This is a genomic window from Massilia eburnea, from assembly GCF_050709955.1.
Lineage (GTDB): Bacteria > Pseudomonadota > Gammaproteobacteria > Burkholderiales > Burkholderiaceae_D > Rugamonas > Rugamonas eburnea_A.
Genome location: NZ_JBNZFX010000005.1, coordinates 1 through 115343 on the forward strand (window position 1 = coordinate 1; position 115343 = coordinate 115343).

The 115343-nt window shown below is 57.6% G+C and carries 89 protein-coding genes, 4 tRNA genes, 7 rRNA genes, 4 pseudogenes and 1 riboswitch (1 of these 105 running past the window's edge); of the genes and pseudogenes, 53 read left to right on the forward strand and 51 right to left on the reverse strand.

The genetic code is table 11. The features are described from left to right. Window positions 1-152 precede the first annotated feature (152 nt). The 6 genes from ACQ4MM_RS04865 to ACQ4MM_RS04890 form a co-directional block, all read right to left on the reverse strand. Window positions 153-1736 (reverse strand): DUF2138 family protein, encoded by a 1584-nt coding sequence (locus ACQ4MM_RS04865; RefSeq protein ID WP_431476332.1) that lies wholly within the window; start codon window positions 1734-1736, stop codon window positions 153-155. 77 nt (window positions 1737-1813) lie between these two features. Continuing rightward, entirely contained in the window at window positions 1814-1966 is a 153-nt protein-coding gene (locus ACQ4MM_RS04870) for a hypothetical protein (RefSeq protein ID WP_431476333.1), read from the reverse strand. Further along, window positions 1959-2381: a zinc-ribbon domain containing protein gene (locus tag ACQ4MM_RS04875; RefSeq protein ID WP_431476334.1), complete on the reverse strand. Its 423-nt coding sequence runs from the start codon at window positions 2379-2381 to the stop codon at window positions 1959-1961. The genes ACQ4MM_RS04870 and ACQ4MM_RS04875 overlap by 8 nt, the downstream gene beginning before the upstream one ends. Further along, window positions 2374-3393 carry an RNA 3'-terminal phosphate cyclase gene (rtcA, locus tag ACQ4MM_RS04880; RefSeq protein WP_431476335.1) on the reverse strand — a complete coding sequence of 340 codons (1020 nt, stop codon included), beginning with the start codon at window positions 3391-3393 and terminating at the stop codon, window positions 2374-2376. The genes ACQ4MM_RS04875 and rtcA (ACQ4MM_RS04880) overlap by 8 nt, the downstream gene beginning before the upstream one ends. Before the next feature lie 8 nt (window positions 3394-3401). Beyond that, a complete protein-coding gene (locus tag ACQ4MM_RS04885; RefSeq protein ID WP_431476443.1) occupies window positions 3402-4628 on the reverse strand; it encodes an RtcB family protein in 1227 nt (408 codons plus the stop codon). A gap of 22 nt (window positions 4629-4650) precedes the next feature. Continuing rightward, the gene (locus tag ACQ4MM_RS04890; protein WP_431476336.1) at window positions 4651-4860 is read right to left on the reverse strand and encodes a hypothetical protein; all 210 of its coding nucleotides are present in this window, start codon (window positions 4858-4860) and stop codon (window positions 4651-4653) included. Window positions 4861-4994: 134 nt separating this feature from the next. Here ACQ4MM_RS04890 and rtcR point away from each other — a divergent pair, with 134 nt between their 5' ends. Further along, window positions 4995-6593 carry an RNA repair transcriptional activator RtcR gene (gene rtcR / locus ACQ4MM_RS04895; RefSeq protein ID WP_431476337.1) on the forward strand — a complete coding sequence of 533 codons (1599 nt, stop codon included), beginning with the start codon at window positions 4995-4997 and terminating at the stop codon, window positions 6591-6593. Here rtcR and rtcA (ACQ4MM_RS04900) read toward each other — a convergent pair. From rtcA (ACQ4MM_RS04900) to ACQ4MM_RS04960, 13 genes are all read right to left on the reverse strand, one after another. Further along, window positions 6590-7612 carry an RNA 3'-terminal phosphate cyclase gene (gene rtcA / locus ACQ4MM_RS04900; RefSeq protein WP_431476338.1) on the reverse strand — a complete coding sequence of 341 codons (1023 nt, stop codon included), beginning with the start codon at window positions 7610-7612 and terminating at the stop codon, window positions 6590-6592. The genes rtcR and rtcA (ACQ4MM_RS04900) overlap by 4 nt on opposite strands. A 56-nt stretch (window positions 7613-7668) precedes the next feature. Then, window positions 7669-9675 (reverse strand): esterase-like activity of phytase family protein, encoded by a 2007-nt coding sequence (locus ACQ4MM_RS04905; RefSeq protein WP_431476339.1) that lies wholly within the window; start codon window positions 9673-9675, stop codon window positions 7669-7671. 98 nt (window positions 9676-9773) lie between these two features. Next, complete coding sequence (locus ACQ4MM_RS04910; RefSeq protein ID WP_431476340.1) at window positions 9774-10475, reverse strand: 4'-phosphopantetheinyl transferase family protein; 702 nt, start codon at window positions 10473-10475, stop codon at window positions 9774-9776. A gap of 68 nt (window positions 10476-10543) precedes the next feature. Further along, window positions 10544-10656, reverse strand: a 5S ribosomal RNA gene (gene rrf / locus ACQ4MM_RS04915). Between the two features lie 46 nt (window positions 10657-10702). Next, window positions 10703-10815 (reverse strand): 5S ribosomal RNA (gene rrf / locus ACQ4MM_RS04920). Between the two features lie 100 nt (window positions 10816-10915). Beyond that, window positions 10916-13787: ribosomal RNA gene (locus ACQ4MM_RS04925) — 23S ribosomal RNA — on the reverse strand. 176 nt (window positions 13788-13963) lie between these two features. Further along, window positions 13964-14039: transfer RNA gene (locus ACQ4MM_RS04930), tRNA-Ala, on the reverse strand. A gap of 19 nt (window positions 14040-14058) precedes the next feature. Further along, window positions 14059-14135, reverse strand: a tRNA-Ile gene (locus tag ACQ4MM_RS04935). Between the two features lie 65 nt (window positions 14136-14200). Continuing rightward, window positions 14201-15732: ribosomal RNA gene (locus ACQ4MM_RS04940) — 16S ribosomal RNA — on the reverse strand. The 16S, 23S and 5S rRNA genes sit together here with 2 tRNA genes alongside, the layout of an rRNA operon. Before the next feature lie 289 nt (window positions 15733-16021). Then, entirely contained in the window at window positions 16022-16747 is a 726-nt protein-coding gene (locus ACQ4MM_RS04945) for a phosphatase PAP2 family protein (RefSeq protein ID WP_431476341.1), read from the reverse strand. Beyond that, window positions 16737-18362: a phosphoethanolamine transferase gene (locus ACQ4MM_RS04950; protein WP_431476342.1), complete on the reverse strand. Its 1626-nt coding sequence runs from the start codon at window positions 18360-18362 to the stop codon at window positions 16737-16739. The genes ACQ4MM_RS04945 and ACQ4MM_RS04950 overlap by 11 nt, the downstream gene beginning before the upstream one ends. Before the next feature lie 57 nt (window positions 18363-18419). Beyond that, entirely contained in the window at window positions 18420-19652 is a 1233-nt protein-coding gene (locus ACQ4MM_RS04955; RefSeq protein ID WP_431476343.1) for a sensor histidine kinase, read from the reverse strand. Continuing rightward, window positions 19639-20328 carry a response regulator transcription factor gene (locus tag ACQ4MM_RS04960; RefSeq protein WP_431476344.1) on the reverse strand — a complete coding sequence of 230 codons (690 nt, stop codon included), beginning with the start codon at window positions 20326-20328 and terminating at the stop codon, window positions 19639-19641. Before ACQ4MM_RS04960 ends, ACQ4MM_RS04955 begins: the two co-directional genes overlap by 14 nt. Window positions 20329-20348: 20 nt before the next feature. Between ACQ4MM_RS04960 and cobT the strand changes: the two genes are divergently transcribed. The 16 genes and pseudogenes from cobT to ACQ4MM_RS05040 all read left to right on the forward strand — a co-directional run bounded on the left by cobT (window position 20349) and on the right by ACQ4MM_RS05040 (window position 40373). Next, on the forward strand, window positions 20349-21383 hold the full coding sequence (cobT, locus tag ACQ4MM_RS04965) for a nicotinate-nucleotide--dimethylbenzimidazole phosphoribosyltransferase (RefSeq protein ID WP_431476345.1): 1035 nt from the start codon (window positions 20349-20351) through the stop codon (window positions 21381-21383). Between the two features lie 6 nt (window positions 21384-21389). Further along, window positions 21390-22157, forward strand: coding sequence for an adenosylcobinamide-GDP ribazoletransferase (locus ACQ4MM_RS04970; RefSeq protein WP_431476346.1), 768 nt, complete (start codon window positions 21390-21392; stop codon window positions 22155-22157). Then, window positions 22148-22687: a histidine phosphatase family protein gene (locus ACQ4MM_RS04975; RefSeq protein ID WP_431476347.1), complete on the forward strand. Its 540-nt coding sequence runs from the start codon at window positions 22148-22150 to the stop codon at window positions 22685-22687. Before ACQ4MM_RS04970 ends, ACQ4MM_RS04975 begins: the two co-directional genes overlap by 10 nt. Continuing rightward, a riboswitch (cobalamin riboswitch) is annotated at window positions 22682-22902 on the forward strand. It overlaps the preceding gene by 6 nt. A gap of 69 nt (window positions 22903-22971) precedes the next feature. Next, entirely contained in the window at window positions 22972-24825 is a 1854-nt protein-coding gene (locus ACQ4MM_RS04980; RefSeq protein WP_431476348.1) for a TonB-dependent receptor domain-containing protein, read from the forward strand. Window positions 24826-24844: 19 nt separating this feature from the next. Continuing rightward, window positions 24845-25867 (forward strand): FecCD family ABC transporter permease, encoded by a 1023-nt coding sequence (locus ACQ4MM_RS04985; RefSeq protein ID WP_431476349.1) that lies wholly within the window; start codon window positions 24845-24847, stop codon window positions 25865-25867. Window position 25868: 1 nt separating this feature from the next. Next, a complete protein-coding gene (locus tag ACQ4MM_RS04990; RefSeq protein WP_431476350.1) occupies window positions 25869-26639 on the forward strand; it encodes an ABC transporter ATP-binding protein in 771 nt (256 codons plus the stop codon). Continuing rightward, window positions 26636-27239: pseudogene (gene cobO / locus ACQ4MM_RS04995) on the forward strand (cob(I)yrinic acid a,c-diamide adenosyltransferase). The gene ACQ4MM_RS04990 and the pseudogene cobO overlap by 4 nt, the downstream one beginning before the upstream one ends. After that, window positions 27233-28537 carry a cobyrinate a,c-diamide synthase gene (locus tag ACQ4MM_RS05000; RefSeq protein WP_431476351.1) on the forward strand — a complete coding sequence of 435 codons (1305 nt, stop codon included), beginning with the start codon at window positions 27233-27235 and terminating at the stop codon, window positions 28535-28537. Before cobO ends, ACQ4MM_RS05000 begins: the two are co-directional and overlap by 7 nt. Further along, window positions 28534-29085 carry a bifunctional adenosylcobinamide kinase/adenosylcobinamide-phosphate guanylyltransferase gene (gene cobU, locus ACQ4MM_RS05005; RefSeq protein ID WP_431476352.1) on the forward strand — a complete coding sequence of 184 codons (552 nt, stop codon included), beginning with the start codon at window positions 28534-28536 and terminating at the stop codon, window positions 29083-29085. Before ACQ4MM_RS05000 ends, cobU begins: the two co-directional genes overlap by 4 nt. Continuing rightward, window positions 29085-30062 (forward strand): adenosylcobinamide-phosphate synthase CbiB, encoded by a 978-nt coding sequence (gene cbiB, locus ACQ4MM_RS05010; protein WP_431476353.1) that lies wholly within the window; start codon window positions 29085-29087, stop codon window positions 30060-30062. The genes cobU and cbiB overlap by 1 nt, the downstream gene beginning before the upstream one ends. Beyond that, window positions 30055-31035, forward strand: a complete 981-nt coding sequence (gene cobD, locus ACQ4MM_RS05015) for a threonine-phosphate decarboxylase CobD (protein ID WP_431476354.1) — start codon at window positions 30055-30057, stop codon at window positions 31033-31035. Before cbiB ends, cobD begins: the two co-directional genes overlap by 8 nt. Then, a complete protein-coding gene (locus ACQ4MM_RS05020; RefSeq protein ID WP_431476355.1) occupies window positions 31032-31910 on the forward strand; it encodes a cobalamin-binding protein in 879 nt (292 codons plus the stop codon). The genes cobD and ACQ4MM_RS05020 overlap by 4 nt, the downstream gene beginning before the upstream one ends. Further along, window positions 31907-33349 (forward strand): cobyric acid synthase, encoded by a 1443-nt coding sequence (locus ACQ4MM_RS05025; protein ID WP_431476356.1) that lies wholly within the window; start codon window positions 31907-31909, stop codon window positions 33347-33349. Before ACQ4MM_RS05020 ends, ACQ4MM_RS05025 begins: the two co-directional genes overlap by 4 nt. A gap of 85 nt (window positions 33350-33434) precedes the next feature. Then, window positions 33435-36551, forward strand: a complete 3117-nt coding sequence (locus tag ACQ4MM_RS05030; RefSeq protein WP_431476357.1) for a hypothetical protein — start codon at window positions 33435-33437, stop codon at window positions 36549-36551. After that, complete coding sequence (locus ACQ4MM_RS05035; protein ID WP_431476358.1) at window positions 36548-38188, forward strand: SWIM zinc finger family protein; 1641 nt, start codon at window positions 36548-36550, stop codon at window positions 38186-38188. The genes ACQ4MM_RS05030 and ACQ4MM_RS05035 overlap by 4 nt, the downstream gene beginning before the upstream one ends. Window positions 38189-38495: 307 nt before the next feature. After that, window positions 38496-40373: a reverse transcriptase domain-containing protein gene (locus ACQ4MM_RS05040; protein ID WP_431476359.1), complete on the forward strand. Its 1878-nt coding sequence runs from the start codon at window positions 38496-38498 to the stop codon at window positions 40371-40373. 22 nt (window positions 40374-40395) lie between these two features. On the opposite strand, the gene ACQ4MM_RS05045 is transcribed toward ACQ4MM_RS05040, so the two are convergent. The 6 genes from ACQ4MM_RS05045 to ACQ4MM_RS05070 all read right to left on the reverse strand — a co-directional run bounded on the left by ACQ4MM_RS05045 (window position 40396) and on the right by ACQ4MM_RS05070 (window position 46815). Next, entirely contained in the window at window positions 40396-41700 is a 1305-nt protein-coding gene (locus ACQ4MM_RS05045) for a metallophosphoesterase (RefSeq protein WP_431476360.1), read from the reverse strand. A gap of 82 nt (window positions 41701-41782) precedes the next feature. After that, window positions 41783-41895, reverse strand: a 5S ribosomal RNA gene (gene rrf / locus ACQ4MM_RS05050). Between the two features lie 104 nt (window positions 41896-41999). Continuing rightward, window positions 42000-44871 (reverse strand): 23S ribosomal RNA (locus ACQ4MM_RS05055). A gap of 176 nt (window positions 44872-45047) precedes the next feature. Next, window positions 45048-45123 (reverse strand) — tRNA-Ala (locus ACQ4MM_RS05060). 19 nt (window positions 45124-45142) lie between these two features. Next, window positions 45143-45219: transfer RNA gene (locus ACQ4MM_RS05065), tRNA-Ile, on the reverse strand. 65 nt (window positions 45220-45284) lie between these two features. Next, a 16S ribosomal RNA gene (locus ACQ4MM_RS05070) occupies window positions 45285-46815 on the reverse strand. A 394-nt stretch (window positions 46816-47209) separates the two neighbouring features. On the opposite strand from ACQ4MM_RS05070, the gene ACQ4MM_RS05075 reads away from it, so the two are divergent. The 11 genes and pseudogenes from ACQ4MM_RS05075 (at window position 47210) to ACQ4MM_RS05125 (ending at window position 56478) form a co-directional block, all read left to right on the forward strand. After that, window positions 47210-48688: a DUF4080 domain-containing protein gene (locus ACQ4MM_RS05075; RefSeq protein ID WP_431476361.1), complete on the forward strand. Its 1479-nt coding sequence runs from the start codon at window positions 47210-47212 to the stop codon at window positions 48686-48688. Between the two features lie 46 nt (window positions 48689-48734). Continuing rightward, the gene (locus ACQ4MM_RS05080) at window positions 48735-49856 is read left to right on the forward strand and encodes an MlaE family ABC transporter permease (RefSeq protein ID WP_431476362.1); all 1122 of its coding nucleotides are present in this window, start codon (window positions 48735-48737) and stop codon (window positions 49854-49856) included. Continuing rightward, window positions 49856-50692: an ABC transporter ATP-binding protein gene (locus ACQ4MM_RS05085; RefSeq protein ID WP_431476363.1), complete on the forward strand. Its 837-nt coding sequence runs from the start codon at window positions 49856-49858 to the stop codon at window positions 50690-50692. Before ACQ4MM_RS05080 ends, ACQ4MM_RS05085 begins: the two co-directional genes overlap by 1 nt. Before the next feature lie 10 nt (window positions 50693-50702). Continuing rightward, the gene (locus ACQ4MM_RS05090) at window positions 50703-51641 is read left to right on the forward strand and encodes an MlaD family protein (protein ID WP_431476364.1); all 939 of its coding nucleotides are present in this window, start codon (window positions 50703-50705) and stop codon (window positions 51639-51641) included. 9 nt (window positions 51642-51650) lie between these two features. Continuing rightward, on the forward strand, window positions 51651-52244 hold the full coding sequence (locus tag ACQ4MM_RS05095) for an ABC-type transport auxiliary lipoprotein family protein (protein WP_431476365.1): 594 nt from the start codon (window positions 51651-51653) through the stop codon (window positions 52242-52244). Window positions 52245-52247: 3 nt separating this feature from the next. Then, complete coding sequence (locus ACQ4MM_RS05100) at window positions 52248-53438, forward strand: VanZ family protein (RefSeq protein ID WP_431476366.1); 1191 nt, start codon at window positions 52248-52250, stop codon at window positions 53436-53438. A gap of 27 nt (window positions 53439-53465) precedes the next feature. Continuing rightward, the gene (locus ACQ4MM_RS05105) at window positions 53466-53786 is read left to right on the forward strand and encodes a (2Fe-2S) ferredoxin domain-containing protein (RefSeq protein WP_431476367.1); all 321 of its coding nucleotides are present in this window, start codon (window positions 53466-53468) and stop codon (window positions 53784-53786) included. After that, window positions 53786-54418 (forward strand): alpha/beta hydrolase, encoded by a 633-nt coding sequence (locus ACQ4MM_RS05110; RefSeq protein ID WP_431476444.1) that lies wholly within the window; start codon window positions 53786-53788, stop codon window positions 54416-54418. The genes ACQ4MM_RS05105 and ACQ4MM_RS05110 overlap by 1 nt, the downstream gene beginning before the upstream one ends. A gap of 37 nt (window positions 54419-54455) precedes the next feature. Continuing rightward, window positions 54456-55602 (forward strand): annotated as a pseudogene (locus ACQ4MM_RS05115) (D-alanyl-D-alanine carboxypeptidase family protein). Further along, the gene (locus ACQ4MM_RS05120) at window positions 55602-56288 is read left to right on the forward strand and encodes an aldo/keto reductase (RefSeq protein ID WP_431476368.1); all 687 of its coding nucleotides are present in this window, start codon (window positions 55602-55604) and stop codon (window positions 56286-56288) included. The pseudogene ACQ4MM_RS05115 and the gene ACQ4MM_RS05120 overlap by 1 nt, the downstream one beginning before the upstream one ends. Further along, window positions 56266-56478, forward strand: coding sequence for a hypothetical protein (locus tag ACQ4MM_RS05125; RefSeq protein WP_431476369.1), 213 nt, complete (start codon window positions 56266-56268; stop codon window positions 56476-56478). Before ACQ4MM_RS05120 ends, ACQ4MM_RS05125 begins: the two co-directional genes overlap by 23 nt. Before the next feature lie 86 nt (window positions 56479-56564). Here the strand turns inward: ACQ4MM_RS05125 and pssA are convergent, their stop codons facing one another. Then, a complete protein-coding gene (gene pssA, locus ACQ4MM_RS05130) occupies window positions 56565-57347 on the reverse strand; it encodes a CDP-diacylglycerol--serine O-phosphatidyltransferase (RefSeq protein WP_431476370.1) in 783 nt (260 codons plus the stop codon). Window positions 57348-57461: 114 nt separating this feature from the next. Here pssA and ACQ4MM_RS05135 point away from each other — a divergent pair, with 114 nt between their 5' ends. Together ACQ4MM_RS05135 and ACQ4MM_RS05140 are read left to right on the forward strand one after the other, a co-directional pair. Beyond that, a complete protein-coding gene (locus ACQ4MM_RS05135; RefSeq protein WP_431476371.1) occupies window positions 57462-58454 on the forward strand; it encodes a CAP domain-containing protein in 993 nt (330 codons plus the stop codon). A gap of 34 nt (window positions 58455-58488) precedes the next feature. Next, the gene (locus ACQ4MM_RS05140) at window positions 58489-59088 is read left to right on the forward strand and encodes an Hpt domain-containing protein (RefSeq protein ID WP_431476372.1); all 600 of its coding nucleotides are present in this window, start codon (window positions 58489-58491) and stop codon (window positions 59086-59088) included. 6 nt (window positions 59089-59094) lie between these two features. Here the strand turns inward: ACQ4MM_RS05140 and ACQ4MM_RS05145 are convergent, their stop codons facing one another. The 6 genes and pseudogenes from ACQ4MM_RS05145 to rpmH form a co-directional block, all read right to left on the reverse strand. Further along, window positions 59095-59283, reverse strand: a complete 189-nt coding sequence (locus ACQ4MM_RS05145) for a hypothetical protein (RefSeq protein ID WP_431476373.1) — start codon at window positions 59281-59283, stop codon at window positions 59095-59097. 268 nt (window positions 59284-59551) lie between these two features. Next, window positions 59552-60934: pseudogene (gene mnmE, locus ACQ4MM_RS05150) on the reverse strand (tRNA uridine-5-carboxymethylaminomethyl(34) synthesis GTPase MnmE). Between the two features lie 158 nt (window positions 60935-61092). Beyond that, window positions 61093-62830 (reverse strand): annotated as a pseudogene (yidC, locus tag ACQ4MM_RS05155) (membrane protein insertase YidC). Between the two features lie 8 nt (window positions 62831-62838). After that, window positions 62839-63072 carry a membrane protein insertion efficiency factor YidD gene (gene yidD, locus ACQ4MM_RS05160; RefSeq protein WP_057262297.1) on the reverse strand — a complete coding sequence of 78 codons (234 nt, stop codon included), beginning with the start codon at window positions 63070-63072 and terminating at the stop codon, window positions 62839-62841. Next, window positions 63069-63476 carry a ribonuclease P protein component gene (gene rnpA / locus ACQ4MM_RS05165; RefSeq protein WP_431476445.1) on the reverse strand — a complete coding sequence of 136 codons (408 nt, stop codon included), beginning with the start codon at window positions 63474-63476 and terminating at the stop codon, window positions 63069-63071. The genes yidD and rnpA overlap by 4 nt, the downstream gene beginning before the upstream one ends. A 21-nt stretch (window positions 63477-63497) precedes the next feature. Beyond that, the gene (gene rpmH, locus ACQ4MM_RS05170; RefSeq protein WP_078035393.1) at window positions 63498-63635 is read right to left on the reverse strand and encodes a 50S ribosomal protein L34; all 138 of its coding nucleotides are present in this window, start codon (window positions 63633-63635) and stop codon (window positions 63498-63500) included. A gap of 406 nt (window positions 63636-64041) precedes the next feature. On the opposite strand from rpmH, the gene dnaA reads away from it, so the two are divergent. The 3 genes from dnaA (at window position 64042) to gyrB (ending at window position 69364) form a co-directional block, all read left to right on the forward strand. After that, window positions 64042-65433 carry a chromosomal replication initiator protein DnaA gene (gene dnaA, locus ACQ4MM_RS05175; RefSeq protein ID WP_431476374.1) on the forward strand — a complete coding sequence of 464 codons (1392 nt, stop codon included), beginning with the start codon at window positions 64042-64044 and terminating at the stop codon, window positions 65431-65433. 174 nt (window positions 65434-65607) lie between these two features. After that, complete coding sequence (gene dnaN, locus ACQ4MM_RS05180) at window positions 65608-66714, forward strand: DNA polymerase III subunit beta (RefSeq protein WP_431476375.1); 1107 nt, start codon at window positions 65608-65610, stop codon at window positions 66712-66714. A gap of 154 nt (window positions 66715-66868) precedes the next feature. Beyond that, window positions 66869-69364, forward strand: coding sequence for a DNA topoisomerase (ATP-hydrolyzing) subunit B (gene gyrB, locus ACQ4MM_RS05185; protein ID WP_431476376.1), 2496 nt, complete (start codon window positions 66869-66871; stop codon window positions 69362-69364). Window positions 69365-69587: 223 nt separating this feature from the next. Here the strand turns inward: gyrB and ACQ4MM_RS05190 are convergent, their stop codons facing one another. From ACQ4MM_RS05190 to ACQ4MM_RS05245, 12 genes are all read right to left on the reverse strand, one after another. After that, window positions 69588-70067 carry an ImmA/IrrE family metallo-endopeptidase gene (locus ACQ4MM_RS05190; RefSeq protein WP_431476377.1) on the reverse strand — a complete coding sequence of 160 codons (480 nt, stop codon included), beginning with the start codon at window positions 70065-70067 and terminating at the stop codon, window positions 69588-69590. Window positions 70068-70135: 68 nt separating this feature from the next. Beyond that, window positions 70136-71698: an IS66 family transposase gene (gene tnpC, locus ACQ4MM_RS05195; RefSeq protein WP_431475435.1), complete on the reverse strand. Its 1563-nt coding sequence runs from the start codon at window positions 71696-71698 to the stop codon at window positions 70136-70138. A 30-nt stretch (window positions 71699-71728) separates the two neighbouring features. Next, entirely contained in the window at window positions 71729-72076 is a 348-nt protein-coding gene (gene tnpB, locus ACQ4MM_RS05200) for an IS66 family insertion sequence element accessory protein TnpB (protein WP_055936366.1), read from the reverse strand. After that, entirely contained in the window at window positions 72073-72456 is a 384-nt protein-coding gene (tnpA, locus tag ACQ4MM_RS05205) for an IS66-like element accessory protein TnpA (RefSeq protein ID WP_431475436.1), read from the reverse strand. Before tnpA ends, tnpB begins: the two co-directional genes overlap by 4 nt. Further along, window positions 72428-72967, reverse strand: coding sequence for a hypothetical protein (locus tag ACQ4MM_RS05210; protein ID WP_431476378.1), 540 nt, complete (start codon window positions 72965-72967; stop codon window positions 72428-72430). The genes tnpA and ACQ4MM_RS05210 overlap by 29 nt, the downstream gene beginning before the upstream one ends. A 220-nt stretch (window positions 72968-73187) precedes the next feature. Continuing rightward, window positions 73188-76241: a DEAD/DEAH box helicase gene (locus ACQ4MM_RS05215; protein ID WP_431476379.1), complete on the reverse strand. Its 3054-nt coding sequence runs from the start codon at window positions 76239-76241 to the stop codon at window positions 73188-73190. 192 nt (window positions 76242-76433) lie between these two features. After that, the gene (locus tag ACQ4MM_RS05220; protein ID WP_431476380.1) at window positions 76434-77621 is read right to left on the reverse strand and encodes a DUF4236 domain-containing protein; all 1188 of its coding nucleotides are present in this window, start codon (window positions 77619-77621) and stop codon (window positions 76434-76436) included. Window positions 77622-77676: 55 nt separating this feature from the next. Then, complete coding sequence (locus ACQ4MM_RS05225; protein ID WP_431476381.1) at window positions 77677-79017, reverse strand: hypothetical protein; 1341 nt, start codon at window positions 79015-79017, stop codon at window positions 77677-77679. After that, window positions 79014-85313: an AAA domain-containing protein gene (locus tag ACQ4MM_RS05230; RefSeq protein WP_431476382.1), complete on the reverse strand. Its 6300-nt coding sequence runs from the start codon at window positions 85311-85313 to the stop codon at window positions 79014-79016. The genes ACQ4MM_RS05225 and ACQ4MM_RS05230 overlap by 4 nt, the downstream gene beginning before the upstream one ends. 27 nt (window positions 85314-85340) lie before the next feature. Next, complete coding sequence (locus ACQ4MM_RS05235) at window positions 85341-85985, reverse strand: 4Fe-4S single cluster domain-containing protein (protein ID WP_431476383.1); 645 nt, start codon at window positions 85983-85985, stop codon at window positions 85341-85343. 3 nt (window positions 85986-85988) lie between these two features. Further along, a complete protein-coding gene (locus ACQ4MM_RS05240) occupies window positions 85989-87830 on the reverse strand; it encodes an AAA family ATPase (RefSeq protein ID WP_431476384.1) in 1842 nt (613 codons plus the stop codon). A gap of 233 nt (window positions 87831-88063) precedes the next feature. Then, window positions 88064-88633 carry a hypothetical protein gene (locus ACQ4MM_RS05245; RefSeq protein WP_431476385.1) on the reverse strand — a complete coding sequence of 190 codons (570 nt, stop codon included), beginning with the start codon at window positions 88631-88633 and terminating at the stop codon, window positions 88064-88066. A 632-nt stretch (window positions 88634-89265) separates the two neighbouring features. Between ACQ4MM_RS05245 and ACQ4MM_RS05250 the strand changes: the two genes are divergently transcribed. From ACQ4MM_RS05250 to ACQ4MM_RS05335, 18 genes are all read left to right on the forward strand, one after another. Beyond that, a complete protein-coding gene (locus ACQ4MM_RS05250; RefSeq protein WP_431476386.1) occupies window positions 89266-89547 on the forward strand; it encodes a hypothetical protein in 282 nt (93 codons plus the stop codon). Window positions 89548-89623: 76 nt separating this feature from the next. After that, window positions 89624-90832 (forward strand): hypothetical protein, encoded by a 1209-nt coding sequence (locus tag ACQ4MM_RS05255; protein WP_431476387.1) that lies wholly within the window; start codon window positions 89624-89626, stop codon window positions 90830-90832. A 1013-nt stretch (window positions 90833-91845) separates the two neighbouring features. Beyond that, window positions 91846-92634: a hypothetical protein gene (locus ACQ4MM_RS05260; RefSeq protein ID WP_431476388.1), complete on the forward strand. Its 789-nt coding sequence runs from the start codon at window positions 91846-91848 to the stop codon at window positions 92632-92634. Window positions 92635-92842: 208 nt separating this feature from the next. Then, window positions 92843-95815, forward strand: coding sequence for a TniB family NTP-binding protein (locus ACQ4MM_RS05265; RefSeq protein WP_431476389.1), 2973 nt, complete (start codon window positions 92843-92845; stop codon window positions 95813-95815). Next, window positions 95812-97686: a TniQ family protein gene (locus ACQ4MM_RS05270; RefSeq protein ID WP_431476390.1), complete on the forward strand. Its 1875-nt coding sequence runs from the start codon at window positions 95812-95814 to the stop codon at window positions 97684-97686. Before ACQ4MM_RS05265 ends, ACQ4MM_RS05270 begins: the two co-directional genes overlap by 4 nt. Then, window positions 97676-98089 (forward strand): hypothetical protein, encoded by a 414-nt coding sequence (locus ACQ4MM_RS05275; protein WP_057262317.1) that lies wholly within the window; start codon window positions 97676-97678, stop codon window positions 98087-98089. Before ACQ4MM_RS05270 ends, ACQ4MM_RS05275 begins: the two co-directional genes overlap by 11 nt. A gap of 67 nt (window positions 98090-98156) precedes the next feature. Further along, window positions 98157-98546: a hypothetical protein gene (locus ACQ4MM_RS05280; RefSeq protein WP_057262318.1), complete on the forward strand. Its 390-nt coding sequence runs from the start codon at window positions 98157-98159 to the stop codon at window positions 98544-98546. A gap of 417 nt (window positions 98547-98963) precedes the next feature. Continuing rightward, window positions 98964-99422: a 3'-5' exoribonuclease gene (locus tag ACQ4MM_RS05285; protein WP_057262320.1), complete on the forward strand. Its 459-nt coding sequence runs from the start codon at window positions 98964-98966 to the stop codon at window positions 99420-99422. 43 nt (window positions 99423-99465) lie between these two features. Further along, window positions 99466-99840: a hypothetical protein gene (locus ACQ4MM_RS05290; RefSeq protein WP_431476391.1), complete on the forward strand. Its 375-nt coding sequence runs from the start codon at window positions 99466-99468 to the stop codon at window positions 99838-99840. A 15-nt stretch (window positions 99841-99855) separates the two neighbouring features. Further along, on the forward strand, window positions 99856-100224 hold the full coding sequence (locus tag ACQ4MM_RS05295; protein WP_431476392.1) for a hypothetical protein: 369 nt from the start codon (window positions 99856-99858) through the stop codon (window positions 100222-100224). After that, complete coding sequence (locus ACQ4MM_RS05300; RefSeq protein ID WP_431476393.1) at window positions 100221-100508, forward strand: hypothetical protein; 288 nt, start codon at window positions 100221-100223, stop codon at window positions 100506-100508. Before ACQ4MM_RS05295 ends, ACQ4MM_RS05300 begins: the two co-directional genes overlap by 4 nt. Window positions 100509-100511: 3 nt before the next feature. Continuing rightward, the gene (locus tag ACQ4MM_RS05305; RefSeq protein WP_431476394.1) at window positions 100512-100754 is read left to right on the forward strand and encodes a hypothetical protein; all 243 of its coding nucleotides are present in this window, start codon (window positions 100512-100514) and stop codon (window positions 100752-100754) included. After that, entirely contained in the window at window positions 100751-101278 is a 528-nt protein-coding gene (locus ACQ4MM_RS05310; RefSeq protein WP_431476395.1) for an NIF family HAD-type phosphatase, read from the forward strand. The genes ACQ4MM_RS05305 and ACQ4MM_RS05310 overlap by 4 nt, the downstream gene beginning before the upstream one ends. A 57-nt stretch (window positions 101279-101335) precedes the next feature. After that, window positions 101336-102130, forward strand: coding sequence for a DUF5984 family protein (locus ACQ4MM_RS05315; protein ID WP_431476396.1), 795 nt, complete (start codon window positions 101336-101338; stop codon window positions 102128-102130). An 8-nt stretch (window positions 102131-102138) separates the two neighbouring features. Then, window positions 102139-102657: a hypothetical protein gene (locus tag ACQ4MM_RS05320; protein WP_057262328.1), complete on the forward strand. Its 519-nt coding sequence runs from the start codon at window positions 102139-102141 to the stop codon at window positions 102655-102657. Window positions 102658-102695: 38 nt separating this feature from the next. Next, complete coding sequence (locus ACQ4MM_RS05325; RefSeq protein ID WP_431476397.1) at window positions 102696-103205, forward strand: hypothetical protein; 510 nt, start codon at window positions 102696-102698, stop codon at window positions 103203-103205. A gap of 47 nt (window positions 103206-103252) precedes the next feature. Beyond that, entirely contained in the window at window positions 103253-103681 is a 429-nt protein-coding gene (locus ACQ4MM_RS05330) for a hypothetical protein (protein WP_431476398.1), read from the forward strand. A gap of 507 nt (window positions 103682-104188) precedes the next feature. Continuing rightward, a complete protein-coding gene (locus tag ACQ4MM_RS05335) occupies window positions 104189-105433 on the forward strand; it encodes an IS256 family transposase (RefSeq protein WP_431476446.1) in 1245 nt (414 codons plus the stop codon). On the opposite strand, the gene ACQ4MM_RS05340 is transcribed toward ACQ4MM_RS05335, so the two are convergent. The 5 genes from ACQ4MM_RS05340 to ACQ4MM_RS05360 all read right to left on the reverse strand — a co-directional run bounded on the left by ACQ4MM_RS05340 (window position 105434) and on the right by ACQ4MM_RS05360 (window position 110132). Continuing rightward, complete coding sequence (locus tag ACQ4MM_RS05340; protein WP_431476399.1) at window positions 105434-106003, reverse strand: hypothetical protein; 570 nt, start codon at window positions 106001-106003, stop codon at window positions 105434-105436. It abuts the gene before it with no gap. A gap of 43 nt (window positions 106004-106046) precedes the next feature. Beyond that, window positions 106047-106901 carry a restriction endonuclease gene (locus ACQ4MM_RS05345; protein WP_431476400.1) on the reverse strand — a complete coding sequence of 285 codons (855 nt, stop codon included), beginning with the start codon at window positions 106899-106901 and terminating at the stop codon, window positions 106047-106049. A gap of 338 nt (window positions 106902-107239) precedes the next feature. Next, window positions 107240-108277: a 5-methylcytosine restriction system specificity protein McrC gene (locus tag ACQ4MM_RS05350; protein ID WP_431476401.1), complete on the reverse strand. Its 1038-nt coding sequence runs from the start codon at window positions 108275-108277 to the stop codon at window positions 107240-107242. Then, the gene (locus tag ACQ4MM_RS05355) at window positions 108268-108813 is read right to left on the reverse strand and encodes an AAA family ATPase (RefSeq protein WP_431476447.1); all 546 of its coding nucleotides are present in this window, start codon (window positions 108811-108813) and stop codon (window positions 108268-108270) included. Before ACQ4MM_RS05355 ends, ACQ4MM_RS05350 begins: the two co-directional genes overlap by 10 nt. Continuing rightward, window positions 108810-110132 (reverse strand): AAA family ATPase, encoded by a 1323-nt coding sequence (locus ACQ4MM_RS05360; RefSeq protein ID WP_431476402.1) that lies wholly within the window; start codon window positions 110130-110132, stop codon window positions 108810-108812. Before ACQ4MM_RS05360 ends, ACQ4MM_RS05355 begins: the two co-directional genes overlap by 4 nt. Before the next feature lie 154 nt (window positions 110133-110286). Here ACQ4MM_RS05360 and ACQ4MM_RS05365 point away from each other — a divergent pair, with 154 nt between their 5' ends. Next, complete coding sequence (locus ACQ4MM_RS05365) at window positions 110287-110949, forward strand: TetR/AcrR family transcriptional regulator (RefSeq protein ID WP_431476403.1); 663 nt, start codon at window positions 110287-110289, stop codon at window positions 110947-110949. Window positions 110950-111038: 89 nt separating this feature from the next. After that, window positions 111039-112712, forward strand: a complete 1674-nt coding sequence (locus ACQ4MM_RS05370; RefSeq protein WP_431476404.1) for a hypothetical protein — start codon at window positions 111039-111041, stop codon at window positions 112710-112712. A gap of 83 nt (window positions 112713-112795) precedes the next feature. Here the strand turns inward: ACQ4MM_RS05370 and ACQ4MM_RS05375 are convergent, their stop codons facing one another. Continuing rightward, window positions 112796-113884, reverse strand: a complete 1089-nt coding sequence (locus ACQ4MM_RS05375; protein ID WP_431476405.1) for a T6SS immunity protein Tli4 family protein — start codon at window positions 113882-113884, stop codon at window positions 112796-112798. 228 nt (window positions 113885-114112) lie between these two features. Next, window positions 114113-115343, reverse strand: the 3' portion of a protein-coding gene (locus tag ACQ4MM_RS05380) for an IS256 family transposase (protein WP_431476406.1). The gene runs 26 nt beyond the window's last position; 1231 of the gene's 1257 nt are visible here — the last part of the coding sequence; the start codon falls outside the window, past its right edge; it ends in the stop codon at window positions 114113-114115.

Sequence of the window (115343 nt, forward strand, 5' to 3'; positions counted from 1 at the left end):
GCTGATAATGCGCAGCATCCACGCCTGGAAGGCGCGCGACTGTGTCTGCGACAGGCGTACCTGCGCATCCTTGGCACTGGTCAGCGCCAGCACCTGCGGCGCCGCTATTGCGGCAGCGCACCCGGCCAGCAGGTGCAGCGTACTGCGGCGCTTCATTTTCCTGCTGCCTGCCATTCCAGTGGTTGCCAGGACACACCCTTGGCCGGTACGGACTTCAGCACCATGCGGTAAGGCGGGTATTTTTTCAGCGCCTGCAGACGCGGCACCAGGTGAACGTCGACCGCTCCGCGGAGCACCGGCTCGCGCTGGCTCGGCAAGGTGTTGAAGCTCTCTTGTTCGATCAGCTTGGCCAGCGACGCCGGCGCGATCAGGCCAACGGTGTGCTTGGCATCCGGCAGCAAATCCGAAGCGGCTGGCATTTCCTTGCGCTTCACGGCCAGCACCTGGTCGACCAGCTTGCCGTCCGCCGAGAACACCACGGTATTGCCGCTGATGGCCAGCGTCGGCGTGGTGTCTCCCTGCGCAGTGGAAACCGCACCGCTCCAGCGCAGTTCGCCCTTCTTGCCTTGTTTTTTCTGGACGCCCTTGCCATCGCGGATCGCGGCCTGGAACAGGCTTTCGAACAGCGCCTCATTGCCGCCGGCACGATTGGCGACAAACACCGGCGTGTGCAGGCGGGAGTTGCCGTACCAGCAGGCGGCCGCGGGACCACTCAATTCGGTCGCCAATGGCAGCACCGGCTGGCTGGTCTTGCCGCCTATGCTTTTCAGCACCGGCTGCAGGCTGGTCCAGTCGACTGGCAACGTGAAGCAGCTGCTTGGGTTGTAGGGCAGCGCGCTCCACAGCGCGCTGCTGTCATAGCCATCTTTCGGCAGTTTGGCCGCATCGAGCAGCACCTGCGAGCGCCAGGCGCCCTTGCTGAAATCGAAGCGCAGCGCTTCCAGGCCGCCGAAGAACGGCTGATAGCCGAAGGACAGGAAATCGGCCTTGATGGCGATACTGTGCCCGTCCTGCGCCGCTTTCTCGAAGTGGAACTGGTCGTGGAAGATTTTTTGCTGTGCAGTGTCTTTCGCCAGCAGCTTGCTGACCGTGGCTTGCGCCGTATCGTCGCTGTCCTTGCGATCGGCGCCATACAGCATGCCAGGGTGGGACAGGATCACCATGCGGTCGCCGTGTGCCGCGAACAGCAGGTTGCGCTGGTACGCGTAGTTCAATGCATACACCGGCACCTTGTCGCCATCGACGCGCAGTTCGCCCGCGATGGTGAGCTGCGTATCCTTCAGCGCCACTTTGCCCGCTTCTTCCAGCACGCGCGCCAGTTTTCCGCGCGAAACGGAGATCACGTAATGTTTGAGGGAGCCATCGGCATCGCGCCACATGGCGACTTCCGCCGGCTCGTCCAGCACCATGCGGATCAACTGGTCGCCCCAGCCCAGTTCATGTTCGTAGGCGATGCGGCGCAGGCTGCCCTTCAGCCCAAGGCGGTCTTCGGTCTGCTCGTAATAGAACAGGAAGTCCTCGCGCAGCACGTCGCGCGCCAACGGCACGGTCAGCAAATCACGCGGCAGGCTGGAAAGGCTTTTGGTGACGACCAGGGCGTCCGGTTTGGACAGGTCGATCTTCAGGCTATTGACGGGGCCATTCATGGCGCCCCAGCCAAAGGCCCGGTAGGCGAAAACGCCGCCGGCAACGACAACAACTGCCGCGGCGATTTTGGCCAGAGTCTTTTTGTTCATGGCGGGTCCAGCAAAGTTATATTAAATACAACGACGCCGAATTTTGCCACGGAGTAACCAAAAATGGCTAGCTAATTTCACCAATCGTGCGGGCGGATTGCAGTAATTGCTGGAGCGCCCTTGGTGCCAGCATATTCAGGAACCTGCTTCAGCGCAGCACTTACAACCTTTTCCAAGCGGTACAGCTTTTTCAGCTTCCCTTGCTGGAACATGAAAATGGTGTCATCCACCAAATGCATCATCTCCTTTGCGCGACAGCTTGCAGCGCGCCTGCAGCTCCTGATAGCGCACCATATGGTGCGCCATAAGGCGCTTCAAGCTACGCCGCTTGCGCTGGCACTCAACGCAACGCTTACAGTCGGCGTCGATGTAGAGGCCAAGCGTCTCGTACCAGTAGCGCTGCTCACGCGCATAGAAGATGAACGCACGGGAGCAATCGCGGCAGGTCTTCAGCATGTCCACGTCATATCCACGCGGATAAATTGTGTAGAACTGCGCGCTGACGTCGGCACGAATGGCAGTCTCAGGGAAAATATGCGCGCCACCGTAACGCCAGTACGATCCACGTACTTCCTGCTCCGTGAACTTGAGTTGCGGACGCGGCAGCTCACCGCGAAATCGCGGGTGCGGCACCAGCTTATCCACGTTTTACCTCGCAATAGCTGCACGCATCACGCTGCTCGAAAGTGATCGACACCGGCAGGAAGCGCGCGATGACTTCTGCGTTGGTGCGGGTATGCTGCGACAGCACGTCCATGGTGAAGCTGCCGCCGCCAGCCAGCGCCATCGGGACCAGCAACTGGTCGGCCAGATGTTCGCTGACCGCAGCACCCGATGCGATAAAGCGGCGGGCCTGCGCCACGGCATCGCGCGCCACTTCCTCTGCACGCCGCGCTTTTTCACCGAAAGCGACGAAGACTTCCGTCACATGTTCGTGATCCAGCGTGATCAGCAGCGCGTTGCCTGGGCCCCAGTTGTCCGGCAACGTCTTGAAACGCAGCTGGTCGCCGGACCAACCCATTGCGCTCGCTACACAATCCAGCTCGCGCTTCGCAACGCCTCCCGGCACGGCAGCGACCAGACTCTCTGCATACGCCTCGCGCCGTTCGCCGCGTGCTTCCAGCGTCAGCTGGCGCCATGCCGCCAACGGCTTCACGGTGGCCCGCACCGCACCGCCGCCCGCCGGATAAAATCCCGTGCGCTCCAGGACGAATTCAACTTGGGCACCCATGTCGGCCATGGCGCGGCCGTAGGCGCGCTGCAGGAATTCCGCCGGCGGCGCCTTGGAGTTATGGGTGCCGCCGCTGACGCGCACCACGGACTCGCCGGGGGCGTACAGCAGTGCCGGCACCACGGTCTGCAGCACCAGCGTCGAACTGCCGGCCGTACCGATCTGGAATTCATACACACCAGCCTTGATCGCACCCGGTACGAACGTCAGGCTGGTGGAGCCCAGCGCGTCACCTTCAACCTTCGCGCCGGAGATTTCCGCCGCCGCCTTGACCGAGGCAAGGTGCTGACGCATCAAGCCCGGCTTCGAGCGCTTGGCCCGGATATCCGAAATACGGAACGGCTGGCCAGTAATCATCGAGAGCGTCAGCGCCGTGCGCAGCACCTGGCCGCCGCCCTCCCCTTGGGATCCATCTATTTCAATCATTCTTTTTCTTATCCTTTAACGCATACCACCTGCTTCAGGGTATGCACAACTTCAACCAACTCTTCCTGCGCCTTCATGACAGCCTCGATGTCCTTGTAGGCCATCGGGATTTCGTCGATCACGCCTTCGTCCTTGCGGCACTCGACGCCTTCGGTTGCCTTCACCTGGTCTTCCAGAGAGAAGCGGCGCTTCGCCTCGTTACGGCTCATGGTACGGCCGGCACCGTGGCTGCAGCTGTTGAAGCTCTCCGGGTTGCCTTTACCGCGCACGATGAAGCTCTTCGCCCCCATCGACCCCGGAATGATCCCCAGCTCGCCTTCACGTGCCGACACCGCGCCTTTACGGGTCACCAGCACGTCCTTACCGAAGTGGCGCTCTTTCTGCACATAGTTGTGGTGGCAGTTCACTGCTTCCACGTGCGTCTGGAACGGCTTGGTGATGACGGTGCGCACGGAGGCGATCAGGTTTTGCATCATCACCTCACGGTTCATGCGGGCAAACTTCTGCGCCCAGCCCACCGCTTCCACGTAATCGTCATAGTGCTGGGTACCTTCTTCCAGGTAGGCCAGGTCCTTGTCCGGCAGGTTGGCGATATGGATCCGCATATCCTGCTGCGCCAGTTCGATGAAGTGGGAGCCGATTGCATTCCCCACGCCGCGCGAACCAGAGTGCAGCATGAACCACACCGAACCTTCTTCATCCAGGCACACTTCGACGAAGTGGTTACCGGAACCCAGGGTACCCAGGTGGCGATAGTTGTTGGTGTTCTTCAGCTTCGGCGTTTTCTGGCAGATCACGTCGAATTCGTCCTTCAACTGTCCCCATGCCACGTCCACGGCCGAAGGCGGGTTTTCCCACGACCCGCGGTCGCGGCCACGGAATTTCGGCGTCAAGCCGTGCGGGATCGCTTTTTCGATCGCGCTACGCAGTGGGCCCAGGTTATCCGGCAGGTCACGCGCATTCAGGGTGGTCTTGGCCGCCATCATCCCGCAGCCGATATCCACGCCGACTGCCGCCGGGATGATTGCACCCAGGGTCGGGATCACGCTACCGATAGTCGAACCTTTACCCAGGTGGACGTCCGGCATCACCGCAATATGCTTGTAAATGAAGGGCATCTTGGCGGTATTGGACAACTGCTGGCGCGCTTCCGATTCAACCGGCACACCCTTGGTCCACATCTTCACCGGGCTACCACCCGACACTTCCATTACTTCGAATTCTTTATCTTTCATCATAGTTCTCATCTTCTAACGATTAATCTGCGCCGACAAGGGTGGAGACCACGCCACTCCACACCGTGCGGCCTTTGCCGGGGAGCGACTCGGCATGCCAGCTGACGGTAGTGTGGCGGCGGCTGGTGGAAATACTCATCGCCGCGTTCACGCCGCCGTAGCTGCGTTTTACGGGTTTCCTGCCGACTGCGCCGGCGCTGATGGTCCAAGCCTTGATTTGTGGTTCCGCCATTTTGATCTCCTTTCGTCTGTACGTATCTCATCTATTGCAAGGGGCGTGCCAGCCTGCTAAGTCCTTGATAAATATAGATTCATGGAAATCAATGATTGTGGTAAATTATCTATAAAGATAAATATTTATCCAAAATGAAAAAGAAGATCGTCATCCTCGGATTCCTCGGCACGCAGCTGGACGGCGGGCCGCGTACCCCCGCGCGGTGGGAAAAATGGCGCCCCAGCATCTCCCTGCTGCAGCATGAAGACCTGGTCGTCGACCGTTTCGAGCTCTTGGCCAGCGCCCATCACGACAGCCTGGCACGGCAGGTTGCCGAAGATATGCACGCCATATCGCCGGAGACCGTCGTACAGCGCCACACGCTGCCGATCAGCGACTGGTGGGATTTCGAGGACGTCTACAGCCAGCTTTTCGATTTCGCGCGCAATTACCATTTCGATACCGAGAACGAGGAATACTGGATCCACATCACCACCGGCACCCACGTCGCGCAGATTTGCCTGTTCCTGATGACGGAAGCGCGCTATTTCCCCGGCCGCCTGCTGCAGACATCCCCGCCGCGCCGCGCGGCATCCGGTAAAACCGGCGATTACGTTTTGATCGACCTGGACCTGTCGCGCTACGACCAGATCGCGCAGCGCTTCTCCAATGCCCAACGCGAAGGTGTGGAATTCCTGAAGTCCGGCATCGCCACCCGCAACCTGCACTTCAACCTGCTGATCGACGAGATCGAACACGTGGCCGCGCGTTCGCGCGCCCCCATGCTGCTGATGGGACCTACCGGTGCGGGCAAGTCCTTCCTGGCGCGGCGCGTGTACGAATTGAAGAAGGCGCGCCACCTGGTCGACGGCGCTTTCGTTGAAATCAACTGCGCCACCCTGCATGGCGACGGTGCCGGCTCGACCCTGTTCGGCCACGTCAAAGGCGCCTTCACCGGCGCGGCATCGGACCGCCCCGGCTTGCTGCGTACCGCACACAAAGGCTTGCTGTTCCTCGACGAAATTGGCGAACTGGGACTGGACGAGCAAGCCATGCTGCTCAAGGCGGTCGAAGAGAAGCGTTTCCTGCCGATGGGCGGCGACCATGAGGTGCGCAGCGATTTCCAGCTGATCGCCGGCACCAACCGCGACCTGGCACGCGAAGTCGCGGCGGGCCGCTTCCGCGAAGACCTGTTCGCCCGGATCAACCTGTGGACTTATTCGCTGCCGGGCTTGGGCGACAGGCCGGAAGACATCGAGCCGAACCTGGACTACCTGCTGGCCCAGTTCGGCGCCGAAAACGGCGCCATGGTGCGTTTCAATTCCGAAGCACGCCAGCAGTACATGCGCTTTGCGGCGTCGCCCGACGCGCTATGGAACGGCAACTTCCGCGACCTGTCGGCTTCCGTCACCCGCATGGCAACCCTGGCCGATGCCGGTCGCATCACGGCGCCCATCGTCGCGGCGGAGGTAGGACGCCTGCAACGCCAATGGCGGCCGCTGGCGGAAGGCGTGAAGGCCACGGCGTCACTCGACGGATTGTTCGATGACGAAGCGCTCAAGCAGATCGACCTGTTCGACCGCATGCAACTGGAATCCGTGATCGCTATCTGCCGCCAGTCGAAAACCATGTCGGACGCCGGCCGCAAGCTGTTCGCTGCTTCGCGCCTTGGCAAGGCAAAGCCGAACGACGCCGACCGCCTGAAGAAATACCTGGCCCGCTTTGGCCTGGAGTGGGAGCAAATCAGCTAAATCTTGGCGCGCACGTGGCAGGTGTTGAAACGCTCGCCCTGCTCGAAACCGATTGTCACCGGCAGGAAATGGGTAATCACTTCCGCATTGGTGATCGCGTGTTGTGATACATGATCCAGCGTGTATGAGCCACCGCCTGCCAGCGCCATCGGCAGCATCAACTGGTCACCCAGGTACGCGCCCACCGCCGCGCCGGAAGACAGGTAGCGGCGCGCTTCCAATGCCGCCTCGCGCGCGACTGCCTCCGCGCGCACGCCACGGTCGCCGATGGCGGAGAATACCTCCGTCGCCCTTTCGCTTTCGACGGTCAACAAGATTGCGTTGCCCGGGCTGGCCGACGCCGGCGAGAGCACCTCGCGCAGTTGTTCGCCCTCCCATCCCAGCAAGTTCCGCACGGTCGCATACTGGCGCTGCGCCACCTGCGCCGGCAAGCGCGCCGCAATCGCTTGCGCGCTGGCCTGCTGTAAACCGCCCCGATCAAGCAAATCCAGGCGGCGCAGCTGTTTGCATGGCCACACATTGGCCGAGACGCTGCCGCCGCCGGCCGGGTAGAAGCCGTAACGTTCGATGTCAATCTCGATATTGGCCCCCATGGCCGCGAGCAGGCGGCAATAGGCCAGCTGCAAGAACTCTGCTGGAGGTGCCTTGGAATTATGTGTGCCGCCAGTCACCGTCACGACGGTGGGCTGCTCAGCAAACAGCAAGGCTGGGATAAGCGTTTGCAGTACCAGCGTGGTGCTGCCGGCAGTACCAATGTCGAAGTCGTACACGCCGCCGCTCACGCCGCCTGGAGCGAACTCCAACGAAGTCGAGCCGATTTCGGCGTGGGTGACGCTGGCGCTGCAGGCAATCGCCGCAGCGCGGACCGCCGACAGATGCTGGCGCCGCAAGCCGGGCGGCTGACGGTTGGCACGGATATTCCGGATACGGAAAGCCTGGCCGGTGATCATCGACAACGTCAGCGACGTGCGCAGGATCTGCCCGCCACCTTCGCCCGTCGAACCGTCCAGTTCAATCATCGCGCACCTCCCTGCCGGCATTATGCTGCCGGCATCGGGGAGGTGGCGCACGAACATCAGTAGGTGTTCAGTGCCTTCGAGAACTTGATCAGCCACAGGCGGCTTGGACGTTCGCGGTCGTCGCCACGCGCTACGCGGATGGTATTCGCCGCGTTGCAGCCGGCAGCGTTGCTGGTGATGATGGTGCCGCTTGCATCGACATTGCACTTGGTGACGTCGGCATCGGCCACCGCTTCACCGGAAGGTGTGAAGATCTTGGTCTTCAGGCCGAAGTCATTGTCATTGGCCAGTGCCAGCGTATTGCCGTCAACGATTGTCAGGCCTTCCGCTTTTTCTGCCAACCAGCCGATGGCGTTCAAATCCAGCAGCAGGGTTTTCTTCAGCGTCACCACCTTGGACCAGTCCGCGCCATTCACCAGTGCCGCACCCATCGAGCTCTTTTCCAGATCGGAGGTGGCCGGATTGAATGCGGTGGCATTGATGTCGGTCGCGCTGCCGATTTCCACCAGCATCAATTTGTTGAATACCTTGCCGCCTGGTGCTGCGCCTTGCTCGATCACGATGAACTTGCCGTTGCCCAGCGCGACCATGTCCCCCAGCTTGGCGTTGCCGGTGCGGCCGTCCGCGTAATCGGCGCCATTCAATGGGTAGGCGAACATGCGGCCAGTGGTACCGGTGACCGGATCAAACTCGATCCAGCGGGTGAAGCGAGCGAAGCGTTCCACCTGCTCGCTCTTGCCGGTCACCGAATACAGCGCACTGCCGTCGGTCAGCGGGCTTTGCAGGAAACCATGCAGTTTGTCGCTTGCGGTATCGAGTGCCATGCCTTCCATGCCGCGATTGGCGCGGCGCTTGGAGAAGATGGCGGGCAGGCCGCTGCCCGGCGCGTAGCGGGACTGGATCACACCGCTCGCGGCATCGATCTTCACGATGAAGGGACCGTATTCGTCGGACACCCACAAGGCATTGCGTTTCTTGTCGAATGCAATTGCTTCGGTATCCAGGCCATTCGCGCTGTATGCCGCCTTGCTCGCAACGTCGTATTTCATTGCGTCGAAGACCGGTACTTCGGCGGAATTGCCGAGCGAACCAGCGGGAATCGCCAGTCCGGAGCTGTTGGTGGACGTGGAAACCTTGATCGGCAACGTCGAGTTCAGCACAGCACCGGCCTTGCCGACCGTGATCACACCGATCGACGGCGTGAAGCTTGGCGAGGGGAAGATCTTGGCGCTCATGGTGCCGCTGCCGCCCGGATTCGGCACGTTGGGGCCATCGCCGTTCGGGCCGCGGTCAGTCAGGCCATAGAATTCCAGGTCGCCGCTGGCATTCGTTCCCTTGAATGCCAACGCCGAACCATAGGACGGCAGGAAGCCCAACGGGAAATCAGCCTTTACCTTGGCGTTGCCGCCTTCGTATGGAATATAGAAGCTGTTCGCAGCCTGCACCTGGTAGCGCGTCACAGTCACCGTGGCGGCAGCCTGGGTGAAGGTCTCCTGCAGCGGCGTGCCAACCTTGGAGGCCAGGGTATCTTCAAAGTGTTCGCGCACCAGTTGGCGGCGGTCGTCATCCACGCCACGGGCAGCATAGGCAGTGCCGGCGGCAACCAGGTTGGCAGCCATGGCCTTGTTGAAATCCGCAGCGGCGGCACCGAAATCGGCGGTCTTGCCCGCCAGCGCTGCCTTCACTTCGGCAGTGATCTTGATGCCGTTGGAAGGATCACTGTCTTCATCCAGCAGTTGCAGTGCCAGCAGGCGATTCACCACTTTGGCGTCCTTGACGTCGCTCACGCCAGCCAGTTGCAGCGGCGTGATGATCGATGCGCAAGCGGCGCTGCCCAAGGCAATGCCGCCCACGCTGAAGCTGACGTTGTCGCCTTCCTTGCAGGTGAACTCGCCCTTGGCGCCGGTAACTGCCTTGGCGGACGTGCCGGCCACATAATCCGCACCTTCCACCGCGCCGTCGACAAAGGTGCCGTTGACCGCCGGCTTGGCCGGTTCATTGCTGCCGCCACCGCCGCAAGCGGCAAGGGCAAGTGCGAGAGGAAGGAGCGACAGGGTTTTCATGTGGGCCTCAGGTGGCAAAAAAGGCCCAGCATAAACAGCCGAAGTGACAAGCTTATGACAAGCCGCCTACGCTTGCCTGACCAGTCCGGCCGGCGAACTCAACGCCAGCTGAACACGGTCAGCACATCGCCGTCAGGGAGCTGGCGATACGGCATCAGGCAATGCGCTCCGACGGGCAACGCCGGGCTGACCTGCTCCGTCACCGTCAGTCGCAAGAGCTGGCGTTCCAGGTCGATGCCACTGAACGCCAGCACATCGAAATCGAAAAAGCACCTTACTTCGTCGAACAGCGCCTTAAAGTAGCTTTCCTTGGCCGAGAATACCAGCGCGAGATAACTCTCCATTTTGATTTCGCCAGGCATCGATGCCAGCAGCTGGTATTCCTGTTCGGACACCGCTATCCCGACCACGTCGTTCCAGGCATTTGGTCCGATCGGACTTGCGATATCGATTCCCAGCCCACGGCATTGCGACGCCGGCACGGCCGCGGCAGCTGCCATGACGTCGCTATGCGAGATGCTGCCGCGGATGCCAGCCGGCCACAAAGGTTCGCGTGAGCCGCCGCTCAGCACCTGCACCCCGGAATGCCCAAGCGCGGCCAGCGCATGCTGTGCGCACAAACGGCCATGGAAATACTCCGCGCGCCGCTTTGCGACACTACGCTGGATGTTCTCTGGACAATGGATATCGTGGCGGTCGAAGCTCGCGTCATCAAACGATGCGCTGCTGAAATGCTGAAGGAAGATGCGGACTGGCGGTGCCGGATCAGGCGCGGCGGGGAGGTCGACGTCAATGAACATGCTGCCTTCCTACGACTAGACAAGCAAAAAAGCCCGACTGCAATTGCAGTCGGGCTTTCGAATTATTAGTCTGACGATGACCTACTTTCACACTGGTTGCAGCACTATCATCGGCGCACAGTCATTTCACGGTCCTGTTCGGGATGGGAAGGAGTGGGACTGACTTGCTATGGTCATCAGACTGACCGGTACTTGGTTCGCGCTGGGCGCGTCACCAGGAATATTTAGCTTGACGATAACCTACTTTCACACTGGTTGCAGCACTATCATCGGCGCAAAGTCGTTTCACGGTCCTGTTCGGGATGGGAAGGGGTGGTACCGACTTGCTATGGTCATCAAGCATGACTTGTGTGCAGCGCGCCTGGCGCGCTGCGCAATCTGGAAGAAGTAAAGTTGGGTATCTCAAACACAGGCAAGTGCTGTATAACCGGCAAGGTTATAGGGACAAGCCGTACGGGCAATTAGTATCAGTTAGCTTAATGCATTACTGCACTTCCACACCTGACCTATCAACGTCCTGGTCTCGAACGACCCTTCAAAGAGCTCAAGGCTCTGGGAAATCTCATCTTAAGGCAAGTTTCCCGCTTAGATGCTTTCAGCGGTTATCTCTTCCGAACTTAGCTACCCGGCAATGCCACTGGCGTGACAACCGGTACACCAGAGGTTCGTCCACTCCGGTCCTCTCGTACTAGGAGCAGCCCCCTTCAAATTTCCAACGCCCACGGCAGATAGGGACCAAACTGTCTCACGACGTTTTAAACCCAGCTCACGTACCACTTTAAATGGCGAACAGCCATACCCTTGGGACCGGCTACAGCCCCAGGATGTGATGAGCCGACATCGAGGTGCCAAACTCCCCCGTCGATATGAACTCTTGGGAGGAATCAGCCTGTTATCCCCAGAGTACCTTTTATCCGTTGAGCGATGGCCCTTCCATACAGAACCACCGGATCACTATGTCCTACTTTCGTACCTGCTCGACTTGTCGGTCTCGCAGTTAAGCACGCTTATGCCATTGCACTATTAGCACGATGTCCGACCGTACCTAGCGTACCTTCGAACTCCTCCGTTACACTTTGGGAGGAGACCGCCCCAGTCAAACTGCCTACCATGCACTGTCCCCGATCCGGATTACGGACCAAGGTTAGAACCTCAAACAAACCAGGGTGGTATTTCAAGGTTGGCTCCATAGGAACTGGCGTCCCTACTTCAAAGCCTCCCACCTATCCTACACAGATTGGTTCAAAGTCCAATGCAAAGCTACAGTAAAGGTTCATGGGGTCTTTCCGTCTAGCCGCGGGTAGATTGCATCATCACAAACACTTCAACTTCGCTGAGTCTCGGGAGGAGACAGTGTGGCCATCGTTACGCCATTCGTGCAGGTCGGAACTTACCCGACAAGGAATTTCGCTACCTTAGGACCGTTATAGTTACGGCCGCCGTTTACTGGGACTTCAATCAAGAGCTTGCACCCCATCATTTAATCTTCCAGCACCGGGCAGGCGTCACACCCTATACGTCCACTTTCGTGTTTGCAGAGTGCTGTGTTTTTATTAAACAGTCGCAGCCACCAGTTTATTGCAACCTTTTCGTCCTTCCACAGTAAAGTGGTCAAACTACCGAGGCGTACCTTATCCCGAAGTTACGGTACCAATTTGCCGAGTTCCTTCTCCCGAGTTCTCTCAAGCGCCTTAGAATACTCATCTCGCCCACCTGTGTCGGTTTGCGGTACGGTCTCGTATGACTGAAGCTTAGAGGCTTTTCTTGGAACCACTTCCGATTGCTTCGTGCACTAGTGCACTCGTCCCAGTCCCTTGAATTACGTGCCCGGATTTGCCTAAGCACCTTCTATGAACCAGAAACTGACTATTCCAACAGTCAGACAACCTTCCGCGATCCGTCCCCCCATCGCATCATACGACGGTGCAGGAATATTAACCTGCTTCCCATCAGCTACGCATCTCTGCCTCGCCTTAGGGGCCGACTCACCCTGCTCCGATGAACGTTGAACAGGAAACCTTGGGCTTACGGCGTGCGGGCTTTTCACCCGCATTATCGCTACTCATGTCAGCATTCGCACTTCTGATACCTCCAGCATCCTTCACAAGACACCTTCGCAGGCTTACAGAACGCTCTCCTACCATATCCTTGCGGATATCCGCAGCTTCGGTGACTGGCTTAGCCCCGTTACATCTTCCGCGCAGGACGACTCGATCAGTGAGCTATTACGCTTTCTTTAAATGATGGCTGCTTCTAAGCCAACATCCTGACTGTTTTAGCCTTCCCACTTCGTTTTCCACTTAGCCAATCTTTGGGACCTTAGCTGGCGGTCTGGGTTGTTTCCCTCTTGACACCGGACGTTAGCACCCGATGTCTGTCTCCCAAGCTCGCACTCAACGGTATTCGGAGTTTGCAATGGTTTGGTAAGTCGCGATGACCCCCTAGCCATAACAGTGCTCTACCCCCGTCGGTGATACTTGAGGCACTACCTAAATAGTTTTCGGAGAGAACCAGCTATTTCCAAGTTTGTTTAGCCTTTCACCCCTATCCACAGCTCATCCCCTAATTTTTCAACATTAGTGGGTTCGGTCCTCCAGTGCGTGTTACCGCACCTTCAACCTGGCCATGGATAGATCACTTGGTTTCGGGTCTACACCCAGCGACTAGCGCCCTATTCGGACTCGATTTCTCTACGGCTCCCCTAATTGGTTAACCTCGCCACTGAATGTAAGTCGCTGACCCATTATACAAAAGGTACGCAGTCACCCCTTGCGAGGCTCCTACTGTTTGTATGCACACGGTTTCAGGATCTATTTCACTCCCCTCCCGGGGTTCTTTTCGCCTTTCCCTCACGGTACTGGTTCACTATCGGTCGATTACGAGTATTTAGCCTTGGAGGATGGTCCCCCCATGTTCAGACAGGATTTCTCGTGTCCCGCCCTACTTGTCGTATGCTTAGTACCACCGCTCTGATTTCGCGTACGGGGCTATCACCCGCTATGGCGCCTATTTCCAGAGGCTTCCACTATCAGAACGACTATCACATACAGGCTCTTCCCATTTCGCTCGCCACTACTTTGGGAATCTCGGTTGATTTCTTTTCCTGCAGCTACTTAGATGTTTCAGTTCGCCGCGTTCGCTTTGCATACCTATGTATTCAGTATGCAATGACCTAAAAGGCCGGGTTTCCCCATTCGGAAATCTTCGGATCAATGCTTGTTTGTCAGCTCCCCGAAGCTTATCGCAGACTACTACGTCCTTCATCGCCTGTAATCGCCAAGGCATCCACCATGTGCACTTATTCACTTGTCCCTATAACCTTGACGGCTATAAGTTCAAGCACTTACTACTGTGTTTGATGAGTTTTACTACTACCCTAAGTGATATCTTTCGATATCGCTTAATAAAACTTTTACTTCTTCCAGATTGTTAAAGAACGATGAACATAAGAGTTCAAACCTAAGCGTCTGCGCTTACATTTGAAATCTTGGTGGAGGATGACGGGATCGAACCGACGACCCCCTGCTTGCAAAGCAGGTGCTCTCCCAGCTGAGCTAATCCCCCATATGTACTGCCAAGGGACTGGTAGGGCTGGTTGGGCTCGAACCAACGACCCCCGCGTTATCAACACGGTGCTCTAACCAGCTGAGCTACAGCCCCATTTGCTGTTCTTCGTATTACAACAGTCGATAAGTGTGAACGTTTGAGTCTGATGCCGACTCTAGAAAGGAGGTGATCCAGCCGCACCTTCCGATACGGCTACCTTGTTACGACTTCACCCCAGTCACGAATCCTACCGTGGTAAGCGCCCTCCCTTGCGGTTAAGCTACCTACTTCTGGTAAAACCCGCTCCCATGGTGTGACGGGCGGTGTGTACAAGACCCGGGAACGTATTCACCGCGACATGCTGATCCGCGATTACTAGCGATTCCAACTTCATGTAGTCGAGTTGCAGACTACAATCCGGACTACGATACACTTTCTGGGATTAGCTCCCCCTCGCGGGTTGGCGGCCCTCTGTATGTACCATTGTATGACGTGTGAAGCCCTACCCATAAGGGCCATGAGGACTTGACGTCATCCCCACCTTCCTCCGGTTTGTCACCGGCAGTCTCATTAGAGTGCTCTTGCGTAGCAACTAATGACAAGGGTTGCGCTCGTTGCGGGACTTAACCCAACATCTCACGACACGAGCTGACGACAGCCATGCAGCACCTGTGTGATGGTTCTCTTTCGAGCACTCCCAAATCTCTCCGGGATTCCATCCATGTCAAGGGTAGGTAAGGTTTTTCGCGTTGCATCGAATTAATCCACATCATCCACCGCTTGTGCGGGTCCCCGTCAATTCCTTTGAGTTTTAATCTTGCGACCGTACTCCCCAGGCGGTCTACTTCACGCGTTAGCTGCGTTACTAAGTCAATTAAGACCCAACAACTAGTAGACATCGTTTAGGGCGTGGACTACCAGGGTATCTAATCCTGTTTGCTCCCCACGCTTTCGTGCATGAGCGTCAGTTTTGACCCAGGGGGCTGCCTTCGCCATCGGTGTTCCTCCACATCTCTACGCATTTCACTGCTACACGTGGAATTCTACCCCCCTCTGCCAAACTCTAGCCTCGCAGTCTCCATCGCCATTCCCAGGTTAAGCCCGGGGATTTCACGACAGACTTACGAAACCGCCTGCGCACGCTTTACGCCCAGTAATTCCGATTAACGCTTGCACCCTACGTATTACCGCGGCTGCTGGCACGTAGTTAGCCGGTGCTTATTCTTCAGGTACCGTCAGCAGCTGTGGATATTAGCCACAGCCTTTTCTTCCCTGACAAAAGAGCTTTACAACCCGAAGGCCTTCTTCACTCACGCGGCATTGCTGGATCAGGGTTGCCCCCATTGTCCAAAATTCCCCACTGCTGCCTCCCGTAGGAGTCTGGACCGTGTCTCAGTTCCAGTGTGGCTGGTCGTCCTCTCAGACCAGCTACTGATCGTTGCCTTGGTGGGCCTTTACCCCACCAACTAGCTAATCAGATATCGGCCGCTCCAGGAGCACAAGGTCTTGCGATCCCCTGCTTTCATCCTTAGATCGTATGCGGTATTAGCGTAACTTTCGCTACGTTATCCCCCACTCTTGGGTACGTTCCGATATATTACTCACCCGTTCGCCACTCGCCGCCAGGCCGAAGCCCGCGCTGCCGTTCGACTTGCATGTGTAAAGCATGCCGCCAGCGTTCAATCTGAGCCAGGATCAAACTCTTCAGTTTAATCTCTGTTTTTCCGATACTGCTATCGGAGGTCACTCACTCAAAATACTGACGAATCTCTCTCGAGATTACGTTTAATATATTTTGTGCGAGCGTTACAACTAATATTTTGAGCATCGAGCCATAAAGGCTCGGGCATATTCGTCAAACGCCCACACTTATCGACTGTTGATTTTTAAAGATCGCTGCCTTGTTTGTTCGACGAAGCGTTGTGTTCGTCAGCAGCAGAGAAGCGAGATTATGCGGTACAGCGTGCAACTCGTCAACCCCTTCTTTTTCTCGTTTCGCTCTACTGATTTATCAGTGCTGCGTTGCGAGGGACAGAACTATAACCAAACGTCTGGCGTTTTGCAAGCGAATAGTTCGCCATCACGACTACGCAAGCGATCCAGGCCGACCACAATGTGTGCGTGAGGAAGTGTGCGCCGCGCAGTTGCTGTATGAATCCGACGCCCAGTGCGAATGCCATCATCAATGCCCCGACTCCCAGCGCCTTGCGCGGTTGCTCCGGCCACCAGAAGGCCGACAGCGCGATCAACCATAGCGCGCTGGAAGCATGTCCGCCAGGCAGGCAGTGGCCAGGGTCGACTCCGGCCGGCATCAATTCCAGCAAGCGTATATATGGGGCGTGACCGCCGTAGCGTTCCAGGTCCCACGGGCAGTGCGAGGTACTGGCCCGCTTCAGCAGGCTAACTACCACCGGCACACTGATAGCCGACATGCCTAGTACGCGCATGCCCAGCCGCCGCGCAGGCGTCCAATGCGTGCGCGGCCGCCAGGTATCCCACAAGGCCATTACTACAGCGGCACCCGCCAGGCATGACAGCAGGGCTTTGAGAATCACATGATTGAATTGTTCGGCAAACCAGGCATGCTGCCAAGGGAATACGCCACGTGCATGGTCGTACACCATGTCGGCCAGGCGCACATCAACATCAGTACACTGGCCAAGCCACAGGATCAGGGCGGCCGACGCTGACAGCGCCAGCACGCCCCGGGAATTCTTAAGCATCATCAATACACGCATGGAACATATCTAACTTGGGGTTGTAAACCGCAGTACTCACATTCAGCATGCCTAGCGTGGAATGGAATACGTTATCGTGCGAGAACGGCTGGCTGCTGCGTGCAGCGAGACAGTTCCGGTCGACATGGAAGCGCTGGCTGAAGCTGTCCGACATCCACAGCATCATCGGCACCTTGCGCTGCTCTTCCGGCGAGAAGATATATGGGGCGCCGTGCAGGTACATATTCTTCTCGCCCAGCGATTCGCCATGGTCGGAGAAATACAGCATCGAGGCCGGCACCCCGGCCTCTTTCAGCGCCTTGATCGTCTTATCAAGGAAATAGTCGGTGTACAGGATGGTGTTGTCGTAGGCCGCAGTGATTTGTGCGCGCGAGCACTGCTCCAGTTCATTCGTCTGGCATACGGGGCCGAACTTCTTGAATTCATCCGGATAGCGCTTCCAGTAAGCCGGACCATGGCTGCCTTTCTGGTGCAGCACGATCACCAGGTCCTTCTTGGCATTGCGGATCAGGTCCGGCAAGCCTTCGAGCAGGTGCTCATCGAAGCATTCTTCGGAATTGCAAAGCGAATTTCCGACGACAGGCTTGGACATGTCTTCGTAACGCACGCGGGCGCACACGCCCTTGCATCCGGAATTGTTATCGCGCCAGATAACTTCCAGCCCGGCGTGCTGCAGCACATCCAGCAAACCCTCCTTGCTGCTCGCCTTATCTTCCGAATACCCTTCACGCGTAAGATCGGAGAACACGCAGGGGACCGAAATTGCGGTGGCCGTGCCGCAAGAGCTCACATTATTGAAGTTGACCAGCGACTGCACCTGCGCCAGCCGCGGGTTGGTTTCGCGCTCATAGCCGTTCAGCGAGAAGTTCATGGCACGCGCAGTTTCGCCAACCACGATGACGGTCACCGAACGCTGGCTGTTGCCGGCTGCCGCCCACAGGCTGCCCCGGGCGGCATCCGTGCCGAGAGGCGCGATCACCAACGCAGTCGCCCATTTTCGTTTGAGGTAGCCGTTCGTGGCCTGGAACACATTGGTCGGCGTCAGCATGAAGCGCAATTCACGATGCTCACGAATGGCCGGTGCCAGGGTTTTGAACAACACGAACAACAAGCCGATGGCAAGCAGCAGCGAGGCGGCAACCAGGCCGGAATTGACCAGCACTTCGCGGCGCAGGGAGCCATAGCGCACCGGCAAACGCCAGACCAGCCAGGACGGGACCACCCCTAGCAGCAACACCGATTGCACCAGCTTCCAGCTAAACAGCTCGCCCGCCTCGCGCACATCGGTTTCCACCACGTTCTGCACCATGGAAGCATCTACCACGATGCCGTACTGGGACATGAAATAGGCCGTCAACGAAGACAACAGCAGCAGCGCTATCACAACGGGCTTGAACAGGCGGCGGAAGTTCACCAGCGCCAGCACCCCACTGAAAATCAGGACCAGCAGCAAGGCGGAGCCAAGATAGAGCAGCAGGTTGGAGACCTGGAAGCCGCCGGTAGCCGATACAAAGCTCTTCCAGAAGCTGATGTTATATATCAGGACCAGGAAGGAGGCAGTGGCAAGCGGAAGGTAGGCAGAGTGAATGCGCGGAAATTTCATCCTCGCACGATAGCTTGCGGCCGGTAAAGGCCACGTAAAGGCGGCGTTAAGATTGCGTTAAATCGGCGGGAAGCTGATAGAGAAACGGGTGCCGCCGCCTTCGCGTTGCTGAACGTGCAACTCTGCGCCAAGATAGGTGCAGATGCGCTGTACCAACCCCAGGCCGAGGCCAGTACCCGATGAGGCACCATCGCCGTCCGGGGTGGATTCGCCGCGCAGGCGCGCCATTGCCGCCGCGGGCAAGCCTGGTCCGGTATCTTCCACAACGATCGAGCGCGACTCCAGGCGCAGCGCCACTTCGCCCTGCTCGGTGTAGGCGCAGGCGTTGCGCAGCAGGTTGCTGATCGCTGCCTGCAATAGTTCGCGCGAGCCATGAACAGTGAAGTCGGCGCCTTCCAGGTAGCGCAAGGTGACTGGCTTGCCGGCCACCAGCGGCTGACAGCGGGCCGCCTCGTATCTCGCCAGCTCGGCTACCGACTGCGGCGGCGCTTCCAGTCCTTGCGGCAAACGGGCCAGGCGAAGCAGCACACTGGCCACGTCGCTGGCCTCGCGCGCAGCGCGGTAAATGCGCTCGGCCGGCGCCTGCAGCGCGGGTTCGCCCTCGGTGTTCGCGATCAACACTTCCGCCGCACCGCTGATCACGGTCAAGGGCGTGCGCAGTTCATGGCTTACATCGCCGGTGAAGAAGCGTTCGCGGTCGAGGAATTGCTTGAGTTCTCCGGTGCGGCTGGCAAAGGCACGCGCCAGCATACCCAGTTCGTCGTCACGCTCAAGGCAAGGCAACTCGTCCTGGCGCTCCTCGACCGCCCGCGACAGCAACGTAATCGGCGTGACAATGCGGTTGGCAAGGAAGCGCGCCAGCATCAGGGAACAGGCAACGAAAGTCAGGAAACCTGCCGCGAACATGGAATACACGACGATCTCGATCTTTTCGTATTCGCTATTGTGGTCCACCACAACGAACTCGCCGTGCCCGTCATTCCCTGCCAGCACATGCAGGTCGGTTCCATCGACCGTGATTTCGCCGACTCCGTGCGGCAAGCCGCGCAGCGAACGGGGAATATCGGCGCCCTGGTGGAATGACAAGCCGGCCGGCATCTGCACCGGCATGCCGCCGATATGGCGCGGTGCAGCCCACAAGGCCACTTCTTCCAGGCGTTCGTCGACCAGTTTCTCCTCGATGCCTTCCACTGCCAGCGCAGCAATAATGGCAAACACTGCGGATACCGCAATCGCAAAGGTCATGTAGGCGCCGACGATGCGGCGGCGCAGGGAATCAGGTTTCTTCATCTGAGATCACCAGCTTGTAACCGATGCCCGGGATGGTGCGCAGCATGGCAAAAGGATAAGGCTTGTCCAAGGCCTGGCGCAGCGCATGAATGTGGGTGCGCAGGGCATCGCTGTCCGGACGGTCGTCGCCCCACACATCATGTTCCAGCGCATCGCGCGGGACGATGCGCGGCGCTTCCTTCATCAGGCTTTTGAGGATGGTGTAGCCGGTGCGGGTCAGAGCCAGGTGGCGGCCGGCACGGCGTACTTCGTAATTGACGGTGTCGAAAGTCAAGTCGCCGAACTGCAGCACCGGCGTTGCGGCCTGTGCACCGCGCGCGCGGCGCACCAGGGCGCGCAACCGGATTTCCAGCTCCACCAGGGAAAAAGGCTTGACCAGGTAGTCGTCGGCGCCGCTCTCGAAGCCGGCCACCTTGTCCTCCAGCGTGTCGCGTGCGGTCAGCATCAACACCGGAGTGGCCTTGCCCAGCTCACCGCGCAGCTTGCGGCACAATTCCATGCCATTCAGGCCTGGCAGCATCACGTCCAGTACCACGGCGTCGTACTCATGCTCGGTGGCCAGCGCCAGCCCACCGTAACCATTGGCGGCCGTATCCAGTACGTATCCTTTAGGCTCAAGGAAGCCGTACAGGTTGGCGACAATATCCTTATTGTCTTCAATGATAAGTATGCGCATACGGGCATTATAATTCCGCGATGACTATCCCACACATCACCCCACTTAAAGACGAAGCCCTCGCGGCCCAACTGGATCGCGCCATCAATAACAAGACCAAGCCGCTGGGCAGCCTGGGGGCGCTGGAGGGACTGGCACACCAGGTCGGCATGATCCAGCAGACCACCAGCCCTCAGCTGCGTGATCCGGCGATCCTGGTGTTCGCGGGCGACCACGGCGTGGTGGCGGAAGGCATCTCCGCCTTCCCGCAGGACGTGACCTGGCAGATGGTGGAGAATTTCCTGGCCGGCGGCGCCGCCATCAACGTCTTCGCGCGCCAGAATGGCTGTGCACTGCGAGTCGTGGATGCGGGCGTCAAGCATGACTTCGGGCCGCGTGAAGGCCTGGTCAACCGCAAGATCGCGCCGGGCACCGCCAATTTTGCGCAGCAGCCGGCCATGTCGGTGCAGCAGTGCATGGAAGCGATCGAATGCGGCATGGACCTGGTGGCTGAACTGCCGAGCAATGTGCTCGGATTCGGCGAAATGGGAATTGGTAATACCACGGCTGCGGCAGCCCTGATGCATCGCCTGACCGGCATTCCGGTGGCGGATTGCGTCGGCGCCGGCACCGGCCTGGCACCGGAAGGCATACTGCACAAGCAGCGTGTGATCGAAGCGGCCATGGCGCTGCACGCCGACGCCCAGGGCGGCCTGCAGGCATTGGCGACCTTCGGCGGACTGGAAATCGCCATGATGGCCGGCGCAATGCTGAAGGCAGCCGAACGCCGCATGGTCCTGCTGATCGACGGCTTTATCGTCACCAGCGCCCTGCTGGTAGCGTCCCGCATACAACCGGCGGTGCTGGATTACTGCGTGTTCTCGCACTGCTCGGACGAAAATGGCCACAAGCGCATGCTGGACTTCCTCGGCGGCCGCCCGCTGCTGAACCTGGGCCTGCGCCTGGGCGAGGGTACCGGTGCCGCGCTGGCCATGCCGCTGCTGCAAGCGGCCGTCAACTTCCTGAACCAGATGGCGACTTTCGAGTCGGCCCAGGTCAGCGAGAAGGCCGAGTAGGCGCCCATGCAGCAGTTGCGCCTCTTCTTCATCGCACTGCAATTCTTCACGCGATTGCCGATTCCCCGCTGGGTCGGTTTCGAGCCGGCTTGGCTGCACCATGCCTCGCGCTACTTCCCTGCGGTGGGACTGGTGGTGGCGGCAATTGCGGGCGGAGTGTACGCGGCGGCGGCACTGGTGCTGCCGCCGCCGGTGGCCGTCCTGCTCTCCACCGCGGCCGGCATTTATGCCACCGGCGCTTTCCACGAAGACGGGTTTGCCGATAGCTGCGACGGGCTGGGTGGCGGCCACACGCGTGAGCGCGTGCTGGAAATCATGAAGGATTCGCGCATCGGCGCCTATGGAGCCATCGGTATCGGCCTGATGCTGGCGACCAAGGTTGCGACCCTGGCCAGCATGCCGAAACTGGCGGTACTGGGCGCGCTGCTGGCTGCGCATCCCTTGTCGCGCCTCATGGCTTGCTCCCTGATCTGGCGCATGGAGTATGCCCGCGCCGAAGGCAAGGCCAAGCCGCTGGCGCAGGAAATGCGCAGCGGCGAATTCGCCATAGCGGCGCTGACAGCGGTCCTGTCCGCCGCGGGCTCCGTGGCCCTGGGCTGGCTGCCGCTTGCCGCACTGGGCGCCGGCCTGGCAGGCATGTTGCTGGCGACGTTTTGGCTGGCACGCAAGCTCCAGCAGCGCCTGGGGGGCTATACCGGCGACTGCCTCGGCGCCATCCAGCAATTGACCGAAGCCGTGTTCTACCTCGGCGCGCTGGCCTGCATGTGGAACTGATCCTCGTCCGCCACCCCCAGCCCGATGTCGGGCCCGGCGTGTGCTATGGCAGCAGCGATATCCCGGCTGCGGCGGACGCTCTCGCCGCCGGCCACGCCGCCTTGGCGCCGCAACTGGCCGGCGCCTTCGCGCGCGGCTACCGCCTGTATTCCAGCCCTCTGCGGCGCTGCACAGCCCTGGCCTCGCTGCTGGGCGCCTTCACGCCCGACGCGCGGCTGGTGGAAATGAACTTCGGCGACTGGGAGCTGCGCAGCTGGCACGACGTGGCATGCGCCGAGGTCGACGCCTGGGCCTCCGACCTGCTCGATTACCGCCCCGGCGGCGGCGAAACCGTGCGCGAAGTGGCCGGCCGCGTGCAATCCTTCCTCGACGACCTGCGCTCCGACGCCATCGTCGTCTGCCATGCCGGCACCATGCGCCTGATGGCTGCCATGGCCGCCGGCGAGCCCCTGCAACAGGCGGCCGCCAAGCCAAACCACATCAAGTATTGCGAGGTCCTTCGCTTGTCCTGGCCCGCCAAGTCCGTATAATGGCGGGGTTTTGGTGCCCGCAATCGAATTCTCGAATGCAGTTAAACGGGAAACACGGCGCTGTCCCTGACAGCCAACGTGTGCTGCCCCCGCAACGGTAAGCAAGTGCCGCCTTCAGTGTGCGGTAGCGACCTCCCGGCCACTGTGCGAAAGCATGGGAAGGCCAGGCCGCCAGACTTGCCAGCCCGGATACCGGCCAGACCAGGTGGGAACGCGCCCAACGCCCGTTCCTGTTCATGCCGGCTTACGGGGACGTGGGCCGGCGGCCCGTTACGAAAGTTGTCATGTCTTTTCCCGTCACCCGGCAAGCGGCCCTCGCGTCGCTGGCATTGGCCGTTGCCGCACCTGCCGTCCAGGCACAAACCCAGGCTCCCGTATTGAACGCTGTGCTGGTCACCGCCACCCGCACGCCCCAGGCCGCGCGCGACATCATCAGCGACACGCTGAGCATCGGCGCGGAAGAAATTGCGCGCAGCGGCGCCGGCTCCATCACCGAATTGCTGCAGCGCCAGCGCGGCATTGAGGTCTCCCGCAACGGCGGCCCGGGGGCCAACGCCAGCGTGTTCCTGCGTGGCTCCAACGGCAACCAGGTGATCGTACTGATCGATGGCGTGCGCATCGGTTCCGCCAGCAGCGGCGCCGCGGCATGGAATGCGATTCCGCTGGGCGCTGTGGACCATATCGAAGTGGTGTACGGCCCCCTGAGCACCCTGTACGGCGCTGACGCAATCGGCGGCGTGGTGCAGATCTTCACCCGGAAAGGCCAGGGCAGCCTGGCACTGGACGCCAATGTGATGGCAGGTACTTACGGCACGCGTTCCGGCACCGCCGGCATCTCCGGTAGCGCGGGCGCCTTCAACTATGCGCTCAGTGCAGGAAAGGAACGCTCCAGCGGTTTCTCCTCAACTCTGCCCGCCAGCACCAGCTACAACATGGACGACGACGGCTACGACCGCAAACACGCCAACGGCCAGCTGGCATGGCAGATTGCGCGCGGCCATGAGCTGGGCGTGCTGTTCCTGCATAGCGACCAGGAGGCCGATTTTGATAGCGGCACCAAGGCTCGCGCGTGGAGCACGCAGAAGCTGGACACCGCCGCGCTCTACTCACGCAATCGCCTGAGCGACGCCTGGCAGATGACGACGCAGATCGCGCAATCGCGCGACAAGTCCGGCAGCTTCACCGCAACCGCCACCACCACCGCCGCCAGCCAGATCAATACCAAGCAGTCCCAATATAGCTGGCAGAACGACATCGCGCTGGGCACGGACAGCCTGCAACTGCTGGCCGAACACCGCAAGGAAGAAGTCGAATCCAATACCGCAGCCCTGGTGCGCGAGCGCAGCACCACGTCCTGGGCCGCCAGCTACAACATGAAGCGCGGCGACCACCTGCTGGCCGCTGCCGCGCGCAATGACGACAGCTCGCAATATGGTTCGAAGAGCACCGGTTCGCTGGGCTACGGCTACCGCATCACACCGGGCCTGCGCGTCAACGCCAGCTATGGCACCAGCTTCCGCGCCCCAACCTTCAATGAGTTGTACTACCCCGGCTACGGCCTGCCGACCAATCGTCCGGAAGAAGGCCGCAACCGCGAAATCGGCATCCACTTCGAACAGGGCGCTACCACGCTGGGCGCCGTGGCTTACCGCAACAAGCTGACCGACCTGCTGGTGAATATCTCACCTTGCCCACGGCCCGGCTTCCGCAGCGGCTGCGCCTATAACGTCAACCAGGCTACGCTGGAGGGCATCTCGCTGTCGGCACGCCAGCAACTGGGCAACAGCTTCACGCTGTCCGCCAACGCCGACCTGCAAAACCCGCAAGACGACGGCAGCGGCAAGCAGCTGGTACGCCGCGCCAAGCGCCACGGCAATGTGGCGCTGGAATATACTGCGGGCAGCCTCACTACCGGCGCCGAATGGCAGGTGTCAGGCTACCGCTTCGACGATACGGCCAACCGCAACCGCCTGGGCGGCTACGGTTTGCTGAACCTGCACGCGGCCTGGGAGTTCGACCGTTCCTGGACTGCCACCCTGCGCTGGAACAACGTGACCGACAAACACTATGAACTGGCGCGCAATTACGCCACCGCCGGTTCCACCGTGTATGCCGGCCTGCGCTACAGCTACAAATAAATGAGATAAGCTGCCCGCTATGCATCCCTTTTCCGCCAACCTGCGCATGCGCGCAGCCACCGTCATCGTCCTGCTGGTGCTGTTATCGCTGGCCAGCCTGGTGGCTGCCGGCATGATCGGTTCAGTCAGCATCCCAATGGCCGACATGCCCGGTGCGCTGCGGGAATTCATCAGCGGGCAGCCAACCTCCCTGTCCGGCCACCTGCTTGGCTTGCGCGCCGAACGTGCGGCGACCGCTTTCGTCACCGGCGCTTCGCTGTCCCTGGCTGGCGTCATGATGCAGGCCCTGCTGCGCAATCCCCTGGCCGACCCCTATGTATTGGGCATTTCGTCCGGCGCATCGGTCGGTGCGCTGGCGGCATTGCTGTTCATGTGCGCTGCGTGGATAGTAGATGCCGCCTCCTTCGCCGGCGCCGTCGCGGTGTCGATGATGCTGTATTTCCTGGCGCGGCGCGACCTGCGCGGCGGCACCGCGGCGGAAGGCGGCACCGCGCTGCTGCTGTTGACAGGCGTGATCCTGTCTTCGGGCTGCATTGCCCTGGTTACCCTGATGCTGTCGATCGCACCCGAAAGCCGCCTGCGCACCATGGTGTTCTGGCTGATCGGCGACCTGTCCGGTTCCCCGATCCGCTGGCTGCCATGGATCGTACTGGCCGGCGGCATGGCATTCGCACTGCGCGCTGCGCGCTCGCTCAACGTGATGGCCTTGCATGCGGAAGCGGCTGCCACGCTTGGCATCCGCGTCAGCGCCCTGCGCAAGGGACTGTTCTTCTGTTCCGGCCTGCTGACCGCCAGCGCCGTAACCACGGCCGGCAGCATCGGCTTTGTCGGCCTGATCGTGCCGCACGCCTGCCGCTTCGCCTTCGGCCCCGACCACCGCTTGCTGGTGCCAAGCGCCACGCTGGTGGGCGGCGCCTACCTGGTGCTGGCCGATACCATGGCCCGCACCATCATCGCGCCGCAGCAATTGCCGGCGGGCGTGGTGACGGCGCTGGTTGGCACGCCCGTCTTCCTATACCAATTGCACCGCCTGAGGAAATAAGATGATCGGCACTCATCAACTGCACCTTGCCATGGGCAAGCGCACCCTGGTCGACCAATTGGACTGGCAGGTCGGCGATGGCGAATGCTGGAGCGTTATCGGCCGCAACGGCGCGGGCAAGAGCACGTTGCTGCGCACCCTGGCCGGCCTGCGCCAGCCGGAAGCCGGCCATGTCAGCATCGACCGCCGGGCACTGGGCGAATGGCCGCTGCAGGAACTGGCGCTCAAGCGCGCATTCCTGGCGCAGGCGCGCAGCGACGCCTTCTCTTATTCCGTGATCGAAACCGTGCTGTCGGCGCGCCATCCCTACCACGCCAACCAGTACTGGGAAAACAGCGATGACCACCATGCTGCGATTGCCGCATTGGGCGCCATGGAAGTCGATCACCTGGCGACGCGCGACGTACGCACGCTGTCCGGCGGCGAGCGCCAGCGTGTGGCAATCGCCGCCATGCTGGCACAGGATACGCCGCTGCTGTTGCTGGACGAACCTGCCAATGCGCTGGACCTGGCGCACCAGGTCAGCGTGATGTCGCTGCTGTCCAAGCTCTGCCGCGAGCAGCGCAAGACCGTGGTGATGGTCGGCCATGACCTGACCCTGGCGCATAGCGTGTCGTCGCACGCCCTGCTGCTGATGGGCGACGGACGCTGGCTGGCCGGGCCGGTCGAAGAGGTCATGCAGCCTGCGGTCCTGAGCGAATACCTCGACCACCCAATCGAAATTGTCCGCCACGGCGAACGCACCATCTTCATTCCCGGGAGTCCCCAATGAGCGACATCAACGACCGCCACCGCGACCGCATGGCGCGCAAGAAGGGCTATCATCGACGCCAAGATCGCGGCGGCGGACAAAAATATCGGCGTCCTGGTCGTCAACACCGGCAACGGCAAGGGCAAGAGCTCGAGCGGCTTCGGCATGGCGATGCGGGCCATGGGGCATGGCATGAAGGTCGGCGTGGTGCAGTTCATCAAAGGCGCCATGTCGACCGGCGAAGAGCAGTTCCTGCGCCGCTTCCCGGAAGAATGCAGCTTTCACGCCATGGGCGAGGGCTATACCTGGGAAACCCAGAACCGCGAGCGCGATATCGAGAAAGCGCAGCAGGCCTGGGAACAGGCGCGCGCTTTCCTGCGCGATCCGTCGTATGGCATGGTGGTGCTGGATGAACTGAATATCGCCCTGAAGTACCGCTACCTGGACGTGCACGACGTGATTGCCGACCTGCTGGACCGTCCTGACATGCAGCACGCCGTGGTTACCGGCCGCGCCGCTCCGCAGGAGTTGATCGACGTCGCGGATACCGTCACTGAAATGACCGTGGTCAAGCATGCCTTCAAGGCCGGCATCGCGGCGCAGCCGGGCACGGAATGGTAGCCCGCGCCGTCCTCATTGCGGCCGCCGCATCCGGCCAGGGCAAAACCACCGTCACCGCGGCACTGGCGCGCAAGCTGGTGCGCGCCGGGCGCCGCGTGCGGATCTTCAAATGCGGCCCGGATTTCATCGACCCGATGGTGCTGGCGCGCGCTTGCGGCTCGCCGGTCGAGTCGCTTGACCTGTGGATGGTCGGCGCTGAACGCTGCCGCGCCTTGCTGGCCGAGGCGGCATCCCAGGCAGATGCGATCCTGGTCGAAGGGGTGATGGGCCTTTATGACGGCACGCCTTCCGCTGCCGACCTGTCGCGCGAATTCGGCTTGCCCGTGCTGGCCGTGATCGATGCCGGTGCCATGGCACAGACGGCCGGTGCACTGGTGCACGGTTTGCGGGACTATGGACCGGTTGCCATGGCAGGCGTGGTGGCGAACCGCATTGCCAGTGCGGGCCATGCGGCGATGGTAGCGGCCTCGTTGCGCCACATCCCTTTGCTGGGGACCCTGCCCAAACAGGCGGCATCGCTGCCCGAGCGTCATCTGGGCCTTGTGCTGCCCGACGAAGTGGCGGGCATCGATGAATTGCTCGATACCCTGGCGGAGCAGTTGACGCTTGATCTCGCGGCGTGGGATGCCTTGCCTGCCGTGCACATCGCGGCCGGCAGCACCGACGGCGACGGCGATGCTGCGGCCGTGCGGCCGCTTGAAGGTACACGCATCGCCATCGCCCGCGATGCAGCATTCATGTTCCTCTACCCTGCCAACCTGGCCACGCTGAAAACGCTGGGCGCACAACTCGAGTATTTTTCCCCGCTGGCCGACGAACCGGTGCCGAGCGACGCCACCGCCATTTACCTGCCGGGCGGCTACCCTGAACTGCACGCAGCCGAACTCTCCGCTGGCCAACGCTGGCAAGCCTCGCTGCGCGCAGCCCACGCCGATGGCCTGCCCATCGTAGCGGAATGCGGCGGCATGATGGCGCTCACCGAATCGCTGCAGGATAAGCAAGGCAAGGACTGGCCGATGGCCGGCCTGTTGCCTGGCAGAGTCGCCATGCAGGCCCGTCTTGCCGGCCTTGGCGCACAGGCGATGCCGACGGCGCATGGGGCGCTGCGCGGCCATACCTTCCACTATTCACGCCTGGAGACCAGCGTGCCGGCCGAAGCGACGACGCAAAAGCACCCAAGCGGCGCCGCAGGCGAAGCCGTCTACCGATTAGGGTCGCTGCAAGCTTCCTACTTCCACGGCTACTTCCCCTCCAACCCCGCCGCAGTGGCGGCCATGTTTTCGCGGAGCGCAGCATGACCCGCACCCTGGTTTTTGGCGGCGCGCGCTCCGGCAAAAGTGCCTATGCCGAGCGGCTTGCCGTAGCTTCGGGCAAAGAGGTGGTCTATTTCGCCACCGCTGCCGCGGGCGACGCGGAAATGACGGCCCGCATCGCCCAGCACCGCGCGCAGCGCCCGCAGCACTGGCGCACCATCGAGGAACCGCTAGCGCTTGCCGCTGCCCTGGCTGAATGGCGGGCACCGCAACGCCTGGTGCTGGTCGATTGCCTGACACTCTGGCTGTCCAACCTGATGTTCAGCGAGGGCACGCAATACCCGGATATCGGCATGATCGAGCTGCCGTCCCGCTTCCACGAACAACGCGCGGCCTTGCTGGACGAACTGGCAGTCGACCGCGGCGACCTGGTGCTGGTATCGAATGAAGTCGGCATGGGCATTGTGCCCTGGGGAGCGGTCACGCGCAGCTATGCCGATGAAGCCGGCCGCCTGAACCAGTCGGTTGCGGCAGTATGCGACCGGGTTGCCTTTATCGCGGCAGGCTTGCCGCTGATGTTGAAGGGCACCTGATGCTATTGGCAGGCCTGGACTGGTCCATATTCGCAGCCGCCCTGCTGGCCGGGGTGCTGCTCGACGCCATCCTGGGTGAAGTGTCGCGCTTCCACCCGCTGGTCGGCTTTGGCCGCCTGGCCGGCGCCATCGAGAAGCGCCTGAACCGCCCTGCCGCCGAGCTGCCCGCGCCCTTCGCCCGCTTCGCTCACGGTGCGCTGGCCTGGGCAATCGCCGTGCTGCCTCTCACCATGCTGGCCGCCTGGACCTGCGCCCAGCCGCTGCCGCCCGCAGCACAAGCGGCCTTGCAAGCAATCCTCCTCTACTTCTGCCTCGGCCTGCGCAGCCTGCGCGACCACATGCTCCCCATCTGGCGCGCGCTGCAGGCGAGCGACCTGGCAGGCGCCCGCACCCTGACCGCCCGCATCGTCAGCCGCGACACCGGGCATGCCACCGAATCCGACCTCGCCAAGGCAGCCACCGAATCAATGCTGGAAAACGGCAACGACGCCGTCTTTGGCACGCTGTTCTGGTTCGCCATCGTCGGCGGCCCCGGCGCCCTGATGTTCCGCCTCGCGAATACGCTGGACGCCATGTGGGGCTACCGCACCGAGCGCTTCAACCTGTTCGGCCGAAGTGCCGCCCGCATCGACGACGCCCTCAACTACCTGCCGGCGCGCCTGACCGCATTCAGCTACGCCCTCCTGGCGCCCGGCGCAGGAAGCACGCGCCGCGCACTGGCCTGCTGGCGCAGGCAGGCCCCCGCATGGAGCAGCCCCAACGCCGGCCCGGTGATGTCCGCTGGCGCCGGTGCGCTCGGCCTGCAACTGGGCGGCGCCGCCAGCTACGGCGGCGAAATCGAGCAACGCCCGCCGCTTGGGCAGGGCAACCAGGCATCGGCCGCCGACATTCCGCGCGCCTGGCACCTGGTGCGCAACACAACCGGGCTGTGGATGGTCATCCTGCTGGCCATCGCCTATGGAGCACATCATGCTTGAACACGGCGGCAAGCTGCGCGAGGCGGCGCAACGCTATGGCCGCAACGACTGGCTCGACTTGTCGACCGGACTGAATCCCAACGGCTATCCAGCGCCAGCTTTGGCCATCGATGCCTGGCACCGCCTGCCCGAACATGACCCGGCCCTGCTGGACGCCGCGCAGCGCTACTACGGTGCGCCGCGCATGCTGGCAGTGGCAGGCACGCAGGCAGCGATCCAGGCGCTGCCCCGCCTGCGTCCACCGTCGCGCGTGGTCGTCGCCAGCCCAAGCTATGCCGAACACCTGCACCACTGGTCGCAACATGGACACTGCACCAGCGCAGTTCCCTACAGCGAACTTGACGCGGCCGCGGCCAGCGCCGACGTGCTGGTGGTCTGCAACCCGAACAATCCCACCGGCGCCCGCGTGCCCCGTGCGGCACTGCTCCAGTGGGCCGAGGCGCTGGCTGCACGCGGCGGCTGGCTGGTAGTCGATGAAGCCTTCGCCGACACGGACGGTCACCACAGCATCGCCGACGCCGCACAGGCGCCCGGCCTGGTCGTGTTACGCTCCGTCGGCAAATTCTTCGGCCTGGCCGGCCTGCGCCTCGGCTTCGTCGCCGCACACGAAGATATCCTCGCGCCGCTGGCCGACACGCTCGGCCCCTGGGCTGTCAGCGGGCCGGCGCAACAAGTCGCACGCGCCGCACTGGAAGACCGCGCGTGGCAGCGTGCCACGCAGGAAGGACTGCGCGCGGCCGGCAACCGGCTGCGCGACCTGCTGGCCGGCCACGGCATCGCCAGCAATGGCACGGCTTTGTTCCAATGGTGGCCGGAGCCGCGCGCCGAAGAATTTCACGACCACATGGCACGCCGTGGCATCTGGGTGCGCCTGTTCCGTGAGGCCGCCCGCGGCATCCGCCTCGGCCTGCCGCCCGACGAAGCAGGCTGGAAACGCCTCCAACAGGCATTGAACGAATGGACCGAACGATGAAAAGATACCTGCTGATTCCCGCCCTGTGCGTGGCCCAACTTCAAGCGCACGCCGCCATCACCGTCAATGACGACGACGGCAAGCCGGTCACCCTGCAAAAGCCGGCGCAACGTGTGGTTGCATTGGCACCGCACGTCACCGAACTGTTGTTCGCGGCCGGCGGCGCCGAAAAAATCGTGGGCGCGGTCAGCTACAGCGACTACCCGGAAGCCGCCAAGCAGGTTCCCCGCGTCGGCGACAACCGTCAGGTAGACTTGGAGCGCCTGCTGGCAATGAAGCCGGACCTGCTGGTGGTCTGGCGCCACGGCACTTCGGAACGCCAGATCGACCAGCTGCGCCAACTCGGCATCCCTATTTTCCACAGCGAGCCGAAAAAGCTGGACCAGATCGCCGATAACCTGGAAAAGATGGGCAAGCTGCTCGGCACCGAGCCGGCCGCCAACGCCGCCGCCAAGGAACTGCGCCAGAAGCTGGCGGCCCTGCGCGCACAATATGCCGCGCGCCCGCCAGTGCGCGTGTTCTACCAGGTGTGGGACAAGCCCCTGTATACCCTGAACGGTGAACACATCGTCAGCGACGCGCTGAAAGTATGTGCTGGCCAGAATATCTTCGCCGATCAGAAAGTGACGGCGCCGGTAGTCAGCGTGGAAGCCGTGCTGGAAGCCGATCCCGAAGCAGTCTTCGCCACGGCGGAAAAAGACTACGGCGGCGTCAGCCTGTGGCGCCCTTACAAGACATTCAAGGCGACCAAACAGGACAACCTGTTCACGATCGACGGCAACCTGCTCAATCGCGCCGGCCCGCGCATGATCGCCGGCACCGCCGTCCTGTGCGAAAAGCTGGAAGAAGCCCGCAAGCACCGCCCGGCAAAATGAGCTTCCCTTACCGCACCCTGATGGTCCAGGGCACCACGTCCGACGCCGGCAAGAGCACGATTGTCGCGGCCCTGTGCCGCCTGCTCAAGCAGCGCGGCGCGCGCGTTGCGCCCTTCAAGCCGCAGAACATGGCGCTCAATAGCGCCGTCACCATCGACGGCGGCGAAATCGGACGCGCCCAGGCGCTGCAGGCAATTGCCGCCGGCATCCCGTCGCATACCGACATGAACCCCGTGCTGCTCAAGCCAAGCAGTGACATCGGTGCCCAGGTCATCATCCACGGCAAGGTACGCGGCGACATGAATGCGCGCGACTACCACCAGTACAAGACCATTGCCATGGCGGCCGTGCTGGAATCCCACCAACGGCTGCTGGCGCAATACGAAACGGTGGTGGTGGAAGGCGCCGGCAGCCCGGCGGAAATCAACCTGCGCGACCGCGACATTGCCAACATGGGCTTTGCGGAAGCAGTCGACTGCCCCGTCATCCTCTGCGCCGACATCGACCGCGGCGGCGTGTTCGCCCACATCGTCGGCACCCTGTCCTGCCTGTCCGAGAGCGAACGCAATCGCATTATCGGCTTCGTCATCAACCGCTTCCGCGGCGACATCAAGCTGCTTGAACCCGGCCTGGAATGGCTGGAACAGCAGACCGGCAAACCGGTACTGGCGGTGCTACCCTACCTGCATGGCCTCTACCTCGACGCCGAAGACGCAGTGCAGGCGGTGCAGGCCGAGCGCGGCGCTTTCCGCGTGGTGGTGCCAAGCCTGCCGCGCATGAGCAACCATACCGACTTCGATGCGCTGCGCGCCCATCCCGGCGTCGACCTGCGCTTTGTCCGCAAAGGCGAAGCGATTCCGCCTGCGGACCTGATCATTCTCCCCGGCAGCAAGAATACGCGTGACGACCTGGCCGCGCTGAAAGAAGGCGGCTGGCCGCAGGCGATCACACGCCACCTGCGCTACGGCGGCAAGGTGATCGGCATTTGCGGCGGCTTCCAGATGCTGGGCACACTGGTGGACGATCCGCACGCCGTCGAAGGCCGGGCCGGCAGCGAGGCAGGGCTTGGCCTGCTGGATTTGCAAACGGAGCTCACGCGCGACAAACGCCTGGCCCAAGTCACCGGCCATTGCGCCTTCGACGATGCACCGGTCAGCGGCTACGAAATCCACATGGGCGTGTCGCACGGCTCCGCCCTGGCGCAACCGGCTTTCTTCATCGACGGCAGGCCGGAAGGCGCCATCTCCGCCGACGCCCAGGTGCTCGGCAGCTACCTGCATGGCCTGTTCGACCATCCGCAAGCCGGCCGCGCCCTGCTGCATTGGGCCGGGCTGGCGACGCAGCACACCGTCGATACCAACGCCTTGCGCGAAGCTAGCCTTGATCGGCTGGCCGCAGCCTGCGAACCGCTGATGGAAGCCCTGCTCAAACCGAGGTAGGAATTGCTTTATTTGCAAACACTTTCAGGATTGGCTACCATCATCCTGTTGAGTAACCGCATTTCAAGTCAAGGCCCGCACAACAGTGAAGCTGATTCGGAAAAGCAGCCTGGTTCGCAGGCAAAAAGACGCCACCATCCATTGCGAGATTGAGCTATGCGAGGTGGCTGGCGCAGTGGCCGACGCGCTGGAAAAACCCGCGGCCCGCTACCTGGTCAACCTGCGCCAGGGCCGCACCGGCGAAGAATGGCGCGAGAGCACGCGCACACCGCAGCCGGTTGACTGGCAAGCCGCGGAAACCCTGTTCGAATTGGCGCTGGTCGAACGCGCCGCGCAAGGTTTCAGCGACCCGGCATCGGCCCCGGAGCCGGCCACGCCGCAAGGCGCGGCCCTCACTCCAGCCCCTGCGCAGGCCGCACTCGATCCTGCCGCCGTCACGTTGCTGCAGCAACTGCAGGCCGGTAATTGGAAAAATCTGGACCAGCACCATCGAAACCGCGTCATCTGGCGCATCGGCGAGCGCCGCCTGCGCGGCGCCGTTCCCACCATGGTCGACCTGATCGCGCGCGGCGATGCCATGCAGGATTACTGCCTGGCCTGGGCCATCGGCCGCTGCGGCGATGCCGGTGCATCCATCGCCATGCAGGAGCTGCACGCACGCGGCCGCACGGACGCCGTGCGCCGCATCGCCCTGCAAGCCTGGCTGATGCTGGCCGACAGCGTCGCCCTCCAGGCGCATGGGGCCCGCCTGCTGGCCGATTGGCCGGCCATGCTGCGCACCGCCTGGGACCAGCAGGACGAAGAAAAGCTGCTGTCGATCGCTGCCGGTGACGACGAATGGCAAGGCTTGTCGAAATCGGACTGGCTGGAGCAGTTGCACCAGGTAGCCCTCAGCCAGCCGATGGCGCGCCGCGTCCTGCGCAGCCACCTGAAGCGGATGCGCCTGCGCGCAGGGACTTTCCGCGCCGTGCGCCACATTTACAAAGCGGCCGAAATGGCCGGCGATGCCGAGCTGTTTGGCCTGCTCCAGCAGCGCTTCGACACCGACACCCATACCAGCAGCAGCCAGTGGGTTTATGTGCGCCGCGCCTACACCAAGTATGCCGAGGAAGCTTCGCGCCCCGACAGCAAGGTCGCTTACGGCCTGCGCACGCGCGACTACCTGCGCCGGCGCGGCTGGCGTACCCTGCGCCGCCTTGCGCAGGACCGCGATCCGGCCTACGTCCAGATGGCTCTCGGCGTGCTGGCCGCGATGGATGACAGCGACGCCGGCCAGCCGAACGCACGCGGCGGCCGTTTCTACGACAGCTACAGCCACTGGATGGTGTTCAATCGCGTGCTGCGCGCACGCGGGCATTGGTTAAGCAACCGCCACGGCACGAGCTGGTACCAGCGGCAACCGATCCAGCCCGACGAAAGGCGTCAGGAAGCCTTCCCCGAACTGTGGGATGCCCAGCCAGGGGCCTTGCTCGCGCTGATGCAGCAAAGCCGCTGCGCCGGCGTGCACGAATTCGCGGCGCGCGCGCTGGCTGATAACCAGGCTTTCTGCGCCGCACTGGAACCGGACGTGATTCGCGAGCTGCTGCGCAGCCACTACCTGCCGACGGCACGTTTTGCCTTCCAGGTGGCGCGCCGGCGCTTCGAACCGGGTATTCCACCGACCGAATGGCTGCTCTTGCTAATCCAATGCACACTTCCAGAAGCCACCCAGTATGCGCTGGACTGCATCGTGCGCGACCCGTTGAGCTACGCGGCCGACCCGCTGCTGGTCGCCACCATCGCCTGTGCCCCGCTGGAAGCGATACGGCGCCAGGGTCGCCTGCTGTGCCAGGTCGCCGCCACCTTGCCCGACCAGGCGCCGGCCATTGTCATGCAGCTGCTCGACTGGCTGGACAACTGCGCCGACATAGACGATGCGCGCAATACCGTGCGGCCGATCGGCGCCGACCTGCACTGGCTGATCGAAAATCCACTGCGCGATGCCGCCGCCGGCGCGCCGTACGAACGCCTGTTGCGACTGCTTGGGCATCCGCTGGCTGCCGTACGCCTGCTGGCCTGCCAGTGGCTGATGTTGCATCGGGCGCCGACCGGCATGCTGCCTGGTTCCAAGCTGGCCGTGCTGCTGAAAGATGAAGACGCCGAGGTGCGCGGCGCTGCGGTGCGCCTGTTCGGCATGCTCCCGGACCAGGTACTGGCCGCGCAATCGGACTTGATCATCGCCTTCGCCACCAGCGCGGAAGCGAGCACAAGGCGCGGCGTCGATCCTGTCATCCAACGCCTGAGCGCCGCCGATGCCGGCTTCCGCCACACCTTACTGGAAGGCCTGCTCGACGCATTGTTCCGCAGCGAAACCGGCGACGGCATGCACGCCGACCTGGTGGCCTGGGTGACCGGGCCGCTGAAGGATGAAGCACAACTGGCCGATACCGCCTTGCTGGCGCGCCTGCTGGCAGCGCGCAGCAAAGGCGCCCTGCTGCTTGGCTCGCGATTGCTGCCCGGCTTCCGCCCCGAGCAGTTTGACGTGGCGGCATGGGCAGCCTTCGGCCGCAACCCGACGGCCAGCGTGCGGCAGTGGGCATTCGAGGCTTACCGTTCCGACCCGCAGCGTGTGCGCGGCCAGATGGAGGCCGCGCTGCGCATCTTCGACAGCCGCTTCGACGACAGCCGCGAATTCGCCTCGGCCTTCTTTACCGATGCCTGCACGCGTGACGACTGGACGCCGTTGCTGCTGGTGAACCTGTGCGACCACCAGGACCCGGCGGCGCAACGCTTTGGCCGCGCCATGATCACCAGGCACTTCGAGGTCGGCGACGTGACCGAGCTGCTGGATAAGCTGAGCCAGCACCCTTCCGCCAATATGCAGCTCTTCGTCAGCTCCTGGCTGGAAAGCGCCTGTGCCGGCGACGTGCACAAGCTGCAGCGCATGGAGGCTTACTTCCTCAGCGTGCTGTCGCAAGTGAATCGCGGCCGCGTCGTCAAAGGCCGGGTGCAAGCCTTCCTGCGCGCGCAGGCTGAACTGTCGGAAGACATTGCCGGCTTTGTCGCCAAGCTGTTTGCGCGCCAGGTGCTGACCGTCGCCATTGCCGACAAGGCGCAATACATCGAAGGCCTGCGCACCATCCAGCAACGTTATCCCGGGCTGCCCGCAGCCATCACGATCCACACGCCGGCGGCCATCGCCGGCCGGGGAAGCAAGTCATGAGATTCCAGTACCGCTACTACGGCGAGACTTACGTCAGCAACAGCGCCGCGTCGACCGACATGCGCTTTGTGCCGGACACCCTGCGTGCCCCGACCCACTTCGTTGCCGACATCAATAAGCACATCCCGTTCCGCGAGGCGATCTCCGCGCTGCACGACGTGGTGGTGGCAGACCAGCGCTACCAGCCCAAGGACAAGACGGCCTACAAGGAATGGGTAGCGCAAAACGAAGAGATGATGCTGGCGCAATTCCAGGCCCGCAGCAGCGAATTAAAGGAGCAGTTGCAGCCGCTGCAATCGGAAATGCGCGCACTGCAGGCCCGCAAGTCGAAGCTGATGAAGCCTTTCTACGAGGCACAGTCCAAGTACTACAATTACCTGTACCAGACCAACCGCGAGCTGTGGATCGCACTCGACCCGGTCATCACCGTACACCCGGACCGCGTGTTCTTCGAGTGCTTCAGCCGTGACGAATCGAGCTACGCCTCGCTAAGTTGCAGCCACAATGTATTCGACCATATCGGCGACTTCGCTTGCGGCACCACCAATATCGACTACTCGGAAAGCCTGTACGGCGAATTCCAGAAGATCCGCGACTACAAGAGCACCAGGCTGTCGATCGACCCTACCGGCTTCCAGGTCAAGACTGCGGACGACCCCGAGTTCATCGAAGAAAAGATCGACGTGCCCGACACCTGGGTGCGCGGCTTCCTGCAGGTGAGCAGCGCCATGAACATGGTGGCGCGGCGGCTGGACCTGCATCCAATGGACGTGCACAACTTCTGCCTGCAGATGCGGCGCAAGAAAGAGCGCGTCGGCCCGCGCTCGATCCGCTTCGTCCTGGCGCCGGGCGAACCGGTGCGCGCGGTGTTCGAACCGTGGAATGAGGAAGTAGTCTGCCGCCGCTCCATTTACCGGGGCAACGTGGCGGAGGAAGTTCGCATCTGGGGCCGCCGCCGCCTGATGCTGCTCGAACGCCTGATTCCGGTCGCCCAGAGCTTCACCGTGCACCTGATGGGCAGCGGACTGCCAAGCTTCTGGATCGCCAACATGCCCGACATGCAGTTCACGCTCGGCCTCTCCGGCTGGACCGCCAACGACTGGTCGCATGCCGGCCAGTTCGACTTGCTGGCGCCACGCGGCGAAATCGACAACGACAGCAAGGAAAAGGTCTTCGCCGCCCTAGGCAAGCGCTGGTTCGCCACCAGCGCCCAGTTGTCCCTCGACACCGGCCTTGATCGCATGATGGTCGAACGTGCACTGACCTTGTACACCCAAGCCGGCCGCGTCATCTACGACCTGGTGAATGAAGTCTACCGCCTGCGCGAGCTCGCACGCGACCCGCTGCCCTTGGACACGCTGCGCTTCGCCAGCCCCGAGGAGGCAGAAGCACAGAAGCTGGTCGCCCTTCACGCGATGAGCAACCACAAAGTCGAAGCGGTTGCCGACGGCGGAATTCGACTGAGCGCGCAAGCCAGGCAGGGCGACCGACAGTACCAGGTGATGCTGCGGCTGGATGCCGACGAACGCATCGTCGACGGCGCCTGCCAATGCAACTTCTTCACGTTCAACCGCATGCACAAAGGCCCTTGCGCGCACATGCTCGCGCTGCGAATGTCGCGGCAGCAGGCGGCATGAGGACGGCGACTGATATGAAAAAAGCAAATGAACTGATATACTCGTTTCAGCAAACACGGCGGGATGGCTCTTGCAACCCGAACGGTGGATCGCCGTTCACGTATTCAGCTCTTCCCATGCGCCACTGGCACGCTCTTCACAGTGCCATACAGGCACCAGTGCGGCAAGACGGTGTGACTGCCCTGCAGTCCATTCGCCGCACTGGTGCCGTATGGCATCGAGTGGAGCGCCCCAGTCTTAAAGGCTCTTCGATGACAGTCCCGCCGTGCTTGCATCTTTCGCGCTCGCCTCGCAAGGAGGCCATGCAATGAGCGCCACCGAACCCAAGCCAGTCACCACCCGCGCCGAATTGATGGAGCGCCTGCGTACCAGTTCGCGCCAGGAAGTCGTGCTGGGCGAAATGCAGCGCCTTGGCTTCTGGCCTGCCAATTCCGGCCAGCCCACCGAACTGGAAGAAGTAGTAAAACGCGAAGCTGAACTCAGTAGCGCCCTGCATCGCCTTGGACAGGAGCTGCGCACCATTCAGGATCCGGAGCAGGCGCTCAAGGCAATGCGCAAGGAACGCCTGGCCAAAGCACGGCAGCGCCGCGAGGAAACCCGCCAGAAGCGTGCGCGCGAGCGTTTTGAACGCGCGACGGCATGGCACCAGCGGCAGTCGACCGAACTGCTCTACCTGGGCGAAGGCGTTTCTTCCGGTTTGAACCAGGCCGAGAGCGATGCCGAAAAGCTGGCACGCTGGTCGCTGCCCGCAATGAACAACGCGAGCGAACTGGCAAGCGCCATGGGCGTCACGCTGCCGGAGTTGCGTTTCCTGAGTTTTGAGCGCCGTGTCTCGCGCATCAGTCATTACCGCCGCTTCGCCATGCCGAAGAAAACCGGCGGCGAGCGAATCATCTCTGCGCCGATGCCGCGCGTGAAGCGCCTGCAATACTGGGTGCTGGACAATATACTGGCCAAGGTGCCGCTGCACGACGCTGCGCATGGCTTCATCCCGGGCCGCTCAATTGTCAGCAACGCCCAGCCCCACGTGGGCAAGGCAGTCGTCATCAACCTGGACCTGAAGAACTTCTTCCCTTCGATCAGCCTGCCGCGCATCAAAGGCGTGTTCAAGGAGCTTGGCTACAGCGCACAACTGGCCACCACGCTCGGACTGATTTGCACTGAAACGCCCGTTGAAGAAGTCAGCGTGGACGGGGAGAAGTTCTTTGTTGCGACCGGCGAACGGGCCCTGCCCCAAGGTGCACCTAGCAGCCCGGCCCTGACCAACATCCTGTGCCGGCGCCTCGACGCGCGCGTGCAGGCCTGCGCGGCAAAACTGGGCTTCGCCTACACCCGCTACGCCGACGACCTGACCTTCTCCGGCGATGCCGCTGCTCGCAAGCTGGCCGGCAAGCTGCTATGGCGCATCAAGCAGATCATTGCCGACGAGGGCTTCACGCCGCATCCGGAAAAGCAGCACGTCATGAGCGATGCGCACTGCCAGAGCGTCACCGGCATCGTGGTTAACAAGAAGCTTTCCCTGGACCGCGACACCTTGCGCCGCTTCCGCGCCACCTTGTTCCAGGTCGAGAAGGATGGACCGGACGGCAAGCAGTGGAATGGCAATGAGAACGTGATCGATGCGCTCGAAGGCTATGCGCAGTTCATCAAGATGGTCGACGCCGCGAAAGGAGCGCCTTTGCTGCGGCAGGTTCGCGCAGCACGCGCGAAGTGGGCCGCGCCGACGCCCGCTGCAAACGCACCAGTCGCCCGCCGCAGTAGCGGATTCCGAGCCTTGTCTGCGCAAGGCAAGGCGCCGTGGGCCGGATTCTGGCAAGCCGCGGCACCGCCAGCACCCGTGCAGGAGAAGACACAGCAGCAACTGATGCAGGAAAAGATCGCGGCAAAACAAAAACCTGCTACGCCCACCAGCGGCCCTTCGAGGCCTACGGCAAGGCCGGCGGCCGAAGCACCGGCAGCGGCGCCAGCGCGAGGAGGTCGCGGAACGTTTACGGGCCGTCCATGGGTTGCCATCGTCGTCCAGGTCTATTTTGCCATTACCCTGGGCCTGAACTTCCACACGTCGCTGCCGTTTGTCGTTGCCGCCGTGCTGGCAGTGTCAGCCTGGCGGAACTACAGTGCAAAGTGGCCGCGCTATTTCTGTGCCATGCTGCTGGCCGTCATTGCGGGCATGGTCCTGCGGTAAAGCCCGCCGCGGCTAAACGGAGTCAGTAAGGATGCGGCAGCCTGGCCAGCTCAACGCTGCGCCAGACTGTGCGTTCAAGTGTGCGCCAGTCCTGCGCATCGGCAAACTGGAAATCGCGCATGCGGCCGCGCGGCCCTTGTTCCGGCGGCAGGCCTCGGTCGACAACCGCGACGACACGCGGCTTACCCTGCTCAAACACCAACGCTTCATCCGCGGCTTCGTTGGTGTTCACGTCAATGGCGATCACGCGGCCATCGTGCAGCATGGTCACCTTGTCGACCAGCGTATGCCCGACTACTACAGTCTTCGCACCGAAACGCGCCAGCACATACTGGACGTCCTCCGCTGACGCCAGGCCGCTCTCCTGATCCAGGTAGCCGCGGTACTGCGTCACTCCACTGCGGCCCAGCACAGCATCCAGCGCCGGCTTGACCGCAGGCGTGCCGCTCCAGTAATTTCGCATTGCTTCATTCAGCTGCGGCACGGTCAGTCCGCTGTCGGCAGTCGCCTTGCTAATGCCGCCGTGAGTAAACAGGACACTCCCCATCTGCAGGATCACTGGCTGCGCACGCAGCCAGTCGCCGATCACGGTGTCGCCGGCAAATGCTGGCACCGGACCGCCCATTTGGCCCAGTGCATACAAGTGTTCAAGGTGCGCGCGCGATGAATTCCCGCGCAGGATGTATTGCTCGTGATTTCCCAGCACCATATGCACAGCACCGCCCCCTCGTTGAGCTTCCTGCGCCAGCGAGTACAGTCGCCACAGCACAGCGAACACATCGCGGCCACGATCCACCGCATCGCCGACAATCACAAGGTGGCCCTGGCCGTATGCCCAGGCGCCGGCGCTGTCAGTCACACCCAGTTTCGCCAGGGCGCCCTCGAGGAATGCCAGGTTGCCCTCGATATCGCTTAAAACCGCAACCCTGTCCGGCATCGGGATGACGCCTGCAGCCACAGGCACCGGCGTACCGATCGGGTAAGTAGTGCGTTTGCCGGCGCAATCGATGGTCAATTGCGAACCGGTGAGTTGTTGCTGATGCACGCGATCTTCGCAGAACCAGCTTGCGGACCAGATACCGTCTGATGCCTTGCGCACGACCGGACCGTCCAGGAACCCTGGCAAAGTTACGCCATCGCCGGTACCCGCAGGCATCGCAACCTTGGCATAGCTCTTCCCGATCGGTACATACAGGCGTTGATGCACGCCATTAGGATTCAGTTCAAAGCGGGAGTGATAGAGTGCGGCCGCTACAAGCGCAAGCACCAGCAGGATGAAAAGGCCGGCGGCGATTGCCAGCCGGCGCAGGGGTTTCGTGATATTCATTTGGCAATATTAATCAAATACTGCCGGAAGCGCAAAAGCGAAAAGCCCGCTGGCAACTGCCTAGCGGGCTTTTCTAATAAGAGCCTGACGATAACCTACTTTCACACTGGTTGCAGCACTATCATCGGCGCAAAGTCGTTTCACGGTCCTGTTCGGGATGGGAAGGGGTGGGACCGACTTGCTATGGTCATCAGGCATAACTTGTATGCACCCTGCTCGCTGAGCAAGGTGCGCAATCTGGAAGAAGTAAAGTTGGGTATCTCAAACACAGGCAAGTGCTATATAACCGGCAAGGTTATAGGGACAAGCCGTACGGGCAATTAGTATCAGTTAGCTTAATGCATTACTGCACTTCCACACCTGACCTATCAACGTCCTGGTCTCGAACGACCCTTCAAAGAGCTCAAGGCTCTGGGAAATCTCATCTTAAGGCAAGTTTCCCGCTTAGATGCTTTCAGCGGTTATCTCTTCCGAACTTAGCTACCCGGCAATGCCACTGGCGTGACAACCGGTACACCAGAGGTTCGTCCACTCCGGTCCTCTCGTACTAGGAGCAGCCCCCTTCAAATTTCCAACGCCCACGGCAGATAGGGACCAAACTGTCTCACGACGTTTTAAACCCAGCTCACGTACCACTTTAAATGGCGAACAGCCATACCCTTGGGACCGGCTACAGCCCCAGGATGTGATGAGCCGACATCGAGGTGCCAAACTCCCCCGTCGATATGAACTCTTGGGAGGAATCAGCCTGTTATCCCCAGAGTACCTTTTATCCGTTGAGCGATGGCCCTTCCATACAGAACCACCGGATCACTATGTCCTACTTTCGTACCTGCTCGACTTGTCGGTCTCGCAGTTAAGCACGCTTATGCCATTGCACTATTAGCACGATGTCCGACCGTACCTAGCGTACCTTCGAACTCCTCCGTTACACTTTGGGAGGAGACCGCCCCAGTCAAACTGCCTACCATGCACTGTCCCCGATCCGGATTACGGACCAAGGTTAGAACCTCAAACAAACCAGGGTGGTATTTCAAGGTTGGCTCCATAGGAACTGGCGTCCCTACTTCAAAGCCTCCCACCTATCCTACACAGATTGGTTCAAAGTCCAATGCAAAGCTACAGTAAAGGTTCATGGGGTCTTTCCGTCTAGCCGCGGGTAGATTGCATCATCACAAACACTTCAACTTCGCTGAGTCTCGGGAGGAGACAGTGTGGCCATCGTTACGCCATTCGTGCAGGTCGGAACTTACCCGACAAGGAATTTCGCTACCTTAGGACCGTTATAGTTACGGCCGCCGTTTACTGGGACTTCAATCAAGAGCTTGCACCCCATCATTTAATCTTCCAGCACCGGGCAGGCGTCACACCCTATACGTCCACTTTCGTGTTTGCAGAGTGCTGTGTTTTTATTAAACAGTCGCAGCCACCAGTTTATTGCAACCTTTTCGTCCTTCCACAGTAAAGTGGTCAAACTACCGAGGCGTACCTTATCCCGAAGTTACGGTACCAATTTGCCGAGTTCCTTCTCCCGAGTTCTCTCAAGCGCCTTAGAATACTCATCTCGCCCACCTGTGTCGGTTTGCGGTACGGTCTCGTATGACTGAAGCTTAGAGGCTTTTCTTGGAACCACTTCCGATTGCTTCGTGCACTAGTGCACTCGTCCCAGTCCCTTGAATTACGTGCCCGGATTTGCCTAAGCACCTTCTATGAACCAGAAACTGACTATTCCAACAGTCAGACAACCTTCCGCGATCCGTCCCCCCATCGCATCATACGACGGTGCAGGAATATTAACCTGCTTCCCATCAGCTACGCATCTCTGCCTCGCCTTAGGGGCCGACTCACCCTGCTCCGATGAACGTTGAACAGGAAACCTTGGGCTTACGGCGTGCGGGCTTTTCACCCGCATTATCGCTACTCATGTCAGCATTCGCACTTCTGATACCTCCAGCATCCTTCACAAGACACCTTCGCAGGCTTACAGAACGCTCTCCTACCATATCCTTACGGATATCCGCAGCTTCGGTGACTGGCTTAGCCCCGTTACATCTTCCGCGCAGGACGACTCGATCAGTGAGCTATTACGCTTTCTTTAAATGATGGCTGCTTCTAAGCCAACATCCTGACTGTTTTAGCCTTCCCACTTCGTTTTCCACTTAGCCAATCTTTGGGACCTTAGCTGGCGGTCTGGGTTGTTTCCCTCTTGACACCGGACGTTAGCACCCGATGTCTGTCTCCCAAGCTCGCACTCAACGGTATTCGGAGTTTGCAATGGTTTGGTAAGTCGCGATGACCCCCTAGCCATAACAGTGCTCTACCCCCGTCGGTGATACTTGAGGCACTACCTAAATAGTTTTCGGAGAGAACCAGCTATTTCCAAGTTTGTTTAGCCTTTCACCCCTATCCACAGCTCATCCCCTAATTTTTCAACATTAGTGGGTTCGGTCCTCCAGTGCGTGTTACCGCACCTTCAACCTGGCCATGGATAGATCACTTGGTTTCGGGTCTACACCCAGCGACTAGCGCCCTATTCGGACTCGATTTCTCTACGGCTCCCCTAATTGGTTAACCTCGCCACTGAATGTAAGTCGCTGACCCATTATACAAAAGGTACGCAGTCACCCCTTGCGAGGCTCCTACTGTTTGTATGCACACGGTTTCAGGATCTATTTCACTCCCCTCCCGGGGTTCTTTTCGCCTTTCCCTCACGGTACTGGTTCACTATCGGTCGATTACGAGTATTTAGCCTTGGAGGATGGTCCCCCCATGTTCAGACAGGATTTCTCGTGTCCCGCCCTACTTGTCGTATGCTTAGTACCACCGCTCTGATTTCGCGTACGGGGCTATCACCCGCTATGGCGCCTATTTCCAGAGGCTTCCACTATCAGAACGACTATCACATACAGGCTCTTCCCATTTCGCTCGCCACTACTTTGGGAATCTCGGTTGATTTCTTTTCCTGCAGCTACTTAGATGTTTCAGTTCGCCGCGTTCGCTTTGCATACCTATGTATTCAGTATGCAATGACCTAAAAGGCCGGGTTTCCCCATTCGGAAATCTTCGGATCAATGCTTGTTTGTCAGCTCCCCGAAGCTTATCGCAGACTACTACGTCCTTCATCGCCTGTAATCGCCAAGGCATCCACCATGTGCACTTATTCACTTGTCCCTATAACCTTGACGGCTATAAGTTCAAGCACTTACTACTGTGTTTGATGAGTTTTACTACTACCCTAAGTGATATCTTTCGATATCGCTTAATAAAACTTTTACTTCTTCCAGATTGTTAAAGAACGATGAACATAAGAGTTCAAACCTAAGCGTCTGCGCTTACATTTGAAATCTTGGTGGAGGATGACGGGATCGAACCGACGACCCCCTGCTTGCAAAGCAGGTGCTCTCCCAGCTGAGCTAATCCCCCGTGTGTACTGCCAAGGGACTGGTAGGGCTGGTTGGGCTCGAACCAACGACCCCCGCGTTATCAACACGGTGCTCTAACCAGCTGAGCTACAGCCCCATTTGCTGTTCTTCGTATTACAACAGTCGATAAGTGTGAACGTTTGAGTCTGATGCCGACTCTAGAAAGGAGGTGATCCAGCCGCACCTTCCGATACGGCTACCTTGTTACGACTTCACCCCAGTCACGAATCCTACCGTGGTAAGCGCCCTCCTTGCGGTTAAGCTACCTACTTCTGGTAAAACCCGCTCCCATGGTGTGACGGGCGGTGTGTACAAGACCCGGGAACGTATTCACCGCGACATGCTGATCCGCGATTACTAGCGATTCCAACTTCATGTAGTCGAGTTGCAGACTACAATCCGGACTACGATACACTTTCTGGGATTAGCTCCCCCTCGCGGGTTGGCGGCCCTCTGTATGTACCATTGTATGACGTGTGAAGCCCTACCCATAAGGGCCATGAGGACTTGACGTCATCCCCACCTTCCTCCGGTTTGTCACCGGCAGTCTCATTAGAGTGCTCTTGCGTAGCAACTAATGACAAGGGTTGCGCTCGTTGCGGGACTTAACCCAACATCTCACGACACGAGCTGACGACAGCCATGCAGCACCTGTGTGATGGTTCTCTTTCGAGCACTCCCAGATCTCTCCGGGATTCCATCCATGTCAAGGGTAGGTAAGGTTTTTCGCGTTGCATCGAATTAATCCACATCATCCACCGCTTGTGCGGGTCCCCGTCAATTCCTTTGAGTTTTAATCTTGCGACCGTACTCCCCAGGCGGTCTACTTCACGCGTTAGCTGCGTTACTAAGTCAATTAAGACCCAACAACTAGTAGACATCGTTTAGGGCGTGGACTACCAGGGTATCTAATCCTGTTTGCTCCCCACGCTTTCGTGCATGAGCGTCAGTTTTGACCCAGGGGGCTGCCTTCGCCATCGGTGTTCCTCCACATCTCTACGCATTTCACTGCTACACGTGGAATTCTACCCCCCTCTGCCAAACTCTAGCCTCGCAGTCTCCATCGCCATTCCCAGGTTAAGCCCGGGGATTTCACGACAGACTTACGAAACCGCCTGCGCACGCTTTACGCCCAGTAATTCCGATTAACGCTTGCACCCTACGTATTACCGCGGCTGCTGGCACGTAGTTAGCCGGTGCTTATTCTTCAGGTACCGTCAGCAGCTGTAGATATTAGCCACAGCCTTTTCTTCCCTGACAAAAGAGCTTTACAACCCGAAGGCCTTCTTCACTCACGCGGCATTGCTGGATCAGGGTTGCCCCCATTGTCCAAAATTCCCCACTGCTGCCTCCCGTAGGAGTCTGGACCGTGTCTCAGTTCCAGTGTGGCTGGTCGTCCTCTCAGACCAGCTACTGATCGTTGCCTTGGTGGGCCTTTACCCCACCAACTAGCTAATCAGATATCGGCCGCTCCAGGAGCACAAGGTCTTGCGATCCCCTGCTTTCATCCTTAGATCGTATGCGGTATTAGCGTAACTTTCGCTACGTTATCCCCCACTCTTGGGTACGTTCCGATATATTACTCACCCGTTCGCCACTCGCCGCCAGGCCGAAGCCCGCGCTGCCGTTCGACTTGCATGTGTAAAGCATGCCGCCAGCGTTCAATCTGAGCCAGGATCAAACTCTTCAGTTTAATCTCTGTTGTTGCCGCATTTCTGCGGCAGGTCACTCACTCAAAATACTGACGAATCTCTTGCGAGATTACGTTTAATATATTTGTGCGAGCGTATAACTATATTTTGAGCATCGAACCCGAAGGTTCGTGGCAATATCGTCAAACGCCCACACTTATCGACTGTTGATTTTTAAAGATCGCTGCTTTCTTTATTCGACGAAGCGTTGTGTTCGTCAGCAGCAGAGAAGCGAGATTATGCGGTACAGCGTGCAACTCGTCAACCCCTTCTTTTTCTCGTTTCGCTTACTGTTTTAACAGTGTTGCGTTGCGAGGGACAGAACTATAGCCGACCGCCGCCGGTCGCGCAAGGGTAAAATGCATGGTTTCGTAATACCGTATTACCGCTTCCGCCATGACGATCCTGCTTTCCACCCTCAATGCCCGCTACACCCATGCTTCGCTGGGGCTGCGCTACCTGCTCGCCAATATGGGAGAGCTTCAGGCGCAGACGCGCATCCAGGAGTTCGTGATTGGCGCGAAGACGACCGAGATGGTGGAGCGCATCCTGGCGGCGCAGCCAACGATCGTCGGTTTCGGCGTCTATATATGGAACGTTGAAGAGACCTGCCGCCTGGTGGCGACACTGAAACGTGTGGCACCACAGCTGGTCATCGTTCTCGGCGGACCGGAAGTCTCTTACGAAACCGGCGAGCAGGAGATCTCGCGCCTGGCCGACTACGTGGTGACCGGCTGGGGCGACGTGACCTTCCCTAAATTATGCGGCGAGATCCTGAACGGCCCGAAGCCTTTGATGAAGGTGCATGCGGGCGTGCAGCCGCCCATGGCGGAGATCAAGCTGCCCTATTCCATCTATTCAGACGAGGATATCGCCCACCGCACCTTATATGTAGAGGCTTCGCGTGGCTGCCCGTTCAAGTGCGAGTTCTGCCTGTCGGCGCTGGACAAGACAGCGTGGCCATTCAATATCGATGCCTTCCTGGCGGAGATGGAGATGCTGCACGCCCGCGGCGCGCGCACCTTCAAGTTCGTGGACCGCACCTTCAACCTGAACATCAAGACCAGCCTGAAGATCATGCAGTTCTTCCTGGATAAGCTGGCCGCAGCGCCCGATGATCCGGTGTACGCGCACTTCGAGCTGGTGCCGGACCATCTGCCGGATGCGCTCAAGGAAGGCATCGCCAAATTCCCGCCTGGGACGCTGCAGTTCGAAATCGGCATCCAGAGCTTCAACCCGGTGGTGCAGGCGAACATCTCGCGCAAGCAGGATAACGCCAAAGCCGCCGAGAATATCCGCTGGCTTTGCGAGCACTCGGACGTGCACATGCACGTTGACCTCATTGCCGGCTTGCCGGGCGAAACGGTCGAAAGCTTTGCAGAGGGCTTCGACAAGCTGTGGGCACTGGGTCCGCACGAAATCCAGTTCGGCATCCTGAAGCGCCTGCGCGGTACGCCGATCATCCGCCATACCCAGGAATTCGGGATGGTGTACGACCCGTACCCGCCATATACGATCCTGGCGAACCGGGATATTGACTTCCCGACCATGCAGCGCCTGGTACGGTTCGCCCGCTATTGGGACCTTGTGGCGAATTCGGGACGCTTCACGCACACCGTGCCGGTGCTGCTGGGCGAATCCCCATTCAAATCGTTCATGGCGTTTTCCGATTGGCTTTATGCCAACACGGACGCGACCCACCGGATCGCGCTGGACCGCCTGGCAGTAATGGTCGGGCGCTGGCTGGGAGTTGCCGGCATGGAGCCTGCGGCAGTTTCCGAGCTGCTGGCACGCGATGGGCATGGGGTCAAACAGAAAGCAGCGGCGGCAGCAAGCGCAGCCCCGGCACGTCAGGTGCGGCACCTGGCCGCTTGACCCGCGCCGAGTGGCGCTATAGGCGAAACTCTTTTACACTGGTGGCATGCCTATTGCCCAAGAGCCAACGTTATCTATCAGCCCAGACGGGCGCACGGTTTCAGCCGGGGGAACCTGGCAAGTCAGTGCACTCGCCAGCAAGCGGGTGATGAAGGCTATTTCTGGTTGCCTTGACCATGTAAAAGACATTCACGCGGTCGAGTGGGACTTGAGCGGCGTCGAAATGCTGGATCACGTCGGCGCGCAGTTGCTGTGGAGCGCCTGGGACTATAAGCGACCGGCCAAGCTGACACTGGTCAACGGCCAGGAAGAAATCTTCAAACGCATCGAGGCCGCCGGCAAGCTGGAAATACCCCGCGCGCGCAAGGCACATTTCGGCTGGGTGACGACGCTTGGTTTCGGCATCCTGCACTTCCTCGAGCATATGAAGGGTTTCGTGCAGCTGATTGGCTCGGTGGTGCAGGATGCAGGGCGCTTCGCTGCCCACCCAAGGCGCGGACCTTGGCGCGAAATTTCGGCGAATATTTTCCATGCCGGTTTCCAGGCGCTGGGCATTACCGCGCTGGTGGGCTTCCTGATCGGCGTGGTGCTGTCTTACCTGTCGGCGCAGCAGCTGCGCAACTTTGGCGGCGACATTTACCTGGTCAACCTGCTCGGCATGTCGATCGTGCGCGAACTGGGGCCCTTGATGGCGGCGATCCTGGTGGCAGGCCGCTCAGGCTCGGCAATTACCGCGCAGTTGGGCGTGATGCGGGTGACGGAAGAACTGGATGCGATGCTGGTGATGGGTATTTCACACGGCTACCGCCTGATCCTGCCCAAAGTGATCGCGCTGGCGATTTCCATGCCGCTGCTGGTGATCTGGACCGATGCGGCAGCCCTGATCGGCGGCATGATTGCTGCGAAGTGGGAACTGAACCTGTCGATCCGCTACTTCATCATGAAGCTGCCGCAAGTGGTGCCGCTGGCGAACTATTACATCGGCCTGTTCAAGGGCGCGGTGTTCGGCATGCTGATTGCGATGGTGTCCTGCCACTTTGGCCTACGCATCCAGCCGAATACGGAAAGCCTGGGCCGCGGCACCACCACCTCGGTGGTGACGGCAATTACCGTGGTGATCCTGGCGAACGCGGTGTTTGCGATCGTCTTCAATGGAGTGGGTTACTGATGAACGACCTGCCGCAACAAGAAGAAAGCTGCGCCAGCCCAGAGAGCGAAAGCAAGCTGACGCTGGACGGCAGCGTGCCGGCGGTCGAGATCACCAATCTGCAAACCAAATTCGGCCGCACGGTAATCCACAATGACCTGAACCTCACCATCCAGAATGGAGAAATCCTGTCGATCGTAGGCGGTTCGGGCACCGGCAAAACGGTGCTGTTGCGGCAGATGCTGGGACTGGAGCGCCCGACCAAGGGTTGCGTGCGGGTCTTCGGCGAGGACATCACGGTCGCATCGCAAGGCCACCTGCAGGAATTGCGCAACCACTGGGGCATGCTGTTCCAGCAGGGCGCCCTGTATTCCGCGCTGACGGTGTTCGAGAACGTGGCGCAGCCGATGCAGGAGCTCGGCACGCTGCCCGCGCACCTGATCCGCGATGCGGTGCTGCTGAAAATGAATATGGTGGGCCTGGGCCCGGAACATGCGAACAAGATGCCGAGCGACCTGTCGGGCGGCATGATCAAACGGGTAGCACTGGCGCGGGCCCTGGCACTGGAACCGAAGCTGCTATTCCTGGACGAGCCAACCGCCGGCCTGGATCCGGACCTGTCGGAAAGCTTCGTGTCGCTGATCAGGTCCCTGCACCGTGAGCTGGGCCTGACCGTGGTGATGGTGACGCACGACCTGGATACGCTGTTCGCGCTGTCCACGCGCATTGCGGTGCTGGCGGAAAAACATGTGCTGGCGATCGGACCAACGCGCGAGGTGATCAAGACGGATCACCCGTTTATCAAGGAATTCTTCCTGGGCGACCGCGGCAAACGCGCGCTGGAGGCCCTGGAATAAGGAGCAAGGCATGGAAAACAGATCACACGCTTTGATGACAGGCATTTTCACGATCACGCTGCTGATCGCGGCGATCGTGTTCGGAATCTGGTTCAATCGCGACCGGGTGAAGTACGACCCGTACCTGATCGCGACCACGCAGTCGGTACCCGGCCTCAACCCGCAAGCCGCGGTGCGCTATCGCGGGCTGGAAATTGGCAAGGTGGACGACATCGATTTCGATCCGAAGCTGGCCGGCCAGATCCTGATTCACCTGAGCATCGACCCGGCCACGCCGATCACCAAGACCACGTACGCAACACTGGGCTACCAGGGCGTGACCGGCATCGCCTATATCCAGCTTGACGACGAATCCGTCGGTTCACCTGCGCTGGCGACCAGCAAGCAGAACCCAAGCCGCATTCCGCTGCAACCGGGCCTGTTCGACCAGCTGGAAAAGCGCGGCACCGCAATCCTGGAGAAAGCGGAAGACGTCACCAGGAAACTGGATACCCTGCTCAGTCCCGATAACCAGAAGACGATGCTGGGCGCCTTCAGCGACGTGAGCGACGCGGCACAGTCGTACAAGGACCTGGCGGCGAAGCTGGACCCTGCGGTGCAGAAGATTCCGGCGCTGATGGAGCACGGCGACCGCGCCATGCAATCGGTAGATACTCTGGCCAATGAGGCGAGCAAGGTGGCACGCACCCTCCAAGGCCCGGACGGCGCGGTGCAGCGTATTACCGCATCGGTCGACCGCGCCACGACCTCGGTCGAGGCGGTGGCCAGCGGTGTCGAGCTGGAAACCCTGCCTGGCGTGACCGGGCTGGCGGACGAAACCAAGTCTTCCATGCGCGCCATTCGCCGCACCATGAATAATATTAGCGATCGTCCGTCGAGCATCCTGTTCGGTGCACCCGGCACGCCGCCGGGACCGGGCGAACCAGGCTTTGACCCTTCTGGCAAATAAGGACCAGCAATGAAGAAGAACATTCTCCTGATCGCCGTTGTTGCCGCCGCCGCGCTGGCCGGCTGCGCCAGCAAGGGCCCGCAGCCGACCTCCTACGACTTTGGCCCGATGGGCGCGCCGCCGGCGGCAACCGGCCTGGCCCCGCAGGCCCTGGTCGTGTCGGACGTGAACGGCCCGGCCTCGCTGGACACGCAGCGCATGTACTACCGCCTGATGTACGCCGACGCGCGCCAGTCGCGCCAGTATGCCTACAACAACTGGTCGGTGACGCCCTTGCAGCTGCTGTCGCAGCGCCTGAAAGCCCGCATCGCGCAATCCGGCGTCAAGGTAATCTCGACCAGCGATGCGGCGGGCGGCCTGCCGCTGCTGCGCCTCGAGGCCGACGAGTTCTCGCAGAATTTCGACACCGCCACCCAGAGCAGCGCCAGCGTCGTCTTGCGCGCATCGGTATTCCGCAACCACAAGCTGGTCGACCAGCGCACTTTCAGCCGCACTGCGCGCGCGCCGAGCGCCGACGCAGCCGGCGGCGCCAGCGCACTGGCCGAAAGCACCGACGGCATCGCCGCCGACATCCTGGCCTGGCTGGCAACCATGCCCAATTAAACCATGAGCGAAGAAGCGCCCGCCCCAGCCCCCGCGCCAGCGCACACCTCGGCCCCCAAGCCGCCGGTGCGTACCGGCTCGCCGGTGGCGCGCGCGACACTGCTCGCCTACATGGTGCTGATCGTGTATGCCAGCTGGTTCCCCTTCTCCGGCTGGCAGAACCAGGGCCTGTCGCCGCTGATCTTCCTCGAATGGACTTCGCTACCGCGCTACTGGACGGGTTTTGACGCCGGCATCAACGTGATCGGCTACATCCCCTTCGGCATGCTGCTGGTCTATGCGATACGGCCGAAAGTGACCGGCTTCTGGGCCTTCCTGCTGGCCAGCATTGGCGGCATGCTGGTCTCCGGCACGATGGAAGCGGTGCAGACCTATCTGCCGACCCGCGTTTCGTCCAACCTGGACTTCTACACCAACAGCGCCGGCTCGATCATCGGCGCCTTCATCGGCGCGCTCACTGCGCACAAGCTGATGGACACCAGCAATGCCTACAAGCTGCGCCAGCGCTGGTTCGCCCAGCACGCCAGCCAGGGCCTGGTGCTGGTGGCACTATGGCCGCTGACGCAGATCTACCCGCAAGGCTTCCTGTTCGGGCTTGGGCAGCTGCTGCCCATCCTGTCCGAGTGGCTCAGCGAATTGCTGGACATGGACATCGACCTGGCAGCCATGGTGCGGCCCGACGTGACGCTGACGGTGGAACAGTACTGGCTGTCCGAAACCATCGTCACCGCCTGCGGCATGGTGGGTGCGGCCCTGACCCTGCTGTGCATCCTGCGCAAGCCGGCCCCGCGCGCGCCACTGGTCGCGCTGCTGGTGGTGGCCGCCGTGCTGGTGAAATCCCTGTCGACCGCGCTGCAGCTCGGCCCCGATGCCGCCTTCGTGTGGATCACGCCGGGCGCCCAGGGCGGCTTCCTGATCGGCGTGATCATGCTGGGCGGCCTGATTTTCGCGCCACACGTGGCGCAACGCAGGCTGGCAGTGGCCACTTTGCTGCTTAGCCTTTTGATCGTCAACACGACCCCGACCAACCCATACTTCAGCGAAACGCTGCAGACCTGGGTGCAAGGGAAATTCCTTAACTTCTACGGCGCGGCCCAGTTCCTGTCGCTGGCGTGGCCACTGGCAGCCCTCTGGTACCTTTGCCTCCCATCGCACAAGCTGAACAAGGAAACCCGGGAAACCCCGGTAAAATAAGCGCCTGCATTACAAAAGAGGCTTCAGATGAGCGACAACCAATACTACAAGCATCACGTGTTCTTCTGTACCAACCATCGTGATGACGGCCGCGAAAGTTGCGGCCCGCGCGGCGCGGAAGCCGCCCAAAAGCACGCCAAGAAACGCTGCAAGGAATTGAACCTGAACGGCGAAGGCAAGGTGCGCATCAATTCCGCCGGTTGCCTGGACCGCTGCGAACACGGCCCGGTTGCCGTGGTCTACCCCGAAGGCACCTGGTACACCTATGTTGACACCGCCGACATCGACGAAATCCTCGACAGCCACCTGGTCAACGGCAAAGAAGTAGAGCGCCTCAAAATCAAATGATGAACAAGAATTCCGAGAAGTTTACGCTGCAGGGCAATGCCGGCCTGATGGAAGGCCTGCTCGACATGCCGGCCGGTACGCCGAAAGGCATCGCCCTGGTGGCCCACCCGCACCCGCTGTACGGCGGCACCATGGAGAACAAAGTGGCGCAGACCCTGGCGCGCACCTTCGTGGCGCTGGGCTATGTGGCCGCGCGCATCAACTTCCGCGGCGTCGGCGCATCCGAAGGCGTGCATGACCACGGCCATGGCGAAACCGACGACATGATGATCCTGTACCAGCACATGGTGCAGCGCTATCCCGGCCTGCCGGTATCGCTGTCGGGCTTTTCGTTCGGCACTTTCGTACAGTCGCACCTGGCGCAGCGCCTGGCCACTGCCGGCACCCCGGCGGAACGCCTGGTGCTGGTAGGTACCGCAGCTGCCAAATGGCAGATCGCCGACGTACCGGCGGACACCATCCTGATCCACGGCGAAAACGATGAAACCATCCCGTTGATCGACGTGCTGGATTACGCGCGCCCACAGGACATTCCTGTGATCGTGATTCCCGGCGCAGACCATTTCTTCCACCGCAAGCTCGGTCACATCAAGAATTGGGTGATCGCCTTGTGGGGATCGAAAACACAATAATTTCCCCCGCAACCCCTAATAGTAAGAACAAGCACCAATGAAAAAGATCATCGCTGCACTGGCAACCAGTGTGCTGCTCATGACTTCCGCGGTAGCGCAAACGCTGCCGCCGCCGACCATCGCCGCCAAATCATGGCTACTGCTGGACTCCTCCAGCGGCCAGGTGATTGCCGCCCAGGACCCGGATTCGCGCGTTGAACCGGCTTCCCTGACCAAGATCATGACCGCCTACCTGACCTTCCAGGCGCTCAAGGACAAGAAGCTGGCCCTGGACCAGAAGGTGAACGTATCGGTCAAGGCCTGGAAAGTCGACTCCAGCTCGTCGAAGATGTTCATCGACCCGGCCACCCCGGTCTCGATCAACGACCTGCTGCATGGCCTGATGGTCCAATCCGGCAATGATGCCGCCGTGGCACTGGCGGAAGCCGTAGCCGGCGACGAATCGGCTTTCGTCACCCTGATGAACCGTGAAGCGCAGCGCATGGGCATGGCCAATTCCCACTTCGCCAACCCGCACGGCCTGCCTTCGCCGGAGAACTACACCACCGCGCGCGACCTGTCCGTGCTGGCGCGCCACGTGATCCAGGATTTCCCCGAGTTCTACAAGATCGATTCGGTGAAGAGCTTCACCTACAACAAGATCACCCAGCAGAACCGCAACCGCCTGCTGTGGCTCGACCCGACCGTCGACGGCATGAAGACCGGCCACACCGAGTCCGCCGGCTACTGCATGGTGGCTTCCGCCAAGCGCCCTGCCGGCAACCTGGAACGCCGCCTGATCTCGGTGGTGATGGGCACCAATTCCGACGGTACCCGTACCGCGGAAAGCCAGAAGCTGCTGAACTGGGGTTTCCAGAACTTCGACACCGTGAAGCTGTACTCCAAGGGCCAGGCCGTCTACACGCCGGAAATCTGGAAAGGCTCGCAGGCGACCGTGAAGATCGGCTTCACCAACGACGTGCTGGTGACCGTGCCGAAGGGCGTCGCTGCCAAGATGAAGCCCCTGCTGGAGCGCAAGGACCCGCTGGTGGCGCCGATTGCCGCCAACACCCGCGTCGGCACCCCTGAAGATGATGGTGGATGGCAAGCCGCTGCTGGAACTGCCGGTTGTGGCGCTGGAAACCGTCGACCAGGCGTCGATCTTCGGCCGCGCATGGGATTCCGTGCGCCTGTGGATGAAGTAATGGCGAAACTGAATCTTTCGCGCATCGTCGCGGGCATGTGGCGCATGACCGAATGGGACATGACACCGCAGCAGCGGCTGGGCTTCATCGAGCAGTGCATTGCGCTGGGCGTGACCTCCTTCGACCATGCCGACATTTATGGCGGCTATGGCGTGGAGAGCTTGTTCGGCGAGGCGCTGGCCTTGAAGCCGTCACTGCGGGAACAGATTCAGCTCGTGAGCAAATGCGGCATCAAGCTGATCTCCGGCCGCCGGCCGACGCATACCATCCAGCATTACGACACCAGCTCCGCGCATATCGTGGCGTCGGTGGAGAATTCGCTGAAGGAGCTGCGGACGGATTACCTGGATTTGCTGCTGATTCATCGTCCCGATCCTTTGATGGATTTCGATGAGGTGGCAAATACGTTCCAGCGCTTGCGGTCCGAGGGGAAGGTACGGGAGTTCGGCGTATCGAACTTTTCGCGGCATCAGTTCGAGACGCTGAACAAGCGTGTGCCGCTGGTGACCAACCAGGTGGAGTTTTCACCGCTGCACCTGGCGCCGATGTTCGATGAGACCTTTGATGGGCTGCAGGACCTGGACGTGCAGCCGATGATCTGGTCGCCTTTGGGCGGCGGGCGCTTGTTTACTGCCGGCGACGAGCAGGGCGAGCGTTTGCGCTTTGAAGATCAAGGAAGTGGCTGATGAACTGAATCGTCCGTTTGCCAGCGTGGTGTTTGCGTGGATTATGCAGTTGCCTTGCAAGCCGGTGCCGTTGACTGGCTCCGGTCGCATCGAGTCGATTCAGGTGGCGGTAGAGGCGACGCAGTTTTCGCTGAGCAGGCCGCAGTGGTTTGAGATCCTGCGGGCTGCGCGGGGGCATGAAGTAGCCTAAAACCGGTAACCCAGGGTCAGACCCGCTACGCGCCCTATACCGATCGGGTCAGACCCTTGGGTCTGACCCAGCTTCACCGGTTTTGGTCAATCGTCAGAAAACACCTGCGGTGGCGCAATCCCGCGCCAACCCGCCCGCCAAGCCAGGTTCAGCCCCACGGTAAACGCGATATACACCACAAAGAACAGCACAAAGTAATAGTAGCGCAGCCAAACCAGCAGTCCCACGTTCACCGCCAGCAGCACCAGCGCCGCAGTACTCTTCTTCTGCTTCGAGCTAGGGAAGCGAATGGTCGACACCATCAGGCTGCCCACCACAATCAGCAGCGCAACGACGAAATACCCCTCCAGGCTCGAATCCGGAAACTCCGGCCAGGCCACCACCACCGCTGACACGCAAGCCGCACCCGCCGTAATCGGCATCCCGACGAAGTACTTCGGATCGGTGCGTCCCACGTTCACATTAAAGCGCGCCAGGCGCAATGCACCGCAGGCGACGAAGAAGAACGCCGCAATCCCGCCAATCCGCAGCAAGGTCGGATCCGCCGGCCCCATTTGCACGAAGCCGTAGCAATACAGCAGCACCGCGGGTGCACAGCCGAAGTTCATCACGTCGGCAATCGAATCGAGCTGCACGCCGAAGTCGGAGCCGGTGCCGGTGGCGCGCGCCACGAAGCCGTCCAGCGCGTCGAAGATCCCGGCCAGCACCAGCAAGGCCGCCGCCAGGCGGTAATCCTGCGCCAACCCGAGATGGGCGTTGTCGACGGAAATCACAATGCTGGCAAAGCCGCAGGCGATCGAGAGCAGCGTTACCGTGCTTGGTAATGCAAATTTAGCGCGTTGGAGTCGCTGATGTCGTTGAGTATTCAAATTAAGGCAATGATGATCAAAAAAGAAAGGGCTATTCTACCTCGCCCGACGGATTACAAAAGAAACACATATTGCCTGAAATTGGCATAGAATCGCGCCATAAAGGAGTTCACTATGTACATGCTCAATAAGTGGCAGCATAAGTTGCCAACCCTGCTGGTCGCAGCACTCCTCTCCGCATGCGGCGGTGGCGGCGGCGGTGGCGGAAGCACTACCACGCCACCGGTGATTAACCCGCCGGTCGTCAATCCACCGTCCACGTCTTGCGCCGTCTCGCCAACCGGCCTGCCCGGCGCCACCGGCGACACGGCGATCGATGGCTTCAACTGGTTCAATTACCGCCGCGCGGACATCGGCCTCGCTATGCTGACCTGCAACGAGCAACTGAACAAGGCCGCCGTTGGGCATTCGAACTACCTGCGCCTGAATAACACCGTGTCGCACGACCAGGTAGCCGGCAATCCAGGCTTTACCGGCGCGGCGCTGGCGGATCGCCTCACCGCCTCCGGCTACACCCTGGGCGGCTCGTATGCATATGGCGAAGTGATCTCCGCTGCTACCGACCGTGCCGGCTTCTATCACGCGGAAGAGCTGATCGCAGCGATTTACCACCGCTTCGTGATCTTCGAACCGATGTTCCGCGAGATGGGTACCGGCGCCTCGACCGCGAGCGGCAGCTACACCTACTTCACCGCCGACATGGCCACCCGTAACGGCTTTGGCACCGGCCTGGGCAAAGGCAAGATCGTCGCCTATCCGAAGGACGGCCAGACTGCGATTCCGACCACGTTCGACAGCGATACCGAATCGCCAGACCCGGTACCGAACGTGAACCGCGTCGGCTATCCGATCAGCGTGCACTCCGACATCACCGGCAATGTCACGGTGACAAGCTTCACCGTGCGTCCGCGCGGTGGTGCGCAAATGTCCACGCGCCTGCTGACCAGCGCCACCGACCAGCACACGCCGGTGCACGCCGCCGCTATTGTTCCGCTGTCAACGCTGACCAGCAACACGACGTATGACGTGACTTTCTCCGGTACCGTCGACAGCGTCGCCCGTGACAAAAAATTGGTCATTTACGACAAAATAACGTCCCGCCCCTAGCCCACATCGGGACAGAATGCTAAATTCTGTCCTGATGAGCAACCTTCTTTCCAACGCACCAATACGCCAGCGCCTCGACGTCGAGGAGGGACTGGATCGCCTGATGGGCGAACGTGCGCTGTACCTTCAAATCCTGCGCCGCTTCCTGCAGGACTATCGCGATTCCTGTGAACGTATCCGGTCGCTGCTCACGCAGCAGCAGGACGCCAAGGCACAACTGGCAGCGCACTCGCTGAAAGGTTCCGCGGGCCTGATCGGCGCGCAGCTGGTGCACGACCAGGCAGTGCTGGTGGAGAACGCGATTGCCGACGGCGCCGATGCGGCCGCACTGGTGGCGCAACTCGACATGCTGCTGCGCGAGGCCTGCGGCAGCATCGACGATCTCTTGTTCGAACATGGCGACAACGTCGCGCCGGGCGAAACGCAGCCGGTCGATCCTGCGCAATTGCGCGCGCTGATCGAAGAACTGGTGGGATTGCTGCGTGAAGGTGATGGTGCAGCCATCGACCTGGTGGAAAAATCGGCGACTATCCTGGCAGCCGCACTAGGCGTGCCGACTTTCCAGATGGTTGCGGCGGCGACGCATGCATTTGATTTCGAAACTGCGCTGGACGTTCTGGAGATGGAACTCTAGCCGCTATCAACCCGAGAAGTGCGCCTCTTCATCGAAGGAATCCGCGCACTCCTTGCCGCAGAAACGACGCACGGCATCCAACGGTTTTTCGCAGTACCAGCAGGAGCCTTTGGGAGGCAGCGATTGGCGCACGCCGCTTGGGCGCTCGGCCGTCGCGACAATTTCAGCGGGTGGGATTTCCTGTTGCGTCTCCACGATACTCCCCTTTACAGACATGCCCTGAAACCAAGGTTACTGCATTGCTCAGACAGGAACATGACCTGCCTCAACAAAATAATAGCAGGATTAAATCAGCGGCATGGGGGACTCAACGTGCGTCAGCGCACCAAAAGAAACAAAATTATTCCAATGAGAAGCATAGGCGCGATAGGACTTAGTTCCGTGTCATCAGCTCATACTGAACCGCAGGCGGCACGGAAAGGCTAAATGTCCACTTTGGGGTCAGGAACCAAAGTGGACATTTTCACTTGCCAATGCAGAAGCGCGAGAAAATGACTCCCAGCAGGTCGTCGGACGAGAACTCGCCGGTGATGGTGGGAGAGCTGCATCTGCGCCAGGCGCAGTTCTTCTGCGAACAGGTCCAGCGACTGGTCGGTTTGCGCGGCGTGCTGGCCGGCGTAGTCAAGGTGCCTGGATGCGTTGCGCAATGCGATCAAGTGGCGTTTCGCGCGCGAGGTAGAGCGATTCGCCGGTCTGCTGCCAGCCGGCGATGCGCAGCAGTTGCGCGCGCAGCAGGTCGATGCCGGTCTTCTCGTTGGCGGACAGGTAGATGTGGGTCGCATCCGCCATCTCGTCGACGGAAGGCTTGTGGCCGGACAGGTCGATCTTGTTCCAGATGCGCAGCACCGGCACGCCTTGCGGGAAATTGGCGACGATGACTTCGTCATGCCGGGTCGGGCCATGGTCGGCATCCAGCAGGTGCAGGATGACGTCGGCCTTGCCGACTTCGCCCCAGGTGCGTTCAATACCGATGCGTTCCACCACGTCGACCGCTTCATCGTGGCCGCGGATGCCGGCGGTGTCGATGATGTTGAGCGGGATGCCTTCGATCTGGATGGTTTCGCTGACCTTGTCGCGCGTGGTGCCGGCGATTGGCGTAACGATGGCGACTTCGGCGCCGGCCAGTGCGTTCAGGAGTGAGGACTTGCCAACGTTGGGCTGGCCGACCAGCACCACATTCAAGCCTTCACGCAGCAGCGCGCCTTGCGAAGCTTGCTTGAACACCTGGTCGAGCGCTTCGACGATGCCTTTCAGCTGGCCGCGCGCGTCGGACTTTTCGAGGAAGTCGATTTCTTCTTCCGGGAAGTCGAGCGTGGCTTCCACCAGCATGCGCAGGTGGGTGACGCGCTCCACCAAGGCGTGGATGGTTTGCGAGAAGGCGCCGCTCAGCGAAGCGGATGCGGACTTGGCGGCGGCTTCGGTGGAAGCGTCGATCAGGTCGGCCACGGCTTCGGCTTGCGCCAGGTCCAGCTTGTCGTTCAGGTAGGCGCGGCGGGTGAACTCGCCAGGTTCGGCCAGGCGCAAACCTTGTTCGGCGCCGGCTTCCAGCACGCGCTGCAACAGCATCTGCAGCACGATCGGGCCGCCGTGGCCCTGCAGTTCGATCACGTCTTCGCCGGTGTAGGAATGCGGCGCCTTGAAGTAGATCGCAATGCCCTGGTCGATGACGGTGCCGTCGGCCTGCGTGAATGGGATGTAGGTGGCGTGGCGTGGCTTGAGCTCTGCGCCTTTGAACAGCGCTTGCGCCAGCGACTGCAGGTTTCTTGCCGGATGCGCGCACGACGCCAATGCCGCCGCGGCCGGGCGCCGTGGCGATTGCTGCGATGGGGGAGGAATCTAGGTTCATGGTTTGGGGATTTTATTCTTAAACCGGTAAACCTGGGTCAGACCCAAGGGTCTGACCCGACCGGCGACCGGCGCGTGTGCGGGTCTGACCCTTGGGTCCTGACCCCGATTTACCGGTTTTCAAAAAAAAGCCCGCGGCTGGCGCGGGCTTTTCAGTAATTACTTGGCGGTGCCAACTTCGAGTTTTTTGGTGATCACCCACTGCTGTGCAATCGACAGCAGGTTGTTCACCACCCAGTACAGCACCAGGCCGGATGGGAAGAAGAAGAACATGACCGAGAAGGCGATCGGCATGAACATCATCATCTTCGCCTGCACTGGATCCGCAGGCTGCGGGTTCAGGCGGGTCGTGATGTACATCGAGATAGCGTACAGGATCGGCAGGATCGCCCACGGATCGTGCTGGGTCAGGTCAGTGATCCACAGCGCCCATGGAGCGCCGCGCATTTCAACCGACGCGTTCAGCACCCAGTACAGGGCGATGAACACCGGCATCTGCACCAGGATAGGCAGGCAGCCGCCGAGAGGATTGATCTTCTCGGTCTTGTACAGCTCCATCATGGCCTGGTTCATCTTCTGCGGGTCGCCTTTGTGGCGTTTCGCGGATGGCGGTCATCTTCGGCGTCACGGTCTTCATCTTCGCCATCGAGCGGAAGGAAGCGGCGGGACAGCGGGAAGAACAGCAGCTTGATCGCCACGGTGAAGGCGATGATGGTCCAGCCCCAGTTGCCAACCACGGAGTGGATTGCGGCCATTGCGGCCCACATCGGGCGCGCCACGATTGCCAGGAAGCCCGTAGTCCTTGACCAGGTCCAGGCCTTCGGTGACTTGCTTCAGGGTGTCGGTGTCCTGCGGGGCCGGAGTACAGGCGGGCATTGTTGGTCACCGAAGCGCCTGGCGCCAGGGTACCCAGCGGCTGCACCACGCCGATCGAGTACAGGTTGTCGCCTTCCTTCTTGGTGAAGATATCGCGCGGCAGCTTATCCTGCGGTACGAACGCGGACACGAAGAAGTGCTGTGCAATCGCGACCCAACCGTCTTTTGCCTCGGTCACGTGGCTCGGCTTGAACTTAGGATCTTCCGCCAGCGACTTGGCATCTTTCTCGATCTGCTTGAACTCGTACTTCTTGTAGTGGCTCTCCGAAGTGAACATGGTCGGGGCGATGAACGATGGGTTCATGAAGCCCGAACCTTCCGGCGGAGTGCCGTCATGTTTCAGTTGCAGGTAGAGCTGCGGTGCCAGTGCAGCAGCGCTGGTGTTGGTGACGGTGTGCTGCACGTCGACCACGTAGTCGCCCTTCTTGAAGGTGAAGGTCTTGGTCAGCTTGACGCCGCCCTGCTCTGCTTCCAGCACCAGTTTCACCTGGTTGCCATCGTTCAGCATGCGCGCGCCCGGCTGGGCCACGAATGCGGTCTGGTGGTTCGGCAGGCCAGGCGCGCCTACAAGGCCGGTTTCGCCCAGGTAGGTGTGCTTGCCGTTCTCGCTGAACAGCACTTCGGTCTTCTGGCCGCCCTTCGGCTTGCAGAACTCGAACATGCCGAAGCAGCCGCCCAGCCAACCCGGATCACCGGCTTCCTTGTGCTTCAGCAGTTCCAGGCGCTTGATGGTGCCGCCCAGGGTGTCGATATCGACGCGCATCACGTCGGTGGTGATGGTCACCACTTCGGTCTTGATCGGTGCAGCGACGGCGCTGCCATCCACCGCAGCGGCGGCGCCGGCAGCGACAGGAGCAGGCGTGCCGGCGGCAGTCGCGGAGGCCGAAGCCACGGCGGCCGGTTTGGCAGGAGCCGGAGCAAACATGGACGGCTTGCCCGTCGAGATCATCCAGTTATTCCACAGGATAACCAGCGACACGGCGAAGACGATCCACAGGATTGAGCGTTTATTGATATCCATTCGGTTCTTCAGGAGTGGTTGAAGTGCTTGGGCGGCACGGGGTCGACCCCGCCCGCGTTCCAGGGATGGCAGCGGCATACCCGGCGCAATGCCAGGTAACTGCCTTGAGCCGCACCATGCTCGCGCAGGGCTTCCAGCGCATAGTTGGAGCAGCTAGGGTAAAAACGGCAATTCGGCGCCCCCATCAGCGGACGGATGACCCATTGGTAAAAGCGCAGCAGGATGGTCAGCAGCGTTTTCATTTTGCCGGCTTGGCCTTGTTGGCTTGTGCAAAGAGGCGCGTCAGTTCCTGGCGCAGTTCGGCCTTCAGCTTGGCCGTGGTGGCCGGGCCGTCCTTGCTATTGACGGGGCGCGACAGGCGCACCACGCAATCAATGGAAGGAAGCTCAGTAACGCGGAACAGTTCGCGCGTGACGCGTTTGATGGTGTTGCGGGTGACTGCGCGCGGTGCAAAGCGTTTGGCAACGACAATGCCCAGCCGCGCATTCGGCAGCTGGTTCTGGCGGGTATAGAGCACGAAATGCGCGCTCTTCTGCGTTGGCCGCAAACTAAAAACGGATGAAAATTCATCCGTTTTTATGATGCGCCGAGCGCGAGCGAAGTCGTGTCTGCCTTCGCCTGTCGAGCTGTTAGGACAGCTTTCCACGCGATCAGCTAACAAGCGTGCTTAAACTACAGCCAGACGCTTGCGGCCTTTTGCACGACGTGCGTTCAGGACTTGACGGCCACCACGGGTAGCCATACGGGCGCGGAAGCCGTGGGTGCGTTTGCGACGCACAACGGAAGGTTGGTAAGTACGTTTCATGTTGGTCTCGCTAAAAAATACAAAATCGGGACGGACGGTGTCCCTAAAAATGTTGGTGCCAATGACATTTCGCGCACTGCGCCAATCTCACTGCCCGCTAAATCCGCGCGTCGTTAATCTGAATAATCACGGACTACGGGCGGGGAACCCAGAATTATCAGGATTTTTCGGTTCAGTGTCAACCACTTAAACCGCTGCAAACCGGTAACCCGGTGTCAGACCCACGGGGTCTGACACCTGCCTGCGGCGACCGCGCTACCGGTTCGGTTGCAAAAAACCCAACCCCAGCACGGTTGTGCAAAATTTCTGGTTAACCTGTGGATAACTTCCGACTTAGCGGCTAAAATAGCGCGTTACGTGTGGCGATTCGAACGCCCTCCCACACTTTTTGCATATAGATAGATTCATGGATAATTTCTGGCAGTCCTGTTCCCAACAACTGGAACTTGAGCTGACGCCGCAACAATTCAGTGCCTGGATTAAGCCGCTTGTGCCCCTCGATTTCGAGGACAACAAGCTGCGTGTTGCTGCGCCAAACCGGTTCAAGCTGGATTGGGTAAAGACTCAATTCGCTAGCCGCATCACGGCCCTGGCCTGCCAGTATTGGGAAACCGTCATCGAGGTGCAGTTCGTCCTCGACCCGCGCACCCACGCCCTGAAAAAACCCGCCGCACCCGCCGTGGTCTCCGGCCCGCTGAGCGACATGCGCCCGGAAAGCCCGGCCGCCGCCGCCGCGCCGACCGCCGCCGCCGAATACTCGAATCCGAAAGGCCGCGAGAACAGCCGTATCAACCCGGACCTGACCTTCGACTCCTTCGTCACCGGTAAGGCCAACCAGCTGGCGCGCGCCGCCGCTATCCAGGTCGCCAACAACCCTGGCGTGTCGTACAACCCGCTGTTCTTCTACGGCGGAGTGGGCCTGGGCAAGACCCACTTGATCCACGCGATCGGCAACCAGGTGATGGCCGACCAGCCAGGCGCCCGCATCCGCTACATCCACGCAGAACAGTACGTTCGCGACGTAGTGACCGCTTACCAACGCAAGGGTTTCGACGACTTCAAGCACTACTACCACTCGCTGGACATGCTGCTGATCGACGATATTCAATTCTTCGGCGGGAAGTCCCGCACGCAGGAAGAATTCTTCTATGCGTTTGAAGCGCTGATCGCGGCCAAGAAGCAGATCATCATCACCTCGGATACCTATCCGAAAGAGATCACCGGCATGGATGACCGCCTGATCTCGCGCTTCGACTCCGGCCTGACGGTGGCGATCGAGCCGCCGGAGCTGGAAATGCGCGTGGCGATCCTGCTGAAAAAAGCCAAGTCCGAAGGCGTGACCCTGAACGACGACGTCGCCTTCTTCGTGGCCAAGCACCTGCGCTCCAACGTGCGTGAGCTGGAAGGCGCGCTGCGCAAGATCCTGGCCTACTCCCGCTTCCACGGTAAGGATATTTCGATCGATATCGTGAAAGAGGCGCTGAAGGACCTGCTGTCTGTGCAGAACCGCCAGATTTCTGTGGAAAACATCCAGAAAACGGTGGCGGACTTCTTCAATATCAAGGTGGCGGACATGTATTCCAAGCGCCGCCCGGCCAACATCGCCCGCCCGCGCCAGATCGCCATGTACCTGGCCAAGGAGCTGACCCAGAAATCGCTGCCGGAAATCGGCGAACTGTTTGGAGGACGCGACCACACCACCGTGCTGCACGCCGTGCGCAAGATTGCGGCGGATCGTACCAAGAACCCGGAGTGCAATCATGAATTGCATGTGCTGGAGCAGACGCTGAAAGGCTAAACCGGTAAACCAGGGGACGACCCAAGCCGGATGGCCGTCCCGTCGGATCCGCACACGCGTCAGCCGCCGATCGGGTCTGACCCTTGGGTCAGACCCAGAACTACCGGTTTCAGACTGCTATACTGTCGAGTTAACAAAAGAACCAACGTACCAACCCATTAACTGAGGATATTTATGCAACTGGTCAAAACCACCCGAGACACGCTTCTCCGGCCACTGCAGATTGTGAGCGGTATTGTCGAGCGTCGGCACACTATGCCGATTCTGGCCAATATCCTCATCCGCAAGGAAGGTGAAAGCGTCTCTTTCCTGTCCACCGACACGGAAGTCCAGATCACTACCAACGCAGACATCGGCTCGGGTGCCGACGTTACCGGCACCACGGTCGCCGCGCGTAAGCTGCTGGACATTTTGCGCGCCCTGCCGGAAGCCGGCGACGTCACCATGACCCTGCTGAACAAGCGCCTGACCGTCCAAAGCGGCAAATCGCGCTTCGCCCTGCAGACCCTGGCCGCCGAAGAATTCCCAACGGTTCAACAGGCCGAAAGCTTCACCGCCAGCTTCCAGCTGCCGCAAAAGACCCTGAAGCACCTGTTCAACATGGTGCACTTCTCGATGGCGCAGCAGGACATCCGCTACTACCTGAACGGCCTGCTGCTGGTCCTGGACGGCAACAAGGTCATCGCCGTAGCGACCGACGGCCACCGCCTGGCTTTCTGCCAGGTAGAGACCGACCAGAACTTCGCCCGCGAAGAAGTGATCATCCCGCGCAAGACCATCATCGAGATGCAGCGCCTGTTGGAAGAGAACGACGACCCTGTATCGCTGGACATCGCCGCGAGCCAGGTCAAGCTGACCTTCGCCGACATCGAGCTGATCTCCAAGCTGGTGGAAGGCAAGTTCCCTGACTACACCCGCGTGATCCCGAAGGGCTACACCAACAACTTCACCATCGGCCGCGAAGAGCTGCTGCGCTCCCTGCAGCGCGCCGCGATCATGACCAGCGATAAGTTCAAGGGCGTGCGCTGCATCATCACCCCAGGCTCGCTGAAGATCTCGTCCACCAACGCGGACCAGGAAGAAGCGGTTGAAGAACTGGAAATTGACTACGGCGGCGACAGCGTGGACATCGGCTTCAACGTGACCTACCTGCTGGACGTGCTGAACAACCTGAAGTGCGACCAGGTGAACGTGGCGCTGGGCGACAGCAACTCGTCGGCGCTGATCTCGATCCCTGAGAACGCAGACTTCAAATATGTAGTTATGCCGATGCGCATCTAAAACCGGTAGTTCGGGGTCAGACCCAAGGGTCAGACCCCGGTACGCCGAAGCCGCTGGCCGCAGGTCAGACAGGGTCTGACCCTTGGGTCTGACCCAGGTTTACCGGGTTTAAGAAAAGAGCAGAAAAGTAATTCGTTAAAAGAGAAAGCAGTCTATGTCCGAAAGCCACAACGAACAACCCAAGGCCAAAGCAGAAGAATACGGCGCCGCCTCGATCCAGATCCTTGAAGGCCTGGAAGCAGTCCGCAAGCGTCCTGGCATGTACATCGGCGACACGTCCGACGGCACCGGCCTGCACCACCTGGTATTCGAGGTGCTGGACAACTCGATTGACGAAGCCCTGGCCGGCCACTGCACCGAGATCCACGTCACCATCCACAGCGACAACTCGATCTCGATCACCGACAACGGCCGCGGCATTCCAGTCGGCCTGAAGATGGACGACAAGCACGAGCCAAAACGCTCCGCAGCCGAAATCGTGCTGACCGAGCTGCACGCCGGCGGCAAGTTCGACCAGAACTCCTATAAAGTCTCCGGCGGCCTGCACGGCGTGGGCGTCAGCTGCGTGAACGCACTGTCCAAACTGCTGCGCGTGACCATTCGCCGCGACGGCAAAGTCCACCAGATGGAATTCGTCCGCGGCGCAGCGCAGAACCGCGAGATCGAAATGATCGACGGCGTGGCAGTCTCCCCGATCAAAGTCATCGGAGAAACCGACAAGCGCGGCACCGACGTGCACTTCTGGGCCGACGAAGAGATCTTCACGCACGTGGAATTCCACTACGAGATCCTGGCCAAGCGCATTCGCGAACTGTCCTTCCTGAACAACGGCGTCAACATCAAGCTGACCGACCAGCGCAACGGCAAGGAAGAAATCTTCGCATTCGAAGGCGGCACCCGCGGCTTCGTTGAATACATCAACAAAGCCAAGACCGTACTGCACCCGACCGTATTCCAGGCCACCGGCGAGCGCAACTCCGACCAGGGCACCCTGATCTCGGTCGACGTCTCCATGCAATGGAACGACGCCTTCAACGAACAAGTACTCTGCTTCACCAACAACATTCCGCAGCGCGACGGTGGTACCCACCTGACCGGCCTGCGCGCGGCAATGACCCGCGTGATCAACAAGTACATCGACGAGAACGACTTCGCCAAGAAGGCCAAGGTTGAAATCAGCGGCGACGACATGCGCGAAGGCCTGACCTGCGTGCTGTCCGTAAAAGTGCCGGAACCGAAGTTCTCGTCCCAGACCAAAGACAAGCTGGTATCGTCCGAAGTGCGCGGCCCGGTCGAAGAGATCGTCGCCAAGACGCTGACCGACTTCCTGATGGAAAAGCCGAACGACGCCAAGATCATCTGCGGCAAGATCGTGGAAGCAGCGCGCGCCCGTGAAGCAGCACGCAAGGCCCGCGACCTGACCCGCCGCAAAGGCATCATGGACGGCCTGGGCCTGAGCGCCAAGCTGGCCGACTGCCAGGAAAAAGACCCAGCCCTGTCCGAACTGTACATCGTCGAGGGTGACTCCGCAGGCGGCTCCGCCAAGCAGGGCCGCGACCGTAAGTTCCAGGCCATCCTGCCACTGCGCGGTAAGGTGCTGAACGTGGAGAAGGCGCGCTTCGAGAAGATGCTGTCGTCCGAGCAGATCACTACCCTGATCGCCACCCTGGGCACCAGCATTGGCGCCGACGAATTCAATATCGAAAAGCTGCGCTACCACCGCATCATCATCATGACCGACGCGGACGTCGACGGCGCCCACATCCGCACCCTGCTGCTGACGCTGTTCTACCGCCAGATGCCGCAGCTGGTTGAACGTGGCCACATCTACATTGCACAGCCACCGCTGTACAAGGTAAAGGCCGGCCGCGACGAGCGCTACCTGAAGGACGATCTGGAAGAAGCCGGCTACATGATGAACGTAGCGCTGAACACCGCCGCCCTGACCCCGCGCGAGGGCGCCGACATCATCCAGGGCGAAGCGCTGGGCGAACTGGCACGCACCTACAACATGGCCAACGCCATCATGACCCGCCTGACCCGCGTGATCGACCGCGCCGCGCTGACCGCCATCATGACCGGCGTAACGCTCGACCTGACGGCCATCGACGCAGCCCAGGCATCGGCCAAGGCACTGGAAGCCAACATCAACGACAGCGCCGTGACGGTCAGCGTGACCACCGACGAATTGTCCGAGAAGCACACCCTGCGCATCGAACGCCTGCACCACGGTAACGTGAAGGTCTCCTCGATCGACGCCGACTTCGTGCAAGGCGCCGACTACCGCGTGCTGGCCGACGCCGCCGCCACCTTCACCGGCCTGATTGGCGAAGGCGCCGTGATCCGCCGCGGCGAAGGCGAGCGCACCAAGGAAAGCGGCGTAGTGGACTTCCACCACGCCATGCAGTGGCTGCGCGACGAAGCGGAACGCACAGTAAGCAAGCAGCGCTACAAAGGTCTGGGTGAGATGAACCCATCGCAGCTGTGGGAAACCACCATGGACCCAACCGTCCGCCGCCTGCTGAAGGTGCAGATCGAAGACGCGATTGCCGCCGATCAGATCTTCACCACGCTGATGGGCGATGATGTGGAACCACGCCGTAACTTCATCGAAACTAACGCGCTGCGCGCCGGTAACATCGACGTATAAAACCTTTGTAGGTGGACCCAAAAGCTGACATTTGGGGAACCATAAGCTGGCAAGAACCAAGAGGCCCGTGCAGCAATGCATGGGCCTCTTCATTTGGGGAGCTTGTCTTCTAGGTGTTAACACTGCTGCGATTTACGACAGGTTTCCTGTGCCGACAGAAAATTGCCAGCCCTACCACTGTTTCCCTGGGTCGAGCGCAGGGGATTGGATAATTTGCGCCAGGCTAATGTTCAGAGTTGACGAGGTCTAGCTCCTCGAGACGAATCGCCATCGTAGTCACCGACACTCCGAACTGCTTCGCCAGGGAATTGAAGTTCTTCCCATTGAAGCGAACAGTGCGAGCAAGCAGCATGGACAGATCTCGCTGAGTCTTGATCATTTCGCGCACTACTCGCATTTCAAGCCCCAGTGCAAAGACCGTCGCCTCGTGAATGTGGAATGGAGCACCGCCGAAGGTTGCCGAAAACTTCGCACGAACCTGCTTCGCAGGCATCAAGAATGCAGCTGCAAACCTATCAGCCTCCCGCTCAAGTTGGTCACGTCCTTGCTCCGAGCCATCTAAGGGGCGATCCCTGTGGGCCTCTCTTAGATGCGGATGGAGAATCACGTGTCCAAGTTCATGGGCCGTTGTGAACAAACGAACTTCTGAAGGCATATGGCTCGACACCTTCACATGCCCAGGCTGTGCTTCCGTAAGCGTCAAGGCAGCGCCGTCTTGAGCGCTGCGCTACTTTGATCGAAGATGTTCCCAACACCGCTGGGAAGCGGAGTTCAAGCGCTGGGGAGTTTGTCGGCGCAGTTCCAGGGCAGGAAGTCGTCCACCCGATTCACAGGATGGTCGGCGATATGGGCCAGCACGTAGCGCAACCAAGCCTCGGGGTCGACACCGTTAAGCTTGGCCGTTCCGATCAGCCCATACATGGCGGCAGCGCGTTCGCCGCCACTGTCCGCACCTGCAAACAGGAAGTTGCGACGACCCAGGGCCACGCCGCGCAAGGCTCGCTCGGCGGCGGAGTTGTCGATCTCGATGCGGCCGTCATCGCAGTAGCGTGTCAGCGCCGGCCAGAGTTTGAGCGAGTAAAGAATGGCGGCCGCCGTATCGGACTTGCGCGACAAAGTAGCGAGCGTGGCGTGGAGCCATCGTTCGAGGTCGTCGAGCAGTGGTCTGGCATATCGCTGGCGAGCAGTGCACCGCTCGTCTGGCGGTTTGCCGCGTATGCTGTCCTCGATGACATATAGCTCGCCGATCCGGCGTAGCGCTTCGGTCGTTACGGCCGATGGCCGCGCTGCGTGCAAGTCGTAGAATTTGCGGCGAGCATGAGCCCAGCATGCGGCTTCGCTCACTTTGCCGGTCTCGTAGATGGCATTGAAGCCGGCATACGCATCTGCCTGCAAGATGCCGCTGAAGTTGGCCAAGTGCGCTTGCGGGTGCTCGCCTTTGCGGTCGGGAGTATAGGCAAACCATACCGCTGGCGGCGTGCTGTCGCCGCTGGCGCGGTCGTCGCGCACATAGGTCCAAAGGCGCGCCGTGCGCGTCTTGCCATTGCCTGGCGCCAGTACCGGCAGCGGCGTGTCGTCGGCGTGCAGCTTGGTCGCCGCCAGCACATGCCGGCGCAACGCATCGACCAGTGGGCGCAGCAGCGCTCCGGCGGCGCCGACCCAGTTGGCAAGCAAGGCGCGCTCCAGTTCCACGCCTTCGCGCGCATACATAGTGCTTTGGCGGTACAAGGGAATGTGGTCGGCGAATTTGGCCACCAGCACATGCGCCAGCAGGCCGGGGCCGGCCAGACCGCGCTCAATTGGGCGGCTGGCGGCCGGGGCCTGTACGATGGCATCGCAGCAGGCGCAGGCCAGCTTCGGGCGCACATGGCGAATCACACGGAAGCTGGCCGGGACATATTCCAGCTGCTCCGACACGCTTTCGCCCAGTACCTTCAATTTTCCGCCGCAGTCCGGGCATGCTTCACTGGCTGGCATCTGCACTCGCTCCTCGCGTGGCAAGTGGGCTGGCAGAGGCTTGCGTTCGGCCTTCTTGCGAGGTGCCACTTCCACAGGTGCCAATGCTTCGGCCACCGCTGCTTCGGCTTCCAGGTCTTCCAGTTGCAGCTCCAGCTGCTCGATCTGCTGGTCCAGCTTTTCCGAGCGGCGGCCGAACTGCATGCGCTTCAGCTTCGCCAACACCAGCTTAAGATGTTCGATTTCGGCGGTGCGCGTAGATAGTTCGGCGCTCAGGTGTGCCACCTTCGCTTCGCTCGCCAACAACGCTGCATCGCGCGCCAGCAGCATGGCTTTAAGCGCTTCGATATCGTTGGGCAGATTGGCGGCGTTGAGCATGCGTCCAAGTTTACGCAAATCGTGCCATGTTTACAAGGCCGATTGCGGTCGCCAGGTGCGTTCTGGTCGGCGCCAGTCGATCCCTTCCAGCAGCATCGACAACTGTGCTTGTGTCAGCGCCACGCTGCCACTACTGGCCTGCGGCCAGATAAAGCGGCCACGCTCCAGGCGCTTGGCCAGCAAGCATAAGCCGTCGCCGGTCCACCACAGCAGCTTGATTAAGTCACCGCGCCGGCCACGGAATACAAACACGTGGCCACTGAACGGATCTTCTTCCAACGCGGTTTGCACTTTCGCTGCCAGGCCATTGAAACCGCTGCGCATGTCGGTGGTGCCTGCGGCCAGCCAGACTTTCGTACCTGCCGGCAGGCCGATCATCGCAGCACGCGATCCAACACTTGTGCCAACGTGGCGGCATTGGCCTGGCCTTCGATACGTAGCCGCACACGCCCAATTTCCAGCGTGATGATTCCGGCAGGGGCAGGTTCAGCCTCAGGCTGCTGTGCCGGCGTCGTCACCACCACTGGCAGCAACTCACTCCCCGGCGCCGCTGCGCCGCCTACAAGCTGCCCTGCCTCGTATAGCTTGCGCCAGCTAAACACCTGGTTTGCATTGACGCCGTGCTCGCGCGCGAGGCGCGCTACAGAAACTCCGGGCTGCATGGCCATTTCCACGAGCGTTCGCTTGAACTCCAGGGAATGCTGGCGGTACTTGCCACGCGGTCTGCGTTCAATGACTGGTTGAAAATTTGTGTCCATAATTGAATTTGTGGGCACAACTGCTGTGCCAAAATTCGATCATGGCTGGGGGCGGTTTCTCCGTCCAGACGGTGCTGGCTTTACGCTTACGTGCTTCCAGCACACCTGCCACTTCGTATGAGGCAGTGCCGTGTTTAATGGTGCCAAGATTCGCTGCTAGTTCATAGCTGTATCCAAGTAGTCCAAGTGCTCGCTCTGGATCGAGAACTTTAATTGGATCACTCGGCTCTGATGCACCGGCCCATATCTGAGCCTTCCGCTGCCACATTTGAAGGCCAAGCCTTCTGGCGCGATCCTCAATTTCCTCATTGGAGTAGCCCTGCTTTGCACGTGTTCCAAATCCTATAAGTGGCTCAGAACTCCCCTGTGGCTGTGATGCCTCAATCGATTCCGCACGCAAATCCCGAAGACTGCCAAGTGCCGAGGCACTGCCTGCCCCCGGAACATGTCTTCCGGCGCCAAACTCGTCTAACAGTTCTTTCGCAGGATGCGTGAGATACGGTGGCTGCAAAGGACCTCCTGAATGGGACCCACTAAGTAGAGATAGGCATAGTGCGGGCGGGCAATGAGCCTTCACACCCGCCTATTTCTTGCGATTGACGTTCTGCTTTGGTGCACACGGGGTTACCTAAACCTCAATCTAAGAAGTAGAAGGGCAACGACACTAAGAAACTGCCCTACCAATTCTACTTCAAGGGACTTCCTGCAATTGGATGCATGCACGGACAACATCAAGGTGCCACGAAAAGGCGAATCTCTACGTCCAGGTTGGAACATGCGCCTATCCACCCTTGAATAAGCTGATATGCCTGCAGCGATTCACTTCGGCCATGAGCACCTAAGCCCATTTGACTTGCGAAGTCTGATCTTGAAAAGCTGTTTGCTGCGACTATCCAAATTTCCTTCTTTACCGCAATGTTCTTACGCCGATCAGCAATGATCGACCACAAGCGCTCCATCTCAACCTGCAGGTTCGCGCTGGAACCATCAAAGCGCTTGCCGTCGAGAAGGCGAATTCGGCTTTCAAGCCTTTTATCTGCAGTATTTGTTGGCCAATCATTCAGTAGCTCTGTCCAGTTCCCGGCTCGCAAGTTGCGATCGCCCGACATTAGCATTTCTAAGTTCTTGACTGCTTGTGATCCTACTTCCGCAATTGCGCCAGCGGCGGACTGAGGTTTTTGCGAGGATTTCCCGCACTTCACATGTACGTAAACAAGCTTCTCACGCGACGAAATAATAAAGTCAGCGGGCTCCGTGCCCATGTCAGCGCAGAGCAAGATGTCCGGATGCGAAACATAATCGTAGAAGGGCCCTAACTCCAAAAATGAAGGATTCACATTCGAAAAGTTCTTTAGCTGGTCAATAAGGTAAAAGACCGAGTCCGGATCGAACTCATCATCGATCGGTCCTTTATCCGTTCCCTTTTCAGAGAGACCTTCGTGCAGAAGTGCAGGTAGCCCAACTATGACATTGCTTAGCTCTGACTTTTCAATCTCAATGCCCCCTTGCGTTGGGAGTCGAAGTTCGTAAAATCTGCCTCCAGAATACGTAATCCCGTTCTTGAAGAGTGCCTTGCTAAGGCGCGCACTAAGGAGTTCCTCAATATCCATTGCCACGCCATCAGAAGTAGTCGCGACCACGCTAGTGCAAGCGGAAAACTCTATATACGGCTCCTCATGGCTAACACTCACTTTGACGGTAGTGGATGCAATTCCTGGCAAGATTTGAAATTGATCTGCACATTCATAGAACAAGAACTCATCACTGACCTCAACTGCCACTTGGCCTGCCTCGATACGTATCGCTTGTTCGGGATCCATGAACTCGAACATCAAAGCCTCGAGCTCAAGGGGCCCCGTTGGAATTATGGGTTTGGCGAACGAACTGAGAACGCGACTTGTCGCTTCGTTACTCGATGCCAAGCAATCCTCGATCATATCGAACCACTCAGCCAGATCAGACAACCTGAATTTTCGATCCTTATGGTCGGATATCCTGCCAGAATCAATCCCAACATAAAAGCTTCCAGATTTCTTTCCCTGATCGTTTAGCGTATCGCATTTCAAAGTAGACATGCGATACGCGGAGAATTGCTGCTGCCCACCAATCTCGTCTAAGTTTGCACCTTTTAGATGCATCGCCTCTGGGCGGCGTGTGGGTTTGCCAATAGCGCGGGTGCTTGTTTCCTTTGGTCGCATTTTCCCATCCCTAGTCATAACTTTTAGAAGTTTTTCCTGGGGAAGCGGGAATGCCAAGTCCAATTCGGAGTCGCCAGAAAACGACCGGCCTCGACTGTCAAAGACCGCTACTACACCGTTCTTCATTTCTCGCAGCAACGTAATTTCAAGGCTAGGTTCAAAGAACAATTCCTTGGCCAAGAATCGAGACTTGTTGAAGGCTACGGACAACACAATTTGTATAGAGGTCGATCGTGAAACGAAGATCTTGCAGAGCTCGCCGCAATTTGTAGCTCTCCAGTAAAGCGTATCAGCCGCCTTGGCAATAGAGAAGTCTGCGTGAGAATTAAGGAAGCAGATCGAAGCCGTGGGTATCACAAGGGCTTCATCGGGATCAAAGTCGTTAATATTGAACTTTCCCACGAATCTACTTTGGTGGTAACTAAAGTCGGGAAACGCATCAAGGTAAAGCTCTATCAATTTGGCACTATCCAAAGAGCTCAAGAACTTTGCCACACCTGCTTCAGATTTCAAAGATGAGTCGAAGTCTAGGTAACTTTCCCACATCACTCGGTTGGCGTCATCCGCTATCTCAAGCACGACTGGTTCCTGGTTCTTAAAGGCGCGCACTACGCGGCCAATTGTCTGGACAAGCTCACGTCCGCTGCCCACAACATAGGTCAATACCAGCAACTTCGCGCATGGGATATCTACCCCTTCATCTAATTTGTGCTGGTGGATAAGTATGCGATACGCGCTTTCCGCGATGTCCTTCGGAACCGATACTCGCTGGACATCGAGCGAATCGTTTTCGAACGCATCGTGCACAGCAATGGTTGGCGCAAGCTTAGATAACCTTTCGAAATAGCTCTGAACCTCGTCGAAGTTCTTGCACTTCACAATACATTTGAGCTCAGGATTCGCTTTCAGGAAGCTGTTGATCGCATCTTCCAAGTCATTACTTTCGACCAATTCCATACGAGGCGCAAAAAGCACCCCGTCCTCGGCCGCTTCGGCGAAGGTATAGATGTAGCTAATATAAGGACTAACGTCAAACTGGAAAAGGTCGTTGCGATAGGGCGTTGCTGTGACGATGATTCGATGGGAATTCGCCCCCCGCACCAAAGTCCGCCACACTGGAGACGGCTCTGAGTGCCCCTCGTCAATAATTATTAGGTCAAATTCCTCGCGGATTTCATCCAGATGTTCTGAGGGCTGCCTTGAAAGCATTTGAAAAGTTGTTACATAAATGCCGTTGTGACTAATGTCGTCAATCGAGTCAAACACCGTTCGCTGCGCGGTCACCGCGACAGGCGCTGTCTTGTGAAAAAATCCGCCTTCGATCTGCTTAGCGAGCTGATTACACACATAACGACGATGGCAAAGAACAAGTACCTTGTGCTGCGGCGCGTAATGCGCAAGGGTGGCGATGACCCCTGACTTTCCAGCACCCGTAGGCAGACTAAGCAAACAGGCTTTGTTCTCCTGTTGCTCCAAACTGGATGTCAGATAGCCTATACCGCAACGTACCGCATTCTTTTGACAGTCTCGCAGTGCGATCCAAATATTTTGGTCAACACCAAGATCATTTACAGCAGCTTGATCCATCCGGAATACCCTTCACACAATTTTAATCGCCGTTCTAGCTGCGTTAGCGGAATCTTGGGATCTGAATCGCCAGCCTGTGGAACTGGGCTTCAGCCCATTTGAAGGTGATCCGATCCTCGACGCGCTTTGTCGCGGATATTGCCGGTGGTCCAGCAGATCCCCTGAACAACCCACCGCTGCACGGTTCATGCATCATTCAGCAATGGGAAATGGTTCGATTGCCTTAAATATTCCTGTAACGCTCATGTTGCGCCTAAGTTCAAACTGATCGAGTGCCGCGACTACATCAAGATCGGGTAATGCCGAAAAATTGATGGCTTGCCATGCCGAGCGCTGCACCTTGACCGAGTAAAGGTAGTCGTCTTGAACATGTGCGGTGGCCTTATTAGGCCGCTGTGAGTACGCCGACAAAGTGACTTGATTCACACTAGGTAACGATGCAAACGTTTCTCCTATAAGTCGAAAGCCGATCGCATGGATGTGGCGCATGTACAGCTTCTGTACATGAGTTTTCGGCATCTCCTTAACGGAAAACCGAATTCCTTTAGCCGGCATTGCTGCAAGCTTGGTTGGCAGCTGCTCAATCTCCGGTAGATCAACATCTAACGCGACCAGCGAACCGTCCACCGAAATGTTGATACCGACAAGCGTCTCCTGCGGCCAAACAATTTCTTGTAACGTTTGCTCCAGGAGCACTTCCATGGAGGCAGAACTTCCTTTCATCGCCCCCTCGAAGTCCGCCTTTCGCTTGGCTGAAATCTTCTGGTGCTTGCGACGCTCATCTTCCCAATTGTTCACTTCCGCAGTGTATGCCTCAACCAACTTTGAGTTTTCGCTGTCTACTCTAGCGCGCAACTTGGCAAAAAGCAGGGCCAGTAACCCATACTTCCGCTTAGTCCGCTCGATTGGACGAGGCATTGTGAAAGGAATCTCACAAAACTGTGGGCTACTCGACGGCGGCGGCGTATAAAGATGTATTTCCCCCAGTGATTCAATGGCACCATTAATTTGGTCACACTTCGTCAAAATCATGGCGCGAATATGGTCACCCTTCTGTGCTTTTGCAGCGGCAATCATTTCATCCGAAGCTGGTGCGCCTGAGCCATCCTTGAAAATCACCTCACCTTCATCCGTTACTTCCACCGTGAGCGACACCGAGCGGACTGTCTGAGAGCTTGAACGTGATGAAGGGCCTTTACCATCCAACCTGGCCCGGCTGGATATACCCAAACCTGGAATTCCTGAGTTCAGGTAAGTTCCGCGCTTACCAATACTGACTGAAGCACCTCGAGGTCCCAAATTCCACGATACGCCGCTTGAACCAATGTTCATACGAACGCCAGGTGCAAGCTTTATAGACTTTCGAAATCTCAGTGTCATCAGTTTTCTCCACTCTAAGTTGTTAGATCAAACAAGCAAAGCACATTGAGGCTCCTCATGCCGTACGGCCCTTAGACTCCATAGCTGCACCCATCGAATTTTCACTGACCTCTTTTAGCGGCACCACGCCAACACCCATAGAACGCTCAATAACAAGGCTATCGCCACTCTCCGCTAGCAAGCCCTGCAGTTTCGAAAACTCTCCGCACCATATGGTCTCCGCATCGCGATCACGATTTACATCACGATCGGACGACAATGCTACCGTCCTCACTTGGAGGCGCCCCACGTGAGCTTGACCTCCGATCTCAACACCGTAACCCGGATGCGATGATTTCTTGGCGATGACATGCCCATCCTGCGCCCAAGCCGTTTCCATCCCTTCATTGATCTCATAGCCCAACTTAGCAAGGCCGTTTAAAATTGCTTTCCGTCTTCCTACGGCTTCTCGTTGTTGTTGCAGCTCACTTAACGATACTCTGCAAGCATTAGCAAGTTCATTGATCTCGGTCATTGAGGTAGCAGAATCGCAGGCAGCTACACGACGAACCAAGGTGTCGGTTGTGCCGCTAACCTCGCCAATTTCGGCCGCTAGCATACTCAGTTCGGCCAAGGCAGCGCGCTGAACTCGATTGCGATCAATCGCGGACACTAAATCCATGGTTAGGCTATCCATCAATAGATTTTGCTGAGGTCCTGAATCCTTCGACTCGATAGACGCCAAGCGCGTCGCAAAGTCCGCTGACTGGCTTTCATTCAATTGCGTCTTAAGCTCGGCCAACTTCCGATCAATTTGCTCAAGCCGCACGTTGAATGGGCTCATGATCTCAGGGGATTTCCAATTGTTTGCTTCCAGGTGGCCCAGGCCTGTTAGGTGACGATCTAACAGATCCTTCTGCGCCTTGGTAAGCCCGGTACTTTCTTGAGGTACCAAAAAGGCAAACGCTTGCGCAAGGACTGAATCGACGCCGCTTATCTCATTTCCTTCAGCCACCATCCTCAAGTTTGCACTCAATGCTTCCGGAAGCTCAATACCTCGAGATCTCAGCGCCTGCAAAACCGTGGCCGCGCTGTTTCTGGCTTCTCGCCGGCGCGTCAACCTGCGGGCGGCCTTATCAACTGCGGCTTGCTGACGTCGCTCAAGATCATCGTTCAAATACGCCACCTCCTCAGGAACTGACTTTTGAAGGTCCACGAAGGAATCGCTTGCCAACAAATGGCTAAGGGCGTTTTTTCGTTCTAACGTCGTGGCGATCTCGTCATCTGTTAGCTCTCCGATTCGCTTACCTTCAGTCGCCCACATAGCAAAGGCTTGGTCCAAACGCCGCAAAAGCCCTTCACAAATCGCGACGAGCTCCTCCCGCGTCACAATACGTACAACTTTAGGGCCGCTCATACCGCAGACTCCTTGCTTAACGCAGACTCAATCGCAGACCGGAGACGGTCTTTCTCGGCCTCGCTATTGTGATACCAGGCCTGTGAAGATATGCGATGTAAATTTGGAATGGCCCTGCGAAGAACAGAAGGACGCCAAATGTCGCGGGCCCTGGCATGTCGAAGAAGTTCATGGCGCGGCGCATCGCATTCGATCCCAATCGCATATAGCCCCGTTCGTGGATCGGCAACCGCAAAATCTATACCGAAAGCATCCCCCTCCTGCGCCAATACAGGATCAATTTCCAAGGAATGAAGGTAGTCGAACACATCCTTCGCGAAGCCATCCAGTTTCTTTCCTTGCTGTAGTTTTGCATTTGCACGCTCACTATGCATGCGTCCAAGTAGCGCTCGCCCATTAGCTATTTCTCCATTAGACATAGCTCGCGCATATTCCATATATCCTTGCAAATAGTCCCTTGGAATAGCGGGCTTACGTCGTGTACTGAGCATGTCTGAGATGTCTTGAATCGGCATAGAAGTTACCAGTACAACCTTTTGTCTTGCACGAGTCACCGCAACGTTCAGACGACGCTCGCCGCCCTTTTGCCCAAGGACGCCAAACGACCTTCGGAAGACACCTTGGCTGTTTCGGCCGAAAGTAGTGGAGAAGATAATTACGTCGCGCTCATCACCTTGCACATTCTCCACGTTCTTCACAAATACTGCCATGTCCTCCCCATCCTCGATGCGCGCAGCCTCTTCCTGATAAGCTGCTCGGAACGCTGCGTCCTCTTCGGCTCTTTGTTCCAGTTTCTCCTCAATCAGGTCGGCCTGTTTGAGATTGAATGTCGCCACACCAATCGAAGGGCGATCTGCGTAAGGTACTTTCCACAGCTCTGCCAAGATTGTCACCACGCTATCCGCTTCATCGGCGTTGGTTTGCTTCTCATAAAGTCCATTCACCTGAACTAACTCTAGAGGTTTTTCCTGTTGGATCGTCGCATCGGGATGGCGAACAGGAACGCTAAGATTGTTCTCGTAGAACGCTGCATTTGAATAGCTAATCAGCTCTCTATATGCAGAACGATAGTGAATTTGCAACGTCGTAATTGGAAGGGCGGTTCTTGCGAGCTGCAAGAGATCAGGGCAGTCCTTGATTTCGCGGCGGTTCCAAGTCTCTTCAAACTGTTCCTTCTCTTCTTCGCTAGCGTCGTCATCAGGCTGATCACCGTCAAAGATTTCTGCTTCATCGCTCTCCGCACGACCAGAGAAGAACGCGCTAGGCGGCATTTGCTTCTCGTCTCCACTTACAATCGCCAAGTTTCCTCGGAATAGGGTAGGAAGAGCATATTCGACTGGCATCTGTGATGCCTCGTCGTAAACAACGGAGTCAAACAAATTGGTCTTCAATGGGAGAACGCGGCTAGCGACATCGGGATTCATGAGCCAGACAGGGCGCAAACTCATCAATCCCATTTCAGCCCCAAGTTCAATGAACTCTCGCAAGCGGCGGGAACGCTGTCCCTTTAGTCGCGTCACGTCCTCCCATTGCTTAGGCGACGCTAGACGGCTACGATCAATTCCTTCACGAAGAACATCGCGATTTAATCGACGCATCTCATCGTCGGCAGCTGCCAAAGACTGAACCTTCGCAGCTGTCTCGGTCTGCTCCAACAGCAGTTCTGGCCTGTCCTGCTCCATTCTACGTTTCCAGCCCAGTCGCGACTCCCTGTTAATTAAGCGACGAACTTCGCCGTCCAAGCTATCCAGTGGAACGTAAACTATCGACGATTCGTGGGCACGCATTATGGCGAATAGCTCCAACGCTTCCTTACTCAAGTTCTGCGAGCGCGTACGGAATTGTTGATACGCGAGCAGAGTCGGAAGTGCGTCTTGAATTCGGTTGAGAATGCTACGATCTTCAACGTTATTCTGAATGGATTGCTTAAATTGGCGAATCTGTTCATCGATAATCCAATCTTCCAGGCCGGACAATGCACCTAAGCTTTGCATACGTGCAGCATGGCGTACAAAAGCGCGTTCGAAACTGTCCAATAGATGGTCAACGTCCGAACGCTCTCCGGTCATGACTGCAGCATCAAATTCTGCACCACGTGGCGCTACCGCTAAGTGTTGCGCTAGTTCTCGCACCTCTTCCACTTTACGAAGTCGAACCAGACACTCGTCAGAAAGAGTCGGACCACATGTCGAAGAGACTGCCTCAAGTCTTAAGCTGCCAGAAATTGAATTCAATTCTTTTCGACAGGGGCGCCACTTCTTCTCAAGGCGTGCTGCCGCAAACAGCTTTTCAATTGTGTCGGACTCCTTAATAGCTCCCGCATCAAGACAGAAACTTAGTAATTTCTTTCGTCTAATGTATGTCGCAGGGTTGATCCAGCTAAAGAACGTCGGCGGGCGGACTGCAAGACTAGCTTCTCGCTCAATCTCTGAGAGTTCGACATCGGACAATTTTGCAAGTGCAAGCGACAAGTTGGGTTGATATCCCGTCCCATCAATCAATAACAGATCTTGGCGCAATCGCGTAAGCGAATCGCAGTGAATGTGGCCCGGCGCATCTACCTTTCCGGCTGGTCGGAACAATGGTAACCATTGAGCCAAGCGTTTTCGTTGAACATCCTCCAATCCTGACAACCGCCCGGCATTCTTGCTAATCCAGGCACGATACGGCTCTGGATCGTCCACATCAAAATTAGATGAGTATTTATTTAGGACATCCGCTCGACTCTGTTCCGCATCAAGAAAGGCGTTGAAGGCAAGGTTGAACTCCTCAATCGTCGCCTTATCACTTGCGAATACTTTCAAGCGATCTAGTACGCTACCTTCGAATTTGGCCGGTAACCAGTATCGTGCTAACGGCGCGCATTGCTCTTCGAGTCTCGACAAAGCTGCTAAATCCAAGACAGCGAGCCGACTGCGTAATTGGGGCATGTTGATCGGTGGAGTGCCCGATTCAAGTTGAATGAGTTCGCCCAACAATGCGCGGTAGCTCAAACCTGTCGCGTCATCTGTATCGTGAAGAGCTCGGTGCAAACGGTCAAGTTCACCTTCTAACGATTCGATTTTTGCTGCTATGCGCTCGCGCTGTTTAACCCAACCGCTTTCAAACATCGATCCTTTGAAAATTCCATCGAGCTGCTCACGAACAGTCCGTATCGTGGGCTCCCGATCTTTATTGACGTCATTAATCATAATGACTCGATCGCCAAGTCCCTCTGCAACCAGTCGTTTATGAACGACTTCCAGGGCGGCATGCTTCTGGCACACAATTAGAAGACTCTTTCGGCGACCAATAGCATCCCCCACCATATTTACAATGGTTTGGCTCTTGCCGGTACCTGGAGGTCCCTCGATTAGGAGGCCTGGTTCATGCCGAGCCTTCAACACTGCCGATTCCTGCGAAGGATCGCTGGCTACCGTTAAGAATCGATCAATCTCTGCGCCCGACTCAACCGGTGTTTCGAACTGTGCCTTTTCCTTTAGCCGCAGCATAGACTCAAGTGCCGTTCCTGACGGCGATAACACTTTCAGTTGACGTAGATCCTCGCCAATTGCCTGACCGCTGAACGTTACATGGAACAGTACAGCGGAGCAATGGAGTTCCAACGTACTCAATGGAATCTCGTAGGCTGGAGGAGGTAAGCTCTTCAGCTGCCTTTGCTCAACTGCGGCCAACATGCCAAACGAATCTAATACATCGGTCATCTTCAGCGCCGACCTCCCCAGAACTTCATCTGCTGCCTGGCGCCAAGCCTTTACCGCATCCCGCCCCAGCAAACCCTCCAACGCTGGATTAATGCGGACTTCTTCGCGTTCACTATCGAATGCAAGTGAGACTTGCCCGCGAGCCCCCAATTCCATCAGCAACTTAATTGGCCAAAGCAGCACCGGGGTCACTCGAGGCCGTACGCTACTTCGACTCCCTTTTATAATCAGAAATGGAAATCCCATGTACATGCCATCGATACCGGTGTCGCGTTTATAGATGGAAGTTTGCCTATGCAGCGTATGAAGTCGACTCTCCAGCGAAGGGTTGTCAGCGAAAACTGCAGGGTCGATCTGAATTGACTGGGAGTTTCTCAGGAGCAGATGTTCAAGGACCGCTACACCTGAATGGCGCTTGGTGTTCATCTCCGTAATGTCTGCACGTCCAGTGGACTTCCCAATGGTCATACGAACCAACGGTCCTCTCATTACAGCTGCGGAAACCTTCTTTTCAAAGAATTCCAAGATCTGAGACACGTACTGCTGCTTTTGCGGCTCAAGCCATTGGTCTGCCGGAATACCGAGCAGCACTATTGCCTCGTAAAGCGGCAGGCGGCGTTCCAAACGAAATTGTTCGGCCAAATCGTCAACTGCCTTCTTGCCGGTTCGAGCAAATCCCGAAATCCGGTCATCAAGCTTACGGAAGAGCTCCGAACGCGATAGCTCCAGATCCGTACGAGCGGCTTCCATATCGAAGGTTTGAATGCCCTCTTTCCCGGCGAACTCTTGCGCTAACTGTAGAACAGCATCAACCGAACGGAATTGGGTGGCCGCCGCACTTAATAGAACGATCAAATCCTCTTCGCTAATAATCCGTTTTTCGGACAAGGAAAGTAACCCGGCGTGATCAGAATCAGGCCACAGCAATCGTTGCTGTTCCCAAAGTGCAGCCAAACGAGCACGCGACGTCGAAAGAAGATTAATGCGAACTGTGTCTTCGTTGAGCTCGATGCCGAGGTTGGCTGCTCGATGACGGACAACTTCTGCGCGGACACGCAACTGCGAAAGCCAGGTCTCTGTTTCGATTCGCTCTAGAAAAGGCGGAACCGCGCCAGTAATTAAGTCGTACCCCTCTAACGCGTTCTGCAGTAACCAACCAGGCGTTACGATGTCGCCGCGCAGAATTAGAGGAATCTCCGGATTCAACAGCTTCAGCGCAATCATCAGACGACAATCGTCGTCTATCTCGTCCTGCTGCATCACCTGCCGCAAACCAGAGATTGCGATAATCGGAAGGCCGGCCTGTTCAGCCCAAGTTATCAAGACGCCTCGATTTAAATGATCTTTCGCCTCATCCCAGTGTTCGTGCTCTGCAGCCGCAAGTGCGAACACACTCGGCTTGTAAAATCGCTTTGCGCTCAGGGAGATGCTGCTTCCGTCAGTGCTATCGATTTCCGTCGCAGATGCAGTTGGAGCGACTACCGCTTTTCCTTCCAGCCACTCCTGAACCTGCTGCCACTGCCAGCGCTCATTTCGATCTCGAGCAAGTAAGCCGCGCAATAGCAAATGAATCTGTGGATCAAGCGCTTCGGGAAGGGGGACGCCATTAGCGAGAACATGAATTAGGAATGCACGAGGATTTGTACCTTCAAAGCATCCACCGTTAGTCAATTGCTCGAGCAAGATCATCCCCAAGCTCCACCAATCTGATGCGGCAGCGACACCCCCGGCAATCGCCTCTGGGGCCATATAGCGAGTTATTTCGAGAGGGGAGACTATGTCGAGGTCAAACTCGGATAGGCGCGCTGAGCCAAAGCCGCTAATTACCAAGTCAAGTGGTTCATGGCTGCGCACCAATAGTGTTCCCGGTCTTAGGTCTCGATGCCTGAGACCTGCTTCCGAGAATGAGTGCAACGCTTGTCCCAGCTCTGATACGACGTGGCGTATCGCAGCTAGGTCACTGACTACAATCCCCACGTCTGCTAAGGTGCCGCCGCTAAGCTCCTCCGCAACTTCATAGGCTCGCTCATCCCAGCGACCAGTCGCGATAATTTCAGGTACATGCTCTCTGGGTAGGCGTGCTACGACATCATAGACCGATGGATCAGGCTCCGCACCTGGCCGATACAATGTCAATACGGCCTGTCGATTGGTGTCTACGTGCTGGCAAATGTACCGCTCGCGTACTCCATCGGTATTGGAGATCCTACGCAACAGGCGCCATCCATCAATTCGAGTCTCTTCAGGATTTTGCTGTGGAAGCGGATTATCGGTTTGACTAATGTCGACCGCAGCACCGTTGATTGATGACCCTCCCGAGGACACCGGATCTGCGCCACACTCAAGGCACATCAAATCGCCTTCGCTCATAGGATGTCCATTCATGCATACAAACGCGGACGAAGCCACTGCTTGCCCGTCGCGCTGATGCACCACTTCTTCCTTAGTGAAGACGTCTTGAGGTCGATCACCCGCTGCTCGAATGGGAAGAGATGATAGGTCCCAGTGGCAGGGCCGATCATTGACGACACCTTCGCAAAACCATTCCTGAACGGATCGCTCAGTTTTGCAGTTTGGACAAAAACGCATCATGATCTACAGCCCCCGGTTCTTCTTGTTCTACTTGTTCCGCGCCTTATCTGCGCTAATTTTGACTTGATGCCCCTGCTGGACTAAGAGGTCCTGAAGAAGGAAAAAGTCACTGCGACTAGGAATTCCCGCAAACCAGACGCTGCCATCTGCGTCAAACATCACATCCAACGATTTATCGACTTCCGACAATGGCCGCTCGTATTGGCTAAAACGCGTTCGTCCGAGGGCTGTCAAAAAGTGCATGCGCTGATTGTCACTGCCTCGTAGCGGTCTCGATTGAGTAGTGCCGACGTCGAACGGCTCGGAGATGAGTACATCAATCAAACCTTCAACTTTCATGAGACTCGGTTTGATTTTTTCGATGGCGTGACCGCTGTAAACCAATATGTCGACAGACGTCTGTCGACGAAGTCCCGCCAGCAAAGCCTCAAGTGCTTCTGGTTGTTCAAAAGGCTCGCCCCCTGAAATCGTGATTCCTTCTGCGTGCGACATCCACGGGTGGATGTGCGCCAAAACTCTCGCGATCGTTGTATGCCCAGAACTTTGGTTCCAGGTGTCAGCAGAAATGCAGCCTGGGCAACGAATACTGCAGCCTTGGAACCAGATACCAATACGTCGTCCTGGACCCAACGCTTTGACAGGAAAGTGCAGGCGAGAGATTCTTATATCCATTCGCTACAGCTTTTGCAGTTGGAGCTGCCCAGAATCGGCCTCGGTCAAAATGAACGCCTCTCCCCTCTGAGCATTTTGGTCGAATAGTCCTCGCGCAAGTGGATTTATCAGACGCGATTCCAATTGATTTCTGATACCACGTCCGCCGTTGGAAAGGTCTCTCAAACACTCCTTCTTCAACGACGCAGTCGCCGCCTCGTCAAGTCGGACAGCCATACCGTTCGTAGAGAGTTCATCGAAAAGGGCGCCAACCATTTGCTCAAAGATTTGCTCCGCCACTTCCTCACGGATAAAATCGAAGACTATGATGTTTTCCCCGATACGGTTCAGTATCTCTGGGCGATTCAGTACAAGCTTGAAGTGGCGCTGTATTTCGCCAAGCACTTTTTCCTGAACCAACTCAAACGATTCGCCTGCAGTTACATTAGGCATTCTCTCGCCTGACTCACCCTGGCGGTAGATCCCTAGGTTAGATGTAAAAATAATCAACGCTTCGGAGAAATAGACGCGATCACCCCTGCCCGACGTAAGAACTCCATCGTCCAAAATCTGAAGAAACTTATCAAGAATTCGAGGGTGTGCCTTCTCGATTTCATCGAATAGAACAACACTGAACGGCTTCTCTCGAATAGCATTTGTAAGCTCACCTCCGACGTCATATCCAACATAGCCTGGTGGAGCACCGATCAAACGCTGATCCGAGTGTTCGGCGCTAAACTCCGACATGTCAAATCGAATGTAGGCGCTTTCATCACCAAATAGCAAACTTGTAATGGCCTTTGCTAGCTCAGTCTTGCCGACACCTGTTGGCCCAGCGAGGAACGCGACACCCCTTGGCCGCCCGCCCTTTCGTTGCGTGGCGACGCCCGTCATTGCGCGCTTTACCAAGTCCAGCAAATGCGTCACTGCATGCCGTTGTCCTTTAACGCGCTCATGAATACGTTCCTCCGCATCGCGAATCTTCTTTCGATCGATCTGCAACCAAGGGTCCTCTGTCACGCCAACCTTGTAACGGCGAACCGCGTCAGAGATTCTCTCGATGGACACATCTTCAATGCGCGCCAATGTCGCAATGGCATTCATGTCTGAAAGGTAGAGTCCCTCTGCACCTTCAACAAAAGCTCGTTCTGCGTCACTTCTGGCTTCATCCGTCGCTTGCGAAAAGCCCGGAACACCTCGCAAGAGAGCCTGCGAAAGCGCACGTCGCGTAGCGCCGTCTGGCTTTGAAATAGGAATATGCCGAACTCGTGGGTTGTCGATTAGGACCCAATCCGGAATATCGCCTTCTTTATCAACGATCCAGATGATCGTATTAAAGAAGGGGCGACGCTGTTCACCAATAGGCCGAGCCTGTGCGGTATGGCTTAGTACAGAAGCACGGGTGAACAAGCCATGCTCGGCTGCGCTCAAGGATTCATTACGTACGATAAGGCGTGAGGCGAAATCGACGATTAAGGTCGACGGCGGGCCATCGAGTTCGACCAGCCGTTCAAGGACATTTCCAAGAATATCAACGCCGCCAGGTGATACCCCATTTATCGGCGTCAAGCCAAGGCTGGTAAGCAGCGAATCAGAATGCTCGTCAGGATTGGAGCGGCTTGCGGGAGTTTTGAACCCAACTAATGGATCCCAAACCACAAACCGCGAATAGCCTACTTCTCGAAGCGCGTCGCACACAGTGCTAGTCAGCGACTGCGCTGTAATTATGCCGGGCGCCACTTCCAGCGCCTGTAGATCCCTAACATTGCCCGAAAGAACAAACTGGCTTTTCAATGGCAAAAAGCGCAATAAATCGCGAAGCCAACGGGCTTTAACAAAGTCCGAATTCTTTGTCTGATTATTCATGACCCCAATCCATTGCCACAGAAGAACTGCGTCCAAGAAAGCCATATCATACCAAGGCACGCAACTTACCATTATGCAAGTTACATTGCCAGATTGATAGTTATTCTACTTGTAAAGATCTGCTCGGGAAAGGAAGTGTCTACCATGAGTCACTTTGAGCAACACATTACGCGAGCTGATTCACAGTAGACCAAGCCGACTTCGTAAAGGACGCCGTCAGTAGCTTTATGAAGTCATAACTTCTTAGAACGCACTGCTAGCCGAATTTGCGTCAAACACTCCAGCGTCACCTCGCTCGGCACCGATTGCTCGGAAAGCCGAAGTGCGAACTCCACTGGTGTATAAGAAGGCTGCCGTGTCAGCAGATTAATTGCTTCGCAAATCACTTGAACGTACTCGGGTTCATCTAGAACTGACTGAACACCGGCGCGCACTTTGTCCGAAGAAGACCACCAACTCGAACTCCACATGTATCGGAACTGTCCGGCAGTGGCGTTGTTGAAACTGACTGGACGCGGGGCCTTTCTCATCCGCTCGGCGGCAAGTAACTCCGCTTTTGCCTTGAATTGCATTTCTCGAAGCGCGGTTTGCTGCCTTTCAAGCGCCTGTCTTCGTGCGACTTCGGCCTCAAATTCTTGCCGTATACCTTCCAGCCTTCGTACGAAGGCTGCGGTATTTTCCGTAAGCAACGCTCGCATTTCCTCGTCCAGGTGCCTCGGATTATTGTTGGAGCCGCCGTAATGAGACTTTGTTCCTGTGAGTACACCGCCATATAGGCGCTGAAAACAATCGCTGCCCAGCACTACGAAGTTGCCTCCGTCAAGAACAACATGAATTCGAGCGTAAACGCCATGACCACAACCTTTCGCTTGGCAGCGAACTCGATCTCGATAATCGACCTCGACGACGTCGATGAGGCGAGCAGTGGATGACCGATGCATTAAAACGTCCACATATCGACTACTTCTTGCAACTTCATACGATATCCAATTAATGAAATTTCTTGCCGATTGTAAAGGTATTCCTACCGCCGGCTCAACAAAAGTACGTGCCTCAGAATTTTGATCACGTCCCAGCAAAGGCTATATAAATTCCCTCCACCCATCGGCGAAATAAGCTCAGTCGCGGACACATCGGTCTTGCACTTTTCGGACACGCGAGCTGCTATCCGTGCACTCCATTTCTCACTTTTGCACCATATAACCAACTTCGAATTTCGTGGAAAAAAGACGCCTACAGCTTTCGCAGTTGCAATTTTCCATGCCTACCATCCAGATGACAGCCACTACAGGCAGGTATAGGATTGTGAGACGCACGTATGCGGTCCGATGGTTCAGTCTTGGCCTTAGTTGCACAGAATCTATGTTCAGTGCCCACCAGTTGATCAGTCGGGAACTAGCAATGTCACGAACATTCGCCATCACTGGAGGGCCACATGAATACCCCAAAACCCAAGCTGCCCAAGGCCGAACGCGACCTTATCCTGACCGGCGCCATCTCTCGGGCACTGAACGCGATGATGCTGCTTCAAGGAACTAGAGTGACCTTTGGACGGAAGATCGGATTCCTTGATTTCGAGAAAGAAATCTTCAAGCTGTTGGAAGCGCTTTATGTCATGGGCCGCGATATCCCAACGCCTGTGTTCCCGCAGCCGGAGCCGACCAAGTTGAAGTTACCTGAGTCGGTGCTCAAGGGGCGCCGCACGACGACTTCCTAAGCATCGTAGCCGCGCTCAGTTGGCCTTAGCCATGGTCTCGCGATCTGAGCTGTATGACCGGGTGTGGCAAGAGTCGATGCTCAAGATCGCGAAAGAGTTTGGGGTGTCATCCAGCTATTTGGCGCGTGTATGCACTCGCCTCAACGTGCCACGCCCAGAACGCGGCTATTGGGCGCGCATTGCGGCCGGCCAGCGAGCCCCTAAAGCAGATTTGCCAGAAGCTCTACCTGGCGACGAAATCTCCTGGAATCCAGGGGGTGGGGGCGTGGCAATTCAAGGACCAACTGATGCCCGGCTAGAAACGACGGTTGCCGCGAGGCGGACAGCCGCTAAGGCTTCGCTCAAAGGGCCGCATGATCTCATCGCCACGGCGAAACCTCACTTCTTGGCAGGAAACTTATCCAGGGAAGGCAACTACTTGAAGCCGGCCAAGCGCAACTTGGTCGACCTGGTCGTGACCACGGAATCACTTGATCCCGCGTTGTCGCTAGCAAACGAGCTCTTCAATGCCTTCGAGCGCAAAGGGCATCGCGTCATCTTGGCGGCGCTGAACGAGTCCGTCTGCAGACCCGAAGTTGACACACGAGACACCCCAACGAAGCAGCCCAGCTACAACAACCTGTGGGGGCCGGCGCGCAAAACCGTCCTGTATGTCAACGGCACCCCGATTGGCTTGACGATCTTCGAGATCACTGAAGCCACTGCAATGCGATACAAGGGCGATGGCGAGTACGTCAAAGAGGCAGACTTCGTTATGCCGAAGGGCGCCCACTGGGAGCAATTCCATTGGCGGTCAGTTAAAGACATTCCTTCTGGCCGGCTTTGCCTGCAGGCCTATTCGTCCTACTACACTGCTCAATGGTCGCGCCAATGGAAGGAACGTCATCCCGGTGATTTCCTAAAGAAGGTCACTGCACTCGTCAAAGAGGTGATTGCCTGTGAAGCTGAAGCCGCCGAAGCCATCGCGACTGGCAAACAGCGCGCCGAGGCCGAAGACATGAGATGGAAAGCGCAGCAGGAGCAATGGCGAAGAGAAGAGCTGCAACGCAAGAGAGAAGAAGCGGAAAAGGCCAGCCGCAATGAACTTGAGACACTCCTGGTCCGGTGTGAAAGATGGGATCGTTTGGACCGGCTCATCGAAGCGGTTACTATGCAGGCAGCTGACGCCAGCGACGAAAGCAAAGCCCGGCTCGATATGCTCATAGACGCGGCTAAGAGGATCGAAGGGCGGCGGCCGACGCTCGAAGATTTCCTTGCTTGGAAGACTCCGCACGAACGAGGGTAGAAGTTGTGCCTTCTTGCACTCCCTACGGCTCAACCCGATCGAATCGGTTTCGTCCTTAACTCGTACGTTTTAGACGATGCCGTCTCACCGACTCGAGAGCATCGCTCACCTCACCATCAAGAACCAAGCCCAGTGCGCTGGACTAGCCGAAACTTTCTGACCATGCACACGAACAATGGCGAGCCACAACTGATGCGCAACATGGCGCTGGCTATTTGCGAAGACTGTCTCTCTTAGATGCCGATGCCTCCGTTCCCGCCCTTGCTTCACTATCGCTAGGTGAAATCCGTTGTAGCTCATCAAGCACGGCATTGATCGCACCGACTAGAGGCGCAAAGAACAAGCGAGGCCCTTGCTTGGCGGCAGCTATGAACTCGGAGTAGAACGTCGGCTTCATGCTCAGTTTTCCTAAACTTCCCAAATCTGATTGCCCCGTCGGATGCGGCTTCCACTATATCCAGTTTAGCACTCGCTGCACGTGCCAACCGTCATCCGGGCAACGCCCCCCAGCCAACATAAGGTCACTCAGCAGCCGTTGGCGCGTCGTGTCATCGCGCTAAACGTGCATTCAGGCACTTTTCCACCGTCAAACTTTGGCGTTTACGCCACATGAAGGTGGCCTAAAAAAATATTTTGCACGACGTGGCGAGCAATTGCCTCTTATGCAACTTTATGTTTTATTGCGTTTTCTTGCCATCAAAAAGCAATCTCTTATTTTTTAAAAATAATTCCCTGAATTTTAATGTCATTTTTTCATGCTTAAAGTATATTTTTAGCCCGTTGCGCGCAACAAAAATACCATTAAATCAATGACTTAAGTCATCTTCCATTTTTATTGCTTTAGTGTTTTAATGCCGAAAAACGACCATAACCCAATGGTCGGCGGACGGTATAACTGCTGAGAATTTGCAGTTATACCCAAGAGATATGCGCGATTGCATAGGCCCTCGTTCGTCCAAAATTTTTAACACCTACTGCTCAGCACGCAGTCGTCACAGAAGGAAAGCAAGAAAGTGTTTACCCAAGCAACCACTCACAAGCGCAAACCACGGGGTTTCCCCAGCTCCGTCGAACAAGGAAGCCGGATCCTTGGACAGACTGGCGGACGCCCCGCACAGATGTATCTGTGCGAGAAAGCCCACGGAATTTGCCCAGCAGAGAGTCCACTTGAAAAGACAATCGGTCAGCTCGCAGGACTCGACCCTTATGTTCTTTCCAATGCCCCTCAACCGTTCACCATTGACGTGGTCTCCGGAGAACTCCTGCGCACGCCAGAGGAACGAAAACTTCATCGCATGACCCGCGATCGGTCTGACGCACGCCAGCGCGAATACACACCAGACTTCTGTTTCAACTTAATCGACGGACGACGAATCGTCGTGGAAGTAAAAGATCCGCGTTTTCCATGCAAGGAGGAATATTGGCGCAAAGTTGAAAAGGCCAAAGAACTACTTCGCGCCCGTGGTTATCACTTTCAGGTCATCTCCATGGTATACGCGCCAAGCGCACCGTTAGTGCACAACGCCGATCTCTTGGCGGCCTTCCAACGGAACTTCAAGAAGACCATTACGCAAAGCCAATTGAGCGCCATCGAGACCGGGCTGGGCGATGCAGTGTCGAGCCTTGGCCACGTTGCTCAGTTGGCGGGGCTGTCACTCCGAGAAGCTCCTGCACTTGTGCTGCATGGAGTGGTGGCCGCCGACATTTCCATCGCCCCGCTCGGTGCGAGCACACCAGTCTGGTTGGCTCATGGGGACCTGGAGCACCTCGCGGTCCTGGAATTCATTGGAGACACGAAATGATCCATCGACCCCGTAACAACACAAGCGCTTCGCATGCCCCCGCCACGAACCTTGCTATGGAAAGCAAGCGTAACGGCCAATCAATAAACATGCGTTTGTCCAACGCTGCGATCCGCGTACTGCCCAATCCCCGACCAATTCCATTTATCCATACCGCGAACAACGAACCGTCGCACATCACAAACTTTAGCAAAGAAGAGGCCGCCAAATGACACGACGCCTGAACAAGAATGATGTGATCTCGCTCAACGGGGTCGAACTAGAAGTCGTAAGTCTAGACCCAGGCCGCGACTCAGTCATTCTCTTTGACTTCAAAACTCAAACGATGCGATCCATGAGTTTGAAGCAGTTGCGCCGCAAGCTTTCGGATGGGGAAGCGACGTCCAATGCAGCCGCAGCTACACGAGGTCGGATAAAGAATTTAGAAGTAGATAGGCCTTCCTATGCCCAGTTTCTCTACTTTGATGCCATCAGAAAGGGAATCAACGACCTCGTCAATAAAGGAAACTCCATTCGCAAAGCGATTAATAAACTCAGCGAGTCACTTGTTACGTTAGCGACTGGTGAAACTCGATCGATGTGCTCTGAACGGCAGGCCTATCGCATCGCAGAGATGGGGAACGACGAGCTGCTCGCCATGTTGCCAAACTACGCGGCTCGGGGAAATCGCACGGAGCGCTATCACCCGCGCATGAAGGAAATCATTCTCCAGGCTATCCATGATCTCTATGCCGTGGTGCATTCCCGATTCTCCATTCCAAAGCTAACCGAGACTGTAAATGACATAGCTTGGGCAGAGGGAATTCTTGGCAGGGACAAGGCGGTCAGCAGAAAGTATGTCCGAAACTTCTTGGTGAACAACTGGAGCCCAGATCATGGGGACTACAAGCGGCTTCATCCTAGCATCGCTAAATCCAAGAAAGCCATCGCAAAAGTACGGATCAAGCCAGGTGCCCCACTCAACCGGGTGGAGATCGACACCGTAAAGCTTCCATTTGTCTACCTGCGTGGCCATAAGAAGTTTGAGCACTTATGGCTCATGCACGCTATCGACTGTGAGACCTCAATGGTACTGGGCTGGTGGCTAATGTCAGCATCACCGACGACAGACGACACCTATTCCTGTCTCGGTCGAGCAATTTTTCCCAAGGCTGACTTGCTTACCAAGATGGGTGTCAACTTCACGGTTGATCCATATGGATTACCAATGAACATCGTGTTTGACAACGGTCCGGAGAACTCGAAGCCGCGCCTTGCAGGATTAACCATCCTCGGCACCAACCTCCAATGGGCAGAAGTCCATGGTGGCCATCGCAAGCCATTTGTCGAACGCCTGAACCGTTCGCTGAAAGAAGCACTGGAGACAATGCCCGGCTGCACTCGCTTCCAAGGTAAGGATGGCGAAAGGACAAAGAATGCCTTCAACGACGACAGCCTCATGACCTTCGAAGAAATTGGTCATTGGATCGGACGTTGGTACTACGAATGCTGGGCCAACACTCCGCTCGAACGGTTCATAACAGCCGAACACGAGGTCGACAAGTGCCTAGGAGTCACGCCTGCGGAGCGTTGGGCAAAATTCGAAAGCGAAAACGTACTTCCGCTCTGCCCAACGCAGGAAGATTGGCGTCGTGCGCGCTTCATGAAGTCGACCGGTTCACTATCGGCAAGGACCGGAATCACGTTTGAGCGGTTCACGTTCCGGGGCGAAAATCTCCCTCACTTGATCCACCAGTATGGTCCCGATCACAAGGTAGATTTCTTTTACAACCCGCACGATTTCCGAACCATTTACGTTCCTGATAAAGAGACTCGGGAGTGGGTTGAGTTGGTCAATTCCGAGGTGGATAGCAACACCCCGGCATATTCCTTTGACGTCGCAAAACAGCGCAAGAAAGAGAAGCGTGCCGCGCACAATCCGTCGCCATTCAGAGCACAGTTCAAGAGTGACGTGATTGCGCGATCGACTGGGAAGCCGTCCAGGAAACAGACCAAAGACGCGGATCGGAAAGCAACGTTTGACGACGAGCGTGCAAAGCAAGCGCAGGCACGGGCTGAAGAGAATCCACTCAAACGTAATTCCGCACTTGACCCATCGTTCGACACCTTTGTTGCTGCTGATGCAGTTGAACCACTCGTTAAACACAAAAAATCTGGAAGGGGCCACCAAATGAAGCATGCAACTAGAGCCGGCGAGTTAATCCGCGAGAACGTCCAAACAACGATCTTCGATCACTTGATCTTTACTGACGTCCTGACGCAGGTTGACCGCTGTGTCCAGGATACGCTACGGGGCTTCAATCCGTGCTTCGAGATGCTCATTGGCCCGTCGCGCTGCGGGAAGAGTGAGGTCCTTGAAACGATAACGCGCAAATATCCTCCAGTTTCAGAAGGCGGCCGACGGAGCATCCCAGTGCTGCTAGTAGACGTGCCTTCCGGTGGGGGCGCTAAGGCCCTCGACAAAGCCGTTATCCGCGCAACTGGCGTTCCTGTCCCGGAAAGCATGAAAAACGAAGACAGCCTGAAGCAATTCATGCTTAAGCAGCTGAAGTTGGCAAACGTACGTGTAATTATCTTTGACGAAGCCAACCACCTAGTCGAGCGGGGCGCCAGGATTGTTTCTGCAGCCGCCTCAGATTGGTTCAAGGTGCTCTATAAGAATGCTGTGAACGTAGGCATTGTGCTGGCTGGTGTGCCACGATTGGCGCGTCTGATTGACGACAATCCGCAACTGCGTAACCGCGTCGGAAAACCCATCTTCTTCTCACCTTACCGATACGATGATGCAAAACATCGAAAGGCCTTTGCAAACTGCGTTGCCGCATACATTTCAGAATTCGAGGAGCACGGCTGCACTTTCACGATGCCGTTCGATAACATGGTTCGCCACTGCTACGCGGCCAGCGCCGGACATATCGGTCTACTCGCAGCCTTCTTCGCATCGCTTGCCACAATTGCGCCCGCACCTTGTGAAATTACTCGCGAACTTTGTCGCGAAGCTAGCTTGACACGAAATCTACCAGGCAACGGTTATGCAAAGCCGTTCCAGCAGGACAAAATTGACGACCATCATCTGATGGAGGTTTTCAGTTCAGAGCTTGCCCTGTACGACGTGATCTTGGATCGTCTTCACCCTCACCCCGACCGTACGGGTGCTCATCCCCATCAAGAGGAGGCATGAGCGTGACCGGATTACTTTACGTTCCAGACCAAGTGGCAGGTGAAAGCCTGCGTGGGTATTTGCGCCGCCTTGCCATAGGTAACGGCTACCCAGGTTCACGCGAGCTAGTTCAGGCTGCAGGTTTCAAATTCACCAATGCAGCACTGGTGAACGACATTGACGCAATCTTAAATTCCTTGGGTGTCCCTGCAAGCAAAGTTCACTCCGCATCCCCAAAACAGCCGCAACAATTGGCGGAAAACTTCTACGAGCGCACGATGTACGAGCCTGTATGTGTCCACTGCCTCCAGGAGGCAGAGCGTTTGAAGAAAGTATGGTCGCATTGCCTGGTCGTAGCGTGTCCAGAGCACCAATGCATGCTCATTGATCGCTGCCCACAGTGCCACGAAATGCTGAAGACGACTAGGGCGGGCATTGCGACCTGCGACTGCGGCTTTGATTTACGTAATGCCAGTCCAACAGAAGCTACACCAATTCAGAGCTGGTCAAGCGCCCGCATGGTTGGTGACATGCGGTCAATAAGGTTCGTAGACGAAATTGGCAATGAGGACGACTATCGCCACCTCGCTGATCTGATATTCCATATGTCGATTCGCTCTGACCCAAAAATCAAGATCAAACCTGGCTCCGCTATCCGGCCGAAGACTATCGACGATGCCGCTACGTTGATTCAGCCTATTCTCGAAATACTCGAGGACCTGCATCCTCGACTTACCGCGCACATCAAGGCGCGCTTCGCCGCCGGCAATCAAGATGCGTTCAATCTGCATGGAAGGCTTGGCTCCTGGTACAGGTCACTCGAGCAAATCTGCAAGAAGTCTGGGGCTTTTCCTGTAATCTGGGAGATCTTCTCAGACGCCGTTTTTGATAATTTCGATGGTTTCATGCGCGGCCAAGCTGGCCTATCGCCTTCGCCGGAACGACGCCGGCAGTATCTCGGGGTCGCTGAGGCAGCAAAGTTGATCGGCGTAAGTAAGCCTGCGCTTCAAGAAGCCATCGAGCGCAAACAAATCCACGTTCGGACGGGCTGCGAAGGCATCAACTACGCGGTGCACATGATTTCTCGCGAACAATGCGAAACAGCACGTCAGTTACGCGCCAGTTGGATGACTCCCGCAGATGCATGCGCTTTCCTGGGCGTTCCCAAGTCGGTTCTGCGACACCTCGTCAATGCGGATATCGTCACGCCTGACCAAGAATGGGCTCAGACCGTGTTCAAGGCCGGTCCATTCGATAAGGAGCAATTGATCGGCTTACGCGAATACTTGGGGGGCGCCATCCAGGCAAGAGCCACGCGGCGAACGTTCCGGCTTGACCAGATCGATGCGCGCAGGACGGTCGACTTGAAAGCCTTGGTTCGCATCTATCGGGCGATTTTCTCTGGCGATCTCAAACCGACCGGACGAAGTGAAAATGAGGGACTGGCAGGGTTCCTTTTCCCAGCTGACGAAGTGATGCAGTACCTGGGAGCAGCGGCATTGGACGAAGGCCTCACATTAAGCCAACTGGCACAAGCTACTGGTTGGAAGTATCACAGCATCGCCGGCTGGACCCATCAGAACTTGCTCGAGTCAGAAAATGTCATCTTGCAGGGGCGACGTTCACGTGTCGTGACTGTGGAAGGCCTGGCGAACTTCCGTCGCAAATGGATTCCGGTCTCCGAAATTGCAGCCGCAATGGGAAGCAAGGGTTCGGCCGTGACCAGACACCTGGAAAGTAAGGGAATTGTCATCGTCGGCCAAACGCACGAAGCAGATGGTGCGGCACGCGGCGGCCTGATTCGTATTTCCGACCTAGGGCGACTGGCTGGCCTGGTCGGTAGCATCTCGCGCAAATCCAATGAAACCTCGAGAGGCGAACATGTCGACTAAAGGCCCAGAAAAGCTGCGGACAACGCAGGATCTGATTTTTCATAGCGATGACTGGCTTACGGCCGAAGAACTTGATCGTCAGTTGCAGGACATGCGGTCTGGCCATTCCGCATATGAATTGGAACGGCAACGGCGCATCTTTAGCGTTGAGCGAGACGGCGCACATTATTTCGCACGTTACCAGTTCAATGCACATCTTGAACCATTACCTGTCGTCAGAGAGATTCTAGTGCGCCTGGTGCTGGTGGAAAGCTGGGCGATCGCAGCCTGGTTCCATTTCCCCAATGGCTGGATCCCACTTGACGATGCCGGCAAGTCTCCTGTGGCGCCGAAAGACGTATTGAATCGACGCGAAGAACTACTTCAGGCCGCCGAAAAGTACAGGAGCACTTATGTGGCCTGAGGAACTTTTGCGCACGTCCTGTGGAATGAGGGGACGGGCATGAGCACTCGACTCTTTCGGAGGCTTTATGGCGATTCCGACTCATAGCGAACGACTGGATCTAGCTATTCAGTTTTCGGACTCGGTGGAGCGTATGCGACGGTGCCTAAGTACCGCAGGCATCCAGGTCGACGATGACGAAATCGTATTGGCCTGGGCGCATTATTCCGACACCTGGTGCGCTCAATGGTTGGCATTGCCAGATGCAGATCACGAGCTCCTGGCGATCCTAAGAAAGCATTTGCCAGAACCGCGAAAAGTCTGGCAAGTGGTGATCGAGGATGCTGGCGATGGGACAGGAGATGCGATTATCGTTTTTCCAATCGACTTACTGGCTCGGATCGGATGGAACGTAGATGACGATCTTGAAATCATCACAGCCTCAGCGGGCACGATGATTTTGCGACGCAAAGAGTGATCGGTTGAAGCACTTCATGCCATCAAAAAGGCTGGGAACATCATTGAAAAGTTTAAAGAATCAATCACACATGCCCATTTTCCATGGAACCATTTTTGACCTCTAAGCCAGCTCTTACATCATGCTGAGTGACCTAACCCCTACGCAACTGGAACTGGCAAATCACATTTCGTGTCTATCCGAGGCCGCCTATTGCGCTTCCTGGATGGACGGACTGGAATTCGCACTGTGGCGGTTGGTCCTCAATGGGCCCTTTAAGTACGGTCAGTTCCCACTCAGCTCAGAACACAGAGAAGACCTCATCGAACTAAGCAAAGCGTGCGGCGGCTGGATATATTTTCATGACCAGGCTGAGGAGACCTTTATCTCCATGGATGAATGGCTGCGACTCTTTCAGAACGAGGACCGGTCCTTGCTATGAATATTTTCATCGACACTGAGTTCACAGATCTTCTTGAACCTAGACTAGTGAGCCTGGGCCTCGTTGCAGAAACAGGGGAAGAGTTCTATGCCGAGCTGCCGTATCACAAGAAGGACTGCAGCCAATTTGTTCAGGAGGTTGTACTTCCATTGCTCGGTCATGACCCATATGCTCAAATGTCTGAAAGCGAGCTATTCAGGAGGTTGGATGATTGGCTGCGGCTAGTTAAACCGCGAAGCGAGGGCTTGGTAATTTGTTATGATTCGGCAATTGATTGGACTTTGTTGAACGAAGCACTTCAGGGGCAACTCCCTGCATGGTGTGAACCGCGCCTTGTCGATGACCGTATTAGCGAACTACTCCGGTACGACTACCATAAGCAAACAGGATTGCCTGAACACCATGCACTGAACGACGCAAAAGCAAATTGCTATGCGTTTAGGGAACGTGCATAAATTTTCCGATTCGAACGGACCGCCTTACTTCATTGGATTTTGCATGCCAGAGTTTTCTTGGGAACCGCTAGATTTTCTTGATGCCCTTGGGGTCATTCCCATCGAGGAGGAGGATGGAATCTCCTACAGTTATCAAGTCGATCGCAGCCCGTTGACCATGTCACTGATGATTTGGCCGCTTGCCGGCGACGTTGAGCTTGCGGTTCGATGCGCAGGAGTGAGCACCCCCATTGTCCTTCTCAATCTTCTAAACAGCCCTGGGGCAAGGGTCGTGAGTGCTAAGGACGGAAAATTCATTGAGTTCGCAGCTGCCAATATGTTCTCCGGACGATACGACAACACCCGGCCGGCCCCTTACGGATTTCGTCTGTGGGTCGAGCCAGAGCTCCAGGTCACGACGTTCAGCTACGACGTGTAATTACAAGGAATTTTATTGCGCCGTATAAGCCCCCTGCGTATGCCACCTATTCCACAATTTGTCGCCGAGATCAAGTTCCATTTCGAGGAGCATGGAGAAGACCGTCGGAGAAATTTCGTATTCGACGAAACGCTGCACCGACGCGTCCCAATGCGGATGGACGGAGTAGATGGACTCAATACTGTCGGAATGTGGGTCGATTCCGCTGCAGTGTTTGAAAAGGATGAAGTAGCGGTCGTACGATGCGTCGTAATCGCACCGGAGCTCTTCGTCGATGTGGTGATACCTGGCGTGAGGTTTGAACTATTGGATGGTGGATTTTTCGCCTCGGGGAAGGTCATCGAACGTATCGACGCCGGCTGGCAGGAAGCCCAGGGCCAATGAGCAACCAGACCCCACCATCAAGCAATCCAGAAACGACAGCAACGATGCTGCACATAATTTTCACGGAGTCGAGCCTTCTTCTGTCGAAAAAGGACTACCAGGACTGGCGAGTCATACAGGAAGAATTTGAAGACTATAAGGCTTCGTTGGGGCCTTGGCCGGAGGCGGAAGTATCCGCCTACTTGGACGACGAGTATCCGAGCATCGTTCCGAGTGCCCAGATACAGGTATCTAAGTTCCTGAAGTCAGACGCGCTCGAAGTTGAAGTCCAGTTTTCGAAGTAGGCAATGAAGACAAAGAAATTCGAACAGTATGATGTGGTCCGCGTGCTAGAAATACGAGCGGCAATAGGTGCGCTTGATGATGCATTCAATTTGCGCGCCCCGGCCATTGGCGATGTCGCCACGATTATCGAAGTCTATACTTCGCCTCCCGGCTATGAGTTGGAATGCAGCGACGGTAACGGCATCACTCAGTGGTTAATGGCGTTTAGCCCGGAGGACGTCGATCTCGAACTGGTGAAGCAATGAAGCGCAAGCTACTGATTTTTGACCTGGACGAAACACTCGTACATGCGAGGACTGAGTCGCTCCCACACCCAGCCGATTTTGTTTGGCATGGGTATCACGTCTACAAACGTCCTTTCCTGAAAGAGCTTTTGTCCCAGGTTTGCCAGGTCTACGACATCGCAGTATGGTCGTCGTCATCGCGTGAATACGTTGATGTCGTGGTGGAGAACGTGTTCGGCACTCAGGTCGATGTGAAATTTGCTTGGGCCATCGACCGATGCGTCCAGCGAGTTCATCCCAAGTCGAACGGGTACGTCTATATCAAAGACCTGCGAAAAGTTCAAAGCCAAGGGTACGAGGTCGAGCAGATCATTATTGTTGACGACTCCCCCGAGAAGATTGCGCGGCAGCCAAGGAATCATCTTGGAATTGCGCCTTTCATGGGAAAGCAAGATGACGTAGAACTTCTGGCATTGGCCGATGATCTGCTTCGTCGCGTCGGACAATTAGCAGTCGCTGATGATTCTGAAGATTTGGGAGAATAGCCATGGGTCTATGGCTACATGGATGCTGGCGCCAAGATGAACTACCTGGGATGACCTATGCGGATTAATTTCCAATTGACTCCCCTCGAGGACGTGATTCCATGGGGTGCGCCAAACAATCTGAGCCTATCGTGGTTTGGTCTAACCGATGGTCAATATTGGATCGACCTCGGCGAGACATCGCTGTTCGAATATAGTGAGCACGCCCGCACGGCAGGTGCAGGCCAATATTGCGATTACCAGATCGTTCGCCTTCTTGAGGACATCCTCGACATGCTCCCATCAATCATGGAGCCAGTTCCTCCCGCATTGGTCCAATACCTTTCAGGGGATTCTGGACATGCATGGGAAGCTACGCGTTCTCGCTGGGCGAGCGACCAGGCCAGTTGGCTTGATGAGGATGAATGCTGGCGACTAGCTGATCTTGCTGGCTCACTGTCGCATAACCGATTTCTTGACTCTGCATACTTGTCGCCATCAGCCAATATCTTGATGTGGTCTGACGAGAAAAACGTGCACATTGAGTGGGATAACAGCCAAAAAGTCATTGATGGCAAGCTCGCTTGGACAGCAGTTAAGGGCCATCTCCAGATTCCACGCGATGAATTCATCAAGGAGATTGAGTCCTTCCATTTCAGGTTCATCGAGCAGATGGCAGTTCGCATTAGCCAGGTGGTCTCAGGAGCACTTCCTCCAGAAATACGCATCGATCTTCAGCAACTGCAGGCTGAACATGAGGAACGTCAGAACGCATTTAAACTTGCCCTTAGCAATATCGTCAGCACACCGTGGGATGAAGTTGAGCGAGCAATTCTGGCAATTTCCGCCGCCAGGAACATCGAAACTGAATAGGAGTATCAATGTCGTTGAATGAAAATGATGTCTTGCCAGAGTTGGTGAGTCTGGCTAATCAACTGCCATTCGAATATGCGGACGGCGACGGCATCGACTTTGAGCCCCATGATACGTTCATGTCGATCGAAGATACGGCTCACTGGTTCCAGGCTTGGACCGGCAATCCAAATGCGGATGCTTCGAAGTTCCGTGTGTTTGGTCAAGATGGCACAGGTGGGTATGTCGCCTTCTGGACAGTGCGCCCCGGCTCTGACTTGTTAGCGCAGCCGGTTGTATTCTTGGGTTCTGAAGGTGAAACTGCAGTTGTGGCTCGCAATTTCTACGACTATCTTTGGCTTCTCGCAGCGGGGATAGGTCCCTACGAAGCTGCATCATATTCAGATGCGCCTCGCGTTTCGCAGCCCGAGTTGGAATCGTTCGCTCTTAGGAACGCACCTCCTGCCCGCACTGCTACGCAGGTGCTGCAAGACGCGCAAGCAGAGTTTCCGCTGTTTGTTCAGGGCATCGAAGCTCAATGCCGATAGCGGCATAAGCTGACCTCCACATTGACAAGAAGTCTCCAATGAGCTTAGATCACCCCATCCTCCGCAGCGTTGAGGCTGCACTCCTGGACTGTGATGGTTCGTGCAGAGATATCAACTTCGCAGAAAACATCTCTACGTCCGGGGCCATTGGTATTTTGGAGCTTCTAGAGTCATCTTGGACATTGGCGCAGGCGATGACGGGTGAAGGTGATGAAGTCCCAGGCACCGTGATGCAAAACACTCTTCGGCAACCAAACGGCTCACTGAGCACTGTCTGGCGTGGTGGACGCAACCCTGAGCATATCCAAGCCTATTTCCACTGGGTCGAGACAGATCGAGTATTTTGCGAGCTTACCTTCTTCCCACAAGACTTTGATAGCCAAACCTTTACGCTATTGGGATTCCTATCAGTGCTAAGAAATCTGGCGATAGCGGCGCGCAGTGATGAGTATTACCTTCGCTATGAGGACGCCTCATGGCGCCATGGGGAACACGAGAAGGATGGTGTGATTCTTTCTGATAAAGTGCTCGCGCTTTCAACAGTATGACGTGTGGTTCGTGCTTTTAAACTTGAGAGTTATCGGATATTGAGAAGATGCTTCCTTACCTGATTGAGAGTCGCGAGCCAACAGTTCGGCTATTCGAGCTTGATGACGGCCGGTTTCAAATCCTCGACGACGCGGAAGTCTCGCCGTTTCTGCCAGGGTTCGGTTACCTACTCGTGGAGCGGCGACTGGCCGACTTCTTTGTTGAGAATGATGTGCAACGTATCGTCTGCGAGAACGCTGTATTGTTCGATAGGGCTTCTGGCAAAGAATACAAGACACATGTTCGAATCCTCGTGCGGCAGTATTTCAAGCCGGAGGAAATCAACGATCTGGACCTTGAAGGACCACGTCTGCTAACAATGAATGACGAATACTACTTTGTAAGCCCTGAGTTGAAGACGCTCCTGCAAAGCGCTTCCTTCGAATATTTCCGCTTTAGCAGGGGATTAGAGGGGTTTGCTGGAACAGGAAGCTGAGAACGATCGCGACACATGACGAATACGAATCCCAGCATCGAAGAAGTAACTGATTGGGCCTATTCGGGATCCGAGTGGCCCATAGAGGAGTGGGACTTGTTTCTCTCCTGGACGGGCGAAGTGGACCTGTTCATTTCGCTGGCCACTGACCACAAGTGTCCGCACCGAATGTTTTTCCTACATATGCTGTACTACATTGTTGGAATGACGTATGGCTTGAAGAGAAAAGATGAGTCAACTTCCCGTATCGCGATGTATGCTTCAAAAGGTCGAACCGTGAATCATGGCGACATCAAGAAATGGGTTAGTGACGTCGACGCTCTACTAAAGGGTAAGCGGACATATAGTTACGATGACTGGCGTGGTGGAAAGCTCGCCGGCTATGAGTTCAGTTAGGAGCGATCTAGGTCGCAACTGCTCTTATAGCGATCAACGAGCCTGTCAGAATTTTAGTGTGAATCCGGGGTCATGAAATAATACCGAAAGGGATTGTCCATGACCGACGTAATGACCACAAAGAAGCCGAAAACCAAGAAGCAGTACCCGTTTCCCGTTGAACTGATCGACCAGCTGCTGGCACAGGTCGAGAACAAAGATGCTGAATCCATTCTCGGGGAATCAGGCCTGGCCGGCCAGCTCAAAAAGATGCTGGCCGAGCGCATGTTGACAGCCGAATTGACCCACCATCTCGCCACCGAAGGCGACGCAAAGAACCACCGCAACGGCAAGAGTCGCAAGACCGTGCTGGCGCCAGGCGGCGAGCTGGATCTGGAGATCCCGCGTGACCGTCTTTCCAGCTTTGAGCCAAAGCTGGTCGCCAAGCACCAGCGTCGTATGCCAGGCTTCGATGACCATGTGATCGGCATGTATGCACGCGGCATGACCGTGCGCGAGATTCAGGCGCATTTGTTGGAGCTGTACGGCACCGAAGTGTCGCCAGACCTGATTTCGACCATCACCGACGAGGTCATGGACGAAGTGACGCAATGGCAGCAGCGACCGCTCGAGACGATGTACCCGATCGTCTACTTCGATGCATTGCGGCTGAAGATCCGCGATGAGGGCACCGTCAAAAACAAGGCCGTGTATCTGGCGCTGGGTATCCGTGCCGATGGCCGCAAGGAAGTGCTGGGCCTGTGGATCGAACAAACCGAAGGCGCCAAGTTCTGGCTGAAGGTCTTCAACGAGCTGCGCAACCGTGGGCTGGAAGACATTCTGATCGCGGTAGTCGATGGCCTGCGCGGCTTCCCTGAAGCGATTGAGGCGGTGTACCCGCAAGCGCAAATCCAGACCTGCATCGTGCACCTGATTCGCAACTCGATGACGCTGGCGTCCTGGAAGGACCGTAAGGAGCTTGCTGCTGCGCTTAAGCCGATCTACCAGGCCGCTAACGCCGACGCGGCAGCGGCGGCGCTAGATGCCTTTGCAGACGGCCCGTGGGGGCAGCGCTTCCCGACCGTGCCGACGATGTGGCGGCGCCAATGGGAGCAGGTGATTCCGTTCTTCTCGTACCCACCGGAAGTACGTTCGATCATCTACACCACGAATGCTATTGAGAGCCTGCACATGCGATTGCGGAAGATCGTGAAGAACCGCGGCCACTTCCCGAGCGACGAGGCAGCGACCAAATTGCTGTATCTGGCCTTGCGCAATATCGAAAAAGATTGGAAGATGCCGCAGCGGACCTGGAAGATGGCCGCCAATCAGTTTGCCATTCTGTTTGGGGAACGCTTCACCAACGCGATTAACTAACTACGAACCGCGACCCCGGCACACAAAATTCCTGACAGGTCCCCAACGTCTCAAGGGCCTTGCAAGATCAACTGCTTCAACTCTCTTCGGCGTTTCTATTGTGACGATCTTATCTGCAAATCCGAGAGCAACATCTACCCACTCTTGAGGATTGCCATTGTCTGCAACCCGGAACCACGCGAGCTCATCATGCGCCGCATCGTTCCCCTGTGTGGGCGCTAGCTCATGGAATGCAACTGAGGGCTCTATTTTGATATCGAGACATTGGGCGAAAGCCAAGATTGCTGAGGCAATTTGTTTCTGCCAACAATCAGGTCCTTCAAGAGATTCCCCTTTTGCTATCTGCGCCAACCTTGACACGATGTTCCGATCGGGAAGCAAGATGGTTTCGCATTCGTCCACCCAAGCATGATGAATAAAGCCATCGACGTTGTATAGGCCGACTGCAGGAGGAATGTATCCCGGAACGAGGATGCCCGCCTTTTCAAGTAAAGATGCAATATCTTGCAACTGGAAATATGGAAATTCGGGAGGCAGCCATATGAGTGCCTCCATATCGTAGTCATCCATTGATACGCATTGTAAGTGATAAAAACATTCTTTCTGCATGTGCTCAGGATGGCTTGATTCCCCTTAAGTGAGGCATGACGTTCCTTTCCGCCGGTATGGGGATCGGGTCCACGTAAAACTCCGAAATCAGCTTTTCGCGCTCTATCAGGGTACCGCCCCACCCTCCATCATCCTCAGTGCGTCCAAACACAATGAGGAATCGGCCATCCAATGCGTCGACAGTCAAGATAAAGGTCCGCAAGTGGGTCTGCGACATTCCACGCACAACCCATTCCTTTTCCAACCTGTTGTCACGTAAGTACTGCAGCGCTTGTGCCTTCGAGAAGAACAGCACAGACAGCAGGCGCCCATCCTGCAGCATCCCATAGGGTGCATTTGTCTCAACTTCATAGATTGACCAAAATGGCGCTCCAACTACTTTTTCATCGGGCATCGTCGCGATCTCCAACCTCATACCCAATAGCTGAGAAATCGTTGGCAAGTCTTCTAATTCGAGCAAGAGGATACTGTGATCATCTGCGAATTTTCTTGCCCCGCTTTGGTAACCCCCCGAAGAAATCATTACTGCGGTCATCCCAGGAAATTCGTCAACTGCGCACTTGAACACGGCAACTTCTGCTCGCTCAACCGGCCGCTTTGTATTCTTACATTCGAAGGCGACTCGATGGCGAAAGCCTGCCTTTTCAAACTCATAAAACACATCAAGCTTGTAAGAGTTGCCCGTTTTGCCTCGCAATTGAACATTACGACCGACAACGACGTTTTCACCTTCTATGCTCAACAGGAATTCGTAGACCTGCTTGACATGATCTTCTAGTCCTTCCCATGACATTTTGGGCGCATGTTTGTTTTGGCACTTCAGTATTTCTATTAACGCCCTCATTGAGGGTTTTCGCATTCAGAGTACCTTCCGATTAAATTGAACCAATAGCCTCAACACGGATCATATGCGGCCCAGGCCCGCCGTCATCAGTTCACCTTTTTACAAACGATCCGCAGAGTCTTTCAAGACTGAGTCAAGCACTCCTCAACTTATTCATGGTACCAGATTGCAAAAAATATTAACCTGGGGCACTTTTTTTTAGATGCTGAACATTGTAAGCATGCAACTAACACCGATAGGCCTGTAGTTTGGGGCCGCCCCCCAGTACACTTTTTTCTGTCGATATTGTGCAGAAAAATTCGAAACTATCTGATCGCTTCGTCCGTTCTCGGGCGTTCTTCGAACCAGATTTGTCAGGACAGTGCAAGGTTTGTGAGTCGCTGATGTATCGTCGCCCATTCAGCATTTAGATCCACTGTAGCAACTGTAAAGCGATGCCCCGCTAAAGTCATCCGTAGCTTAAGCGGCTCATCTGTTTGTGGATAAAGTAGCAAGCCTTCAGGCCGCGGCGCATGACTCTCCAATGCTGCTGCTTGGTTCGATAGATACGACGACAGCTGATATAAGTGCTGAGACTGTAAAGATTTCTTGCCTTTGTAAACTTGGAACAACTTCGGCGTAAACTTGGTCTCCACAATAATATGGCGCTCAGGCGAGCGAAGCGTTGAGTCAGTTTGCATTCGCGGTAGTAATTTTATGTCGGAAGGCTCACCAATAGCATCCCAATTAACATAGTTTGCGCTTACTTCAAATTCAGGTAACTCGTGCTTATAAAAATTAGTAACGAACGCCTGAAATAACATACGCATCTTCTTCTCGTCTTGGGTGAATTCGCTGAATCGATACTTGCCCTCTCCGTCACTGGGCAACATTTCGTCGTGAATCATGCGACACACATGAAGCAGCAATGTATAACGGCCAGATCGATGCACTGCCGCAGCTCCGCGGAAGTGCCAGCCGAAGAGGGCAATTGTGGAAATAGATGCGAGCGCCTGACTCAATTTGAAGAGTTCAGCTCGCAATCTATGATCTACTTCTTCGCACGCAAGAAGCGAGATGATTGTTGCCTTAACAATTTGGTTAGGCAGCACATCGGCTGAGTACTCGTCAATGTCGCAGATGGCACGCCGACGAGACAAATGAAGTTGTTTAATTGAATCCGTTACATTGATTTTGCCTCGCGGCGTAAAGGTTTCCTCTTCCATTCCGACATATTGTCTACATAGCCCTCTACGCAGCAGATGCTCAGTTGACACAACCAAGACTCGTGCAAGCAAATTGGGCAGATCACCTCTGGGAAGGACGCCTAATTTGACTTGTCTCGCCTGGTCTAGTCGATTCCAGGCGTAGGCAAGCATCATATAGAGGTTTTCGACTTTAACTAGGGCCATGACAGTTTTTCAACAATCGCTTCTATCTCACTAATGTCTTTGTCATACCAATAGTCTTCGAGCAGTGGGCGAATTTCTGTTTCGATGATCTCTCCATAGTAGAGCTGGTCACTCCAGCCTTCGGGACGATTCGCGCAAAAGTAACTATGTCCGACGCAAAAGCCGTCTCTTAAGTCCGGATCTGCCGCAATGCTCTCGTTTAGTTCTGCAAATTTAACTTGAATTGCATCCACGAACGCTGGTTGCCAGCCTTTTTGGATTAGATGCTCGCCGAACTTAACACTCTCAAATCCCGGACGCACTTTAATAAATGCAAATCTACGACGTAACGCGTAATCGATTGTCGTGACCGATCTATCTGCAGTGTTCATCATACCGATGATGTGGACATTGCTTGGTACAAAGAACTTGCGCTCCGTAGATGACGCATATGCTAGCCTAAGGCCCCAGCCTTGATCGCGCTTCTCGGCTTCGATAAGCATTAGAAGTTCGCCGAAAATCTTACTTAGATTCCCACGGTTTATTTCGTCGATCATGAACACGAAATTTTTTCTGGCTCACTCCTGGCACGTTCGCAAAATTCGTAAAACACACCATTTCGTATCGCAAAGCCACCAGTTGTAGGGTCCGGTCGAAAACCCTGTACGAAATCTTCATATGAATATGCCTGATGAAACTGCACAGCCTCGATATAGCGATCGTCTTTAATTCCAACCATGGCATATGCTAATCGCTTAGCTACGAGCGTTTTCCCGACTCCGGGAGAACCTTGCAATATGATATTTTTCTTTGATCCAAGCAAGCGAATCGCCCGATCAAATTCCCTCTCGTCCATGAAGAGATCACGCAGTGCATCTGATATTTCGAAAAATTCGATTGACGCTGCAACGTGCCTGTCTTCGCGAAGGAACTCCAGAACATTTTCGTAGAACTCCTTGGATACAGGGCGCACTGCGTGTTGATTGTTGTATCCCTGCTGCTTCTCCAGTTCCGAGACTATTGCATTCGAAAACGGTGGATGCCCATCGATTTCTTCCCATTCGAGAAAAGCGCTTTCGAAGTATTTGTGCTGGAGCGGCTCATCAGGCAATGGAGGGACGGCGTTACTGGGTGCTAGCCGCCCAATGCCGACTACTCGCGCACCAGCTTTATCTTTCGAGTCGATAACGACGTAGCCGCCCTTTATGAGCTTGGTATAGTTTGGCACTGTAGAGCCAAAGCGATAAGATCTCCCCTTTTGGTCAGCCCACTTGCTGTTTTTATTACTGCGAAGCACGAAGTACTGATTTGTTGATTCAGTAGCAGTTGGCAGTTCGAAAACACTAGCAGGCGGTCGATCTAACGTTAGTTTCTGCTGAGCAAATTCGTCAATCGAGTCGAAGTCCCGATGGATGTTTGCGGTCTTGTCGCCACCTACTCGGGCGAAACCGTAAACTTGCCTTGGTAAATACTCAGACACTTCCTCAAGTGGAATTTCAATTTTTTGTGGGCGGGTTAAGAAAAACATCTTCTCCCATGTTGACCCATCTCTCCCTGCCCCCCATAGCGCCGTCGCCAGACCACGATTAGTCAGCTTATGAGTTACGGTGGCGACAAACTGGTATTTGCTTTCAAATGCACAAATCACAATATCGCCTGGCTCGACTTGGGCGTAATACTTATCGTTCATGGGCCCCGGCTGAGCTCCCCAAGCATATAGCTCGCCATCGAGACGTGAACTGTTCAAAAATTCGACATCTTCACTGGTGCAGTTCTCTTGGATCAGAGATTCGGGGATTCCAGCCGTGATAGAAATCTTTAAGTTCGTCCTGGCGGCGGGGTCTGCCGCTGAAAATACGAAGATATTTTTGGCCACGTTGTGCCCGCAATAGCTGCAAGTTGGTATTGTTAAACATATTATCATGAGTAACATTTACCAACAGTTGGTGACTGCCAATTGCTAAATTCATACGTTGAACGAAAGTTGACTAGCATGCTAGTCTCACGTGTGCTTCTCAACGATCTTACGAATGAATAAATCTAACAGCGTAGAACAGCGCAAACTTCGCGAATCTGAACAGCGGAGAAAGGACATCATCAAGGCGGTTCGCGCCCTGATCAAAGCTGGCGGAGCGCGCGAGATCACGCTGCGCAAGGTCGCGGAAAAGGCGGGCTTTTCGACCACCGTTGTCTACAACCTGTTCCAAAACAAAGCCACGCTGATCACCCAAGCGATGGACAGCGACCTGCTCGACTTGGTCAAAGCCATGCGCAACGCCACCGATGCGGACCTTTCGCCGCTAGAGAACATCCGCCGCACGGGGCGGGCCTATGTGACCTTCGGCATGCGGCATCCCGACCAGTACGCGCTGGTCTTCCTCGAACGCCGGCCGCATGCGCCGGTGGCAAGTTCGCGCGTTGAGCACGGCAACCAGGCGCAAGACCCCTATGCGTTTGCCTGCCAGCTCTTCGTCGATCTGGCTGCCACTGGCCAAATTCCTGTGGAGCAGGTAGAGGCCATGGCCCAGATCTACTGGGAAGGCTTGCACGGCATGGTGTCGTTGCGCCTGGTGTTCGGGGATGGCGAAGAGTGGTTCGAGCATGACGAGTTCAATCGCCACCTGGAAGCACTAATCGACGTGCTGCTAATCGGAATATTGCACCGCTTCAACAAACCGCCGGCACAGAGTTAAGAGCGACAGGAGCCAACGGCGTTGTTGCATATTTAGCGCTTCAGTTGCCGATTGATCAATAGGCGCTGCCTTTGTGATAGCCTGTGCTGATGTCCTCAGCAATCACCATCGGCAGATCCAATAGTCTCCAGCGTGAACCCTGGCGATTAAGTAGTGCCTTGGTGATTTCCACCATCATTCACGCCGGACTTTTGAGCATTACCTTGGGCGGCCAAACCTTCGGACTACCCGCTCTGAAATTTCCATGGCAGGAACGACGGCTGGGCGCCAACGATTTGCAGGTGCTACTCCTGCCTCCGCCGCCTTCTTCCCCTGCATCAGCGGCATTAACGCCGGCACCACTTGCAGCTTTAAAAGAAAACGCTAATCCCGTTTTGGCGCCAGTGGAGCGGCCCGTAGTCGCAGGCCCGGTTGCATCGATGATCGCGCCTCCACCCGCTATCGGAAACAGCGAGACACCTGCCATCCTGATTCCGCCCCCTGCACCGGCGCAGGCGCCAACCTCAATGCCAGTAACTCCGGCTGGCAAGCTGCAGGAAATACCTTCATCGGCCGCCCCTATCGCATCGCCCACAAATGCTCCAGCTAACGCCACGGTGCGCAGTATTCCCGTTCAGGAGCGCGAGGCACAAGTACCGGATAACGCTAGCGACGCGGCACCAAAGATCCTTGAGAAAGAGGCTCAAGAACGCACGCTCGAATTGGCTAAGCTCGAACAGGAAAAGCAAGTGGCAGAACGCCTGCGTCAAGCCGAAATGATGGCAGACGCCCAGCGGGAAGCGACCCGAAAAGCACAGCAACAGCAAGAGGCCGCTCGCCAGGAGCAGGAGCGCGCCGAAAGCGTACGTAAGGAAATCATCCGTCAGGAACAAGCCCGGCAAGCGCAGCTCGAGGCTGCTCGCCAGGAGGAACTTCGCCAAGAGGCCATTCGCGTCGAGCAGGTAGCCAGGAACGAAGCTGCGCGGCAGGAGGCCGAACGCCAGGTGCTGGCCCGTGAAGAAGAAATTCGTCGTGAACAGGCAAAGCTGGAAGAGAAAGCACGCCAGGAGGCAGCCCGGCAGGCGCAGGAACGAGCCGAACTCGCGCGCGTAGAGGCAGCACGCAAGGCGGAAGCCCAGCGTGCAGAACAGGCAAAGCAGGCGCAGCTTGAGGCGATACGGCAGGCACAACAACTGGAAGCGGCGCGCCAAGACGCCATCAAACAAGAGGCTGGGCGACAAGAAGCCGCAAAGCAGGAGGCAGCGCGCCTCGAGCAAGTGAAGCGCGAGCAAGCGCAACTCGAGAAAGCGAAGCAGGAGGCAGAGCGGGAAGAACGCCTGCGCGCAATCGGCAGGCAACTCAACGAAGAGGCGGCCCAACGCGATGCAGCGTTGAAGAACCCTTCACGCTCGCTGCTCCCTACAGTTAGCGGAATACGCCGGGGATGGCTCTTTGGTCGCGTGGATCCAAATGCAGACCTGGTTCAATACGCGGATGCGATAAGCAAGAAGTTCGAACTGAACATGGCATTCGACATGGTTCGCGAAGTAGCGAAACAGCGCCACGTTCCGCCCATGGTGACGTTGGCGATTCGTGCAGACGGGTCTGTAGAGAAGGTGACTTTTGTCGTTTCCAGCGGTGTGCCGGCGATCGACGAAGCAATACGAAACGTGGTGGCCAGGCATGCGCCCTACGGGGCATTCCCGCCCAGCCTGGCGCGTCAATACGACGTTATCGAAATTCGACGCACCTGGATATTTGATACTGCCATCCGCCTGCAATAGAAATTCTGAGGTTTGCACGTTCACCCCTCACGTGCGCAGCTCGCATAGCTGCGTTCTTGATCACTTTGCTCAAATGATGACGCTCAATCGCCGCTCTTGCGAACCGGCCTCGGCCTGATTGACGCGAGCAGCCTCTCCCAAAGATAGAGGGCCTCTGCATCAGAGATTCCAGCTCTTTCACCGCCAATTACGTTGTCCTTGACGCCAGTGTGCAGCTGAATGTCCAGCACTGGCAGCAGAGGGTTTTTGGGTTCTCCTTGGCTTAGAAATTCGAACTCGTGATGCTCTTTCCCGGACTCCTGGGCAGGCATTCTGGCTCCAACTTCAAAACCATCCCAGTTGCCAACCCGTCGTTTTCCCTTACTCAAGAATTTTATTCGGCTATACCATGCGCCCTTGCCCAGTGCGATTGCATCCTGCCGTGCCGCCTTCATCCTTGGCTCGAGTGCATCCGATGGGATATGAATGTCCTTCTTTGTCATTTCTATTGAGATATGGACATCCGCGAATTCTTTCAGCCTGATCCCGAGGGTGACAGCCTCCACCATGTAGCGGTGGGATGGATCGGCTACAAAAGCACCGTCAAGACAAATGCCAGGCTCACTTGGAACTTCATCTGCAGCGCGCGCGCGAAGACGCTTTGCGATCTGTCGAGCATCATCCGAAGCTTTCAAGTATTTCCCTCCTCTCCCGAAGACCTCGTACTCTTGAACGAATAGATCGTCACCAACCTTCACAAGCGAGTGAACACTGTAATAGGCACCGTCCCCCTTACCTACACCAAGTACGATCTTCTGGTTCGGTGCGAAGCCATCCAGCACCTTCCCGATTAGGGAGCCATCTTCATGTAATGCGTCGTATGCAAGCCATTTTCTCGATTCGGCTTCGGCTACCGCCTCGCGAACTGCAGCATCGAAGTTCCTTCCCTCATTTTCTTTCCGCCAGATTTCAACGGGCAATCTGGCAGGACCAAAAACTATTTCTGCATTGGCAGGCACATCGATGATGAAGCGCCCTACACATACGGGCTTCATTTTTTCAGTCACTGCAACAAGGCGATTCGCATCGTTAGACATCTTCTTCTCCGATCCATTTGCATAGCAAATTCCGGTAATGCTGATGGTGGTGAACAGGGCCGCACACATTGATAACTGGCTAATGGGCTTGTTCATGCCAGCCCCCATTCCATGGTCGCAGCAATCTTGATAATGCAGAAAAGAGTCGAGTTCTGGGCCCTGACGTCCTTGTAGCTGTTCTGATGTTCATAACCTGTTTGCCGAAAGATCCCTTTGAATCTGCCACTCAATAGCTGGTGATCGGATGAACGGATCGGGACGGTCTGGTCGCCGGCACCAAAGGGACCTGTCAGGAATTTTGTGTGCCGGGGTCGCGGTTCGTAGTTAGTTAATCGCGTTGGTGAAGCGTTCCCCAAACAGAATGGCAAACTGATTGGCGGCCATCTTCCAGGTCCGCTGCGGCATCTTCCAATCTTTTTCGATATTGCGCAAGGCCAGATACAGCAATTTGGTCGCTGCTTCGTCGCTTGGGAAGTGGCCACGGTTCTTCACGATTTTCCGCAAACGCATGTGCAGGCTCTCAATAGCGTTCGTTGTGTAGATGATCGTGCGCACTTCCGGCGGGTAGGAGAAGAACGGTATCACCTGTTCCCATTGGCGTCGCCACATCGCAGGTACGGTCGGGAAACGCTGCCCCCATGGCCCCTCTGCAAAGGCATCTAGCGCCGCTGCTGCCGCGTCGGCATTGGCGGCCTGGTAGATCGGCTTGAGCGCAGCTGCGAGCTCCTTACGGTCCTTCCAGGATGCGAGCGTCATCGAGTTGCGGATCAGGTGCACGATGCAGGTCTGGATCTGCGCCTGCGGGTACACGGCCTCAATCGCTTCAGGGAAGCCGCGTAGGCCGTCCACTACCGCGATCAGAATGTCTTCCAGTCCACGGTTGCGTAGCTCGTTGAAGACCTTCAGCCAGAACTTGGCGCCTTCAGTTTGTTCGATCCATAGGCCCAGCACTTCTTTGCGGCCGTCGGCGCGGATGCCCAGCGCCAGATACACGGCCTTGTTTTTGACGGTGCCCTCATCGCGGATCTTCAACCGCAATGCATCGAAGTAAACGATCGGGTACATCGTCTCGAGTGGTCGCTGCTGCCATTGCGTCACTTCGTCCATGACCTCGTCAGTGATGGTCGAAATCAGGTCTGGCGACACTTCGGTTCCGTACAGTTCCAACAAATGCGCCTGAATCTCGCGCACGGTCATGCCGCGTGCATACATGCCGATCACATGGTCATCGAAGCCTGGCATACGACGCTGGTGCTTGGCGACCAGCTTTGGCTCAAAGCTGGAAAGACGGTCACGCGGGATCTCCAGATCCAGCTCGCCGCCTGGCGCCAGCACGGTCTTGCGACTCTTGCCGTTGCGGTGGTTCTTTGTGTCGCCTTCGGTGGCGAGATGGTGGGTTAATTCGGCTGTCAACATGCGCTCGGCCAGCATCTTTTTGAGCTGGCCGGCCAGGCCTGATTCCCCGAGAATGGATTCAGCATCTTTGTTCTCGACCTGTGCCAGCAGCTGGTCGATCAGTTCAACGGGAAACGGGTACTGCTTCTTGGTTTTCGGC

What these genes read in the sequence shown, in the direction of transcription:
- ACQ4MM_RS04990 (WP_431476350.1), top strand. Translation starts at nt 25,869, where the DNA reads ATGATCGGCACTCATCAACTGCACCTTGCCATGGGCAAGCGCACCCTG.
- ACQ4MM_RS05085 (WP_431476363.1), top strand. Translation starts at nt 49,856, where the DNA reads ATGAACGACCTGCCGCAACAAGAAGAAAGCTGCGCCAGCCCAGAGAGC.
- gyrB (WP_431476376.1), top strand. Translation starts at nt 66,869, where the DNA reads ATGTCCGAAAGCCACAACGAACAACCCAAGGCCAAAGCAGAAGAATAC.
- ACQ4MM_RS04945 (WP_431476341.1), bottom strand. Translation starts at nt 16,747, where the DNA reads ATGATGCTTAAGAATTCCCGGGGCGTGCTGGCGCTGTCAGCGTCGGCC.
- rtcR (WP_431476337.1), top strand. Translation starts at nt 4,995, where the DNA reads ATGAAAAAGAAGATCGTCATCCTCGGATTCCTCGGCACGCAGCTGGAC.
- tnpA (WP_431475436.1), bottom strand. Translation starts at nt 72,456, where the DNA reads ATGGACACAAATTTTCAACCAGTCATTGAACGCAGACCGCGTGGCAAG.
- ACQ4MM_RS05270 (WP_431476390.1), top strand. Translation starts at nt 95,812, where the DNA reads ATGAGCGTGACCGGATTACTTTACGTTCCAGACCAAGTGGCAGGTGAA.
- ACQ4MM_RS04950 (WP_431476342.1), bottom strand. Translation starts at nt 18,362, where the DNA reads ATGAAATTTCCGCGCATTCACTCTGCCTACCTTCCGCTTGCCACTGCC.
- ACQ4MM_RS04970 (WP_431476346.1), top strand. Translation starts at nt 21,390, where the DNA reads ATGCAGCAGTTGCGCCTCTTCTTCATCGCACTGCAATTCTTCACGCGA.
- ACQ4MM_RS05020 (WP_431476355.1), top strand. Translation starts at nt 31,032, where the DNA reads ATGAAAAGATACCTGCTGATTCCCGCCCTGTGCGTGGCCCAACTTCAA.
- tnpB (WP_055936366.1), bottom strand. Translation starts at nt 72,076, where the DNA reads ATGATCGGCCTGCCGGCAGGTACGAAAGTCTGGCTGGCCGCAGGCACC.
- ACQ4MM_RS05040 (WP_431476359.1), top strand. Translation starts at nt 38,496, where the DNA reads ATGAGCGCCACCGAACCCAAGCCAGTCACCACCCGCGCCGAATTGATG.
- ACQ4MM_RS05325 (WP_431476397.1), top strand. Translation starts at nt 102,696, where the DNA reads ATGAGCTTAGATCACCCCATCCTCCGCAGCGTTGAGGCTGCACTCCTG.
- ACQ4MM_RS04980 (WP_431476348.1), top strand. Translation starts at nt 22,972, where the DNA reads ATGTCTTTTCCCGTCACCCGGCAAGCGGCCCTCGCGTCGCTGGCATTG.
- ACQ4MM_RS05275 (WP_057262317.1), top strand. Translation starts at nt 97,676, where the DNA reads ATGTCGACTAAAGGCCCAGAAAAGCTGCGGACAACGCAGGATCTGATT.
- ACQ4MM_RS05140 (WP_431476372.1), top strand. Translation starts at nt 58,489, where the DNA reads ATGAGCAACCTTCTTTCCAACGCACCAATACGCCAGCGCCTCGACGTC.
- ACQ4MM_RS05080 (WP_431476362.1), top strand. Translation starts at nt 48,735, where the DNA reads ATGCCTATTGCCCAAGAGCCAACGTTATCTATCAGCCCAGACGGGCGC.
- cobU (WP_431476352.1), top strand. Translation starts at nt 28,534, where the DNA reads ATGACCCGCACCCTGGTTTTTGGCGGCGCGCGCTCCGGCAAAAGTGCC.
- ACQ4MM_RS05280 (WP_057262318.1), top strand. Translation starts at nt 98,157, where the DNA reads ATGGCGATTCCGACTCATAGCGAACGACTGGATCTAGCTATTCAGTTT.
- ACQ4MM_RS05105 (WP_431476367.1), top strand. Translation starts at nt 53,466, where the DNA reads ATGAGCGACAACCAATACTACAAGCATCACGTGTTCTTCTGTACCAAC.
- ACQ4MM_RS05230 (WP_431476382.1), bottom strand. Translation starts at nt 85,313, where the DNA reads ATGATGCGTTTTTGTCCAAACTGCAAAACTGAGCGATCCGTTCAGGAA.
- ACQ4MM_RS05000 (WP_431476351.1), top strand. Translation starts at nt 27,233, where the DNA reads ATGGTAGCCCGCGCCGTCCTCATTGCGGCCGCCGCATCCGGCCAGGGC.
- ACQ4MM_RS05355 (WP_431476447.1), bottom strand. Translation starts at nt 108,813, where the DNA reads ATGATCGACGAAATAAACCGTGGGAATCTAAGTAAGATTTTCGGCGAA.
- ACQ4MM_RS05315 (WP_431476396.1), top strand. Translation starts at nt 101,336, where the DNA reads ATGCGGATTAATTTCCAATTGACTCCCCTCGAGGACGTGATTCCATGG.
- rtcA (WP_431476338.1), bottom strand. Translation starts at nt 7,612, where the DNA reads ATGATTGAACTGGACGGTTCGACGGGCGAAGGTGGCGGGCAGATCCTG.
- ACQ4MM_RS05350 (WP_431476401.1), bottom strand. Translation starts at nt 108,277, where the DNA reads ATGGCCCTAGTTAAAGTCGAAAACCTCTATATGATGCTTGCCTACGCC.
- ACQ4MM_RS05045 (WP_431476360.1), bottom strand. Translation starts at nt 41,700, where the DNA reads ATGAATATCACGAAACCCCTGCGCCGGCTGGCAATCGCCGCCGGCCTT.
- ACQ4MM_RS05300 (WP_431476393.1), top strand. Translation starts at nt 100,221, where the DNA reads ATGAGCAACCAGACCCCACCATCAAGCAATCCAGAAACGACAGCAACG.
- ACQ4MM_RS05365 (WP_431476403.1), top strand. Translation starts at nt 110,287, where the DNA reads ATGAATAAATCTAACAGCGTAGAACAGCGCAAACTTCGCGAATCTGAA.
- ACQ4MM_RS04960 (WP_431476344.1), bottom strand. Translation starts at nt 20,328, where the DNA reads ATGCGCATACTTATCATTGAAGACAATAAGGATATTGTCGCCAACCTG.
- ACQ4MM_RS05250 (WP_431476386.1), top strand. Translation starts at nt 89,266, where the DNA reads ATGAATACCCCAAAACCCAAGCTGCCCAAGGCCGAACGCGACCTTATC.
- dnaN (WP_431476375.1), top strand. Translation starts at nt 65,608, where the DNA reads ATGCAACTGGTCAAAACCACCCGAGACACGCTTCTCCGGCCACTGCAG.
- cbiB (WP_431476353.1), top strand. Translation starts at nt 29,085, where the DNA reads ATGCTATTGGCAGGCCTGGACTGGTCCATATTCGCAGCCGCCCTGCTG.
- dnaA (WP_431476374.1), top strand. Translation starts at nt 64,042, where the DNA reads ATGGATAATTTCTGGCAGTCCTGTTCCCAACAACTGGAACTTGAGCTG.
- tnpC (WP_431475435.1), bottom strand. Translation starts at nt 71,698, where the DNA reads ATGCTCAACGCCGCCAATCTGCCCAACGATATCGAAGCGCTTAAAGCC.
- ACQ4MM_RS05320 (WP_057262328.1), top strand. Translation starts at nt 102,139, where the DNA reads ATGTCGTTGAATGAAAATGATGTCTTGCCAGAGTTGGTGAGTCTGGCT.
- ACQ4MM_RS05035 (WP_431476358.1), top strand. Translation starts at nt 36,548, where the DNA reads ATGAGATTCCAGTACCGCTACTACGGCGAGACTTACGTCAGCAACAGC.
- ACQ4MM_RS04865 (WP_431476332.1), bottom strand. Translation starts at nt 1,736, where the DNA reads ATGAACAAAAAGACTCTGGCCAAAATCGCCGCGGCAGTTGTTGTCGTT.
- ACQ4MM_RS05025 (WP_431476356.1), top strand. Translation starts at nt 31,907, where the DNA reads ATGAGCTTCCCTTACCGCACCCTGATGGTCCAGGGCACCACGTCCGAC.
- ACQ4MM_RS05235 (WP_431476383.1), bottom strand. Translation starts at nt 85,985, where the DNA reads ATGGATATAAGAATCTCTCGCCTGCACTTTCCTGTCAAAGCGTTGGGT.
- cobD (WP_431476354.1), top strand. Translation starts at nt 30,055, where the DNA reads ATGCTTGAACACGGCGGCAAGCTGCGCGAGGCGGCGCAACGCTATGGC.
- ACQ4MM_RS05290 (WP_431476391.1), top strand. Translation starts at nt 99,466, where the DNA reads ATGCCAGAGTTTTCTTGGGAACCGCTAGATTTTCTTGATGCCCTTGGG.
- ACQ4MM_RS05090 (WP_431476364.1), top strand. Translation starts at nt 50,703, where the DNA reads ATGGAAAACAGATCACACGCTTTGATGACAGGCATTTTCACGATCACG.
- ACQ4MM_RS05215 (WP_431476379.1), bottom strand. Translation starts at nt 76,241, where the DNA reads ATGGATCAAGCTGCTGTAAATGATCTTGGTGTTGACCAAAATATTTGG.
- ACQ4MM_RS04905 (WP_431476339.1), bottom strand. Translation starts at nt 9,675, where the DNA reads ATGAAAACCCTGTCGCTCCTTCCTCTCGCACTTGCCCTTGCCGCTTGC.
- yidD (WP_057262297.1), bottom strand. Translation starts at nt 63,072, where the DNA reads ATGAAAACGCTGCTGACCATCCTGCTGCGCTTTTACCAATGGGTCATC.
- ACQ4MM_RS05120 (WP_431476368.1), top strand. Translation starts at nt 55,602, where the DNA reads ATGGCGAAACTGAATCTTTCGCGCATCGTCGCGGGCATGTGGCGCATG.
- ACQ4MM_RS05075 (WP_431476361.1), top strand. Translation starts at nt 47,210, where the DNA reads ATGACGATCCTGCTTTCCACCCTCAATGCCCGCTACACCCATGCTTCG.
- ACQ4MM_RS05340 (WP_431476399.1), bottom strand. Translation starts at nt 106,003, where the DNA reads ATGGATGACTACGATATGGAGGCACTCATATGGCTGCCTCCCGAATTT.
- ACQ4MM_RS05330 (WP_431476398.1), top strand. Translation starts at nt 103,253, where the DNA reads ATGCTTCCTTACCTGATTGAGAGTCGCGAGCCAACAGTTCGGCTATTC.
- ACQ4MM_RS05370 (WP_431476404.1), top strand. Translation starts at nt 111,039, where the DNA reads ATGTCCTCAGCAATCACCATCGGCAGATCCAATAGTCTCCAGCGTGAA.
- ACQ4MM_RS05110 (WP_431476444.1), top strand. Translation starts at nt 53,786, where the DNA reads ATGAACAAGAATTCCGAGAAGTTTACGCTGCAGGGCAATGCCGGCCTG.
- rpmH (WP_078035393.1), bottom strand. Translation starts at nt 63,635, where the DNA reads ATGAAACGTACTTACCAACCTTCCGTTGTGCGTCGCAAACGCACCCAC.
- ACQ4MM_RS05095 (WP_431476365.1), top strand. Translation starts at nt 51,651, where the DNA reads ATGAAGAAGAACATTCTCCTGATCGCCGTTGTTGCCGCCGCCGCGCTG.
- ACQ4MM_RS05100 (WP_431476366.1), top strand. Translation starts at nt 52,248, where the DNA reads ATGAGCGAAGAAGCGCCCGCCCCAGCCCCCGCGCCAGCGCACACCTCG.
- ACQ4MM_RS05240 (WP_431476384.1), bottom strand. Translation starts at nt 87,830, where the DNA reads ATGAATAATCAGACAAAGAATTCGGACTTTGTTAAAGCCCGTTGGCTT.
- ACQ4MM_RS04890 (WP_431476336.1), bottom strand. Translation starts at nt 4,860, where the DNA reads ATGGCGGAACCACAAATCAAGGCTTGGACCATCAGCGCCGGCGCAGTC.
- ACQ4MM_RS05255 (WP_431476387.1), top strand. Translation starts at nt 89,624, where the DNA reads ATGCTCAAGATCGCGAAAGAGTTTGGGGTGTCATCCAGCTATTTGGCG.
- ACQ4MM_RS05310 (WP_431476395.1), top strand. Translation starts at nt 100,751, where the DNA reads ATGAAGCGCAAGCTACTGATTTTTGACCTGGACGAAACACTCGTACAT.
- ACQ4MM_RS05345 (WP_431476400.1), bottom strand. Translation starts at nt 106,901, where the DNA reads ATGCGAAAACCCTCAATGAGGGCGTTAATAGAAATACTGAAGTGCCAA.
- ACQ4MM_RS04955 (WP_431476343.1), bottom strand. Translation starts at nt 19,652, where the DNA reads ATGAAGAAACCTGATTCCCTGCGCCGCCGCATCGTCGGCGCCTACATG.
- cobT (WP_431476345.1), top strand. Translation starts at nt 20,349, where the DNA reads ATGACTATCCCACACATCACCCCACTTAAAGACGAAGCCCTCGCGGCC.
- ACQ4MM_RS04885 (WP_431476443.1), bottom strand. Translation starts at nt 4,628, where the DNA reads ATGAAAGATAAAGAATTCGAAGTAATGGAAGTGTCGGGTGGTAGCCCG.
- rtcA (WP_431476335.1), bottom strand. Translation starts at nt 3,393, where the DNA reads ATGATTGAAATAGATGGATCCCAAGGGGAGGGCGGCGGCCAGGTGCTG.
- ACQ4MM_RS05225 (WP_431476381.1), bottom strand. Translation starts at nt 79,017, where the DNA reads ATGAGCGGCCCTAAAGTTGTACGTATTGTGACGCGGGAGGAGCTCGTC.
- ACQ4MM_RS04910 (WP_431476340.1), bottom strand. Translation starts at nt 10,475, where the DNA reads ATGTTCATTGACGTCGACCTCCCCGCCGCGCCTGATCCGGCACCGCCA.
- ACQ4MM_RS05220 (WP_431476380.1), bottom strand. Translation starts at nt 77,621, where the DNA reads ATGACACTGAGATTTCGAAAGTCTATAAAGCTTGCACCTGGCGTTCGT.
- ACQ4MM_RS05305 (WP_431476394.1), top strand. Translation starts at nt 100,512, where the DNA reads ATGAAGACAAAGAAATTCGAACAGTATGATGTGGTCCGCGTGCTAGAA.
- ACQ4MM_RS05135 (WP_431476371.1), top strand. Translation starts at nt 57,462, where the DNA reads ATGTACATGCTCAATAAGTGGCAGCATAAGTTGCCAACCCTGCTGGTC.
- ACQ4MM_RS04985 (WP_431476349.1), top strand. Translation starts at nt 24,845, where the DNA reads ATGCATCCCTTTTCCGCCAACCTGCGCATGCGCGCAGCCACCGTCATC.
- ACQ4MM_RS05375 (WP_431476405.1), bottom strand. Translation starts at nt 113,884, where the DNA reads ATGAACAAGCCCATTAGCCAGTTATCAATGTGTGCGGCCCTGTTCACC.
- ACQ4MM_RS05335 (WP_431476446.1), top strand. Translation starts at nt 104,189, where the DNA reads ATGACCACAAAGAAGCCGAAAACCAAGAAGCAGTACCCGTTTCCCGTT.
- ACQ4MM_RS05265 (WP_431476389.1), top strand. Translation starts at nt 92,843, where the DNA reads ATGACACGACGCCTGAACAAGAATGATGTGATCTCGCTCAACGGGGTC.
- ACQ4MM_RS05285 (WP_057262320.1), top strand. Translation starts at nt 98,964, where the DNA reads ATGAATATTTTCATCGACACTGAGTTCACAGATCTTCTTGAACCTAGA.